At 57.9% G+C, this 115343-nt stretch carries 93 protein-coding genes and 13 pseudogenes (1 of these 106 running past the window's edge); 34 read left to right on the top strand and 72 right to left on the bottom strand.

What is annotated here, in order from left to right; all coding sequences use genetic code 11:
* Positions 1 to 951 carry the 3' portion of a DUF5797 family protein gene (locus MUG95_RS16675; protein WP_247010749.1) on the top strand. 285 nt of this gene lie to the left of the window's left edge, so only the last 951 of its 1236 coding nucleotides appear in the window; its start codon lies off the left edge, out of view; its stop codon occupies positions 949 to 951.
* A 312-nt stretch (positions 952 to 1263) separates the two neighbouring features.
* Positions 1264 to 2292: a Cdc6/Cdc18 family protein gene (locus tag MUG95_RS16670; RefSeq protein ID WP_247010748.1), complete on the top strand. Its 1029-nt coding sequence runs from the start codon at positions 1264 to 1266 to the stop codon at positions 2290 to 2292.
* A gap of 18 nt (positions 2293 to 2310) precedes the next feature.
* Here MUG95_RS16670 and MUG95_RS16665 read toward each other — a convergent pair whose 3' ends face one another.
* Entirely contained in the window at positions 2311 to 2997 is a 687-nt protein-coding gene (locus MUG95_RS16665; protein WP_247010747.1) for an SOS response-associated peptidase, read from the bottom strand.
* 311 nt (positions 2998 to 3308) lie between these two features.
* Positions 3309 to 4625: an RNA-guided endonuclease InsQ/TnpB family protein gene (locus MUG95_RS16660; protein WP_247010746.1), complete on the bottom strand. Its 1317-nt coding sequence runs from the start codon at positions 4623 to 4625 to the stop codon at positions 3309 to 3311.
* 38 nt (positions 4626 to 4663) lie between these two features.
* Here MUG95_RS16660 and MUG95_RS16655 point away from each other — a divergent pair, with 38 nt between their 5' ends.
* The 5 genes from MUG95_RS16655 (at position 4664) to MUG95_RS16635 (ending at position 10568) form a co-directional block, all read left to right on the top strand.
* Positions 4664 to 4807 (top strand): hypothetical protein, encoded by a 144-nt coding sequence (locus tag MUG95_RS16655; protein ID WP_247010745.1) that lies wholly within the window; start codon positions 4664 to 4666, stop codon positions 4805 to 4807.
* A 226-nt stretch (positions 4808 to 5033) separates the two neighbouring features.
* The gene (locus MUG95_RS16650; RefSeq protein WP_247010744.1) at positions 5034 to 5984 is read left to right on the top strand and encodes a hypothetical protein; all 951 of its coding nucleotides are present in this window, start codon (positions 5034 to 5036) and stop codon (positions 5982 to 5984) included.
* A gap of 2 nt (positions 5985 to 5986) precedes the next feature.
* Positions 5987 to 6292: a DUF8156 family protein gene (locus tag MUG95_RS16645; RefSeq protein ID WP_247010808.1), complete on the top strand. Its 306-nt coding sequence runs from the start codon at positions 5987 to 5989 to the stop codon at positions 6290 to 6292.
* Positions 6293 to 6294: 2 nt separating this feature from the next.
* Entirely contained in the window at positions 6295 to 8460 is a 2166-nt protein-coding gene (locus tag MUG95_RS16640) for a type B DNA-directed DNA polymerase (protein WP_247010743.1), read from the top strand.
* A gap of 761 nt (positions 8461 to 9221) precedes the next feature.
* Positions 9222 to 10568: a Cdc6/Cdc18 family protein gene (locus tag MUG95_RS16635; protein WP_170084373.1), complete on the top strand. Its 1347-nt coding sequence runs from the start codon at positions 9222 to 9224 to the stop codon at positions 10566 to 10568.
* A gap of 286 nt (positions 10569 to 10854) precedes the next feature.
* On the opposite strand, the gene MUG95_RS16630 is transcribed toward MUG95_RS16635, so the two are convergent.
* On the bottom strand, positions 10855 to 11178 hold the full coding sequence (locus MUG95_RS16630; protein ID WP_247010742.1) for a DUF6788 family protein: 324 nt from the start codon (positions 11176 to 11178) through the stop codon (positions 10855 to 10857).
* 138 nt (positions 11179 to 11316) lie between these two features.
* On the opposite strand from MUG95_RS16630, the gene MUG95_RS16625 reads away from it, so the two are divergent.
* Together MUG95_RS16625 and MUG95_RS16620 are read left to right on the top strand one after the other, a co-directional pair.
* Positions 11317 to 12243 carry a helix-turn-helix transcriptional regulator gene (locus MUG95_RS16625; protein ID WP_247010741.1) on the top strand — a complete coding sequence of 309 codons (927 nt, stop codon included), beginning with the start codon at positions 11317 to 11319 and terminating at the stop codon, positions 12241 to 12243.
* Entirely contained in the window at positions 12240 to 13043 is an 804-nt protein-coding gene (locus tag MUG95_RS16620) for a DUF6036 family nucleotidyltransferase (protein ID WP_247010740.1), read from the top strand. The genes MUG95_RS16625 and MUG95_RS16620 overlap by 4 nt, the downstream gene beginning before the upstream one ends.
* 11 nt (positions 13044 to 13054) lie before the next feature.
* Here MUG95_RS16620 and MUG95_RS16615 read toward each other — a convergent pair whose 3' ends face one another.
* From MUG95_RS16615 to MUG95_RS16580, 8 genes are all read right to left on the bottom strand, one after another.
* Positions 13055 to 13870 (bottom strand): hypothetical protein, encoded by an 816-nt coding sequence (locus MUG95_RS16615; protein WP_247010739.1) that lies wholly within the window; start codon positions 13868 to 13870, stop codon positions 13055 to 13057.
* Between the two features lie 90 nt (positions 13871 to 13960).
* On the bottom strand, positions 13961 to 14908 hold the full coding sequence (locus MUG95_RS16610; RefSeq protein WP_247010738.1) for an ArdC-like ssDNA-binding domain-containing protein: 948 nt from the start codon (positions 14906 to 14908) through the stop codon (positions 13961 to 13963).
* Positions 14909 to 14994: 86 nt separating this feature from the next.
* On the bottom strand, positions 14995 to 15342 hold the full coding sequence (locus MUG95_RS16605) for a DUF8013 domain-containing protein (protein ID WP_247010737.1): 348 nt from the start codon (positions 15340 to 15342) through the stop codon (positions 14995 to 14997).
* 474 nt (positions 15343 to 15816) lie between these two features.
* Entirely contained in the window at positions 15817 to 17034 is a 1218-nt protein-coding gene (locus MUG95_RS16600) for a homing endonuclease associated repeat-containing protein (RefSeq protein ID WP_247010736.1), read from the bottom strand.
* 207 nt (positions 17035 to 17241) lie between these two features.
* A complete protein-coding gene (locus MUG95_RS16595; RefSeq protein ID WP_247010735.1) occupies positions 17242 to 17463 on the bottom strand; it encodes a DUF8129 domain-containing protein in 222 nt (73 codons plus the stop codon).
* Between the two features lie 66 nt (positions 17464 to 17529).
* Positions 17530 to 18687 carry a hypothetical protein gene (locus tag MUG95_RS16590; RefSeq protein ID WP_247010734.1) on the bottom strand — a complete coding sequence of 386 codons (1158 nt, stop codon included), beginning with the start codon at positions 18685 to 18687 and terminating at the stop codon, positions 17530 to 17532.
* Positions 18688 to 19011: 324 nt separating this feature from the next.
* Positions 19012 to 19836 carry a homing endonuclease associated repeat-containing protein gene (locus tag MUG95_RS16585; protein ID WP_247010733.1) on the bottom strand — a complete coding sequence of 275 codons (825 nt, stop codon included), beginning with the start codon at positions 19834 to 19836 and terminating at the stop codon, positions 19012 to 19014.
* 448 nt (positions 19837 to 20284) lie between these two features.
* On the bottom strand, positions 20285 to 21187 hold the full coding sequence (locus MUG95_RS16580) for a DUF7351 domain-containing protein (protein ID WP_247010732.1): 903 nt from the start codon (positions 21185 to 21187) through the stop codon (positions 20285 to 20287).
* Positions 21188 to 21313: 126 nt separating this feature from the next.
* On the opposite strand from MUG95_RS16580, the gene MUG95_RS16575 reads away from it, so the two are divergent.
* The 3 genes from MUG95_RS16575 to MUG95_RS16565 all read left to right on the top strand — a co-directional run bounded on the left by MUG95_RS16575 (position 21314) and on the right by MUG95_RS16565 (position 24426).
* On the top strand, positions 21314 to 22810 hold the full coding sequence (locus MUG95_RS16575) for a M23 family metallopeptidase (protein WP_247010731.1): 1497 nt from the start codon (positions 21314 to 21316) through the stop codon (positions 22808 to 22810).
* A 97-nt stretch (positions 22811 to 22907) separates the two neighbouring features.
* Complete coding sequence (locus MUG95_RS16570) at positions 22908 to 23195, top strand: hypothetical protein (RefSeq protein ID WP_247010730.1); 288 nt, start codon at positions 22908 to 22910, stop codon at positions 23193 to 23195.
* 247 nt (positions 23196 to 23442) lie between these two features.
* Positions 23443 to 24426 carry a DUF3592 domain-containing protein gene (locus MUG95_RS16565; protein WP_247010729.1) on the top strand — a complete coding sequence of 328 codons (984 nt, stop codon included), beginning with the start codon at positions 23443 to 23445 and terminating at the stop codon, positions 24424 to 24426.
* Positions 24427 to 24942: 516 nt separating this feature from the next.
* On the opposite strand, the gene MUG95_RS16560 is transcribed toward MUG95_RS16565, so the two are convergent.
* From MUG95_RS16560 to MUG95_RS16525, 9 genes and pseudogenes are all read right to left on the bottom strand, one after another.
* A complete protein-coding gene (locus MUG95_RS16560) occupies positions 24943 to 25770 on the bottom strand; it encodes a hypothetical protein (RefSeq protein ID WP_247010728.1) in 828 nt (275 codons plus the stop codon).
* A 379-nt stretch (positions 25771 to 26149) separates the two neighbouring features.
* A pseudogene (locus tag MUG95_RS16555) lies at positions 26150 to 26401 on the bottom strand (hypothetical protein); the annotation flags it as partial.
* 171 nt (positions 26402 to 26572) lie between these two features.
* On the bottom strand, positions 26573 to 27115 hold the full coding sequence (locus tag MUG95_RS16550; RefSeq protein WP_247010727.1) for a hypothetical protein: 543 nt from the start codon (positions 27113 to 27115) through the stop codon (positions 26573 to 26575).
* Positions 27112 to 27777, bottom strand: a complete 666-nt coding sequence (locus tag MUG95_RS16545; protein WP_372608216.1) for a hypothetical protein — start codon at positions 27775 to 27777, stop codon at positions 27112 to 27114. The genes MUG95_RS16550 and MUG95_RS16545 overlap by 4 nt, the downstream gene beginning before the upstream one ends.
* Positions 27774 to 27905 (bottom strand): hypothetical protein, encoded by a 132-nt coding sequence (locus MUG95_RS16935; RefSeq protein ID WP_256463878.1) that lies wholly within the window; start codon positions 27903 to 27905, stop codon positions 27774 to 27776. Before MUG95_RS16935 ends, MUG95_RS16545 begins: the two co-directional genes overlap by 4 nt.
* The gene (locus MUG95_RS16540; protein WP_247010726.1) at positions 27905 to 28522 is read right to left on the bottom strand and encodes a DUF6166 domain-containing protein; all 618 of its coding nucleotides are present in this window, start codon (positions 28520 to 28522) and stop codon (positions 27905 to 27907) included. The genes MUG95_RS16935 and MUG95_RS16540 overlap by 1 nt, the downstream gene beginning before the upstream one ends.
* Positions 28519 to 29004 carry an HNH endonuclease signature motif containing protein gene (locus MUG95_RS16535; protein WP_247010725.1) on the bottom strand — a complete coding sequence of 162 codons (486 nt, stop codon included), beginning with the start codon at positions 29002 to 29004 and terminating at the stop codon, positions 28519 to 28521. Before MUG95_RS16535 ends, MUG95_RS16540 begins: the two co-directional genes overlap by 4 nt.
* A 125-nt stretch (positions 29005 to 29129) precedes the next feature.
* Complete coding sequence (locus MUG95_RS16530) at positions 29130 to 29393, bottom strand: type II toxin-antitoxin system RelE family toxin (RefSeq protein WP_247010724.1); 264 nt, start codon at positions 29391 to 29393, stop codon at positions 29130 to 29132.
* A complete protein-coding gene (locus MUG95_RS16525; RefSeq protein ID WP_121570670.1) occupies positions 29386 to 29664 on the bottom strand; it encodes a ribbon-helix-helix domain-containing protein in 279 nt (92 codons plus the stop codon). The genes MUG95_RS16530 and MUG95_RS16525 overlap by 8 nt, the downstream gene beginning before the upstream one ends.
* 346 nt (positions 29665 to 30010) lie before the next feature.
* Here MUG95_RS16525 and MUG95_RS16520 point away from each other — a divergent pair, with 346 nt between their 5' ends.
* Positions 30011 to 31375 carry a restriction endonuclease gene (locus tag MUG95_RS16520; protein ID WP_247010723.1) on the top strand — a complete coding sequence of 455 codons (1365 nt, stop codon included), beginning with the start codon at positions 30011 to 30013 and terminating at the stop codon, positions 31373 to 31375.
* A 13-nt stretch (positions 31376 to 31388) separates the two neighbouring features.
* On the opposite strand, the gene MUG95_RS16515 is transcribed toward MUG95_RS16520, so the two are convergent.
* The 7 genes and pseudogenes from MUG95_RS16515 to MUG95_RS16485 form a co-directional block, all read right to left on the bottom strand.
* Positions 31389 to 31934 (bottom strand): hypothetical protein, encoded by a 546-nt coding sequence (locus tag MUG95_RS16515; protein WP_247010806.1) that lies wholly within the window; start codon positions 31932 to 31934, stop codon positions 31389 to 31391.
* 434 nt (positions 31935 to 32368) lie between these two features.
* Positions 32369 to 33208 (bottom strand): annotated as a pseudogene (locus tag MUG95_RS16510) (IS5 family transposase).
* Positions 33209 to 33487: 279 nt separating this feature from the next.
* On the bottom strand, positions 33488 to 33931 hold the full coding sequence (locus tag MUG95_RS16505) for a MaoC family dehydratase (protein ID WP_247010722.1): 444 nt from the start codon (positions 33929 to 33931) through the stop codon (positions 33488 to 33490).
* Positions 33932 to 33944: 13 nt separating this feature from the next.
* On the bottom strand, positions 33945 to 35150 hold the full coding sequence (locus MUG95_RS16500; protein ID WP_247010721.1) for an acyl-CoA dehydrogenase family protein: 1206 nt from the start codon (positions 35148 to 35150) through the stop codon (positions 33945 to 33947).
* A 30-nt stretch (positions 35151 to 35180) separates the two neighbouring features.
* Positions 35181 to 36830 (bottom strand): long-chain-fatty-acid--CoA ligase, encoded by a 1650-nt coding sequence (locus MUG95_RS16495; RefSeq protein ID WP_247010720.1) that lies wholly within the window; start codon positions 36828 to 36830, stop codon positions 35181 to 35183.
* A 145-nt stretch (positions 36831 to 36975) separates the two neighbouring features.
* Entirely contained in the window at positions 36976 to 38148 is a 1173-nt protein-coding gene (locus MUG95_RS16490; RefSeq protein ID WP_247010719.1) for a thiolase C-terminal domain-containing protein, read from the bottom strand.
* Positions 38145 to 38579, bottom strand: a complete 435-nt coding sequence (locus tag MUG95_RS16485; RefSeq protein ID WP_247010718.1) for a Zn-ribbon domain-containing OB-fold protein — start codon at positions 38577 to 38579, stop codon at positions 38145 to 38147. Before MUG95_RS16485 ends, MUG95_RS16490 begins: the two co-directional genes overlap by 4 nt.
* Before the next feature lie 546 nt (positions 38580 to 39125).
* On the opposite strand from MUG95_RS16485, the gene MUG95_RS16480 reads away from it, so the two are divergent.
* Positions 39126 to 41099: a 3-hydroxyacyl-CoA dehydrogenase/enoyl-CoA hydratase family protein gene (locus MUG95_RS16480; RefSeq protein WP_256463877.1), complete on the top strand. Its 1974-nt coding sequence runs from the start codon at positions 39126 to 39128 to the stop codon at positions 41097 to 41099.
* A gap of 541 nt (positions 41100 to 41640) precedes the next feature.
* On the opposite strand, the pseudogene MUG95_RS16475 reads toward MUG95_RS16480, so the two are convergent.
* A pseudogene (locus MUG95_RS16475) lies at positions 41641 to 42343 on the bottom strand (transposase); the annotation flags it as partial.
* Positions 42344 to 42407: 64 nt separating this feature from the next.
* Between MUG95_RS16475 and MUG95_RS16470 the strand changes: the two are divergent.
* The gene (locus MUG95_RS16470; RefSeq protein WP_247010716.1) at positions 42408 to 43706 is read left to right on the top strand and encodes an IS4 family transposase; all 1299 of its coding nucleotides are present in this window, start codon (positions 42408 to 42410) and stop codon (positions 43704 to 43706) included.
* A gap of 199 nt (positions 43707 to 43905) precedes the next feature.
* Here MUG95_RS16470 and MUG95_RS16465 read toward each other — a convergent pair whose 3' ends face one another.
* On the bottom strand, positions 43906 to 44541 hold the full coding sequence (locus tag MUG95_RS16465; protein ID WP_247010715.1) for an IS6 family transposase: 636 nt from the start codon (positions 44539 to 44541) through the stop codon (positions 43906 to 43908).
* 163 nt (positions 44542 to 44704) lie between these two features.
* Between MUG95_RS16465 and MUG95_RS16460 the strand changes: the two genes are divergently transcribed.
* Positions 44705 to 45454, top strand: coding sequence for an IclR family transcriptional regulator (locus MUG95_RS16460; protein ID WP_247010803.1), 750 nt, complete (start codon positions 44705 to 44707; stop codon positions 45452 to 45454).
* A 371-nt stretch (positions 45455 to 45825) separates the two neighbouring features.
* Here MUG95_RS16460 and MUG95_RS16455 read toward each other — a convergent pair.
* From MUG95_RS16455 to MUG95_RS16420, 8 genes and pseudogenes are all read right to left on the bottom strand, one after another.
* Positions 45826 to 46827 (bottom strand): annotated as a pseudogene (locus MUG95_RS16455) (IS630 family transposase).
* Positions 46814 to 47395, bottom strand: a pseudogene (locus MUG95_RS16450) (RNA-guided endonuclease TnpB family protein); the annotation flags it as partial. The pseudogenes MUG95_RS16455 and MUG95_RS16450, both read right to left, overlap by 14 nt.
* Positions 47392 to 47547: a DUF2080 family transposase-associated protein gene (locus tag MUG95_RS16445; RefSeq protein WP_247010802.1), complete on the bottom strand. Its 156-nt coding sequence runs from the start codon at positions 47545 to 47547 to the stop codon at positions 47392 to 47394. The gene MUG95_RS16445 and the pseudogene MUG95_RS16450, both read right to left, overlap by 4 nt.
* A gap of 133 nt (positions 47548 to 47680) precedes the next feature.
* Positions 47681 to 48049 carry a DUF7568 family protein gene (locus tag MUG95_RS16440; protein WP_247010801.1) on the bottom strand — a complete coding sequence of 123 codons (369 nt, stop codon included), beginning with the start codon at positions 48047 to 48049 and terminating at the stop codon, positions 47681 to 47683.
* A 3-nt stretch (positions 48050 to 48052) separates the two neighbouring features.
* Positions 48053 to 48544 carry a DUF7995 family protein gene (locus MUG95_RS16435; protein WP_247010805.1) on the bottom strand — a complete coding sequence of 164 codons (492 nt, stop codon included), beginning with the start codon at positions 48542 to 48544 and terminating at the stop codon, positions 48053 to 48055.
* A 103-nt stretch (positions 48545 to 48647) separates the two neighbouring features.
* Positions 48648 to 49064, bottom strand: a complete 417-nt coding sequence (locus MUG95_RS16430; protein WP_089767359.1) for a DUF8025 family protein — start codon at positions 49062 to 49064, stop codon at positions 48648 to 48650.
* An 86-nt stretch (positions 49065 to 49150) separates the two neighbouring features.
* A complete protein-coding gene (locus MUG95_RS16425) occupies positions 49151 to 50173 on the bottom strand; it encodes a two-component system sensor histidine kinase NtrB (RefSeq protein ID WP_247010800.1) in 1023 nt (340 codons plus the stop codon).
* Between the two features lie 98 nt (positions 50174 to 50271).
* On the bottom strand, positions 50272 to 52434 hold the full coding sequence (locus MUG95_RS16420) for a PAS domain S-box protein (protein ID WP_089767355.1): 2163 nt from the start codon (positions 52432 to 52434) through the stop codon (positions 50272 to 50274).
* A gap of 140 nt (positions 52435 to 52574) precedes the next feature.
* Here MUG95_RS16420 and MUG95_RS16415 point away from each other — a divergent pair.
* The 3 genes and pseudogenes from MUG95_RS16415 to MUG95_RS16405 form a co-directional block, all read left to right on the top strand.
* Positions 52575 to 53723: pseudogene (locus MUG95_RS16415) on the top strand (PAS domain-containing protein); the annotation flags it as partial.
* On the top strand, positions 53709 to 54362 hold the full coding sequence (locus MUG95_RS16410) for a sensor histidine kinase (RefSeq protein ID WP_256463880.1): 654 nt from the start codon (positions 53709 to 53711) through the stop codon (positions 54360 to 54362). The pseudogene MUG95_RS16415 and the gene MUG95_RS16410, both read left to right, overlap by 15 nt.
* Before the next feature lie 11 nt (positions 54363 to 54373).
* Positions 54374 to 55357 (top strand): annotated as a pseudogene (locus tag MUG95_RS16405) (two-component system sensor histidine kinase NtrB); the annotation flags it as partial.
* A gap of 36 nt (positions 55358 to 55393) precedes the next feature.
* Here the strand turns inward: MUG95_RS16405 and MUG95_RS16400 are convergent.
* The 4 genes from MUG95_RS16400 to MUG95_RS16385 form a co-directional block, all read right to left on the bottom strand.
* Positions 55394 to 56083 carry a DUF6735 family protein gene (locus tag MUG95_RS16400; protein ID WP_089767352.1) on the bottom strand — a complete coding sequence of 230 codons (690 nt, stop codon included), beginning with the start codon at positions 56081 to 56083 and terminating at the stop codon, positions 55394 to 55396.
* A gap of 222 nt (positions 56084 to 56305) precedes the next feature.
* The gene (locus tag MUG95_RS16395; RefSeq protein WP_247010799.1) at positions 56306 to 57568 is read right to left on the bottom strand and encodes an RNA-guided endonuclease InsQ/TnpB family protein; all 1263 of its coding nucleotides are present in this window, start codon (positions 57566 to 57568) and stop codon (positions 56306 to 56308) included.
* A 155-nt stretch (positions 57569 to 57723) separates the two neighbouring features.
* Positions 57724 to 57912 carry a DUF8012 family protein gene (locus MUG95_RS16390; protein WP_089767350.1) on the bottom strand — a complete coding sequence of 63 codons (189 nt, stop codon included), beginning with the start codon at positions 57910 to 57912 and terminating at the stop codon, positions 57724 to 57726.
* 111 nt (positions 57913 to 58023) lie between these two features.
* Positions 58024 to 58920 carry a biosurfactant protein 1 gene (locus MUG95_RS16385; protein WP_247010798.1) on the bottom strand — a complete coding sequence of 299 codons (897 nt, stop codon included), beginning with the start codon at positions 58918 to 58920 and terminating at the stop codon, positions 58024 to 58026.
* 136 nt (positions 58921 to 59056) lie between these two features.
* Between MUG95_RS16385 and MUG95_RS16380 the strand changes: the two genes are divergently transcribed.
* Both MUG95_RS16380 and MUG95_RS16375 read left to right on the top strand, forming a co-directional pair.
* Positions 59057 to 59608, top strand: coding sequence for a DUF7342 family protein (locus tag MUG95_RS16380; RefSeq protein ID WP_247010797.1), 552 nt, complete (start codon positions 59057 to 59059; stop codon positions 59606 to 59608).
* 17 nt (positions 59609 to 59625) lie between these two features.
* Positions 59626 to 60114, top strand: coding sequence for a hypothetical protein (locus MUG95_RS16375; RefSeq protein ID WP_247010796.1), 489 nt, complete (start codon positions 59626 to 59628; stop codon positions 60112 to 60114).
* Here MUG95_RS16375 and MUG95_RS16370 read toward each other — a convergent pair.
* From MUG95_RS16370 to MUG95_RS16360, 3 genes and pseudogenes are all read right to left on the bottom strand, one after another.
* Positions 60111 to 60275: pseudogene (locus MUG95_RS16370) on the bottom strand (transcription initiation factor IIB family protein); the annotation flags it as partial. The gene MUG95_RS16375 and the pseudogene MUG95_RS16370 overlap by 4 nt on opposite strands.
* Before the next feature lie 90 nt (positions 60276 to 60365).
* The gene (locus MUG95_RS16365) at positions 60366 to 61235 is read right to left on the bottom strand and encodes a biosurfactant protein 1 (protein WP_247010795.1); all 870 of its coding nucleotides are present in this window, start codon (positions 61233 to 61235) and stop codon (positions 60366 to 60368) included.
* Between the two features lie 263 nt (positions 61236 to 61498).
* Complete coding sequence (locus MUG95_RS16360) at positions 61499 to 62419, bottom strand: transcription initiation factor IIB (protein WP_247010794.1); 921 nt, start codon at positions 62417 to 62419, stop codon at positions 61499 to 61501.
* Positions 62420 to 62633: 214 nt separating this feature from the next.
* Between MUG95_RS16360 and MUG95_RS16355 the strand changes: the two genes are divergently transcribed.
* Complete coding sequence (locus tag MUG95_RS16355) at positions 62634 to 63065, top strand: group I intron-associated PD-(D/E)XK endonuclease (protein WP_247010793.1); 432 nt, start codon at positions 62634 to 62636, stop codon at positions 63063 to 63065.
* 245 nt (positions 63066 to 63310) lie between these two features.
* On the opposite strand, the gene MUG95_RS16350 is transcribed toward MUG95_RS16355, so the two are convergent.
* The 3 genes from MUG95_RS16350 to MUG95_RS16340 form a co-directional block, all read right to left on the bottom strand.
* A complete protein-coding gene (locus MUG95_RS16350; RefSeq protein WP_247010792.1) occupies positions 63311 to 65254 on the bottom strand; it encodes a hypothetical protein in 1944 nt (647 codons plus the stop codon).
* Between the two features lie 305 nt (positions 65255 to 65559).
* Positions 65560 to 66426, bottom strand: a complete 867-nt coding sequence (locus MUG95_RS16345) for a DNA-binding protein (RefSeq protein ID WP_247010791.1) — start codon at positions 66424 to 66426, stop codon at positions 65560 to 65562.
* 592 nt (positions 66427 to 67018) lie between these two features.
* Positions 67019 to 67279, bottom strand: coding sequence for a HalOD1 output domain-containing protein (locus MUG95_RS16340; RefSeq protein WP_017342075.1), 261 nt, complete (start codon positions 67277 to 67279; stop codon positions 67019 to 67021).
* Positions 67280 to 67400: 121 nt separating this feature from the next.
* Here MUG95_RS16340 and MUG95_RS16335 point away from each other — a divergent pair, with 121 nt between their 5' ends.
* Entirely contained in the window at positions 67401 to 67661 is a 261-nt protein-coding gene (locus MUG95_RS16335) for a winged helix-turn-helix domain-containing protein (protein ID WP_247010790.1), read from the top strand.
* Positions 67662 to 67663: 2 nt separating this feature from the next.
* Here MUG95_RS16335 and MUG95_RS16330 read toward each other — a convergent pair whose 3' ends face one another.
* The 18 genes from MUG95_RS16330 to xseA all read right to left on the bottom strand — a co-directional run bounded on the left by MUG95_RS16330 (position 67664) and on the right by xseA (position 86643).
* Entirely contained in the window at positions 67664 to 68173 is a 510-nt protein-coding gene (locus MUG95_RS16330) for a PIN domain-containing protein (RefSeq protein ID WP_247010789.1), read from the bottom strand.
* Complete coding sequence (locus MUG95_RS16325) at positions 68170 to 68760, bottom strand: DUF7437 domain-containing protein (RefSeq protein ID WP_247010788.1); 591 nt, start codon at positions 68758 to 68760, stop codon at positions 68170 to 68172. Before MUG95_RS16325 ends, MUG95_RS16330 begins: the two co-directional genes overlap by 4 nt.
* A 49-nt stretch (positions 68761 to 68809) precedes the next feature.
* Positions 68810 to 69142 carry a DUF7558 family protein gene (locus MUG95_RS16320; protein WP_247010787.1) on the bottom strand — a complete coding sequence of 111 codons (333 nt, stop codon included), beginning with the start codon at positions 69140 to 69142 and terminating at the stop codon, positions 68810 to 68812.
* A complete protein-coding gene (locus MUG95_RS16315; RefSeq protein ID WP_247010786.1) occupies positions 69142 to 69432 on the bottom strand; it encodes a DUF8069 family protein in 291 nt (96 codons plus the stop codon). The genes MUG95_RS16320 and MUG95_RS16315 overlap by 1 nt, the downstream gene beginning before the upstream one ends.
* 73 nt (positions 69433 to 69505) lie before the next feature.
* A complete protein-coding gene (locus MUG95_RS16310; RefSeq protein WP_247010785.1) occupies positions 69506 to 70051 on the bottom strand; it encodes a hypothetical protein in 546 nt (181 codons plus the stop codon).
* A 182-nt stretch (positions 70052 to 70233) separates the two neighbouring features.
* Entirely contained in the window at positions 70234 to 70674 is a 441-nt protein-coding gene (locus MUG95_RS16305; protein ID WP_247010784.1) for a DUF8030 family protein, read from the bottom strand.
* Positions 70675 to 71218: 544 nt separating this feature from the next.
* The gene (locus tag MUG95_RS16300) at positions 71219 to 72742 is read right to left on the bottom strand and encodes a primase-associated protein (RefSeq protein WP_247010783.1); all 1524 of its coding nucleotides are present in this window, start codon (positions 72740 to 72742) and stop codon (positions 71219 to 71221) included.
* On the bottom strand, positions 72739 to 73623 hold the full coding sequence (locus tag MUG95_RS16295) for a bifunctional DNA primase/polymerase (protein ID WP_247010782.1): 885 nt from the start codon (positions 73621 to 73623) through the stop codon (positions 72739 to 72741). The genes MUG95_RS16300 and MUG95_RS16295 overlap by 4 nt, the downstream gene beginning before the upstream one ends.
* Positions 73620 to 77438 (bottom strand): ATP-binding protein, encoded by a 3819-nt coding sequence (locus MUG95_RS16290; RefSeq protein ID WP_247010781.1) that lies wholly within the window; start codon positions 77436 to 77438, stop codon positions 73620 to 73622. The genes MUG95_RS16295 and MUG95_RS16290 overlap by 4 nt, the downstream gene beginning before the upstream one ends.
* The gene (locus MUG95_RS16285; protein WP_247010780.1) at positions 77431 to 79665 is read right to left on the bottom strand and encodes a VirB4 family type IV secretion system protein; all 2235 of its coding nucleotides are present in this window, start codon (positions 79663 to 79665) and stop codon (positions 77431 to 77433) included. The genes MUG95_RS16290 and MUG95_RS16285 overlap by 8 nt, the downstream gene beginning before the upstream one ends.
* Positions 79649 to 80770, bottom strand: a complete 1122-nt coding sequence (locus MUG95_RS16280; protein ID WP_247010779.1) for a TraC-like domain-containing protein — start codon at positions 80768 to 80770, stop codon at positions 79649 to 79651. Before MUG95_RS16280 ends, MUG95_RS16285 begins: the two co-directional genes overlap by 17 nt.
* A 2-nt stretch (positions 80771 to 80772) precedes the next feature.
* Positions 80773 to 81888, bottom strand: coding sequence for a TrbL/VirB6 family protein (locus tag MUG95_RS16275; protein WP_247010778.1), 1116 nt, complete (start codon positions 81886 to 81888; stop codon positions 80773 to 80775).
* 2 nt (positions 81889 to 81890) lie between these two features.
* Entirely contained in the window at positions 81891 to 82727 is an 837-nt protein-coding gene (locus tag MUG95_RS16270; protein ID WP_247010777.1) for a hypothetical protein, read from the bottom strand.
* A gap of 3 nt (positions 82728 to 82730) precedes the next feature.
* Complete coding sequence (locus MUG95_RS16265) at positions 82731 to 84464, bottom strand: DUF8186 domain-containing protein (RefSeq protein WP_247010776.1); 1734 nt, start codon at positions 84462 to 84464, stop codon at positions 82731 to 82733.
* A 28-nt stretch (positions 84465 to 84492) separates the two neighbouring features.
* Positions 84493 to 84912, bottom strand: coding sequence for a DUF7985 family protein (locus tag MUG95_RS16260; RefSeq protein ID WP_247010775.1), 420 nt, complete (start codon positions 84910 to 84912; stop codon positions 84493 to 84495).
* Positions 84913 to 84918: 6 nt separating this feature from the next.
* Positions 84919 to 85197, bottom strand: a complete 279-nt coding sequence (locus MUG95_RS16255) for a hypothetical protein (RefSeq protein WP_247010774.1) — start codon at positions 85195 to 85197, stop codon at positions 84919 to 84921.
* 208 nt (positions 85198 to 85405) lie between these two features.
* Entirely contained in the window at positions 85406 to 85588 is a 183-nt protein-coding gene (gene xseB / locus MUG95_RS16250) for an exodeoxyribonuclease VII small subunit (protein ID WP_247010773.1), read from the bottom strand.
* Positions 85589 to 85590: 2 nt separating this feature from the next.
* Positions 85591 to 86643 (bottom strand): exodeoxyribonuclease VII large subunit, encoded by a 1053-nt coding sequence (xseA, locus tag MUG95_RS16245; protein WP_247010772.1) that lies wholly within the window; start codon positions 86641 to 86643, stop codon positions 85591 to 85593.
* Between the two features lie 1022 nt (positions 86644 to 87665).
* Here xseA and MUG95_RS16240 point away from each other — a divergent pair.
* The gene (locus MUG95_RS16240) at positions 87666 to 89531 is read left to right on the top strand and encodes an MBL fold metallo-hydrolase (RefSeq protein WP_247010771.1); all 1866 of its coding nucleotides are present in this window, start codon (positions 87666 to 87668) and stop codon (positions 89529 to 89531) included.
* A gap of 90 nt (positions 89532 to 89621) precedes the next feature.
* Here MUG95_RS16240 and MUG95_RS16235 read toward each other — a convergent pair.
* From MUG95_RS16235 to MUG95_RS16225, 3 genes and pseudogenes are all read right to left on the bottom strand, one after another.
* Positions 89622 to 90539 (bottom strand): annotated as a pseudogene (locus tag MUG95_RS16235) (site-specific integrase); the annotation flags it as partial.
* Positions 90540 to 90609: 70 nt separating this feature from the next.
* Positions 90610 to 90780, bottom strand: a pseudogene (locus MUG95_RS16230) (type II toxin-antitoxin system PemK/MazF family toxin); the annotation flags it as partial.
* 132 nt (positions 90781 to 90912) lie between these two features.
* Complete coding sequence (locus MUG95_RS16225) at positions 90913 to 91314, bottom strand: DUF8048 family protein (RefSeq protein ID WP_247010804.1); 402 nt, start codon at positions 91312 to 91314, stop codon at positions 90913 to 90915.
* Positions 91315 to 91744: 430 nt separating this feature from the next.
* Here MUG95_RS16225 and MUG95_RS16220 point away from each other — a divergent pair, with 430 nt between their 5' ends.
* The 5 genes from MUG95_RS16220 to MUG95_RS17075 all read left to right on the top strand — a co-directional run bounded on the left by MUG95_RS16220 (position 91745) and on the right by MUG95_RS17075 (position 100400).
* Positions 91745 to 96217 carry a PAS domain S-box protein gene (locus MUG95_RS16220; protein WP_247010770.1) on the top strand — a complete coding sequence of 1491 codons (4473 nt, stop codon included), beginning with the start codon at positions 91745 to 91747 and terminating at the stop codon, positions 96215 to 96217.
* A gap of 3 nt (positions 96218 to 96220) precedes the next feature.
* A complete protein-coding gene (locus MUG95_RS16215) occupies positions 96221 to 98929 on the top strand; it encodes a response regulator (RefSeq protein ID WP_247010769.1) in 2709 nt (902 codons plus the stop codon).
* Between the two features lie 158 nt (positions 98930 to 99087).
* On the top strand, positions 99088 to 99411 hold the full coding sequence (locus MUG95_RS16210; RefSeq protein WP_165857821.1) for a HalOD1 output domain-containing protein: 324 nt from the start codon (positions 99088 to 99090) through the stop codon (positions 99409 to 99411).
* Positions 99412 to 99421: 10 nt separating this feature from the next.
* Complete coding sequence (locus tag MUG95_RS16205) at positions 99422 to 100015, top strand: response regulator (protein ID WP_123124630.1); 594 nt, start codon at positions 99422 to 99424, stop codon at positions 100013 to 100015.
* Between the two features lies 1 nt (position 100016).
* Positions 100017 to 100400 (top strand): DUF5658 family protein, encoded by a 384-nt coding sequence (locus tag MUG95_RS17075; protein ID WP_372608217.1) that lies wholly within the window; start codon positions 100017 to 100019, stop codon positions 100398 to 100400.
* 269 nt (positions 100401 to 100669) lie between these two features.
* Here the strand turns inward: MUG95_RS17075 and MUG95_RS16200 are convergent, their stop codons facing one another.
* A complete protein-coding gene (locus MUG95_RS16200; protein WP_247010768.1) occupies positions 100670 to 101923 on the bottom strand; it encodes an RNA-guided endonuclease InsQ/TnpB family protein in 1254 nt (417 codons plus the stop codon).
* Positions 101924 to 102281: 358 nt separating this feature from the next.
* Between MUG95_RS16200 and MUG95_RS16195 the strand changes: the two are divergent.
* From MUG95_RS16195 to MUG95_RS16175, 5 genes and pseudogenes are all read left to right on the top strand, one after another.
* Positions 102282 to 102509, top strand: a pseudogene (locus MUG95_RS16195) (transposase); the annotation flags it as partial.
* Between the two features lie 234 nt (positions 102510 to 102743).
* Positions 102744 to 103097: pseudogene (locus MUG95_RS16190) on the top strand (transposase); the annotation flags it as partial.
* Positions 103098 to 103280: 183 nt separating this feature from the next.
* On the top strand, positions 103281 to 104909 hold the full coding sequence (locus MUG95_RS16185) for a bacterio-opsin activator domain-containing protein (protein ID WP_256463879.1): 1629 nt from the start codon (positions 103281 to 103283) through the stop codon (positions 104907 to 104909).
* A 184-nt stretch (positions 104910 to 105093) separates the two neighbouring features.
* Positions 105094 to 110676, top strand: coding sequence for a PKD domain-containing protein (locus MUG95_RS16180; RefSeq protein ID WP_247010766.1), 5583 nt, complete (start codon positions 105094 to 105096; stop codon positions 110674 to 110676).
* A 276-nt stretch (positions 110677 to 110952) separates the two neighbouring features.
* Complete coding sequence (locus MUG95_RS16175) at positions 110953 to 112629, top strand: transposase (protein ID WP_247010765.1); 1677 nt, start codon at positions 110953 to 110955, stop codon at positions 112627 to 112629.
* Between the two features lie 192 nt (positions 112630 to 112821).
* On the opposite strand, the pseudogene MUG95_RS16170 reads toward MUG95_RS16175, so the two are convergent.
* The 3 genes and pseudogenes from MUG95_RS16170 to MUG95_RS16160 all read right to left on the bottom strand — a co-directional run.
* Positions 112822 to 113142: pseudogene (locus tag MUG95_RS16170) on the bottom strand (site-specific integrase); the annotation flags it as partial.
* A gap of 273 nt (positions 113143 to 113415) precedes the next feature.
* Positions 113416 to 113823, bottom strand: coding sequence for a DUF8160 family protein (locus MUG95_RS16165; RefSeq protein WP_247010764.1), 408 nt, complete (start codon positions 113821 to 113823; stop codon positions 113416 to 113418).
* Positions 113820 to 114638 carry a ParA family protein gene (locus tag MUG95_RS16160; RefSeq protein ID WP_247010763.1) on the bottom strand — a complete coding sequence of 273 codons (819 nt, stop codon included), beginning with the start codon at positions 114636 to 114638 and terminating at the stop codon, positions 113820 to 113822. The genes MUG95_RS16165 and MUG95_RS16160 overlap by 4 nt, the downstream gene beginning before the upstream one ends.
* Between the last annotated feature and the right edge of the window lie 705 nt (positions 114639 to 115343).

The following is a 115343-nucleotide window of genomic DNA, read 5'->3' as shown; positions in this document are numbered from 1 at the left end:
CACTTCGGTGTACTAAGGGTCGTGGATACCGAGGGCGCAGAATATGTCTATACTGTAGAAGCAATACCATTTTCGGCACGGTGTATCGACCCAACTCTAAGTGGATACTTGTTAGACGCTAACGATCGATGTCCGATTTCCCGTCCTGAAATCACAACGAAGCGCAACTCTACTTCTCGGGATAAATACGTAGATCAAGCAATCGATTACTGGGGAATCCCAGAAGACGAGATAACGATGGATCTCGATGATCAAGTCGGATTCGCAAAATCCACCCTCGGACCTTTGCCGGTTATTAGCGATTTGTCGGACGCAGAACGCGTTATAGAGCGATTCCAGAGCACTGAGGACAGTTACCGCCGGAAACAGCATACAGTCCAGAGCGTTAAAAAGAGCATTAGCTTCCACAAATCTCGTTGCCGGCGCAATCCCTCACTAGGTGCATTTCAGTCGTTCAGTCTATTTTTGATGGATGTCAGCGAATATTCATCAATTGAGAACGACAGTCAGATACGGGAGTTAGTTACGCAGGGAGGACAGGTTCTCTATCGGTGCCTGTACGGGAATCTTTGGCCAGGCGGATCAACCGCTTGGCGACCGTTCGAAATCACGATTCAGGACAGAAGTATAGATACCTTTGACCGTCGAGTAATCGATATTGTAGAGCAACAACCCACATCAAACGGACAATTATCCGACCGTTGGGGTTTTTCAGATGGGAGAGAGGTCTGGGATTACCTTCAGTCTGAACTCAGTCAGTATGTAACCCGGAACACCGACAAATTCGCTTGTGCAACCGAATCAGCCCGTCGTTACGTAAGTGGACTCGAGCAAGACGGCAAGATCGCTCTCAGTAAAGAGCCTCCCAGGATCCCAGGTAAAGGAAGAATCACCCTGGCAGTCACAGACTCCCAGCAAAATGATACCAGCGGCGTTAACTGGAACAGGTGATTGTGGGAACTTCACTCCCCGGCCTTTCTTCCTAACAAAAACGCACACTTCGTCGATTTAGACAGGTCTAACCAGATCGAGGGCAACCGTATCGAGCGCTCTGGCGAAGTGCTCAATAGGCCGGCGCATCGTCTATTGTGTCATCTCAATTTCCCGCTTAAGTCGGCTGAAAATCGTGTTGACCAGAGAAACGCCTAAATTGCGAATAACTACCAATAGAACGCAATCTTCGAACCAATCTCCTAGGCAAGAGCGTTTCCGGAAACACCCCGGTTACACTTTTATGACCAGAAAGTAGTCTACCAGATACAGATGATCCGCGATGCTCGCGTACTCCGCGCTGGGTTCGTCCCTCGGGAAGTTGAGCATCGCGACGCCGAAGTCAACCACCTCTCCAGCGTTCTCGAACCCATCACGAACGGAGAACCAGCCGACACAGCTATCGTCACCGGACCCAGCGGGACAGGGAAGACGTGTATTTCGAAATTCGTCACGGAACGACTTCGAGAAGAGGTCCTCGATGTCGAGGCCACCTACGTCAACTGCTGGCGTAACTACACCCGATTTCGGACGCTCTACCAGATCCTCGACGACCTCGGCGCCACCATCGACATCCACCGGCAGTCGACGCCGCACGACGAACTCGTCGACCGCCTCCAACAGCACGACGGCCCTCGAACCGTCGTCATCCTCGACGAGGTCGACCAGCTCGAAGACCCTAGCGTCATCTACGACCTCCACAGCCTCCCGCAGTTCGCGATCATCTGCATCGCGAACAAGGAAGAGGAGCTGTTCAGCCGCGTCGACGACCGCCTCGTGAGCCGCCTGCGCTCCAGCGAACACGTCCGGATGGACAAGTACCACGACGAGCAGCTGTACGACATTCTGAGTGCGCGGGCGAAGTGGGGCCTCGACGAGGACGTCATCACCGACGACCAGCTCTATCGTATCGCCGACGCGGCCGCCGGCGACGCCCGCCTCGCAATCGGCATCCTCCGAACGGCCGCCGGCAAGGCAGATCGCGAGAACCACGAACGCATCACCGACGACATCCTCCTGGACGCCGCCGAGGATGCTCGGGCCCAGATCAAGCAGAAGAGCCTCGACTCGCTCACGCCGCACCAGCGCGTTGTCTACGACATCATCCGCGAGCACGGCCCGGTCGGACCGAGCGAGATCCACGAACACTACTCCGAAGAGGTCGATGACCCACGGACGAAGCGGACTATCCGCACGTACCTCTCGAAGATGGAGCAGTACAACCTCCTTGAGGCGGAGGGAACGAGTCGGGATCGAGAGTACTCGCTCGTCGATTCGGCAGCGGCGTCGCCGATGCAGTGACCGTAAGCCCGTCAGCTATCAGGAACTGAACTCGCCGAGGCCAGATTGCTCGTGGTCTAGCGGCTCGATGACCTGGGGATCGTCGTTGCCGGGGTTGTTAACTCGCGTCGAGATCTCGTAGGCGTCGAGATCGTCATTCGGATACGGCTGGCACAGTTCCTTGCGGGTGTTCGGGTCTGCGGTGAGCCAGTCGGACTCAGCGTCCTGTGGGAGGACGACCGGCATCCGGTCGTGGATGGAGTCCATCAAGTCGTTCGGCTCCGTCGTGAGAATAGTGACGCACGAGATCGTCTCGTCGTCGCCCTCCCAGACGTCCCAGAGCCCGGCCATCGCGAAGGCAGGGTCGTCTTCACGGTAAATCCGGTAGGGCTGTTTCGACCCGCAGTTTGGCGATTTCCACTCGTAGAAGCCCGATGAGGGGACGAGACAGGGGCGCGATTCCCATGCCCTCTCGAAGACACGTTTCTCGTCGGCAGTCTCGGAGCGAGCGTTGATGATGCCCTCCTCGGGCTCGTCCGCCCAGAACGGAATCAGGCCCCAGTGGTAGGCGTCGATCTCGCCTGGAGCCTCGTTCGTGATGATGTGGAGGTCGTCGCCAGGCGCGATGTTGTATCGTGGTGTATACCCACCATCCGTGACGACCTCGGCGTCGAAGCGGGCCTCGAGGTCAGCCTGGTCGATGAAGAGCGAGTTTCGGCCACACATACAGGGAAATTCGGGAGGAGGCATCTTCAACGTGGTCGCGTGGAGCCTCGTCAGCGCCGATATTCTTAACCAACAAACGGCCCAAGAAATTCGGCGTGTTGGTTAACTGAGCGGCAGCGGAAATAGTCAATCGTCCGCAGAAACACGACGACCGAGAGCGGGCTACCATCTATCTCGTGGCTTTCCTGAAACGCGGAAGCGCCACGGCGAAGTGTATCGGGACTGTGGACAACTAGTACACTCGCCCAGATCGCGCCCATTGACATCCTCCCATCCTTAGGGGAATGGGATTCCTCCGGTGGGGATATTGGCTATGCCGCACCCACGGAGGCAAGTTTCCCCGTGCGGGTACTCCGGTTTGTGCGCTCCTCGTTGGGACTGGCCCTCTCGGGAGAGCGTGATAACTCCGACCAGATATGGTCGTCCCACTTGAGGCGCACAGGCCGTGCCATCGACCCGACGTCCAGATTCACGCCAGCCTGTCGTTCGAGGAATGTCCGTGACGCACCGAGGTCGGCGTGCCCCTCGTAGCCACACGAACAGCGGAACACGTCGCCGTCCCGCTCCGTCTTCTCTCGTTCGCCACACACTGGACATTCCGCCGTCGTGTATGCTTCTGTGCGGACTTCGACCGTGATACCGTACTCCTCGGCGGTCGTGGCGAGACGATCGATGAACGAGCGATACGCCCAGAACTGGTGGGTTTTCTCGTTCACTTCCGCGCTCCAGTAGTCCACCAGCACGTCCGTAAGGTCGCCGACGTACACCGTATCGACACCTTCGTCGTATAGTCGCTCGATCAAATTCCGCACGAGAGCGTCTTGGGCGTGGTCGCGGCGGCGCGTTCGCTTGCGGTACAGGGATCGAATCCGCTGGCTACTGTTTCGGCCCTCTTGGAGTTTCGATTGGAGCCTCGCGATTTCTTCGGTGGTTTCACGGAAGCGGGCGAAAAGGTCGCGTCCCTCGTAGAGATACTGCTGGCCGGTGGTGGTGGTACAAGCGACGAGGTTGTTCGCGCCTACATCCAGAGCAGCCGATTCGTCGGCTAGTGGTGAATCCTGTCGAGAATCCGGGACAGTGACAGGTTGAATGGCTCTGAACGTGTCGTCGATCTCGTCGAAGTACAGTTCCAATCGGCCCTGTTCGCCGTCCCACTTGGGAGCGCCGCAGACTTCGAGCCGCAGGCGGTCGTAGTAGCCAAGTCCGTACTCATCTTTCAGGTCTTGGCCGACCGGGATTTCGAGGCGACTCCGTTCACCAGTTTCGATGGTGTAGGAGTCGTTGCGGATGTACGTCCGCAACTCTCTACCGGCTTCCTCGTTGCCCCAGTAACCGGGAGGGGCTGTGTCCTCGCCATCTTCCCGGGCGGCGAAGAACGACCGCCACGCCTCGCTGTTCTTACGGATGACTTGTTGGGCAGTAGCGGAGCCGAGGATACCGACGTACTGTTTGCGGTAGTCGTCAGTATCCCATACGGAGTTGCCGTCGAAGAAGTTCTGGCGGCGCTCGTAGTTCAGTTCGTTCCAGAGGCTGGCGGAGGCGTCCAACAGCTCACGGAGCAGTTGCTCATCCTGCTCGGAGAGCGGTCGCACCGCGAACGTATTGGTTCGCCTCACGACAACAGACATTTGTTCCTGAATGTCTAAATGTCTTTTGGACAAAAACAATGCGACCGAACATCGACATCTCGCACACACTGAATGGGCGGGTGAAAGACTACGCCGAACAAGAGGACAAGGACCTCGAAGAAGCCTATCAAGAGATTATTGAAGCCGGTCTAGAGGCGGTGGAACATGCAGACAAGCCGTAGCACCTGGATTGTCGGGCCGTATTGTCGCTCAGACCCAACCTGAAAGGTTGGGGCCACTTGCTACGAACTATCCGAACTAAGGTCATTCTGGAAGCCTTCTCGGAAACCTTCAGACGATCGCCAAAAGCCAGCGCCTGAGTCCGATGTACCGCATTACTCAGTCATTCCTTGGAAATGCGGAAGCGACACGCCGCGGCTTATCTGGTACGTGGCCATCTACGGGAGTATGCCCGACCGGTCCACATCGACGTCGAACCGATTGGCAGTAGACCAGCCAACACGGAGCGCTGACCGCAACCAGAATCTGGCTAATCAAGCCGATCCCGCGACGGACGGAAAGCTGCTTCCCTCCCTTGAGGACGGTATCACACTCCTCGATGTCGAAGGTGATCGGGGTGTTCCGATTCTTCAGTCATTGGTACTCGATCATCTCCTCTTGCACGACGGGCCCGCTTTCTGGATTGACGCAAACGGCCATGCGACGACGACCACGCTGACGCAGATAGCCCCCAGTCAACGGTTGCTCAACCGAATCCATGTGGCACGCGGATTTACCGCCTATCAGCACTACGGCACGGTCTGTGATCTTCCAACAGCGGTGAACAAGTCGATTCGGACGTCCACCGCCGATTCAGGCGCGGCCGGTCGACGGGCACCAGGTCACGACGAGGACACGTCGCCCCACACGCCCGCCCTCATCGTCGCCCCGGCCGTCGACGCCCAGTATCGCACCGACGATACCCTCGGCGAGACCCACGCGAAAACCCTCCAAGCCCGCACCCTCGCCAGGTTAGCGACCTACGCCGATGGGTACGACATCCCGGTGCTCGTTACGCGAAACGAACGAAACGAATTCACCGAGCCAGTCGAGACGGTCGCGGACCACCATCTCGAGTGCGAGCAAACTCGGATGGGCCCACGAGTCGTCGGCGAGGACTTCGAGACGCTCGTCTATCCCGTCGACGACGGCGCGTACTACCAGACGACGTTCGCGTACTGGCGGCAGCTGCTCGCGTCACGCGCCACGCAAGTCGGCGTGGAACCGACAACGCCGACGCCGTCGACGCCGACCCCGGAGGGTGTCGGGACGGGCGTCACAGCTGACGGTGAAACGGTGGCGGCAACCGCGGACCCCTTGCTCGATGCGTGGACGGCGACCGGGACAGGAGGCCGATAGCGATGGGGCGCACGAACCCGACGTACCGAGATGCGCTGCGGGCCATCGAAGAGCGGTGGGCGGAGTTCCGCCGGGCACTGCGGCGTCGCGACCAGCCGCGCTTCGACCGGCTGTTCGAGTACGCCCGCGAGCACGCCGACGCGAGCGGGCTGTTGAACCACCAAAACCCGCTGCTGCCGGCGCTGCTCAGCATCGATCTCGAACAGGAGGGACGCCTCGACGATCACGAAGAGCGCCTCGAGGAACTCGAAGCCGCGGTCGCAACAAGCGATGACCAGGAGAGTGCCCCACCGGACGCGAACCCGTGACGATGCCGTTCAGTATCGACTTTCTGAACGACGGCCGCGTCCTGGAGTGGGAGGCAACCGCCGACGGCGCCGTCGCGACCGAGCGCGATGACTACACCCCACGCTTCTACGTCGCCGCTCGCGACCCAGCGTCCGACATCGACCTCACGACGCTCCAATCGGTGTACGACCAGCACCCGGATGTCGTCGCGACCGAACTGGTGGCGCGACGCCCCGGCTTTCGACGAGACGAGGAGGCCGTTCTCGCTGTCGACGTTGCCCACATCGATCGCGTCACTCCACTCGCCCGGCAGGCGCGCCAGCTGTCGGACTATCCAGTCGGGGATCTCGCCTGTTTCAACGTGGACTTTTCGCGAGAGTTCCGGTACTGTCTGGAGACCGGCGCCGATCCGACGCCGGCGAGCGAGCTGTCGACGCTCCGGCTCAGTGTTCCGGTGACCGAAACGAGCAACGACGTCTACGAGGAACTATCCGTCGCTGGCGACACCGTCACCGGCTCGCCGACGGATATCCTGACCGCCGTCCAGGGGGCGCTCGAAGCGCACGATCCAGATGTCCTGGTCTGCTCGACGAGCGAGATCGTCCCGACGCTGTACGAGATGGCGACGGACGCCGGCGTCAACGACTTCTCGCTGAGTCGGTGGCCGGACGTCGACTACCAGCAGCTCGCGAGCCGGTCGACGTACTCAAGCTACGGTCGCGTCGGTCACTCACCGGCGCGGTACAACGTGCCCGGCCGGGCGATCATCGACGAGTCGAACACGTTCTTCTACGGGGAGACGAACCTCGACGGCGTCCTCGGCCTCGTGTCGCGCTCGAAAAAGCCCGTCCAGGAGCTCGCGTGGGCGTCGATCGGGAACGTCCTCACCGCGATTCAAATCTGTGAGGCCCACGACCGCGGCGTCCTCGTCCCGTGGAACTCCTGGCGCCACGAGTTCTACAAGCCGATGGGGACGCTCCACGACGCCGACCGCGGCGGCTTCATCTTTGCCCCCGAGGTCGGCCTTCACGAGAACGTCCACGAACTCGACTTCTCCTCGTTGTACCCGAACATCATCTGTACCCGGAACGTCTCACCGGACGTCATCCGGTGTGACTGCCACGGCGACCGCGACGACGTCCCCGGGCTCGAATACTCGATCTGCGACGACCGGGGCTACCTCGTCGATGTGCTACAGCCAATCATCAACGCACGCGACGAGATCAAGGCGGCCATCCGTCGTGAGAAGGAACGGGACGATCCCGACGAGGACCGCCTGGCTGAACTCGAAGGGCGGTCGGGAGCGCTAAAGTGGATCCTCGTCGCCTGCTTCGGGTATCAGGGGTTCAGCAACGCGAAGTTCGGCCGCATCGAGTGCCACGAAGCGATCAACGCGTTCGCTCGGGAGATTCTACTGACGGCGAAACAGCGACTGGAAGCTGGCGGCTGGCGCGTCGTCCACGGGATCGTCGACTCCATCTGGGTGACGCCAGACCCCGACATCGACGACGAGGATCGCGAGAACCTCGAGACGCTAGCGACGGAGATTACGGAAGGCGTCGAAATTCGGCTCGAACACGAAGCCCACTACGACTGGGTGGCGTTCGTCCCGCAGCGCGAGAGCGACGCCGGCGCGCTGACGAAGTACTTCGGGAAGGTCGCCGGCGACGACGAGTTCAAACTGAGAGGGATCGAAGCCCGGCAGCGCTCGACGCCACCCTTCATCGAAAGAGTTCAGCGAGAGTGCCTCAATCGATTCGATGCGACTCGGTCACCGGACGCGGTGCTCGGATGTCTTCAGGATGCAATCGACCAGCTACACGCTGGTCGGGTCCCGATTGAGCAGCTCGTCGAACGGAATCGTGTATCCAAACCACTCGAAGGCTACACCCAAAACACGCAGAACGTGGCGGCGCTGAAGCGCGCTCGTGACCAGAACCTCGCCATCCATCCGGGACAGGACATCGAGTACGTCGTCGTTGACGATGGGAAGACCTCGCGAGAGCGGGTCGCATTGGCTCACGAGGAAGTCGAGATGTACGATCCGGACTACTACGAGACGGAACTCATCAGAGCTGTCGAGGGCGTTCTCTCACCATTAGACAGGACCCGGTCAGACATTCGTCGAGCGCTCTCGGAGACACGGGCGCCAGAGCTGACAGCGTTCATGGAGTCGAAAAAGAATTAACCAACATAAAGGCGATTGGCCGGAGAACGTTGGTTAATCACCGAAAAGACGAGTCGTGAACCCCCACACCCCGTGTGCGATATGAAATCCGGAGAACGGTGGGAGGGGGTAATCACGGAGAGCTGCGTCGAAAGTACCGTATTAACCGATTTTACGGGATAGAGAAGACGAGAAGGCACAACTGACGGAGGACTATGTTTCAGGGAAACCTTTACATAGCCACTCTGTCAACCGGAACCGTAGTGGCCCTAAGGTCGGTCGAAACGAAACAGTATATTTCGTGACAAGACCGTGTTCTTCGGCGAGTTACTCGGAACGTCTACTGGCCTGTTCCTCCGTTATCTCGGCTGATCGTGGCTTATCTCTCCGATATTGGGTGATCGCCAGCGCTACTCCGGCCACACCCCTTCGATAAATTCATCTCGCACACGGGGTGTGGGGGCGGGTTACCGTGAGTGTCCCACCTCCCACCGACCTCGTCGATCTCATTCGACTCATAATTCCGTCCAGTGTTTCATCTCGCACACGGGGGGTAGGCCCATCGACGGTTGCTTTCTCTGACGAAACGGCGGTCGCTATCCTCGACGTGTACCTGATTTCACTTCGCACACGGAGGGTCTCTTCGAGCAATTGATTTCGCCCGCGGTTCATGGTCTTAACCGCACACCCTCTTTGAAACTGCCTCTATCGGCTGAATACAGCTGATTTAACCTCGCACACGGTACCCATATTTATTTATAGTCTCGACCTAATCCGCAAACATGGCTGACGGCGACGATCAACAATCCCTCTCACAATCTATCAAAGGCCGTCTTCAGGAGGGCGTTCAGAATTCTGTTTTTCAGGATAAGGGATTGCTCGATCCCGACGCTGTCATCGACGAGGACCGGATTGTCGGTCGCGATGACCAGCTGGACGACATCATCACCTATCTTCGGCCGGCGTTGCAAGGAAATCGACCGCCCAATATGCTTCTCTACGGGCCGTCGGGCACTGGGAAATCGCTCATCATTAACGCAGTCTGTCAGCAGGTTCTTGAACTCGCGAACTCACAAGGGGACCGGTTCGGCGTCATCAAAATCAACTGCCAGACAATCAAATCGCACGACCGCGCTGTCTATCGCTTGGCGAAAAATGCAGCGCACGAAGCCGGCGTCGATGTCGGCATACCGCAGAGCGGTATCTCGACGGATCAGAAGCTCAATCGATTCTACGAAATTCTGAGCAACAATTTCGACTCGGTCATCATCATCCTCGACGAGGTCGATCTTCTAGTCGGTCGGCAGCGAGATCCGAACGATGAGCCGGCGTATTCGAAACTACTCTACCAGCTGTCGCGAGCGTCACAGCTCGGTCGCATCGAGGGGCACGTTTCCGTCGCTGCGCTCACGAACGATCCCCGGTTTATGGAAGATCTGGATGGCCGGGCCGAGAGTTCATTCAATCCGCAAGATGTTGTCTTCCCCGACTACGACGCGAACCAGTTGCAGTCGATTCTCGAGCGACGTCGTGATGCATACCAAGACGATGTTCTAGAGGACGGCATCATTCCCCTCAGTGCCGCGTTCGCCGCCCAAGACCACGGTGATGCGCGCAAGGCAATTGATCTGTTCAGGAAAGCCGGTGAGATAGCGGACCGAGCCGGCGAAGACACGATTCGTGAAGAGCACGTTCGCGACGCCCAGGAAGAAGCCGAACGCGATCGGACGTTAACCCAGATGCAGGGGCTCTCGACGCAAAAGAAGCTCTCGCTGTACGCTACTGCAATCGTCCCAGTCCACTCCAAACGAAACCTGAACGCTGTTCCTAGCACGGTTGCATACCGCGTATATCAGTATCTCACCGATCTCCTCGATGCCGACGAGAAGTCACGAGACTCCTACCTACGATATATGAGTGAGGCCGAGACCTACAACTTCGTCACATCGGAGAAACGAGGACGAGGCTACGGAAGTGGTGTCCACAAGGAGTACACCTTTGTCGACGACCCAGAAGTAGTCGCTGAGACGCTTCAAGCCGATATTCGGCTCGAAGAAGTGGAACACGACGAAGATTTGATCCGGTCCGTTGTCAACGCGCAGATAGAGGATTTCTTCGAGGGTAACTAACTCGAAGAGTCCTCGACGCCGGCGTCGGATTCATTTCGCACACGGGGTGTGGCTCCGACGGAATAGTAGTCAATTTTACTAGAACTGTCTGACAAGGGTACGCAAGATTTCACTTCGCACACGGGGTGTCGTCCACCGCGATCTATCATTCGATTCATCTCTCACACGGGGCGTCCGTCGATGAGAGTCAATTCATCTTGCACACGGAGGGTGCCGACTCGATGCCTTCTGCCAATTCATATCGCACACGGGGGGTAGTCCCTTCGAAACCTCGCCGGATACCCTCCTACTCGTCGGGATTGACTGGCCCCTTATACTTGGATTTGATTTTGTCTCCTTCCCTCCACTGCCAGTAGTAGTACCGGTTATCATTGATCTCCTTGATCGTGATTGTCGCCTTCGTCGGGACGTCGTCCGGGAGATCATCGGGACGGTCCTCGATGTCGGCGTCGTCTGATTCTTCTTCGAGCCGAGTTTTCCGTTCCTTGTGCTCGGCGAGCGCTTCAGCGTACGTCGCAACGTCTCGGAGCTGCTCCGGGTCTGACTCGTTGAGCGTGTTGACGATCTCCGTCGGGAGTTTCGCCGGTGGGGTCGGGAGTTCGTAGGACATCGGCTCCTCTCGTGTTAACCAACACGGCCCACGATCCCATAGTCTTGTTGGTTAAGACGATGGAGACGGTTCTCGCGATCGCTGGATGTAACACTACTCGAAACTTCTTTATATACAAGTTTCGTACTATGTTACACCGTGCTCCGGCGCATCGAACTCGAGGTCCTCGCCACGGTCGACCGCGGCGACACGATCTCCGACCTCGCGACGAAGCTCGACCACAGCGAGAGTTATCTCTCCCGTGCCGTCGGCGACCTCGTCGAGAAGGGGCTCGTCTACACGGAACGCGACGGCCGTCGAAAACGAGTCGTCCCGTCGGATGCTCGCGCCGTCAAACTCTATCGGGACCTCGTCCGCCAGCACTCCCACATCGAGTTCCCCGAGCTGCTGACCGGGAAGACACTCGAGGTGCTGTACTATCTCGACCAGCCGCGAACCGTCTCCGAAATCGCCGACCGGAGCGACAACTACCGCAACACGGTCAACCGCGTCCTCAAACGGTTTCGCGACCGCGGGCTCGTCGGGACGGACGACGGCCGCTATGACTTCAACGCCGATTTCGACCGCCTCCACGAGTTCGCCCGGGAACTCGCACACCATCTGCATCGCCAACGCCTCGAAGCCGTCGCCCCGAAGGGCACAATTCTCTGGGAGGGCTACGACGAATTCCTTGCCCAGACCGAGACGGAGATCGACGCGGAGGCGTTCCACGAAACCGGCCTCGCTCGATTCGCGGCCTTCGACCTCCAGTTCCTGCTCACCGGCCATCGCTACTACGTCTACTCCGAGGAGATCGACGCCGTCTCGCCGGCGGAGCTGTGTTGTCACACGCTGCTGATCGACGACGGAAGCCGCCACCGCTCGTACTGTCTCCTTCTCCTCAGTCACGTCGACGTCGACGAGGCGGACCTCCGAGAGCAGGCGGCGACGTATGGCCTCGAAGACGAAATCGACGCCTTGCTGCGCTACCTCGAGACGCACGGCGAGGTCGACGATGCCCGGCTCCCGGAGTGGGACGAGTTCCAGGAGCTGGCGGCTGACTACGAGGTACCACTACCACAATGAGACCAACATTCGGACGTGAGTACATCGAGAACGAATTCCAGCGAATCGGGGACGGGCTATCTGAACCGCTCACGGTCTACCTGATCGGTGGTGGCGCGATGTCGCTGCGCGACCTCAAGGGGGCGACGAAAGATATCGACCTGGTCGTCCCGGACGGCGACGCATACGGCCAGCTGTGGGCCGTCCTGATGGACCTCGGGTATGCGGAGGTTCAATCGCTGGATCCAGATTATCGGGCGCTGGGGGCGACGAGTTGCGTCGAGAACGACGATGGGTGTCGCCTCGACATCTTCAACCAGCAGGTCGCGAACAAGCTCGTGCTCACCGACGGGATGCAAGAGCGCAGCGAGCCGTTTCTCAACACAGATCGACTGACGGTCCGGCTGGTCAGTAACGAGGATATCTTCCTGTTCAAGGCGATCGCCGGTCGCGACGACGACATCGAGGACATGAATATGCTCGTACAGGCTGGCCTCGACTACGACGTCGTCCGGGATGAACTCGAAGCCCAGATCGAACGCCTGGGTGACGATCAGTTCGCCACGTTCGCGAATGAGGCCTTGGTCGAACTCGAGGAACGGTACGGGGTGACCACGCCGATTGAGGACCGCGTCCAGGAGCTCACGAATAGGTACTACCGGGGGCTCGAAGTCCTCCAAGCACTCGACGAGCCAATGACCGTCGATGAACTGGCCGCCCAACTAGAGTTGGATACCGACGAGGTTCACGACCGGATCGCGTATCTCTCAACGTTCGACCGGATCCGTCGGGATGGCGACACAGTCCGTCCTGTGGAGTAGTCCGGTCACGACTACGGGGAAGGAAGGCGGCCGTCTGGTCGGGGAACGCGGCCCCGTTTGATCTCGTGATCGACGCGCCGCAGGTGCTTGCAGCCGCCTTCGGGTGAGCGCTGCTGCCAGTCGGGACAGGTACACGATTTGTCGATGACGTCGACTTCGTACCTGTTGCCGGACGCGGACTGCACCTCGTAGCGGCCACCTTTCGAGAGGAGTGAGACGTCCATCGCTTCGGCGACGGCACGCCTCGTGCGGGGCTCGAGTTCATTCTGCGACTGTGTGTTCTCGTCGACGACCAGTCGGTCGCGAACGTCACCCGTTCGGCCACCGTCGGGAGCGACGGCTACCGCAGGGGCACTGAGCCGCTCGTGGAGCACTTCCTCAACCGGATGGCCTTCCGGCCAGAGGTAGTGGACCTCGCGGCGCTCGCGATGGTCGTAGGAGCCACAGGCGGCTGCGCTCCCAGTCCAGACGCGCCAGGCACCGATCGCGGTCATCACGTCGACGATGTCACGGGGGACCGTCTGGTGGTCGTCCGGGAAGAACACCCGGAATCGGGTACACGCCTCCTGGGGCGGGACAGTTTCCCACCAGTCTTCGCTGGAGCCCCAGCTGTCGTACATCGCCTCGTCGCTCCCGTAGCCGACTGTCACGCCATCGATCGGCGTCCAGTCTGCTGGGAGGTGGTCCGACTCGCCTTCGAGCACCCGGAGGACGGCGTATCGGAGGTACTCGTGGGCTTGGTTGTCTGTCGTTCGGGCGACCTGATTGTGCTGCTCGGCGACGTGCTCGGCTTCCTCGAGGACCGTCGTGAGATAGGGTTCAGTCATCATTCGACGGAGGTCAGAACGCGCCTCCGCCCTTCGGAGGGCGCAGAAAAACTTAACCAACAGAGCGGAAGGGATCCACCAATCTGTTGGTTAATTAGGTTGGGAGGAGGATTCGTCCTCGAGAACGTCGATGAGTTCTTCTGCCGTTCGACTAATCCGGCCGAGGCGCTCGCGAACGACCTCGGGATCGTCCGACTCCCAAGCAGCGAGGTAGAACGCCGATCCGCTCGTGTCGAGCCCGCAGTAGCGCCCGACGACGTACGCGATGGCTTCGGCCTCGACTTCGCGTTTCGCCCGCTCGGTGTCGTCGTCGACATCGAAGTGGAGCAGGGCGTGTGCGTACTCGTGAATCAGCGTCCGCGCAAGGTCGGCCTCGTTCTCCCGATCACGCACCTCGACGAGCGGCTGAACGTCGACGAGACTCAGCTGCTCGCAGATGCCCTTCGCCTCGCCGTGGGTCCACTCCGATTCTGAAACGATTCGCCCCGTCACGCCGAGGTCGTCAGCGGCGTCAGTCAACTGTTCGACGAGGTTGCCGGCGTCCCCGGTCGCTTCCGTGTCGAGATCAGGAAGCGGCTCGCCCTCGGTCTGGGAGACATCGAACACCGGCGCGGGCTTGAACCCGACGAGGCCCTCGGACCACTCCTCGGGCGGCGTCTCGTCGTACTCACAGTCACTGTCCTCGTGGTAGCTCGGCGAGTTCTCGCACTCCGGGCACTGCTTGGTGATGATCGGCGCCCAGATCCAGATGGCCGACTCGCCCTCCGTGACGTGGCGATCGAACTCCTCCTGCCACGTCCGGTAGCCCGCAACCCGGCTCGCCTCGGGACACTGCTGCTTGATGAGGAGCGTATTCCGGTAGGAGTAGTCGTGGAAGCGACTCTGGACGTCGAGCCACTCTTGGAACTCCTCGCTGGCCTGCGCGTCGTCAACGCCGGCGACGAGCTCGTCGATCCACTGTTCGATGGTGCTGTTCATCTCGTCGTCTCGCGTGTCGGTCTCCTCGAAGGAGACCGACGAGTCACTGGTCGTAGCCATTGTGTTCACCGAATCGAGTTTACCACGATTGCATCAGTTCAGAACGCGCCGCACCCCTCTGGGGCGAACAAAAACCGCCCTCTTGGTTAGCGGAGTTCGTGGGTCTCGTCAGCGAAGCCGACCGTGACGAGGTACTCGAGGAACTCGTCGAATCGCTCGACGTCACTGGGGGTGTCGGTCGCAAGGTGACGTGCCCACTCGATGGCCCACTGGAAGGCAGGATCCGTGCCGCCCTTGCCGTGAATGTACCACCACCGAGCCGCTTTGAGGACCACTATGGGATTCGTCGGCGGCTGTTCGCTCGCTAGACCACGGGTGATCGACTCGATTTCGTCGGGGACATCGGCGGGATCGATATCCCCGGACTGGGTGTTCGAGATATCGATTGGAATCTCATCGACTGAAACGTCGTCTGCAGTTTGTTGCTGACTCACGGAAAGTCACCTCTGGACGAAGGCTCACGACCGAGCCTCCGCCCTCTCCCGGGGCTCGAAAAACAGGTCGCTAAGTCACGCCGGCGGGATGTAGACGCTCTGCCCGCCGGCGATAAATCTGAAGCAGGTCATAGTGGTATGGTCTATATTTGACATATTTCAACAACCCTGCTGTATACAGAGGGTGTGTTCAGCACCTGAAATCCTCGACTCACTCCGAACGATACGCTGGTAGAAGATTGATATTTGACCGGGGAAACCCAGACGTATGCTGTTACAAGCGCACCCCGGTGGGCCATTCCCGGACATGGTCAGCCTGCTGGATATTGCTCTCGTACTCCTGTCTCTTGCTCTACTGGGGTATGTCCTGTACCGCTATACCCAGCCATAGACTCGCGCTGTGTATTCAGCACGCGACTGCTGTCAGTTACTAATAATCTCACGAGCGACTAGCCCGAATCTGCGTTCGTCAGATCACTCAACTACTGGCTGAACTGGCATTCGTTCGAGACGCCGATGACACGGAATACAGAGTGTCAGTAGATTACTCGGAATATCTGCATCGTCGACTGACCGACTTGGATCGTTGTAGAATCGTCGTCGTGGAATCCGGTGATGCACATGGAGATCACGCCCGAATTGGTCTCGGTGTGTTTCGCGGTCCATCCCACACTGGAGACAGGTATCGTTGTCACGGGCGATGATCTCCTCCCGAATCTGTGGCCAGTCCGAGCCAAACGGAATCGTCTCGGTATCTGATTGGCGGTAGTTCTCTAGATAGTCTGGATCGGCTGCCTGCAGTGCTGTTCGCCACGTTCCGAATACGCGCTGATACGGCTGGGTCGTGAATTTCCCGTGTTCAAGCATCTCACCCGTCGTCGGCGGGTGCCCCAACTCCTCTGCGAGGTCTCGCAATTCGGTCAATAAATCCTCCCGCGGAATTCGCCACCGCTCGTTCGGCTCGAAGCCAGCGGCTGTCAGGGCTTCGTTCCAGGAACTGAACCGCTTCTGGTAGATCGATCCGCTCCATTTTCCCTGATCTCGCATCTCACCCTTACGGGGAACGTGTCCCAACTCTTCGTTGAGTCTCTTGAGTTCAGCTATCAGATCTTCCTCGCTCACACCCCACGTAGAGTGGATTCCCAGACCGGCTTGCTCAAGAGCTTGATTCCACGTTCCGAATACTCGCTTGTATGGAGCCGCTGTGTATGGACCATCTTGGTCCATCTCATCCGATGTCGGTGCTCTACCCAGATCCTCACCAAACTCCTGTAGGGCAGTAATAAGCGTCTCTTCAGAGAGATTGATTTCAACGCTTGGTTCAAGACCAGCCGCCTGTAGCGCCGAATTCCACCCGCCGAATCGCTTACAGTATGTTTTCACCGAATACTCGCCGTGCTGTCTGTAGATTCGCTCTGATGGGGCCTCCCCGACACTTTCGGCAACCGCCTTGAGGTCCGCAAGGAGGTCCTCCTCTGGGGTCGGTGGTCGCCCGTCCGGTTCGTTTGTGCCTGTCTCCAGGCCAGCAGTCTTGAGTGCCTTATTCCACGAGCCGAACCGGGTTGCGTAGGTCCGTGCGGCATGAGGCCCCGAGTCGTTCATCTCATTCTGCGACGGGGGACGCCCGAGTTCCGCAGCGAACTCTTGGAGGCGATTGAGAAGTTCTTCGTCTGGGTAGAGCTTCTTGCCCATAATTTGGATGTGAGTGAATCACTCAGTTTGGTCCCCGCTTGGTATTTGAATGTCTGTGCTGGAGTCTGGACTCAAATCGGGGGCATATTGAACTCGCAGGGCCGCTACTGGCTGCCCCGCACCCGTTCAGGGGCCTGAAAAACCGAGGCACAGCGTTTTAACCAACCATAGGGAATTAACGCGGAGTGTGTTGGTTAAGAACAGAGCTTACTCTTCGTCCTCACGTAGCTCTTCAGCCTTCCACTTGAGCTGGCGAAGGATCTGCGTCCGATTCTGGTGAGCGTTCTCGTAGGCAACACACTCTTGCAGGGTCTCCATATCGGGAATCGTCGCGATACCGGCCTTGATCAATCGGTAATTCGGTGCTTCAAGACGTTTCTCGGGTGGGAATTCGTCGTCACTCCCGTCGCTAATCGTGGACTGTTCCATCTCAGTAGCCCTCCACCTCTCTAGGGCGAGAAAAACAGAACAGACGACTACGTCACTGATGCGGCGTCAGGCCATCGCCTCTTGGAACCGCTCACGCAGCGCGTCCTCTCGCTCTTCGAACTGCTCGACTTTCTCCTGCAGGTCGTCGCTGACTCGCTCGATGCTCGCCAGCGCTCGTTCGCCGGCCAGCGAGGCCTGCGATCCGTCGTCCCCGTCCGCCTCTAGCTGCTGCTCGTACGCCTGCTCGACGCGCTCGATCGTGCCTTCCGGATTGAACAGGATGTCGTTGGCGATGCGGACGTACTGATCGAGGGATGCCCCCTCTTTCCCCTGGAAGAAGTGGGTGAGGGCGTACGTCGCGCCGGAATGCAGCGTCCACATATCGATCTCGAACGGTGACGCGGCGTTGGCTTCTGCATCGCCGGCGGCACGCTCGGCTAGGTAGTCCGGGAAGCCCAGCAGGGTGTAGAACTCCGTGACGGTGAACGGAAGCTCCGAGAAGTCGAGGTCGATGTCCTGCGCGTCCCGGATGAACTCGAAGAGATCGTCGGCGACGAGTTCGACCTGTGCGAGGAGTTCCTCCCACCAGGTGCGGAAGTTCCGTACGTCGCCGACGTGCTTGATGACCTCCTTGTCGGTGAGCGAGCGCATCGTGTTCGAACAGTAGCCGTCCTGGGCGAACCCCTCTACGTAGACGGCGTGCTCGCCGAAGAAGTCGTAGCCCGACGTGACGCCCATCGTGATCGGGTCCGACCGGCCGGGGAGGCGCACCTCGAGGCCATCGAACATGATGTCCATGTGGACCTCGCCGCCGCCCCGGTAGCGTCGAATCTCGCCGAACATCACCTCGCCCAGCGGGGTCCCGTCGATGGTCTCCTCGCGGAGGACCTCCTCCAGCGGCCCGTAGACGTCGACCGGGTTGATGATCGAGTACGAGTCGGTCGGGATGTGAAATAGTGACTCCGTCTCGGTGTCGCCGCCGGCTTCTGCTTGTAACCGGGACGGCTCGACGATTGCGTTGAACCGCTCCGTCTCGACCCACTCGTCGGTGTACGGGTTGCGATATGCGACTGCTGTATCGACCGCCTGCGGGAGATTTCGAATCGCCTCACTGAAGCTGATTGGTTCGGGACCACCGTGTTGCTCGGCGTACCACTCGGGTAGTTTGGTGTCGGTTCGCCCATCGAGGCCTGCGAAGACCGTAGCTGTCTCTGGGTCTTTCATATGTACTCCGAAGGCGCGAAGCGTTCTGATCTGCGCCTCCACTCATCGAGGCGCAAAAAACGACGCTACGACTGTTGACACTCGTGAGCTTGGATTCGCTCTGGAAGCCCGACTTTTCCACAGAGCGGACACTCTACAAGTGGTGTCGGCGGGAGATTCTCCCACGCAGCAAGGGCTCCTCGGAGATGGGCTTTCGTCTCTGGCGACTCGGCGCTTTCGAGGGCACTGGTGAGGTGCCAGCGAAGCCGTTCTCTGTTCGTGAAATCGTCTGTATCGGGCGTCGGGATAGACTCGTCTGTCTCTCGCATTTGACTCACGAGGGGGTTACCCCTCATTCCCTCGTAGGGGGGAAGTAACACCCTCCGGCCCACCCCGCTCTGGTGGCTGTGTGGCGTCGACAATCGCATCCAATCGCTGTGGGGCGACGGCTTCCCAGATGAGATGATGCTTCGAACAGACTGTCACGAGATTCGAGACTCGATTCGCCTGTTCGTGGTCAAACTGCCCGTCGGGGCCGACGAAGAACTTCCGCGGAACCAAATGGTGGACAGAGATGTCTTTCCCAACCTGCTCTTGATGATCCGCTTGAGTCATCCCACACCACGGCGTTTGGCACTGGAAGTCGTCACGTTCCAATGCTTGCTGCCGTTTCCTCGGCCAATTTGGCCCGTATGGAATCTCTGAACGTTCCTGATAGGACCGTGGTTGTGAGAAGCCAGCTTCGTTGAGTGCTTCTTCCCACCCGCCAAACCGGTGGTCATACGTCCATCTGTGATACTCCCCAACCCGATCCATCTCCCCACTCGATGGCGGGCGACCAAACTGCTCCGCAAGGCGGTCAATCTCGTCCAGCAGATCCTGATCGGTGAGTCGGAATTTCCGATTCGGAGCGTAGCCAGCCTCACGAAGTGTCTCGTTCCAGCTCCCGAATTTGTTCTGGCAGACGCGCTGGGAGTACTCCCCGTGCTCGCTCATCTCCTTTGCTGTCGGCGGTTTTCCTAATTTGTCTGCGACACGCCGAAGATCGTCGAGGATTACGTCCGGGTCCGTTACGATCTGGTCGCGACGATGGACCGCGGTTACGTGGCCACCCAACTCGTTGGAGGTCGCAAACGACTCGCCGCAGTAGTCACAGATATGGTCGGTCAAAGCTCCGTCACCTCCCTCCGCGGTTCCCCCGTAATGCGTTATAAACTCTCGACCCCGTACTCAACTCCTGTTCCCAGTAGAGTTCGTAGAGGAGCGATTCGTCTCGCCAGGGGTACTCTGAATCGGTCATGTCTCGGTAACGGGGAGTGGAACCTCCCGTACCCCTCTCAGGGGGTAATAAATACTATCCGCCCGGAATCGTACTTGAATCTCAGCCTGATAAATAACCTACAGGAGGCCGGAAATTGCTCGATGACCTACCAACGTACTACGAGTGTTTCTATCCGTTCGTAAAATAATTCTGCGAGTCGTGCTGAATTCAGAGGAGCTACACACTGATATCTTCCATCAGAATTTATTAGCCGACGAGCGTTTTAACAGAGCAGTCTCGGTAACTTTCCAATAACTCGGAAATTATGACTGGAATGATAAATGGCCACTAAGCCAGTTATTCAACGGTAGCAGAACAGATTTTGAGTTCGTCGCTAACAGTAATCTCAGCGACGGCGTCGTCATACGTGATGCTGATCGTGGCATAGAACGGATCGTCGGAGCTGACCCAACCGGTTACGTCAGGGAGCACTTGCTCCGTCGCTCGCATGCTACTCGACTTACTGAGCGGAACTCCAAGTTCGAGCAACGCCTTCGTCACCTGCGGTTCGAACTGGAGTGCACTGACGATATCGACAGTAATGAACCACGAGCACGTCTCACAGGTCAGCTCCGCAGTCGGTGTCGAGTCCTCATCGAGGCGCTCCCGCGGCACAGTAACGCTGGTGATGCCAGCACACGACGGGCATTGCCCCGTGCGAGCCAGTCCAACGTGGTGCATCATCCGGTCGTAGAGTGCTTTGTAGATACCCTCGCCCTCGCGGACAGCGAGCCCGTTTTTCGGAAACCGGTACGTGGCTCCCCAGAACAGGTCACACGAGGGGCATTCGACGGTGAGAAACTCCTGCTCGTACTTCCCTCGGAGCCCGGACCCACAGTTCGGACAGGATTCCCCAACATCGAAGTCGGTCGGTTTCGACTCTGTTGGGCGGTTCGCAATGACCGCCTCGTGGAGTGCGATAGCGCTTGCCGTCGGGACGTATCCCTCCGCTATCTCCTCGATATAGACGCCGCGGAGCTTATCGAGGTGGTAGTTGAACTTCCCGCTGTCTTCCATATCTGCTGCTGCCATCAGTTCGGCGTACGAGAGGGTGCGCTGCTCTCGTACGTCCGACCGTGAATCCGGGTCCACTGGCGAGTATCGCTCGAAAAACGCGCGCAGAATGTCGAGCCTGATTTCGTGACCGAGCAACGCGAACGCCTCCTCTGACGCCGCTCCCTCGTGTTCACTATTCGTCATACAGACTCGTTGAACGGTGAGGCCATTGAGTGCTCCCCTCCGCGACGTGTGTGAAACATTCTTGTGAAGCTGGGCTCACAGAATGCTTACACACCTGAATACCCATTTCACACACAGTACCTACGGATGTCGAATCAAGCTACATCACCGTCTCTGGGCTCGCGTCTCCGCGAGCGAATCCGGTCCGTTAGCCCGTTCTCCCTGACGCTGCTCGGCTTGATCGGGTTTCTCGGCGATCTGTTTCCCCAACTCGAGATACTCAAACTGTTCCACCTGTTCTGGTTGTTCGCATTCTGGCCGTTCGTGACGATGCTGATCAGCGCCAACAAGCACTCCCTCGGATTCGGTGCCGAGGAGGCGGGGCCCCGAGACTGGCTCGAAATGGACAGCGGATGGCGGGGTACCGTTGCCTTTCTGCTCGGTATTCCACTCTCGTTTTTCAACCCGCTCGTGTTTCGACAGGACGCGATGCAACTCGTCGGGAGCGTCGTCGCTATCGGGAGACACCGTGGTTCGCTCCCCACTCCAGAAACCCACGAACAGTCCACGGACTATCGGCTGCCCGTCGAGGGCACGTGGACAGTCGTGAACGGGAGCCCGATCAAAGAGCACTCGCACTCGTGGTTCCCGGCAACCCAGCGTTACGCCTACGACTTCGTGATTACTGACGAGGAGGGGCGGAGCCGGCCGGCAGGCACGGACACGCGTATCGGGAACTACTACTGCTACGACCAACCGGTCTGCGCCCCTGCCGACGGCGTTGTCGTCGATGTCCACGACGGTGACCCAGAGCTCGGACGTGCTGGCGGGTTCTCCCATCCGTTCAAACGGAGTCTGACCGGGAACGCCGTCACGATCCGCCACGCGGAAGACGAGTACAGTTGTCTCGCCCATCTCGTCCCGGGGAGTATCGAGGTCGAACCAGGAGAGCCCGTTATGCGTGGCGAGCGGATCGGCCGGTGTGGGCATTCCGGGAACTCCGCGGAGCCCCACCTCCATTTCCAGGTCCAAGACCACCCGACGTTCGAACTTTCAGCCGGGTTGCCCGTCCGATTCGACGACGTCAACGTTGACACGCCGGGGGTGGACGTGGTTGAACAGACCGGCTGGACGGAACCGGACGGGTCGGGACGCTACATTCACGTCGGCCAGCGAGTGTCGGCTACCGATGACCCCCGAGGCGACGACGCAGTCGCTTCTTCCGAGGTGACGGTTTCCTCGGGACTTCATCGTGTGCGGATGCTTGGACAGTTCGCTATCGGCTTCTCTATCGGTGGCTTCGTCACCGTACTCGCGGGGGTCGTCGTACCGTCGCTACAGACGATCGCACTCGCGCTCGCAGGCCTTGCCGGTCTTGGGATAATATATCGGACCGGTCGCGGTCTCGTGGACAGTGACCGGAGCGAATCCGGGTCGTTCAGCACGGCTTGTGGTGTCGGCGTAGCGGCGGTTCTGGTTGGTGCGTTCGGCGTCTCGAATGCGCTTGTGGAACTTAGTGCATCCGGCGTCGGAGCGGGACTGTTCGTGACCGGATTCCTGTTGTACATTGCCGTTTGGGAGCGCGAGCGACGACATCTGTGTCGAGAGACTGTGCCGGCCGTCAACGGAGTGACCGACAAATGAGTGAAATCACCAGCAGTTTCCGAGAGGACTACGGTGAGACCGCGACCCGAAAGACGCCACCGACGTCCGTGCCCGCAACGGTAGGTGAGGGCAAGTGATGGATTGGATCGGAAGCGCCGAGTTCCACGTCTTGATGGTGGTTTTCGGCGTGTTGATGATAGGACTCGGGGTGCGTAGCTACCTTCACAGTCGTCTTTCGGCGTCGGAACTCGGGTTTGTACTCGTCGCATCCGTCGCTTGGATCGCCTACGCAATAGCCGACGCCGCAGCGTTTCTATCCCTTCCAACCGCGATCACCAGTCTGCTAACGGGGGGTCTGTCACTCCTGTTCATCGCGCTGTTTCTCTACTGGGGATACACACAACGAGGAGGCGAGGACGCGTGATCCGCTCATCTAGAGGAGTGCGTACAGGTACTCAAACGGGGGAGAGCCGGGTGAGTGAGCGGCGCATCGTGTGGAGACAGCTCGCCTCAGCAACGGGTCACCGACCGATGCCAGCGGGGCATTCCGGAACCGATGTCAGACGCGGGGGCAGTCCCCGTGGTTGTATCGCTCGTTCAGTGTCTCGGCTACTCAGGAGCATCCGCTGTGCGAGAAAACTGCGGACCTACTGCTGGAAGGTGTTCGCATAATGGAGTTCACGGTTCGAGGTACCCCGGTCCGGCTCACGAAAGGGACCGTTATCGTGGTGCTCGTCTGTCTCGCTGGGATCACGTACGGCGGGTACGACTACGTCCAGCAGTCAGAGGCAGTCGAGGATGCAGTGCCAGTCCAGGCAACGATCCAAGAGGCATCCGTGTCCCACTCGGAGAGCCGAGGGGCTTCTGATTACTACGTTCAGGTCGAATTCACCTACCAGTTTCAGGGAGAGGAATACACTGGTGACCAACTGTTCCCCGGCAGTTTCAGCCGATCGTACGATACCCGATCCGACGCGCAGGCAGCGATCGAGTCATACGACGTCGGTGAGACGGTCACGGGGTACGTCGATCCCGCAACCCCGAGTGAGGGCTTCTTGGAGCGACAGGCGATAACGAGCCCGTTCGAATTCGTCGCGCTCGGGGGCGTCGTCTTGCTCCTCACGACGCTTAACGCGATCGGTGCACGAAAACCGGGGGCCGAGACAGGCCTCCGGACTGGACAGAAACACGCCTCGGGGCGATATGAAACACTGTTCGGTGTCGAGCGGGACCGGGTCCACGGGCTCAGTACCCGACTACTCAAGATAGCGATTCTCGTGATACCAGCTTCGATGGTCGGTGTTGCGGGGGTCCTTCTCGTCACGGGAGCGGGGAGCGGTTCGCCGGTGAACGTACAGGTCGGACTGACGGACCCGGTCGGTCTACTGCTCGGAATCTTCTTGCTCGCGGTGACCACGCTGTTTGTCTCGATGGTGCTCTACAGCGTCTGGTCGTTCAGCGAATACCGGCGACTCCGTGAACGAATCCCGGAGCCCCGGCCGCCGAGTCCGTTCAAACATCCGACGCGACTCGTCACGATCTGTATCGGGAACTACGAACTCGATGCCTACGGAAAGCGAATTCAGAAGACTGGCTTCGCGTTCTTGGTCGTGTTCTTTGTCGTCGGTGCGCTTGCCCAGATGGTGCTCTTCTGAACGCAGACCCGCCACCTCGCAGGGACGCCGCTTCGTTGGGTCGGTGTCTCAGTTCATCCCCAGTTCCGGAGCCACTCCAGAACGGGTAGTGCAGCCAGCGTGCGAGAGCCGTGGGCGAGGACGAGAGTCAGGAGGACCGCGATCAGGATGAGGACGATCGTGGGCGGCAGGCGTAGGTGGTTTTGAGGCGTGTCGAGTGCGCTTAGCGGCGGTCAGTCGATGCGTATCGGGATCGTATTGACCCGGAACGATTGACTGTCTCGCAGCTGAGGAGTACACAAGGGGGAGGGCCTTGCGTCACAGCGGGGCCGCATGACACGTGGAGAGGCTCGGTTCTGTTGAAGATTTTGAGAGGTGAACTTCACAAGAGCTGGTGACAATACCCATGGATCTGATAGGTCGAACGTGCCGAAGTACGTTCGTTCCGTCGTCTAATCCACCCCAGCGAGTGAAAAAGAGGCGTCTCGTTGCATTCAGCCCTCTGTGCTTTCCACGAGAAGTGACGACCGCCGCCGATCAAACAGTGCCGACGAACTGTACCATCTCCACCAAACGCCCGAGATTGGCCACGAGAGCGCCTAGGCCAAGACTACCGAAACCGATGCCGAGAGCCAGCAAGAAGAGTCCCCGCGCACCCGTTCGCAGCCCAGTACGTGCTGGCGCATCGTTCGTCACTATCAGGCGCCCCTCCTCCGGCGTCATGACTGCATCTGCACCCACGAGTCCATCCTCCGGCTCTGTGCTTGCTTTCCCGACGACGCTCGCTCTTTCTCCGACACCGAGCGTCCCCTCCACCAGTTCGATGTATCTCTCGAGCAGGCCGGACTCCGTACGCACCGACGGATCTAGATCGAGTCTCGCTTCGTCCACCCGTTTCAAGAGTTCCTCACGGGTGACTGTCTCCGTTTCGTGGTCCAGTGACAGACTCTCCTCTGCGGGGTCGACGTATATCTCCGCCGTTCCATCGGAGATGACGAACGGCGTGTATTCGATGCCGGCATCGATAGTGGAGTCCCCGGTCCCCTGCACGTGGTGGTAGATTTTGTACTCGTATGCTACGCACGCTTCTCCCCGGATCGGTGATACGAGGGTGTCGTCTGACCGGGGCGGGCGAACGGTCCCCTGGACCCGAACGACCCCCTCGGTCGCGATAGACTCACGAAGCGACACCGAGTCGGTGGTCCATAATCGCCACCAGTCTCTCATGTCCGCAACCCCGCGAACCATCGCGGTCACCCCTATCACGGTCGCGATGACCCCAGCGGCTACGCCAGGCAGCACTCCGTAGACATCCAGTATGGGGACCCCGAACGGGACACGTACGAGAGCTCTGTCTACGGACACATCGGGTGCTTCCGTACTCCCGCTATTAATCCTAATGCACGTGTATCTGCACTGACGGAGCGCGAACTCTCCCGAGGCTTGGTGCCCGATCAGCAGGAATCGCTCGGCTGTTTCAGCGGCAGAAGTATCGAACGAATGGCTCCCACTGGGGAACGTAAACCGGGTTAAAAAATCGCCTGCGGAATTCGAAAGACGGCGGTTAGGTAGGACCCCTGATCGGAAACTGATGCTGTTCCAGCCCAAAGGTATTCGTATGTCATCGGAGTCTGAGAGGGGCTCACCGCTCCCCGATCCGGATGAGATTGCCAGACGGGCCGAACGGCAGCGTAGTCTGTACGAGGAGGCCGCCGAGAATCCGGGCCGGGTGGTGCCAGCGATGTTCATCTCGGGCCTGCTCCCGAGCTCGACTCGGCTCGACGAGCGCGTTGAACCGCTCCGTCTCGACCCACTCGTCGGTGTACGGGTTTTGGTACGCCACAGTCGTCTCGACGGCCTGCGGAAGATCACGGACCGCCTCGGCGAAGGTCACGGGGTCTGCATTCCCGTGACGCTCTCGGTACCACTCGGGTAGTTCGGTGTCGGTACGTCCATCGACGCCAGCGAAGATGGTTCTGGACTCTGGATCTTTCATCTCAGTCACCTCACTTCAGAAATCCTCGTCGACGTGCGACTGCATCGTCTCGCGCCCTGCGCCCCTCTCCCGGGCGCAAAAACAACACCACGTTAACCAACACCCGTCTCTGAACGGCGAGGAGTGTTGGTTAATCCAGGTCCAGTCCGCGGCTCGGATCAGATGTCGGAACTACTCAGATTCGTCTCTCCGTACCCGGACCTGCTCAGGATTTGGAACCCAGGGGTGTGCTTCCCAGCAATGCCGAGCGTGGCTTTGTGGTGAGTCGAACTCTCTACTACAGGATCCACACTCGTAGGTGGCATCGGGCCAAGGTTCGCTGACGAACATCGCTGTCACCGTCGTCGCCACCGGCTCGGGAGCCTCGTTCCGTGAAACGTACCTGTAGCCGAGAACCGTCCGTTGGCCCATCGCTGTTCGGGCGATCTCAGTGGGCTTGTTCTCAGGGAGATACACCCAGCGAACGAAGTTGTCGACCGATTTCTTAGCTGAGGGCTGGAGGATGAACCATCGCTCGTGGTCATCTCGGAACAGGTAGCGTTCGGTCCCCGTGTTTTGGAGGTATATTGGGTCACCCCTGCCGGGGACGAGCTGCAGTCCGAGCGACGGCGATACCGGTTTCAACAGCTGGTCGACGACCGAGGAATCGTCATCTGTCTGGCTGTCCGAATCTGGCTCCGCTACGAATTCATCGAGACTGGCATTCGTGGTCATTGGGACCACCTCCCGAGTGAGGCCTGTTCCCGATCGGACTCAGCTGGGACCTCGCAGAGAAACCGCCACTTCGGCTGCTCTCGGATCTGCTTATCGGGGCGATTTCCCGCTTGGCCGGGGTCCGTTTTACCGGCACAGTGCCAGCCCTTGTCTCTGAGCGCTTTGATCATCGAGCCGTCGAAGTCGGCTCGCACGAACGTCAGCAGGAGCCGAACGCCTCGTCGCTGGCCGTGCCGACGCACGAACCGTTCCATCGACCGGGCGAGGGCCGCAGAGGCGAGATTGGGGAAATCGACGCCGATGCAAATTCGTGCCGCCTCAACGATTTCGTCGCCCTCGAATCGCGTCCCGTCGTACTCCAGCGAGCGAATCAGCGGATAGCGCCACGTAATCGCACCTAGTAGCTGGTCCTGGTAACAGAGTCCGTGATGGACAAGATTCGTCCGGGGGACATCGTCCATATAGGAGTGATGTGTTTCGTAGATCGCGCCGGCGACATGGCGCGGGATCGATTCGATATGGACGCGCTCTGCGAACCGCAAACCGAGCGGCGCCGTGACCGGCTGGCCTTCCCGATGGATGGGACACGAACACCCCTCGGGGGTGGGCGTATACTGGAAGCCGGTACTCCGTATTTGGTCTAGAGAGTGTGTTTGGGTCACGAGTCGGTGTCGTCGGTGCGCTCCTGTCGGTCGTTGTATCGCTCCAGTTCGCGCCCGATTTTCTCGAGCGCCTCGACACCACGTTCGAGGAGGCGGTGGGTGGCTCGCGCCAGTCGAAGCGTCTCCATCAGTGCCTCCCCTCCGGGGGTTCGATGAGGTCGTTGCTCTCTTCTGCGAGTTCCCGGATTACTCGTTCTACGTCAGCATCCTCGGCAACCGTCCGATGTACGAGCGGGGCAGGATATGCACGGTCGCCCTGGCTGCAGAGAACGACCAGCCACTCGTCGCTTCCATCCCCGAGTACGATGTAGTGGTCGCGATCAGCGCGCTGGAAGACCTGCCGGTCCGGGCGAGAGACGGTTCGCCAGTTCTCGGGGAGCGTCGGTGACGGCCGTCCACCGTCGGGGAGCGCGACGACGTCGTCGGTAAGGGTCGACATCGCGGCGTCGATCTTCTCGCCGGTGAGGTGCCAGCACGCCGCTGCACCGTCGCACTCCAGCTGTGAGACCACCTGATTCCGGAACGCGATGTAGTGCTCACGGGCGACCTGCTCATCGTCGTAGTAGTCGAGCAGAAGTGCGCACGCGAGCTGGGCGGGGCCGCTACCCCGATACCCGATCTCAAAGCCACTCGGACTGTGATTGACGATATCGAGACTGCGGTCGAGGGTGAGTTCCTCATCTTCAGGAAGGCGAGTGACAACGAGCTCTCCCCGTCGACGCCGGCCGACGTACGCCGTCGTCATTTGAATCGCCCCCGTTCGTCCCGCTCGCGATCAGAGACGTCCCACTCGTGGTCGGTAGGCTTGATCTCGGACCCGAAGCCGTGTCGTTCGGCGTGTTCGGAGCGACTGAGTAGCTCGAGGTTCTCCGGTCTGTTGTCCCACCGGACGCCATTTTTATGATGCACGTGCTTGCCTGCGACGGCGTCGAACCCGTGCTCTGCCACCATTACGAGTCGGTGAATTCCGACGGAATCTGTTGTCCCTCGATAGTTCGACGCGCAGATGACGTAGCCACGGTCGGTGAACACGGCGGGATGCCGTCGCCGGTTCGGGGCCGCCTCGCGTGCGTCCCGACGAGAGATGTCGAACTTCTGCATCCACTTCGAGATCGTCTGTTGTGTACATCCCAGTTCCTCCGCAATCTTGACCGTGCTCAACTCCTGTTCCCAGTAGAGTTCGTAGAGGAGCGATTCGTCTCGCCAGGGGTACTCTGAATCGGTCATAGTTCGGTGAGGGGAGTGAATCCCCCGCACCCCTCTCGGGGGCAATAAACACTACCGACCGGAGTCGTACTTGAATCTCAGACTAGATTCGTCACCGACCAGAGCCGCTCCGTAGGTGAAATGGGTTACGGTGGGAGGTGGCGATCGTAGATATTCCGCCGATGCCCAACCGCCTCGACGATGAGGACCTCCTCGTCTCGGTCCCATGTGATGATCGCTCGGTAGTCGCCGGCGCGGAGCTTGTAGTATGGATAGCCGGTGAGCTTTTCGAGTCGGTGGGAGGTCCAGTCTTTCGCCTCGTCGAGTTTCTTCACCAACCGCTCTTGGGCTTCAGTGTCGAGACCCTCCAGTAAATCGAGTGCTTTCGGTGTCCACTCGACCTCAGTCATCGATTCCCAAGCGGTCCTTCACGTCGTCCTGCGACACCGTCTCGCCCTGCTCTCGCTGCTTGCGACTCTCAGCCAGGTGTTCAAGCGCTTCCTCGGACAGCTGCGTTGGCGGGTTGACAGCGTCTCGAAGCGCGTCGCGGATGAACTCGGATTTGTTCGCGTAGCCACGCTCCTCCCAGACGTCGTCGACCTGTGCCAGCAGCGACTGTGGCACTCGGACGTTGATCTTCTCCATTTCACCGTCACCGCCGGCGTCGCTGTCAGTGCTCATACGCTGTGATACGCTTGTATCACGTAAGTACCTTCGGTTGAGTACTCGGACTGTGGTTGACGAGGTCCAGACTGCGCTCGAGGGAGAGTCGCCGATGTTCCGAGAGGTTCAGGACGACGGCTTGGCCGTCGACGCGGAAGCCGACGTATTCGACTGCGTCTCGGTGAGCCTGACCTGGCGATGCTACTGGAACCGATTCCGAACTGGCCATAGGTACATTCCCGTTCATCGTTGCTCGCGGGCGGTTCGGTGACCCCCGCACCCCTCTCAGGGGTTCAACAAACAGGACGGCGTAGCGTTCGGCAACGTATTTGGCAGTTGCAACGTACTGTCCACATAATTGAGGATGGCTGTACTGGACGATCTCTCGGGGTTCGAGTTTGAGGACGTGATGGCGGACGTGTTCCGCAACCTCGGCTACGAGAACGTCCGCCAGGCCGAGAAGACAGCTGACGAGGGTCGCGACGTCCTCATGGAGGAGGTCGTCGACGGCAGGCGGCGCGCGATCATCGTCGAGTGCAAGCACACGGGGACGGTCGGGCGGCCGGTCGTCCAGAAGCTTCACTCGGCGATCGCGACGTTCGACTTCGACGGCCCCAAACGCGGAATGGTCGTCACGACCGGCCGGTTTACGAACCCTGCTCAGGAGTACGCCGACCGCCTCCAGCAGAACGACGACCCACACCCAATCGAGCTGCTCGACGGCGAGGACCTCCGGGAGATTGCCGACGAGATCGGCCTCGACCTCTACAACGGGCGCATCGAGATTCTCTGCGACGAGACGCTCCGCCCGTACGATCCGGCCGCCGACGTCGACGCGGCCGTCGCGGAGGCGTTCCGCGACATCGAGAACATCGAAGCCGCCGACCTTCCAGAACCGCACTCATCGGTGACGTTCCGCCCAGTGGTCGCGGTCACCGCGGACACGAACGCCGTCTTCGAGACGTCGGTGGGCGTCATCCACCGGATCAACGACCGGACGCGATTCGTTGCCCACGCCGAACGCGGGCAGCCGCAGGTCGTCGACGAGGACGTCGGGACGCTGGTCACCGAGAATCTCCACGCGACGGTCGACCTCGACGCCGAGCAGTTCGGAGAGGTGTTCGACGACGTCGAGGAGCGCCGGTTCGGACAGACCCAGACGGAGTACAAGGAGTGGGCCGTCGAGCGCCTCCAGCAGCACCACATGACGACGGTGACCTACACCGGCGACAACAACGTCACGTACCACAAGACTTGCGAGCCGAATCGTTCGGACATCTCCGTGCAGTCGATCGAGCCCGTATACCTCCCCGAGGTTCGGCACACCACCGACATCCAAGCGTACACCTACCCCTACGAGTACTACGCGGCAGGCCCGTCCAGAGTAACAGCCGAGGACGGCATCCATCGGTGCGTCCACTGTGACACGAGCGGCATCGATGAGACGTACACCTATTGTTCGAACTGCGGGGCCATCGCCTGCTCCAGTCACATCAAAATGGAGCGGCTGGAAGGTGAGCCGATCTGTACGGGCTGTGCGGTGACGGAACGGTTCGCGCTGAAGACGAAGTACTTCTACGACGAGGGGAATCTCGAGGCGTTCCGCGAGGAGTACGCCGACATGCCGCTCCACGAGAAGGCGATGGAGAACAAGTGGCTGGCCGGGGGAAGCGTTGTCGCGACGCTGCTGCTCGTGGTCGGACTACTCATCATCGGCGGCATCATCTGAGCGGGCTACGCGTTCACGCCGGCTCAGCGACCAGCTCTTCGAGCGCGTGCTCAAGCGGGCCGTGGAACTGCCAGCTGGCCCGCTCGAAGGCTTCCTCGGTCGGACCATCCCACCGGGGGAAGGCGGAGTGACCACTCACCTTGACGGTCCACTCGGAGGGGCCCTCGAACGGGTTCCGGGTCGGGAGTTCGACGACGTAGAGGTACTCTTCGTCGCCGTGAATGCCGTCGGCTGGGCTCTCGACGCCGTGTCCGAGCAGGAACATCGGCTGGTCGAGGTGCTCCATATTGTCCGGCTCGAGGAGATCCGAGGGTTGGTCAGCGTGGATCGTTCGGTCTGGGTCACCATCCAGATACAGGTCGATCGTCGAGAGCTTGTCGAGGAACACGAATGTCGCCGCTGTGTACCCCGGTCCGCGCTCGGCGCGAGTCGCATCGAGAAGTTCCTTTAGCTGGGAGAGATCCCGCAGAACGCTACCTGGGTAACCGTCTGAATGCCGGTACACCTGTGCGACGCGCTCGGCGTCGCCATCCGTTTCACGGGGGCCGCTCCGACGTATTCGAGTTCTACGATGTCTCCATTGCGTCGCTAAGCATACCTCAGAGATTTCTGTACCATCGAACTCCTCGTTCGCCACTTGGACAAGCGGCAATCAGCAATCGGTGGTGGAGGTGGTCTCGGATAGCCGATTCGGATCGGGGGCACACCAGCGACCGAGAGATGGCTCTCCAACATGAGAGCGGACGAGGGGCAGGGGTGGAATGTCAGACTCCAACACTACAGGGCGTGAACATGGGTGCGATGTCTGTCCCTGCCCACGTGGAGCTCTGTGTACACGCCAATAAACGCCCGACAACTCGTCAATAATTGGCGTTTCAGAGTTACTCCTCAAGCCGTCGGCCGCTGGTCCGAACCTGGTGAGGCGATGTACAGCGCGCAGTACGTCGAGACTCGATGAATATACTCAATTAGGCCCTGATTAGACGCCTGAATTCATGTGTTTGAGCGGTCGAGCGCGAGTTCCACGTTTCTGACTGCGCACTTGAGAACGAGTTCTCGGAACTGGCCGAACCACGTTCTCGCTCGAACGATCTCGCCGTATTTGCGCCGAAGCGCGAAAAACGTCGCCTCGATGTTCGAGCGTTGGTGGTCGATCGTATCATCAAGCAAGACATTGTTGGCGACGCCGTGCCAGCCGAACTCGCGGTACTTGACTACCGGTTTGACGCCCTATGACCGGAGTTTGTGGCGAAGCAGCTCCCAGTCGTAGCCTTTGTCGGCGGTGAGAATGCTCAGTTTCTCTAGGTTTCGCGTGAGCAGTTGCCACGCGATCTGTGAGTCGTGCGGTTGTTTCATCGAGCAATGTATATCTAGAATCGTACCAGTTTTACAGTCGATCAACGCGGTAGTTTTCACCGCCTTGAACGTGTAATTCGTGCGTTTCGCATAGTGCTGGCTCGCCGCGATGCGATCCATGCCGGTTGCGTCGATCGCCTGAATCTCGCCGGTGTCGTGCAGCTCCGCCGACAGCCGGAGGAAGTCACGCCAGAGCGGCATTTTGAGCTGTTGTATCCGGACACACACTGTGGTAAAATCAGGTGGCTGAGCCATCTCTAACTCCATGATTCGAGCGACTCGCGGCATTTCGTGTAGGACCTCGAGAAGCCGTCGGTACGGTAAATTGAGATACGTCTTGAGGCCGTGAATCGACACGATCACCCAGTCGGCGTAGCCGCCAGTACCCTTCTGAACGGGCGGGTTAGGAGTCCCGACGACGGCTTTTTGGGCCAGCGTTACGACGTGCATAGTGAAGCGGGCTAGCTTCGTTGGCACAACCGAATCTAACCCGCTTCACTTCCTAGTAAATTAGACATGTAGCGGAACCTTTTAGGAACACGATACTAATGGAGGTGCCGCTGAGCTACGCGTCTTTGAGCGTCTAAACAAGGCCCGATGATTGTGGACTCTATGGAAGAGATCAACCACCTCTTCGTTCACTCAACCGCCGACACTAACGTGTAAAGCTGAGTATAGAACCGCTAAACCGTATTTTGATGAGTGTCTAATCAAGCCCGTCCTTCAGAAGAGAACGGTGGACCAACCATGCTATTCCTATTGCCGTTCTACTAGAACATTATTGGTTACCCGAAGAACAACGGAGTCGTGTTGATTAACGACCTTACGCATAATCGTCACGAGTCCTCGGGAAGGATTGGATTTTGATGGGCGCTTCTCAAGGATTTCAAGCGTCGTGGAAAGTGTATCTCCGGGACGAACAGGATTCGGGAACTCTGCTTCGTCAAAACCGACGCTCCCTAGCAGGTGGCTTTCTCGAAAGAAACTATCGACGACTTGTTTCTGGGAGAGTGCAAAAGTTTGCAGTCCACTTGCGATTACGCCATTAAATGGCGTTTCCGCTGCGGTCTCTTCGTCAATATGGAACGGAAGCGGATCGTATTTCTGCCCGAACTCAAGGATTTCTTGCTTGGTAACTTCGACATCATCGGTTTTATGAGTTTCGCCGACGACGAAATCTTCGTAATATCTATTATACATATCAATTTTTCGTCTAGAGGAGACCGTTTTGCTTAGCGATCGTGTTGAGTTGGATCTCGTCAGTTCCTTCTACGATCCGAAGCACTCTAGCGAGATGGAGATGATCAACAAATGGATTGTCCTCTGATAGGCCGTTTGCACCGTGAATCTGGACCGCGTTATCCGCAATTTCCCAGAAAGCGTTAGTCGCGAACCAATGGAAGATTGAGACATCCTCAACGATGTCGTTACCCTGATCCAGATTCCATGCGGTTCGTAGCCCCCCAGCGTCTGCCATATACGTTTTCGCACGTCCTCGTGCATACATGCTTGACACCTGCTGGAACGACCCGATGGACTCTCCGAACGCTTCACGTTCTCGTGCATACTCCCGGCTCTTTTCAAGCAGATACTGGGAGTAGCCAACAGCTTCTGCTCCGAGTTCGAGTCGACCCATCGTCAATAGTTCCATTGCATCTCGAAATGCGCCATGCTTGGGGCCAAGAACGCGTGATTCAGGTACGGCAACGTCGTCCAGAAGGATTTCGGCTTGCCAACCCTCTAAGCCAATAGCGTTGTTGACCGAGCCGACTTCGAACTCGTCTCGTTCGACGATGAAACACGTGATACCATCGTATCGCCGATCGACCTCCGCCAGCGGCTTTGTCCGTGCCAGCACGAGGGCGAAATCGCAGAATGCCGCGTTCGTAATCCACTGCTTTCGACCGTTGATTATCCATTCGTCACCGTTCTTTTCAGCTTCGGTTGACATCGAGGGTGAGTCAGAGCCGACATCGGGTTCAGTTTGACCGAATGCAGTCGATTTCTTACCACGCACGACTGGCTTGAAGTACCGTTCGACCTGTTCACCCTCAGCAAGACCCAATAACGCATTTGGCCCCTCCGGCCCCTTGAGGACATACTCAGAGAGCCCTCGTCCCTTCGAAGCGACGTGGCGCTTCGCTGCGTACCACGTTATTTTTGAGACCCCTTGGCCACCCACCTCTTCGGGCATATGCATAGCATAAAACCCAGCCTCACCACTCTTTTGACGAATACTCTGGATTGCTTCGAGTATCTCATCAGTGGGTTGACCGTTTGCTCGTCGACCTAGGGTGGGATTGTTAAGTTTCGATTCAAGGTCACTTGTTAAGGGTGCTACTTCCCGCTCAATAAACTCATCAAGGCTGTTCAATACGAGCTGCGTCTCTTCGTCAACTTCGAAATTAATGCCTGTCATATCCCTGTTTGAATCTAGTCTAAGATGCTTTCAATCGAAGTACCGACCTTCGTACTGATTACGGATTACTTTCTTGTTGTTTTTCCCCACACTTGTTTTTGGAATCTCGTTAGTGAACTCAATTTCATCGGGGAGTTGCCAGTCCGCGAACCGCTGGGAAAGAATTTCATCGAGTTCTTCACGATCGAATTCGTCTTCGACCTCAACAAGTGCGAATGGGCGCTCTTCCCATTCCGGGTGTTCAAGGCCAACAACGCACGCGTCTCTGACATCCGGATGTTCGATGAGGAGGTTTTCCATGTCGACAGACGAAATCCATTCCCCACCGCTTTTAATAACATCCTTGATACGGTCAGTGATCTTTAGATATCCTTCCTTATCGATAACCCCAGCGTCTCCGCTTTTCCAGAACCCATCGTCAGTGAACGAATGTTCGGTTCGGTCGTCGTCATGGTAACTGCTTACCACCCATGGGCCACGGATGAGAATTTCTCCGGCGGATTCACCGTCGTGTGATAGTTCCTCCCCTGTGGTAGGATCGACTATTTTCATCTCGATACCCGGGACAGTCAGTCCCTGCTTGCGCCGCATATCGAGCTTTTCTTCCTCAGAGAGGTCTTCTTCAAGCGACGGCTTGATGTAGTTCATCGTTACCAGCGGGGTCGTCTCAGTTGCGCCATATGCATGGACGATCTCTGCCCCCGTGAGTTCTTTGTATCCCCGTATCATGTCCAGCGGCGGCTCTGTGGCCCCAGACATCATCTGTAGATCGTTCCAGTTCGGGATATCGTCGAGATCCCGAATGTAATCAAGCATCGGCATAAAAATAGCTGGTGCCCCGTTTGTTACGGTCGCATCCTCGTCACGGATGAGATCAACCAGCGGTTCGGGATTTTCCGCCCGATATCGGCCTGGGAACGCAAGCTTTGCGCCAGCGTACGTCGCAGCGTAGGCCAGTCCCCATCCTTGTCCATGGAACATCGGAGTGATTTGAGCGACTGAGTCCTCATGTGAGATACCGATGGAATTCGCCAACTGCATCGTGTGTAGGTAGATGTTCCGGTGGGAATAGTACACCCCTTTGGGACGCCCCGTCGTTCCAGTCGTGTAGCAGGCACTGTATGCCGATGTTTCGTCGATGTATGGCCAATCGTACTCCGGCTCCGCCTCAGTTAATATGTCTTCATAGGAGTACGTCGGCTCGAGATCGGTTTCGACCTCGTCGAGCTCGTTATCAGTCATGACGACGAATCCCTCTATGGAACTGACCTCGTGGGCGACACCTTCAGCGACTTCCAGAAGGGATTCGTCGACCACTAAGAACCGCGGTTCCGAGTGATTTAACACATACTGTAGTTGATCTGAATGCAGTCGGAGATTGAGCTGAAGGAAAACGGCACCGGTTCCGGGAATGCCGAAATAGCATTCATAGTGACGGTGGTCATTCCACGCAAGCACACCTACGCGATCTCCGGCCTCAACACCCAACTCTTCGAGGGCATTGGCCAAGCGCTGCATTCGTTCGTACGCCTCTCCGTAGGTGTACCGGAACTGGTCTTCACCTGTTCCTGAGACGATTTCCCGATCAGGAACGTTTCGTGCTGCCGCCTCGATGAATCTTGTCGTGTTGAGCGGATACTCGTCTCCACTAGTCGATGGGAATCCATCTATGACCTCCATGGATTCTTGTTATGTGCTTTCATATATATAGGTTCGGGGTGACAACCTATTCTGTTGTTGCCGATTGGGAAACAATTTTTAGAGGTGTCTAACGACAGATCTTTAGATAGGAATGTGAAACCGAATATCTAGTAAAAACAAAAAATCAGCGGTTACTGAGGATCGTTACTGTCGATACGCCGCCTTCACCTACAAGTGCGCCACCCGAGTTCTGGGCTAATCCAATAGACGGATTTTCAACCTGCCGGGCTCCCGCCTCGCCACGGAGTTGCCAGACGAGTTCACAAATCTGGGCCACCCCCGTTGCTCCCACCGGATGACCGCGTGACTTGAGTCCACCACTTGGATTAACCGGAGTACGACCATCGAGCATAACGTCACCACTCCGGACGAGTGAAGCACCTTCCCCTCGATCCGCTAACCCTAGTCCTTCGTAATGCATTAGCTCGCCGATGGTAGCCGCATCATGAACTTCGACAACATCCAGATCATCCGGGCCGATACCAGCCTCACTGTAGGCCTTTTGGGCCACGCGTTCGTCAAGTTCTTCACGCCAGAATTCGACCTCCTCAAGGTAATTGCCGCTCAACATTTCGGCAGCATCGACGTAGATTGGTTCTTCAACCAACTCTTCGGCGATTTCGCCGCGTGCGATGACTGCTGCTGCTGCTCCATCTGACATTGGACAGGCATCAAGCAGCCGGATAGGATCGGAGATTGGGCGGGATTCAAGGATGTCGTCGCGGTCAACGTTGAGCTGAAGATGTGCCCGTGGATTTTTAAGCCCATTGTCATGGTTTTTGACCGCGATGTCGGCCAATTCCTCGCGTACATTACCGAACTGATTCATGTAGGCATTAGCGCGCATCCCGTAGAGGCCCATGAACGTCATCCCCATTGCACCCTCAACTTCTGCGTCCGCCGCACCAGCCATATCTTTGAGAGTAACCTCCGTCGGGACACCAGTCATTTTCTCAACACCCATAGCGAGCACGATATCGGATTCGCCTGATTGAACTCTCTTATAGGCCTCTTGGAATGCACAGGTTGAGCTGGCACACGCGTTCTCAACTCGGATGACCGGGATACCTGTTACCCCTACTTCTCGGAGTATTGCTTGGCCAATAACGCTGGTTTGATCCTGGGCAGTAGTAGCGACATTACCGATATACGCTTCCTCGATATCATCTGGTTCAACGCTCGAAGACAAGAGCGCTTCACGAACGGCTCTGCTCCCAAACTCAGTTACGCGCTGTCCCTCCAGTTCGCCGAAGTCGGACTGGCCGACGTTGATGACAGCTACTTCGTTTTCAGTCATTGTTCTTCCTCCATGGGGCGGAACATATGGCCAAACAACGGTTCACCGGTCTCCGGATCTGTCTTGATTTTTTCAAGTACCAGTTCCACTTGGTCGCCAACTTCGAGTGATCTTTCTTTCCACTCGGTGAAGCGAGAGTAAACCTGTACGTTTTCCAGGTTCACAAAGCCGAATGCGTACGGTGGTTCGATTCCATCTTGACCAGTATGTGCAACGGTGTAGGTCTCGAGGTGTCCTGTTCGTGCAAGTTCGACATCAGAGACGTTGTCCGAAAGACAATTGCGGCAAAACGGCCGAGATGGAAAGACAACGTACTCGCACTCGGAACATTCGGTCCCTATCAGCACTGGATTATCATCGGCGGCAATACGAATCGACCCGTCAACGACGAGTCCCGACGACTCATTATAGTCGGGGTGCACCTGTCGCATACGCTCCCAAATTGATGCTGTGTATATAAGTGTTTGGCCGGTAGTCCGGTGGTGTAGTATCCATTGGTGGAACGCGCAGTCGCCCTGTTTCTGCTCGTTTTGGGACGCTATGCTGCTCTTTTCGAGAGACCGTGCTGAAGAGACGGGCCAGTCGGTGTCACCGACTGGCCCGTCACATCCTCGCAGGTGAAGTTCCCGAATTGTTGGGTGAAAATTACCTGAGGACGCCCATTGCGGAACAATTCCTTCATAGCTTCGTATCCCATCGTAAATCGAATGGTTAGCGGCAATGACACCAGCGCGTCGAGTCCCTTCTCTGCCTCTGTTTTATGCTCTCTAGGAACCACCGGAGATCTCACTTTCCACTACCTCACCAGACAGCACCAGGTAGTACTTCGAACGAGATTAAATCACCAGAACGCGATTTTCCTATGGTATTGTGAGTGGCCTCGGAAGAGCAATAGAACCACCAATGACCGATGAAGCATCAAAGACTGGGGAAAATTATAACAAGGACGATGGAGACGTCTTAAGCACGGTGAAAAAATGAGTGCGCCACTAACCGAAAGTGTAGAGACTGTGACAGTCGTCGGAGGCGGAACAATGGGTCATGGTATCGCTCAAACCTTTGCGATGTCTGGATACGACGTTACGATTATCGACATCAACGAGGACGTCTTGAAAACCGCTCTCGAAAAAATCGAAGGAAGTCTCGAGAAACTCACTAAGGATCCGGATGCCGTATTAGCACGGATCAAGACGACGACGTCAGAGGAAGATGCCTACGGTGATGCCGATCTTGTCGTCGAAGCAGTACCTGAGAACATCGACTTGAAACAGGATGTTTTTAGTACGATCGATGACCACGCACCGGAAAGAACGATTCTAGCGACCAATACTAGTACTCTCCCGATCACCGAAATTGCGTCCGCGACGGATCGGCCGAGCAAGGTTGTCGGCCTGCATTTTTCCAATCCAGTTCAGCTTATGGACATCGTCGAGGTTATCCGGGGTGAGGAAACGGCCGACGATATATTTGAGGCGGCTGAAACGATCAGCGAGGCGATTGGCAAGACCCCAGTTCTCGTTGAGAAGGATATCCCCGGATTCCTTATCAATCGGATCAATCTCCGATTCTGGCTTGAGGCAGTTCGTCAGGTTGACCAAGAGGGGCGAGACAGGAAAACAATAGACGCCGCGATCCGGCGGATCGGCCTTCCAATGGGACCGTTCGAGGTTCTCGACTTCAGTGGTATAGATGTCGCTACCATGGCTGCCCACTCGATGCAAGAACGAGGAGTCGACCTGCACATCCCCGATCTGCTCGAAAAAAAAGAGGAGGCCGAGAATTACGGTATGAAGACCGGTGAGGGCTTCTACACATATCCTGAACCAGGGGAGTATTCACGTGTTGAGATTCCACAGGAGCGTCGCCATGACTTCGATCCGAAACATCTAGTCGCGCCTGCTGTAAACGAAGCGGCTTGGATGCTGGCGAACAACGTGACCACGAAGTCAGAGATCGACAAGGCGATGCAAATCGGAATGAACTGGCCGCGAGGCCTCCTCGAGATGGCTGACGAGTACGGGATTGACCGACTTGTCGAGACGTTGGAAGAGTTGCATTCCCGGTCGGGTTGGGATGAGTATGAACCCAACCCATCTCTTCATGAATCGGTGGCGAACGGGGAACTCGGGCAGAAGACAGGAATCGGCTTCTACGAGTGGGAATACGAGCAGGCGGAGTTCGAGACGGTTAGATATGAGCGACGTGAATACACTGCATGGATTACGCTCAACAGACCAGATCGACTCAACGCGCTTGACAAGTCGAGCTGGAACGGTCTGAAGGCCGCTCTCGAGAAGGCAGCGAATGACGACAAAGTTCGAGCGACAGTCCTCCAGGGAGCAGGACGAGCATTCTGTGCTGGCGACGACATCGCGGAGATCCAAAGCCTTGAGTCGACAGAGGATGCCAGAGAAATGTTCGAAGAGGTCGTAGGCCCGACGGTACAAACGATTCGCGATCATCCGAAACCGGTAATTGCAGCTGTTGAGGGAGCTGCTAACGGCGGGGGGTGTGAGCTCGTTCTACTTTGCGATCTTGCAGTCGCCTCTACGAACAGTAGCTTCGCGCTTCCAGAAGGACAGATCGGGGCGCTCCCACCAATTGGACTCACATACGGTCGGATGAGTCTCGGAAAGAAAGAGATCATGGAAATATCGCTGACAGGCGATCAATTCACCGCTACTGAAGCGGAATCGATGGGAATCGTCAATTACGCAGTTGATGAAACGCAGGTAGAAGATATCGTTCGTGAACTCGCTCATTCGACGACTGCATCGGGACCGAAGTCTGTTAGGGAAATGAAAGACCTATGGACAGAGATGGAAGACGATCTGCTAGAAACGTGGTTCGACGAGGCGATGGACCGGCTCGTCAAACGGACGCAGTCGGAAGAAGCTGAGAAGGGACTCTCGGCGTTTCTCGAAAAACGCGAAGCGGACTGGAAGCGATAGAAAGGTCCCGACGGAACTGTACGAATATTGATTGGCGGATACTAACGAATTCGGTTTCGGCAAATCGTTGGATAGCGTCTGCTTCTACCGTTAGAACTAGGGAGATGAAGCGGGAAACCGCCGCTGATTATGTCAAAGATCCCTGCTTCACAAAGAATGTTTGGAAAGTTCCGCGAACTCACCTTGATGTGTACGGTTCACACATCAGGCAGGCGGTGGCATAGTGAAATTAAGCTACGTCCGGCGATTCACTACAGCCATTTTAACTTATACCACTAGGCTGGGTTGGATACCACGTCAGGTCGTATCCCCTTCGTTTTACTAAATGATTGATCACGCATCGCCTAGTGGCAGCGAATAGGCTCACTACAACAACGGCCGGATCCAAAATTGTTGATATCGTCAACACTGGCTATAGTCGGATGATGGCCCTATAGACTAACAATAGTAGCTTTGTTATTCTATGGCCCTAGATGGGGGATTCCTAAAGCCTCCAATTGTCGATATTATCAACGTCTACGAACGTGTCATAGAATTCATCTCATAGCTTCACACAGCCCGGTTCGTTTCCTTGTTCGGAGGTGGTGATTGCAACAACGAGTCGGAGACACAGCGCAAGGAACACCTCTGTTCGTGCGTGGACGCGGCCTCGAGCACGCACATGCCCGAGGCCAGAGTCTTTGGCTATGTCGTTGGTTCGTTCGACCCCTGTCCGGTTGTCGTACGTCTCGTCCAAGATGGATTGTTTCAGCTGAACATCCTCGCTGTGTTCCTCGGTTCGGTCTTCGACCCTGTGTTCGATGTCTTTCAAGTCGTCAATGTTTCGCGGATTGTAGGGAGCAATCGGCACGACCCTGCGTTCAGCAGGTGGTCGTGCCAATCGAGGATGTCGTAGCTGCTGCCTCAAGCATCCTGACTGGCGTATTGATGGCGAGCGCGCCACGTGTGATGTGCATCGCCGTCTCTTAGTCTGCTTGTTTAGCCTGTTTGAACTCCGCTGCTATCGGAATCCTTGCACCGGTTGAGACGATTGTACACCCGAAGCTGTAGTAGTACTCTTTGGCGGTTGGATCGTAGTTTCATGAGACAGCGTCGTTGTACTGGATCATCTCGATGTGCGGCGAATTGGTGGAGTACGTCGAGTCGGGCAGACCCCGAATGCCGGCCTGCTCGACGAGCCTGTCGAAGAAGTCGTCGATAGCGTATTTGGGATTAGTGAGAAAGCCATCCGTGTTCGGTTTAGCTGAGAAACCAAGAGACTGCGCTCTACTGACGAAGTTATCGGCGTAGACCGCGTGGGGAGAGGTTGTGCTGAAGGAACTCTCCCCGGACCTCATACGACGGCGGCTCACTTCCCTGTTTCCAGCCGAACGTATCGAAGACATCGCGCGCGAGCGCGATGTCGTCCAACGCCACCGGACAATCGACATCACGATGCTCGTTTGGACGCTCATCATGGGCTTCGCCGTCGATGGCGAAGCCCGTACCATCGCCGGATTTCAACGGGCGTACTCCGCAGCAACCAACCAGACCGTTGCCCGCTCCAGCTTCTACGACCGGTTCACGCCGGCACTCGCAGCACTGTTGAGCGACCTCCTCGAGCACGCTCTCGAGGAGGTCGCGGTTCCTCACACGATCGCGCCACAGTTCGAGCTGTTTCGAGAAGTGCTGATCGCCGATGCAACCGTCTTCAGGTTGCATCGGCTCCTCAACGAGTTTCCGGCGACTCACGCGGATCAATCCGGCGCGAAACTCCACCTCGTGCAGAACGCGACCAAGCAGACGATCGAGCAGTTCCAGCTCACCGATGAACGCACCCACGAGAGCAGCCAACTCCGCACCGGGAGTTGGCTGCGAGGGCGGCTGTTACTGTTCGATCTGGGCTTCTACAGTTTCCGCCGGTTCGCGTTGATCGAAGAGAACGGCGGCTTCTTCCTGACTCGGCTGAAGTCGAACGCAAACCCATTGATCGTCGGAGAGCGGCGGAAATGGCGCGGGCGCGCCATTTCCTTGCCAGAGCGTCGTCTTCGGGACGTTCTAGGAGATCTCAGTCGGGAGATTATCGACGTAACCGTGGAGATCGAGTTCAAACGGCGGGCATACGCTGGGAAGCAGTCAACCGATTCGGTGGAGTTTCGCGTCGTCGGTGTCCGCAACGAGGACACCGACGACTACCACCTGTACGTGACGAATCTACCCGATGAGTTCACTCCAAGGCAGGTCGCAGCGCTGTACGGGTTGCGGTGGGAAGTGGAGTTGCTGTTCCGGGAACTGAAGTCGCTGTATGGGCTGGAGAAGTTCCAGACGAGTGATCCAGCAATCGTTCACCTGCTGGTGGTGGCGGCTCTGCTGACGCTGACGGTCAGCAGAGCCTTACTCGGCGTGTTTCAAGAGCTATTCCCGGAGACGGTGTTTCCCCGCGAACGCTGGGCGAAGACCTTCCGGTCTGTCGCCCAGATCATTCTCGAAGATTTGGCCCAGTCGTTCGGACATCCACCGCCGAATCTGCCGGAGTTGATGTTCCGTGACGCTCGCCAGCCAGAGAAATCACGCCTCTTACTCGGCGAACGAGTGGCTGAAGCCTTCATGAGGCGATCCAGTGCTTAACCGAACACCGATGCGGGTACATCATAAGACCGGTGGGACGGAGCATTGGTCGACAGCTGTCATATCACCAGACACTGCTACTTGCTCCGAGAATATCCTGTGCTGACCCCGACTAGGTAAGGATATATCACTTGCGGAGGGTTTCAACGGAGCCGTATATGTGTATGTGACTAGTATAAGTCCGTCTGCTGGGTAGTGTTCAGATAAGCTGATTCCATGCGAAGCTGAACGATCTGAGCCAGTCGTCGGCAGTTTCTGCTTTGGCGCTGCTGAAACAGTTTGAGAAGCAGAGAGTTCGACGTTTTATCTCTCTAAAGACACGTTCGACAGCATTCCGATTTCCATGTTTCTCGTATCTGAAATCGAAGCCGTGACGCTGGCACGCGTCTTGTAACGAGTGCGAGCCATCGACGAGAAACACGGCGTCGGAGACGTCGTGTTTCTCGGAGAGGTCCGTCAGAAATGAATGCGCGAGAACCTTCGTTGTCGTCGGTTCAAGCTTTGTATGTAGCAATTCGTTTGTTTCTGGCTCGACGGCAGCATACAGCCAATATTGCTCATCATTCAGTCGGATCACAGTCTCGTCAACCGCAATGTGATCCGGGCACCGACCGGAGTCGGGCTGTAGATCGGCCTTGTGAACCCAATTATGAATGGTGGACCGAGCGCGTTCGACACCGAATACTTCAAGAATAGATACAGTATTCGAAAGCGATAGACCAGCAAGATGGAGCTGAATACTGAGCTTCATCAGCAGTCGCGGTGTCGCTTCTCGTTCAACAAACTCTAAGTCGATCTCGTCTAAACACCCGTTGAGGCGGTCGTTTTCGGGCATAGATCACTCAGAAAACGAACGCCTCATCCTTCATCCTTATCTGAACACCGCCGTCTGCTGTTACTAGATATTTATACCCCATCTAACGTTTGAACTCAAGTATCTCAACACTATCTTGTCGACATTACCAACAATTAAATACTCACCATTGATAGACTCACACATGACTCCCTCAAACTCGATAAAGTCGGTCCGAACCGCATTCGATATAATCCAATTACTCTCGGCGTCCGGCAATCTAACAGCTACGAAGATTGCTGATGAGTTAGAGATGAACCGAAGTACTGTCCACGATTACTTACGGACCCTCACAGAGGAAGGTTATGTCATCAACACGAATGGGGAATATTGTCTGAGTCACCAATTTTTGAATCTGGGAGGAAATCTGCGAAAAAGAAATGAGTTGTTTCGAACGGCTAGGCCGGTACTTAGAGATCTCGCTACCTCAAAAGGTGCACCAGTAGTATTGACCATCGAAGAACGTGGATACGGTGTTGTCCTTTATACGGTAAGCGGAGAGAATATGCAGAATGCACTAACCCACGAGGGAACACATTTTCTTCTTCATTCAGCTGCACCTGGAAAAGCGATTCTCGCCCATTCCCCGGAAGAAAAAGTAGAGAATATTATTGAATCGCGGGGGCTTGTAGCGGTGACTGACCAGACTATTACTGATGAAGATGAGTTACAAAGCGAACTGACAGACATAAGAAACCAAGAATATGCAGTTGATCACGAGGAGATTGGTATCGGATTACAAGGAATAGGAACAGCAATCACGGACTCAGAGAGTGGAGAAGTTACGGGCGCAATATCGATGTATGTCCCTGCTAAGAATTCACACCAGAAGGATATTATTGACTCTTTGTTAGAGGCCGCAAATGTTATTGAAGTCGAACTCCATTATCAGTAGTTCACATCGTCCCTGATGGCTGACACGATCTCCCAAGGAAGAGAGGCGAGATCCTCCCAGAGACTTGGACGATGGACGCGGAGACGGTGGTCTCACAGTAGTGAGAGCACAGCCCTCACATGCGAGAGTCGAAGGGGTCGCTCTCCAGAGAGCCACAGCTGGGTGCGGAGTGACCGAGCCCCCGTCCAGTAGGCTATACATCACAGGAACCCCGACACCATTGGTCGATACTTCCCACTTCCGACGAAGCATCTCGTCGAGAGCGTGGTTGATCCACCTCCGGAATACCTCAAAGCAGACGGGTAATGCTCGCCCGCTCCAGCGGGCAATCAGCCACAGATTCCGCAACAGGAAATTCACTATAGTAGCGATTAGAAATAGTTGCTTACTTTTGGAATGGAGAGTTGGTCAAGAGCTGTATCAATCGCAGTCGTCAGCTCGTCGAGTGAGTCAAAGAAGCGGTTGCTAAGCGACGCTTGAAGCTGTCTCCAGCACTCCTCGACAAGATTCAGCTCCGGCGAATACGACGGTAACGTCACGAAGGCGAGATCGTCACGGGCCGCCAGGTCCGTGACGGGCTGACGCCTGGAAGTATGGCGCACAATCCAGCACCACGAGCAAGTCATCTTCGAATTCTTGGCATAACGCTAAAATGAAATGTTTCGCGTGTTCGGCCGTGACGTACTCGGTGAACCGAGAGAAAAAGCGATCACCGTCCTCGGTGATCGCGCCCAGCAGACACGTCCAATCACGTTGGCCTGAAAGCTCGACCGAGGGCCGCGTGCCCTGCGGAAACCACGCGGCCCGCGGCTCAACTTGCACAGATTTCTTGGTTTGGTCGATACAGACTACGGTGGCGTCCATTTCCCGCCGCTTTTTTTGAGCTTCTCGTGAAACGCTTCTTGCTCGTTGTCGTCGGCTTCGGCGGCTGAACGGCGTGGTTTCTGGTAGCTCAATCCCGCTTCTTTCAGCAACCGCCGACAACTCGGGATTGAATACTCGACACCGTACGTTTCTTCGAGATACTCTTGGGCAAGCGCCGGCGTCCACGCCGGCGCGTCGATCCCGACCTCTTCAGGTGGTTCGTGAACGGTTTCTTCGAATTTTTCTTGCTGTGATTCTGAGAGTTTTCTCTTTCTCCCAGTTCGCTTATCGTCAGAAACGGCTCGCTCAAGCGACTCGTCAGTGTCGAGTCGCGTGAGCCAGCTGTAGATCGTCCGCCGCTGAACATCGTACCACTCGGATAGCTCGGTCTGAGTTACACCGTTCTTGTACGCGATTGCGGCTAAGAGCCGTTGTGTCGGCTTTTTTCCGTCCACATTGTCAAGAGCGTCTTGCAGTTCCTCGACAGAGATCTCGTCGAGATGTTCCACTATCTCTTACAACAGTCTCCGAGCAAAAAGTTCTAACGGTTACTATAGTTACGTTGACGTGCAGCTCGGCGTTGCCGTTTCGGAACAGGGCTTCCGCCGTCCCAATCGTCCATGCATCGCTTTCAAGTGCGGTCTTGAGAATGTCGAGATGAGCGTCGTCACCATCGAGGACGCCCTTGACGTGCTTGTAGGGCTTCGCGCTGATCCGGAACGCCACGTCGCCGTCGTCGGTAAGGAACAAGTTGTACCCCTCCTCGTAGTTCGCCCGGAGCGGGTACGTTCCATCTTTGGTGTGGCTGGGTTTGTTGTAGTCGTCATACTCGTAGTAGTTCTCCATCGCACCGAGTGCTTTGGCGACGACGCGCTGTATCGTGTTTTTCACGAGGCTGGCGTCCTCGGCCACGCGATCGGGGATGGCGCCCCAATCCACACCTTTCTTAGCGAGTCGGATAGATTGGTTGTATACCGACCTCGCTTCGAGGGTGGCGTCGTACAGCAGGATCTCATTGTCGCTCTGGATGTCGAGCTGGAAGTCCAGCGTCTTGATGAGAGCCTGTGAATCAGTCATTCTTCGTCTTGTTTGGTTGGTTCTGAGGTACGGACGACTTTCACGTCAGCCCCACGCCAGCGTTTGGGGACGGTGACGTGGGCGCTGTTCCCGAACTCCTTGACTTGGCCGTCGAGAACTTCCTCGCCGTCGATTTGAAATCGATTCGCCATATCGATGTATATCTTTTGGATATACTTAATTGGCTCGGTGGCTGACCCTCCATATATGTGAGAAGCAGACAAACCACGCACACCCGTTCCTTAGCGGAATGTACGGCCTTCACTCTCGGAGTCAAGCCCTGAGTTACGGCGTACTCCGCCCGTAGATGATGCGTGAGGGGGCTTCGTACCCACAGTCCGGGCAGTCGTACCACCGCTGGACTTTCGCTCCGTCTGCCGCTTTCTCGCCGACACGAACGTCCTCGTTCGGACACTCCGGACAGCTGAGGTCCGGAGCGGGACGCTCCCGGAGCTCGTCACGGAACGCCGTCGCGTCTTTCGTCTCGTACCCCCGCGACCACACTGGGTAGCCGTCGACGAGGATTGCTCCACGCCATTTGTACCGATACGAATCTGGCGCTCGATGCAGGACGGCTCGCGCACCGGTCTCGGTGTTCCGATACGCGAGCGTCGGCGAGCGGCACTCGCGTCGCCAGTTGGTGATGCGGGGCATTGTTCAGAAGTGGACGTCAGCGGGCACGATCCAGAGCTCTTCACTCTCCTCGAGGAGTCGATCCAACTGTCCACGGTGGCGAATGCCGGTTCCGTGTTCGGTGTACAGGAAGATCGTTGGGCCGTCGTACGCACCGACCTGGTGGAAGGCGTGCCGCGCGAGGTCCTCGTCGCGCATGATCTCCTCGTCGGAGAGCTCCTCGATGGCCTCCTTCACCCGGTCGAGATTACGCTCGAATTCCGCCTTCGTCGCCTCCCAGCCACGCTCGAGGAGATCCCGGCCGTCGTCGGAGTCGACGGGGGCTGCCGTCGGCAACTCCCCCCATCGCGCCTTCCCCGCAACGGACGTGTCCTCCTCGTCGAAGGTCACATAGTAATCGAAGACGGCGCCGGCGTGTGGGTCCGCGCCGACCAAGCGGTCGAACACTGACTTTCCGGTGGCCAGGGCGTCGTCGTGCGTCGATGCCTCTACCAGTGCGTAAATTACCATGTGCATCTCGAACACCTCGAAACGCCGACGCACCGGGGGTCGTTGCTCGCTCCAGCTGCGCCGGCACCCATCGCCGGCGCTCGAAAAACCTGCTCGTGACCGCGGATTCTCAGGCCTCGTCCGCTCGTTCGACAGTGATAGTCAGGTCGCCCGATTCGTAGTCGGCCTCGAAGTCGACCGCGAACGCGTCCGACTCGTAGGCGGCGTGGTAAGCACGGTGGCGTTCGAGCGAGCCAGTTGCCTTGAAGTGGAAGAATGCGGCCGCCGTGTAGGGCTTGCTCTGTGTTTCGACCTGCGACTCGACGGATGCGGGGAGCGCGATCTGGGGCGTCTCCGTGTCGATACTCCCAGCGAACTCCTTCGCTTCCTCGACGGTTGCTTGCGAATGTGCCGGTGTCTCGCCGGTGAGCACGTTCACCGGGGTTTCCGTCTCGTCGGTGAACAGGACGTCTTCGAAGGTGTGTGTCCCGAGGATCGCCTCAGCATCCAACTCGCAGTCGTGAAACGGGTCGTCGTCTGAGGTCATCGAATCACGAGCCTACGGCGGGGCTCACCCATCCCGACCCCTGAAAAACAGTATATTTCTTTCTTTAGAGAGGAAATCTTCGTACTTCACCAAGTGACTTCGAACCGTGCTCCACCCTCGGAACTTCCCGTGATGTTGATCTTCCACCCGTGCGCTTCGACAATTTGGTGTACTATCGAGAGTCCATAGCCGGTCCCCTCTTGATTCGTCGAATAGCCGTGTTCAAACACATCTGATCGGACCGATTTTGAAATTCCTGGTCCATTATCTGCGACGTATAGACCCGGCCCCTCGGAGAGAGATCCCACACGAACTGTGACATCCTCGCCACCGTGATCGATTGAGTTCCGAAAAAGGTTCCCCAGCAGCTCTTGGAAGCGGCTCTTATCCGCAGTTATTGACCCGAGTTCATCGTCGACCCGTAACGTAGCCCGGCGGGTTTCAACGCTATCCCATGATTCGTAGATGCAGTCTTCAACATCAATTGACTCTGTTTCACCAATCGAGCGACCCGCCTTGGACAGTTCCAGGACATCCTCTACCAGATCATCTATCCGAGATAACGACTCTGAGACTTTCTTTAGTTCCGGACTCTCGTGGTTCTCTTGAGCGATTTCGGTGTAGCCTTGGGCAACAGAGAGTGGATTTCGGATGTCGTGTGTGAGAATGTCAGCAAACTCGTCCAACCGTTCTTTCTGATCCTGTAGCTGGTTCTCCCGTCTCCGTCGCTCCGTGATGTCTCGAATGATGCCCGTAAAATACCGATCACCGTCGTGTTCGTGTTCACGAAGACTGATCAGCGTTGGAACCTCGTGTCCGTCCTTGTGAAGCGCGGGGAGTTCTATCCCGTCCCAGTCGATATTTCGCTCACCAGAGTCAACATATGATTCAAGAGCTGCGGAATGGACGGGTTCTAGACGCTCTGGAATGATTTTCATTTTAGAACTTCCGATCAATTCGTCAGGAGAATACCCGAGAATATCCTTAACAGCCGGATTCGCATAAACGATATTGCTCTGTTCATCGATTGTTAGCATCCCCTCGGCTGCGTTTTCTACAAGCGTCTGATAGAAATCGTCGCCGTTGACAAGCGGAGGAGGAGATTCCATCTTCAGTTTCCTAATAGTGGTTCCCGGTTAACGCTTGTTCACATTGTTGTTCTCTTCGTGGGATTTGCCTTTGACCCAAAATGGAGATCCGCCGAGGACTACGAGTCGGTGATTTCGAATCGGACTCCATCAAGGTGCTTTCCACCTTTGATATGAATTTCCCACCCGTGGGCGAGCACGATTTGACGAACACTTGCCATCCCCATCCCGATACCTTCTTCTCCGTTCTTCGTCGAGAACCCCGGTGTGAAAATCCGGTCCCGAAGTTCGGGGTCGATACCGGGACCGCTATCCTCGTAATAGAACCCGGATTCGAATTCTCCTATTTGAATTGTAACGTCGTCGGGACCGTGTTCGATTGAATTGCCCACGAGGTTCTCGAGCATCCGTTGGAGGGCATCGGTGTCTGCCTCGATCCGTGTCCCTTCTTCGACCGTTACTGAGGCGGTCTGTGGCGGATCGACCGCAGTCCAAACGTCGTCCAGCACGGATTCCAACTCGATGCGCTCCGTTCCCGAAACGATTTCTCCCGTTCGAAGCGTCGTCACGAGATCATCGCGTAACTCGTCGACGCGGTCGATCGCCTCAGCTGCCTTTTCGACGTGTTCCATCTCTCCTGTCTGAAGAGCTAATTCCAAACGTCCTTGAACCGTTGAAACCGGGCTTTGGAGGTCGTGTGAAACGAAACTCGCGAATTCATCGAACTGCTCGTTGCGTCGTTTCAATTCGCGTTCTCGGCGCCGTCGTTGTGTGACGTCTTTCGCGGAGACGATGATACGGGAGGCAGTTCCGTCATCGTCAGTAACCGGTCGGAAATTCCCCTCGACAGTGGCCTTTCCACCGTCTTCTGTCGGGTGATCTGCCTCGTACTCGACGTACTCTCCGTCGGCTGCCTCAGCGACCCACTGTTTGACCGCCGCTCGATAATCGTCGGTCCACCAAGGCGTTTCCCAGAACGGGTTGCCGACGATATCTTCTCGTGATGCGTCGACGTACTCGAGCGCTATTTCGTTTATGTCTTCAACTGTGCCGTCGGTGTCAAGAAGACCGACGAGGAGGTTTGGATCGTTAAAAATCGCCTCAAATTGGTGTTCCTGCTCGCGCAAAGTCTGTTCACGCTCCTTTAATTCGGATATGTTACGCCCTTCTGGAATAAGTAATGTGACATCGCCGTCGTCGTTGGTTACCGGTCGAACGGAGAAGTCGACGAAGGCCTCTTCATTGGCGCCCTGGATTTTGATTTCGTCCCGGAATAACTCGCCGTTCTGTGCCGTCTCAACTGCTTCACGGGCAACATCTTTCGCTTGCTGGCTTGATTCGAACCACTTCCCTTCCCACAGCGGCTTTCCGACGACCTCGTTCCGATCGATGCCGGCAAACGAAAGCGCTGCCTCGTTTGCCTCGATGATCGTTCCGTCCGGTTTGAGGAGCCCTGTGAATTGATAGGTGTTATTGAAAATTGCTTCAAAGCGACGCTCACGGCGTTTCGACTCTGTTATGTCTGTGATGAATCCTTCAAGCGCAATAACCTCACCATCGGAATCCGTGACGTTTCGGCCGCGCTCCCACACCCATTTGGTCTGCCCGTCAGCTGTTTCGATTCGATACGTGAGTTCAAACGGCACACCCTCTTGGAGCGCTGCCTGGACCTCATCCCAGACCTCTTCTTGGTCGTCCGGATGGATAACGTCCTCGCCCCACGAGACGCCCCCCGATTCGATTGTTCCAGGAGAGTAACCGGCGAGCTCCTCGCACTCGCCGGCGACCTCGTCCATCGGCCATCCTGGCTCGTTTCGACATCTGTAGATAAGGCCCGGAACGTTGCTTATGATTGTTTCGAGCCGCCGTTTTTGCTCTTTGACGGCTCGTTGTGACTGCTGGCGTTCGACAGCATTTTCGATTCGATTTGCGAGCAACGTGTACTGCTCTGTGCCACCCTCTTTTTGTAGGTAGTCCGTGACCCCGGCCGAAATGGCGTCGCTCGCAACCTCCTCTGAGCCCTTCCCAGTAAAGAGAATAAACGGAAGATCAGGGTACTCGTCACGTACTGATTCGAGCAACTCGATCCCTGTCATTGAGGGCATATCGTGATCTGAGACGACACAATCGAGATCCTCGCTTCGTATCCGCTCCAGCCCCTTCGTAGCGTGCGTCTCCGTTTCCACGTCAAAATAGCCGCTCTCTCGTTCTAGGAAATCGGCAGTGAGACTCGCAAAATCCGGCTCATCATCGATATGAAGGACCCGAATAGAGTCAGCCATGTCAGGCTATTTTAAGCAGAGCTTGAAAGAGGTTATCCTGAACTACCCTTCTTATTCGCTTACTATCTACGTTTAATATAGCGGTGGATGCCCAATACTCGTGGATTTAATTTATAATGTTGCGCCGAAGTGTTTGTCGTATGGCAACCTCCCCGCTGAGTGAGATGGCTCCGTTTAATCTCGATCATCGTCTTATGTCGGTGCTACTCGTTGATGATGATGAGTCTCTCGTCGATATGTCCTCGGTCTTCCTGGAGCGAGAAATCGACAATATCGAGACGACGACGCTTACTGATCCGGAAGCTGTTCTCGATGAGGTTGATGATGGGAACTATGACTGTATCGTGAGCGACTTCGATATGCCACGTTTGGACGGCTTAGAACTACTCACCAAGCTTCGTGAAGACGGAGTCGAGATCCCGTTCGTCCTGTTCACAGGGAAGGGAAGCGAGGAAATTGCCAGTCAAGCTATCACCGCTGGTGTCGACGAGTACTTGCAGAAAGGGGGAACGGAGGAATACCCCGTCCTCGCGAATAAGATTGAAAATCTCGTCGAGAAATACTGGGCGGAGACGCAAGTCCAGCGGGGGTTTCTAGCCATTGAATCCGCCGAAGAGGGGATCGGTATCATCGACGAGGACGGCGTCTACCAATATATGAACGAGGCCTATGCTGGCGTATACAACCGTGACCGCGCCGAGCTAGTCGGGGAGCACTGGGATATGTTATACCCGCCAGAGGAGACTGAGCGCTTCCACGATGAGATCCTTCCAGAGCTCGAAACGACGGGAGCCTGGCGCGGCGTCTCGACCGGTGTCACCAAGCAGGGTGACCCTGTCCCTGAGCGTCTGGTCCTCACCCAGATGGACAGTGGTGGCCACGTCTGTATCGTTCAAGAACTCGATCAGAACGACGAACTCGAGGCTGAACTCGCGTTGAAGAATCGGGCGCTTGATGCAACCGGTCTCGGGGTCGTCATCACCGACGCATCTCAAGAGGATAACCCGATCATCTACCTGAACGAAGGGTTCGAGGAACTGACTGGCTACGACGAAGAGGAGGTGTTGGGTCGGAATTGCCGATTCCTACAAGGTGAGGATACGAACCCCGACACTGTGGCTGCCATCCGAGAGGCCGTCGATACCGGTGAGTCGATTTCGACGGACATTCTCAACTACGACGCGGACGGTAACCCGTTCTGGAACCTGCTCGAAATATTCCCTATTGCGGACGAAACCGGCGATATCACGAACTTTGTCGGCTTCCAGCGTGAGATCTCCGACCGACGGGCGCACACGGAAGATATCGAATCACAGCTCGACTGGCTCGGGGAATTCGGCCATGTCCTCTCCCATGACTTGAAGACGCCCCTCTCAGTCATTCAAGGGAATCTCGAACTCGCGCAGGAACTGGACGACACGGACCGATTGGACGATGCGGTCGATGCGGCCGACCGCCTTGAGGCCCTCGTTGACGATCTGGCGAATGTGATGCAACAGGGCGACCTGGTAACCGAGGTCGAGCCGGTGGAACTCGGCGACGTGTTCCGGTCGTGGGACGCTTTTGAGACTAACCCGGAATCGCTCGATGTTCTCGATTCGAAACCGATCTTAGCCGACGAGCATGCCCTCGTTAGGCTGGCTGACAACCTTGTGAAAAACACCGTCGAACACGCAGGCGACGGAACGGCAATGCGAGTCGGGACGCTCGCAGATGGCTTCTACTACGAGGACGATGGTCCCGGAATCCCTGAGAGTGAACGTGATGATGTCTTCAAGCCAGGATTCACGACGAAAGAAGATGGAACCGGCTTCGGAATGGTGAGCATCAAACAGATCGCCTTAGCACACGGCTGGGAAGTTACGATCGACGAAAGCGAGGCTGGTGGTGCTCGATTCGAATTTACTGGGATTGCAGAGCCGCAATGACCCCGTCTTCCTCACGAGAAGCACAGCTTGAGGCACTATTCGAGAAGTCTCCTGATCTCATCGCTATCCACGATTCAGACGGCGTTATTCGCGACGTGAATGAGCGGATGTGTGATGAGCTGGGCTACACGGAGTCGGAACTGATTGGGAAACGAGTCTGGGAACTGGATCCGACAGTTGAGCCCTCGGAGGCGAAATCCTTCTGGACGGACCTCTCGACGGAAACACCGCGACGATTCGAAGGGAAGCTCAAACGGAAGGACGGATCGATATTCCCGATCGAGATTCATCTCATCCGCTTAGATTTGGACGGAGACGATCGATTCGTGGCGATGGACCGTGACATCACCGACCAGCAGGAACGGGAAGAAAGACTCAGGCAGCAAAACGAACGGTTGGATCGGTTCACTAGTGTCGTAAGCCATGATCTCCGAAACCCACTACAAGTTGCTGAAGGTCGATTAGAACTCCTCAAAGAAGACTGTGACAGCGAGCATATTGAAGACATTGAGCGTGCGCTGAATCGGATGGACGCACTGATTGAGGATCTGCTGACCCTCGCTCAAGATGGTGATGCAGCGATGGAGCGAGAAGCAGTCGAACTAGAGACGCTTGTGGAGACCTGTTGGGAGACGGTGGTAACACAAAATGCGTCACTCAAAATCGAGACCGACCGTACTGTTCATGGCGACCGTGACCAACTCCAGCAGCTGTTCGAGAACCTGATGCGCAACGCTGTCGAACACGGTGGTAGTGACGTCACGATAACCGTTGGAGATCTCGATTATGGGTTCTATATTGCGGACGATGGCGAGGGGATTCCGGAGGACGATATGATGGCAATCTTCGACGCGGGCTATTCGACGGCTACAGACGGCACCGGGTTCGGGCTAAGTATTGTCGAACAAATCGTAGAGACACACGGCTGGGAGATCACAGTCAAGGAAAGCCAAGCTGGTGGGCCCCGGTTCGAAATTTCAGGCGTGACCCAGTAGCTGTCCGTTATGAAAGAATCCTACTGAGTCGGTGTCTCACGTTCCTACGTTGTTATCCCGTAGTTGCTGATGACTCTCTCCGGCCGTTTCAAAGGGTGACTCTCCGGTTGGAATGAGCAGCTCCTGTCGGTCCCCGACCCGCTCAGCGAGCTTCCGTTTCAGGTACTGTCTCGCCGTCGACGGCGTAAAGACGCCCTTGTCGAGCATGTCGCCGACGACGTCTTTGAGGGCCGCGAACTGGCCCTGCAGGTGGCCGTCGCCGACCGGCTCGCCGTCGTACCAGCGCACCGTCGCGAGCGCGCCGTTCCCGACCGTCTCTCCCTGTTCGACTGTCTCCGAGTCGTACTGGAGCCCGAACCACAGCGTCCGATAGGCGGTCACCTCGAACGTCGTCGACACCACGAAGAACGCCTCGTGGTGGAGGTAGTCGAGATGGTCAGCGACGATCTCGTCGAGGGTGAGCCCGGTGGCACGAGGCTTCGGCTCGACGACCGTCGACGGTCGATTTTCGCCAGCGAGGTAGCCGTCGACCGCATCTGCCTCGAGGCCATCGGCCAGTTCTGCCAGCAGCTGTTTCGCCCACTTGGAGTCGGTGTCGTCGCCACCGAATGGCGACTCAGCCGAGATTCGGTGCTTGAGCTTCAGGTTCGCTGCACCCCAATGGCTGTAGTGGAGCGTGTACTGTCCGTCTGTGCGGTCGTACGCAACGAGTGCGCGGTGTCCCATCGAGCAATCACCTCACGGGGCGACCGCGACTGGATCGCCCCGCACCCCTCTCGGGGGACGAACAACGCTACTCGTCGATCGGGTCGAGGGAACTGAGATCCGCGTGGAGGACTTCGCCGTCGCGAACGACGTACTGGTTTGGCAGTATGGGAAAGCGGCACTTCGTCAACCGTCTCCGGGTCAAGCCCAGAGACTTGTCAGTGGACTCCCGCTCTATCCGCGCTAGGCGGAAGGCTTGTATTCACCATTCACGTTCAGCATCCCTGACTTCAGGGCCAGTTGACTGGTGGCCCATCCACCGCGAGACTTCTGCCCGCGATGGATATACTTGCAGTATCGGTTTGCAATGTTCTTCGCCGCGTTGTAATCAGCGTTCACCTCATACCCACATGACCGGCACTCGAACTGCTTGTCGTCGCGATTATCCTCGTGGGTACACCCACAATATGAGCAACGTTGGCTCGTGTACGCTGGGTTCACGAAATCGACGAACAAATCAGTAGATTCGACCTTGTACTCAACGAGTTCCACGAACTTCGCGTAGGCCCACTGCTGGAACTTGCTCCCGTTCGCAATGTTCTCGCGGATGTGAGTGAGGTCCTCGAAAATAATCCCGTCTACATCCGCATCACCGGCTTCCTCGATGAGGTCGTTGGCCTGGTTGTGGAGCCAGTTTAATGACCACTCGCTGAACTGACTACCAATAGATTGAATCGTGAGGTGGGCCGATCGAGTACCCGTCTGTTGTAGGCAGCCGCGGCGTTGCTCGTATTGGTCGCGCTTGTGGGTGAGGAAGTCTGCACTGCCAATGAACTCGCCTGTGGAGGTGACGACGAACGCGCCAGTCACGTTCAAGTCCACGCCGAGAACCACTCCGTTCTCGGGGAGATCATCACATGACTCGCTTTCTTGGCGTTCCGGTCCGTCACTCCCATAATCGGGATTTTTCAGCGTAACGTGCAGGTAGAACGTGTCCTCGTTCTCGTCATATTGGAGCGTGGCACTTGACGTATTCCAGTTGTCACTCTCGTAGTACCGTCCGAACGGCGTGTTCTCTCGCTGATTTTCAGGTGGGAGAACGTATTCGGCGGTGACTCTTCCGTTCGGCGTCGAGAGGGTAGCGTGGTCGTCGTTGAACGTCGCGGAGCGTTTGTCGTACACGATGCTCCACGAGTCGAACTTTGGTTGGCTGGTCTTCTTGCCCTGCGTCAATTTCTCGACGCCGGCCCTGACGGCTGTGATAGCGCGACGAATACCTTTCTGAACGAGGTTAGCGGTGAGCTCGGTTTCCTCCCTCAACTCGTCATACAGGGCCTCTTCGGCCCTGCTCTTGCTGGTGATACAGTCGTCGTCGTACCGCCACGCCCACTCGCTCGTTCGGTTAGCGCAGTGGAGGAATTGAGTCTTGGTCTGATGGAGATCGCCACGACGTTCTCTGGGTACGTCGAGTTTGATTCGTACCGTACGTCGTAGCGTGTCGTCCATTTGTGATTCACCTTCGTTGTTACTTTTCGGTAATATGGAATTGTTCAGTGAGGTGGGTCATCTGTTGGCCTCGGGGTTCTCTCCCCCGCACCCCTTCTGGGGGGCAATAAACAGCCTCTGGAACGAGATACCCGAATTCCGGCCTGCGACGTCGATCAAGACTCGATCTGTGTATCGGCGTCCCCGCTGTGTTGCGGTTGGGTGAGCAGACTCACGTCCTGCAGGAGAGCTCTCGCTGCCTCGATCCGCTCCTGATCTGCGTCGTCGAGTCCGGCCGTCTCGATGCGCTTGAGATTGGTGAGTGAGCGATGCAGTCGATATCCGGGCGTGTTGCGTGGGTCCATTTGAAGCGCCTCGCCGATTCACGGCGCAGAGAAACCTCTCCGGCTGCGGGTAGCTGTGGAACTGAGTGCGCCTATTAACCAACATTGAGAATCATATAGCCATTTTGTTGGTTAAGACGAACGGTGCGTCGATGGACTCGGCCCGTAGCGAGCTGAGCCACACACCCGGCACTCCCAGATCGGTTGGCCCGTCCACGCCGCATCCGGGACTGATTCATGGGTCTTGAACCGATGGTCGGTTGCCCGTCCACAGTTTTGACAGTCGAGCTCCTGCGTCGTTGGTACCGACGACACCTGACGTTCAGCCGCAGCCTCGCCAGCGGATTCGGTCAGCGCCATCGCTGGGACCAGCCACACCGCGCCGTCGGCGTCGTCGAGGACCTCAGTGAGACGCGACGGGTCGCGGATGCCATTCCCCCGCTGGTCGTAGAGCCGTATCGGGGCCTGCTCCTGGCGCTTCGACACTCCCTGCCCGTACCACCCAGTCCGGTCACAGGCGGCACTGAGAAGCCCCTCTCCCTCCTCTGACGACACCTGTACCGCGTCGGGGAGTGAGGGCCATTGCTCGGCCACCTGGCGCGCCGGCGCCTCGTCGAGATCGTAGATGAGCGTGTAGTCGTCGACGGCCGGCTCCGCCTCGTTGGCAGAGAGGAGGTTCGCCCCGGCACCGCCCTTCGCGACGGCCCCGTAGAACGTGGTCGACTCGACGACCAGGTGGATGATACCGAGATACGTCGTCGACGCTGACTCAACCGAGCTGGTGGCGTCACTCTCGAGATGGTTGGTGAGACAGAACCGGCATTTCGTCTGCCTGTCTGGGACTGACGCCCCACAGGACCGGCACTCGCCGTCGGTGGTCGACGGCTCGTCAGGGTAGCCACCCGTGGTCGTCGCGACGCGTTGTCGCTTGGGGTCACCCTCAAACCCATCGTCCAGCCTCGTGTCCGGAATGTGGGACGCCTCGCCAGTCGGCCGCAGTTCCTCAAAGTCAGAATATCTGTTGTGCATCGGTTGGCTCATAGCTTCTGTCGGTTTCGCATTTCAATGTCCGGACGTGTATGCTCGTAATGCACTCTAGATTATGCGAGAAGGTACAAACATATATGGGAGTGGGGTACGAACACTGTTGCAAGAGGTGCTAAGCATGTCGGAACCCCCACGGAATGGCGTCCACTCGTGGACTGAGTCGATGAGCGCTCGCGACCGTATTCGAGCCGTCGCCGAGACGCTTCGTGAACCCCGGTCGGTTAACTGGATCAGCGAGCAGGCCGACGCCGCCTGGAGCACGACCAACGAGGAGCTCCAAGATCTCGTCGACCAGGGGCAGCTGCGCCGCGTCGAGGCCGGCGAGACGACGCGCTACCAGCCGGACTACACGCGACTGCTCTTCGAGGAAATCCGCACGCTCATCGAGGAGAACACGCGCGAGGAGTTGCGGAACGAATTGGCCGCGATCACCGAGGAGATCGAAGAGTGGCAGGCGACCTACGACGTCGAGACATGGGAAGACCTCGAACAGTCGCTTGCTGATGGGGATCTCTCAAGTGGCGAGCTCCGAGAACGTCGTGATGTCATCGCGTTCTGGTGCGAGAACGAGGAGGACCGCCGCCTCATCAAGCACGCACTGGAACTCTACTCGGATGTGGAAGCCGCCCGCGAACAGATGACCAACGTGGCTGACCGCGCCACGAGCTAATCCTCCTCTCTCACAGTATGATCTTTCTTGCCGGTCGCGACCGCTACACACAGCGCACCCTCCTCCGCGACGTTCACGACCGATTGACGAGGCAGGCTGGGTGTGAGAACGTGCGCTATCGCCCGTCTCGACGACGCCCTCGGTACGTCATCGCGGATGTTGACCCGACGACGTTCCTGAGTGGCTCGTACGATGCGGAGACCGCACGACTGGAGATTCGCTTCTGGTACCCCGCTGGTGTCGACCACGAATACTACCGCATCAACTGGGTCGAACCGGACCGGAACCTGATGCTCGGCTTCCACCATGACGCCGACCATCCGGACCTCGGGCCCTGTCACATCCAACTCAATCACGAAGACACGCCGGTTGATCGCCACGAGGCGACGTTCCTCGATGCGCATCCACTTGCCGTCCTCGATGACCGACTCCAGCAGTTCCCGCCCACGCTAGATGCGATTCACTGGAAGAATGGAGCGCCCTCGCTCCCTACCTGGCCCGTCTAGACCGCGAGTTCATCGAGCGTTTGGTGATGCGTCCGTGTCGTGGTCGGCGTGACGTTTCCGGACTCGGCGATGTCACGTTGCGTTACCCACTCCCCCTGTTCCCGCCCCGCTTTGTAGAGACAGGCCGCTGCGAACCCTGCCGAATGAACGCCTGCCGTGACTGCCGTCGGACTTGCGGGTACTCACCGTGTTAACCAACAGAATCCATCTCTGTCGGAGATTGTTGGTTAATCGGCGAGATTCCTCCTGCCCTATTTGGGAGCAGGTCCGTAGCGACCCGTGGCGCACACCTGGCACTCCCAGATTGGTTGGCCCGTCCAGGTCTCGTCAGGGAGCGACTCGCGTGTCCTGAACCGATGTTCTGTTTCTCTCGTACAGTGCTGGCACTCGAGGGCTGTCACGGTCGGAATTTCGGCTCCGGCACTGCTGGATTCCGTTTCGTGGGGTACTGTTTCAACAGCGATTGCTGGGACGATCCAGAGCTGATCGCTGTCGTCGAGCGTGTGCTCGAGGGACGACTCATCACGAATTCCCTGGCCACGCTCGTCATAGACGCGTGGAATCTCCGTCTGAGAACGATCGCTCCTCTCGTTCCACGCTGTCCGCTCACGGGCCGCTGTTAGCAACGCGTCGCCAGCCGCTGTGGTCACCTCAGTAGCAGCGGGGAGCGTAGGCCAGCGCTCGGTTAACTGGGGTGCGGGCTCGTCGTCGAGATCGTAGATGAGCGTACAGTCGTCGATCGGCTCGTCGTGACCTGACGTGAGGAGTGTCGCTGCAGCTGCTCCCTTTGCCACGGCGCCGTAGAACGTCGACGACTTGACGAGGAACTGGATCACACCACGGAGTGTTTGCTCGGAACTCGCAGCATCCGACGCTGAGGCGGCGTCGAGTTCGTGTTCGAGACAGAACCGGCATTTTTGTTGCGATGCCGGGATCGATGCACCACAGGAGACACAGGCTCGGTCTGTGTCGGTTGTTCCGTCCGGATATCCGCCCGAATGCGCGGCTTCACGCTGGCGGGTTGGCTGGCCGTCCGCTGGCTGATCCAGTGCTGGGTCCGGCACCAGAGCGCCTTCCCCGACAGGTTGGAACGCGTCTCGGTCTGAGTTGTGGTCAGTCATCGATTCGGTCCGCGTTTCCCCCGGTTTGGTATTTAAACTCAGGGGTGAGAAAATGCGGGGACGGATTCGGCGACGACGGGATAAATCTGACCGCCTGAGGCCGATTCAGTCACGGAGCTCGGCGACCGCTCGACCGACCTCGCGAACGTGCTCACTCCGCTCGATATCGAGTTCTGTCGACAGATACTCGACAGTCTCGTCCAGATCCATACCCCCTTGTAGACTCTCTGCCTGTATGTAGGTATTCCTCTACCGGAGGCGTCTCAGATCGCTTGGAGTTCGTCTCGCCGGCTTCGGAGCGTCACGACTGACACCTCTGCTGCCGACGCGACGGTGGATTGGGTAATCAACGCGCCCTGCTCTTGGGCAGCCAGATAGACACAGGCGGCCGCGACGCCCGATGGCTGACAGCCGTTCGTGAGGGTTGTCCCCTCGGCGCGTTCTGCGAGTTCGTTCGCGCGTCGGTGAATGTCGTGGTCTAACTCCAGCTCCGAGATCAGGCGTGGAATGAACGACGTCGAGCGCATTAGCGGCGCCGGGAGCTCTAATTCGCGATTCAGTGTTCGATAGGCGTTGATGACACGAGTGGACTCGACTCGGGCGGCATCGACGACGTCTTCGAGGAGGAGTGGGTGTTGGTTACATCGACAGGTACCGTAGATACTCGCTGCGCCGATGGCTTCGATGGATCTGCCACGAAGCAGATCCTCGCTCTGAGCGCTCCGGAAGAGCTGGCACGCCTGGTCACGAATCGATTCGGAGAGCTCGAGCGCACTTGCCAGCCGGCGTACCTCGCCCAACCCGTGTGCGAGATTCCGTTCCGCTTTCGACCGCCAGCGACCACGGGTCTGCTCACGTCGCATCCGGGCCAGCCGTCGGCGTTTCTGGCCTGAGAGTTCGTTCCCGTGCGCATCGGTTCCGTGGCCGATCTCGGTCGAGAGGCCTCGATCGTGACGGGCTGCAGTGAGTGGGGCGCCCGTTCGTTCACACTCCTCGTCGTCGTACGCCCGCCACTCCGGCCCGTGATCGATACGTTGTTCGTCGATGACTAGGCCACAGTCCTCGCAGAGCGTTTCGACCGCGTTTGTGGTGACCCGTCCGTCGCATTCGGGACACTGGTTCGCACTCGATTCCGTTCGGACGTCTTCGTCGAAGCCAGTTTCATAGATGTCTCTGGTTGCCATCGTTCTCACCGTGTTTTGGGAACTCGCCAGTACAGCGAGCCCCTCACCCATTGAGGGGATGAAAGACTCAGTGCAGGACTGGCGCACCTACTGAGATCTGGCGTGATTGAATTACGGTGTTGTAGTCACCTACAACGGAGTGGGGGCACTCGGCTCATCGAAACCGGGACTAATCGGACGTACTTTTCTGTAGTAGTACCATTAGTAGGTTGGTATGGATTTAGAACGAGGTTGGCGGGGTGATGCGTCCGAAGCCTTAGTCGCCGCAGACATCCTTCGAAATGGGTATGGTGTAGCTTATCCCCATGGTCACGAGCAAAAATACGACCTGATAACCGACGTTGGGTGGGGGCTGTTACGAGTCCAAGTGAAGACTGCGAGCGATTATGATGAATACCGTTACGAGTTAGAAATCTCTCCAGAACGGTACCCCGATGGAACCGTCGATATATTCGCTGGTGCCATCCACGAAGAGGGTACGGCGATATACGTACCTGCTCACGAAATGGGAAAGACGCAACGTGTAAATTTCAATCCTCCCGAAGAAATGCCCAGTGATTGGCATCGTGAACAGGCGAACCTGCCCAGAGATTTCTCGATAGGCGAGACTCTCCTCAAAATTCGAGAGGCAACCGACTCTCGGTAACACGTACAGGATAAATCGGTTGGTTGTAGCCAATGTTGGATTGGATTAGCGCCAACCCATTCCACGTTCAGTTTATCCCCGTTATTTCGTCACCTGCAGCCCCACCCGAACTAAGGACATTCCGCATATTCTTCGTAATAGATCTCGAGTTCCACAGGGCAACGTACTTAACACACGTCGTGTTCCGTCCCATCGCTTCCGCGGTCGACGCTAGCTCGGAAGAATGCCGGTGGCCGCAGCCAAGGTCAGTCTTGCAACACAGGACATTCGCCGAGGAGATGGGACTCGACATCACTGGTCGACTGACCACAGAGGTTGCAACGGATCGGCGGATGGGCAACAGATGTTTCACCCACTTGGATGTGGAGTTCGTCTTTCGTGAACCAGAAGCCCGGTTCGTTCTCCTGATAGAGGACGAATAGATTCGAGGGAGTGTTCTCAAGCTCCCAAACCGCGGTGCGGGGTATCTGTCTTAGTATCTTGTCCAGTGCGTCCGGATCCGACTTGAGAGACTCCACAACCTCCTCGTACGTTGCGTCCGTTATCCGCGTCGGGACGCGGATTTTTTCGGGGTCATACTGCTCCCCGGACTTATCGTCGGTCAGGGAGATATTCACCGTCCCGGGGAGTGCGTCAATGTACTCGGACTCGATCACCTCCACATCCGGGTTGATTTTCTCGACTACGATCTCGGTGTACTGTTCCGACTGGCCGATTTCTTTGAGTTTATCCACAGCCTCGAACGCGTCATCCCGCTCAAGATCGGCTTCAATAGCCTCGTCAATCACCTCGATCTGTTCCTCGGAGACCGCGAGAGGGACAGGGATGTGCCGCTGGGTAATCGTCTGGAGCAGCGCCACCTGCTCCATCCGTTCCTCCTCGAGCAGTTCTTCGAGATTGGGCAGCGGGAAGTCGTCAGGAACCCCAGTCGGGTATGTTGTTCCTGTTTGCTCATCGTGGACGGTGATTCCAGCCAACGAATCGTCGCTCAGGAAATCCTGCAGCCTGAGCAACTCGTAGTATTGTGTCGCGTCCAGGTCGTTGATCGTGAACGTGACAGAGAAGCCCATCAGTGGCTGGGGAGTCATTCCTTTGAATCCCTTCTCCATAACGCTCACTTCGATCGGAAATTTGTCCGAGATCTCGTCGTCGTTCTGCGTGGAGACGTGGAGTTCATCTCCCTTCAGTTCGAGACGCCCCGAGAACGTCCATTCTGACGGTTCGGAGAGGAAGTCGATAGTTTCCTCAGTCCGAGGCAAGATGAAAATACCACTCTTGTGGTGGCCACGTATCCAGTCTGGATCGCTTTCTGCGGAGCCTTCTTCAGCCTCCTTGTACGCGAAGAACGAGATGTCAAACTCTTTTTCCTCGATAACAGCCTCTGAAACCTCCTTGAGGTGATTGAACAGGTCGTGTACAGTCTCCGTGATAGAGAGCGTTTTTTCGAGGAGGTAGTCAATTGGGAGAAGGACTGTGTATGGGTCGCCGTCGTGGTTCTTACAAACGAACAAGACGAAGTCCATATCCACTTCGGCCTCGATGGATTCGCCATCCTCGTCGGAAGGGGTAAGTACGAACTCATTCTGAGTTTCCGGGATAACTCGATTCCCGTGCTTGACGGCGTTGTAAATGTCGTGGAAGGTCGTATAGAACTCACCGATTGAACGAATTTCCCTGTCCAGAACTTCTGTTGACTCCTCGATCTTCTCCTGCAGTTCCTCGTCATCCAGCTCGCCCTCCTCCGGGTGTTCGACGGTTTCGAGGTAGAGGTAGCCGAACACGGTCTCAAGGAGTGTCTGGTAGTCTTCTTCGATCCCCTCGGCTTCCAGCCACTCTTCGATCCGGTCTCCTTCGAGAGCTGAATAGAAGTCCTCCACAGCGCCGGGGTATGTCGTAGTGAGATCGTCGATCAGGTTTTCGCGGCCTTTGAGGTACGCGATTAGATAGATACTGAAGGCTTCGACGTACTGAATAGCTGACTGGAACACTTCGACCTTTGCGAACGCCTGAACCTTCTCGACCTTGTCCCCGGCGTCGACATCGAGCCCCTTCTGCGCCTTCGCGTGAGAATCCTTGATGTGGTAGTACAGTATATCCGGGTCGTGTAGGAGGTCGATGAATTCCTCGGGGGAGCGTTCTTCGTCCTCACCGGTCGTGAACTCGTGTCCTTCGAGAGGATCGTCAGTCATACGAGGAGATGTTGGAACCAATTGGTTTCACCCAACTTAGCGGTTCGGTCAATCCGTTCCCCAAATTTTGTGAACCTCAATCGTTTCTCTGACCCAATCGGAAATCAGGACGCTGACGAAAGGTCGCCGCTTCCGACCCAGAAAAACCCCTCTCATCGTTCTTTTGATAGGAGTCTCCGTGAATCACTGACCTCCGTAACGAGGTCGTGGCTGCGCGCGCAGCGAAGCGAGCACGGAGCGGAGGGTGGGGTGGCGGGGCTTGGGTTGGTCCGGCACACAACAAAAAAGAGGGCTGCGTCAGCTGGCTATTCTTCCCACCACCGACCGCGCTCCGGGAACTCGATCCGCGACCACCCGGTCAGCGCGATTGAGCACCGACCTTCGTACCAGTTCTTGGCTGCTGCCCGGAACCGGACTTTCTGACCTTCACGCACCACGGTTTGATTGCTCTTCTCCCAGCAGGTGAACTTGATCTTACCGGTGTCATCCGCTATCAGCCCAACTTGTTGGATGCTCGTCGACGACGGCTCCCAGAGGGTCTCGACGGTCCCTTCGACCGTCACCTCACCGACTGGGACATCCGGTACATCCGCGATGGGCACGATTGCCCCCGGAGCTGCCTTCAGTTCTTCGAGCGTCTCCAGCACCGCCTTCGTGACGTCCCGCCCGCGCTGCACCTTCTCGGCCAGCTGCTTCGCGACGACCGCTCTCGACCAGCCGCCCTGCACTTCGTCGCTGATCCGCATCGCCTGCTCGTTGACCTCCGCGAGTTCGTCTTGCGTCAGCTTCTCCCGGGGATCCGTGCGCTCCACCGAATCCGGCTCGTCACGACCACACTGCTCGCTGACGACCTCTCGCGTGCGCTGCTCCCGGCCGTCCTGCGTTCCCAGCTCGGCCTGGGCACTGATGCGCTCCAGTTCGGCTTCCCGCGCCCGAATGCGCTCCTCTTGTTCGAGGGTGACGCCGTGAATCCGGTCCTCGCTCGTGTCCGCGATCCCGTCCGGGTGGTTCGCATCCACCTTCGCCTGCGTCTCCTGCTCGACCGCCGCCTCGAACTCCGGCGTCTCGTCGACGACCGGGAAGCCGTCTTCATCGACCGCCTGCTCGCCCGCTTTCTCGAATGCCTGTTCATCGACCGAAACGACCTTTCCGCTAGCGTTGTTACTAGACATTGGAATCACTCACCGGTGATTTCCGACGAAGGCGCTCACGCGCCGACACCGCGATGCTACTACATCGCGGTTTTCCGACGACAACGACCGACAGAACCATCTGCGCGCTCTCGCTCGCGCCTTCGCGAGCGCCCTACCGGGCGCGAGCGAGAGCGCGCCTGCATGAGGTGACCCCAACCAGGACCGCGCGCCGACCCGCCCGGAGCGAGCGGCCAGCGGAGTAAGCGTGGGGGGTGAGCAGCTACGCCGCGCAACCCCTCGCGCTTACCCGCTGGCGTCGAGGGCACATGCACTTTAGCCCGGAACGGGCGCGGGCGGTGCGGAGAGCGCCCGCACGCCCGGAATGGTCGGTCGCGAGCGACGCGGAGGGCGGCAGCGGCGAGCGGGGCGGGCCGTCACGTACCCACCTGTCCAGCCGGCCACGTCGCTCGGTGAGCCATTCACCGTCCTGGTGGACTCAGAAAGGGCGAGGCCGCCTCGGCCGTCCCCCGACCCCGCAAGCACCGCAGGCACGAGGCGCGCAGCGGTGGTCGCGGGACGTCGAGCGGCCGAGGGCTTTCAGGAACGATCCCTATCTCGGACCCGCACGTCGTTATTCGCCGACGGACTGCGATTCGTCCTCGACGATGACGTCCACACCGTCCGGTGATACATCGAGTGGGATCCCCTCGACAGTGAACTGAACGGTGATGTTCTCATCGGCGGAGGCGATCACCTGTTCGAGCGCATCGGGGTCGACGTAATCGTGGAGCTGGTAGGAATCGTCCTCGAGTCCACACGTCTCCAGCGTCTCAATTATCTCGACGAGAAGGTCATTCGGTCCGCCCGAACTGTCCGATGGAGGGGAATGCATCTGAACGCTCGGGGGTTAGGGTGGCAGGCGTTTAAAACGTTAGGAGTCAACCACAGAAGCGAAGAGCTTTGCTACTTGACTTAGCGCGTTCGGGATAGCGTCGGCGCAACCACAAGCGATTATGCGCTTTGACGCCGACTGGATGTCTCGCGCCGATGACCGCATTCTAGAGCATCTCTCTGAAGCCGGCCCCGACACCCCGAAGGAAATGGCGGATAGCGATCGCGTGCGCTTCTCCCGGCAACACATCAACGCTCGCTGCAAGACGCTGGTCACCTATGGCCTCCTCGTCCACCTCGGCAACGGCGTCTATGATATCACGCGAACGGGAGAGCAGTATCTCGCTGGCGAGATCGACGCTCGTGATCTCGACTCCGAATAGCGTCAGCCGTCTCCGGCGACCAGGTCCTCGATGAACCGGAACCCGTTCACGAACGTCACTGAATCCCCATACCCCTCACTCCCGAGTACGGTTTCAGCCCCCTCCCCAGCCGCAATATCGGTCGTGTAGATGTAGACCTCGGTTGCCGTCCCTGCACTGAGCTCCTGAGCAGCTAGCGCAGCAAGGGAGGGGTCCGCCCGTTCAACCTCGTCAGCAGGGCGGTCGTCGGCGTTCGCGATGTACCGCTGGACGCCGTCCATCACCCGCGAGACGATGGGTTCGGAGAACTCGAGCGGCGCCGCTACCGTCGCCCACCCCTCGTCGATCGCGGTGTCAATCGGCACTTCCTCGATATCAGGGTCGTCGACCGTCAGCTCCTCGTACACCCGTTCGGGAAGGACGAAGGTAACGTTGTTCCGGCGGGCGAATCGTCGCACTGCCTGGTACCGGCTGTTTGAGGGCTTCCCAATCGCGACGAACAGGCCCGTATCTGCGATGTGGAGCCGGCTCACGCGTCGTCGGCATCGTCGATGTCCAGCTCCTCGAGCGACGCGCCAGCTTCCTTGATGTCGTGGTGCTCGTGGACGACGGGCCGCAGCGCCTGCAGAATCATCTCCGCGGCCAGCGGCGAGATGTCGAGATCTTCCGCCATCAGCCGGTGGGTCACCTCGCCGCGCTCGCGGGCAACTGCGTACGTGAGCGCAGTCGCGAGGCCGGCGACACCGTGACGGTCGATGTAGGTGTCGATGTCGGCGTCCGTCTCTCGGCGGCCGACGGCGTCGATGAGCGCCGGCGTGATCGTGTACTCGCGGTCGCCGGCAGCCGTCGTCACGGTCAGGTCGATCTCCCGGGCGGCGTACCGACGGGGTTGCTCGTCGTTGGTGACGTCGACGACGCCGGCGTCGACGAGCCTGTTGACGTAGCTGTAGGCCGTCCCCTGGGCAAGTTCGAGGTCGTCCATCACGTCCTGGACCGTCGCCTCGCCTTCCCGAGCGAGGTACGCGTACAGCTGAGCCAGCTGTGGCTCCTCGAGGAGGTCCGCGACCGAGAGGAAGTCCCGGACGATGTCGCCGTCGGCGTGATTTGAAGTGCGTGACACGGGTCGTTCTCGATTACAGTTTACAGCGAATCAGTAAAGAGTGTTTGGGTCACTCCACCGGCGCCACGAGGTGTTCATCGAGGTCACGCGTCCAGTAGGTCGCGAGCCCGCCCGGGCTACAGCGGGCGCACAGCTGCAACGGGCCTTCGAGGTGCCCGAGTTCCACCCGGAACCGGGTGAGCGCCGCAAGCGTGTCGACGACCAGCCCACAACCATCACAAGTGACGTGATCGCGCTCGTCGGGATCCGGCTCGGTCTGGATGGCACAGTCGACGCAGATCGGGTGGGTGACCCGTTCGTCCTGCCCCCAAGTGTGGGCCTCGCCAGTCTCGGTACCAGGCGGGGCGTCGCAAAACGCACAGCCGACGAGGGTCTGCTGCATCACTTGCCCTCCGTGTCGGCGTCGCGGCCGGTCGTCCAGCCACGATGGAAGACGGCCAGCTGCGTCGTCGAGTCGAACGTGGTGCCGCTCGGTTCGTGAACCAGAACGTGGTCTTCAGGAACCGGAGTGATGACGTCCGCGTCGACGAGGTCGTTGACCAGTCGCTGGGCCGTCGCGTCGTCGATGTCCGCCGTGTCAACCCGGGCGGCGTCACGGTCCTGAGCGAGCAGTTCTTTCTCGAACTGTTCGTAGTCGCGACTCGTGTCGTCGTGCGGATCGGGACCAGGCATGGTGAGTCACGCAGCGCACGCTATTGCGCGCTGCACGCCTCCTGGCGCAGATAAACAGTCAGGGCCGACAGTATCAGTCCGGTCGCGGGTCGCGATAGCCGATGACCGCGACGTCGTCGATGAACAGGACGCCCTTCATGAAGTCAAGCTTGGTCAGACTGTGCTGGTAGAGGTTATGCCGGCCAAGGTAGTTCACCGGCACCACCAGACAACCGAACTCGATTTTCGGCCGGCCGTCCTTCTGGGTGCGGTACCCCTTCTGGAACTTGAGGAGATCGTCGCTGACGTTCTTCCGTTCGCTCTTCTCGACCTCGATGGCGATGCGGGCGTCGGCGTCGTAGAGATCGACGCTGTAGTTGAACCCCTGATGCGACCAGAGCTTGCAGTTCGGGTTGTAGCCGCCGGCGGCGTCCCCTTCGTACTCGTACTGCGAGAGCTCGTCGGCGATCGCGGCATCGAAGCCGCCGACCTCCGTGTGTTTCGTCGAGCCGTCGAAAACGCTTGCTGGGACGGCCTCGACGGCCGTCTGAATCGACGCCAGCGACTCATCCGGAAATGCCTCGGACGAGGTTTGGGTGCGGCGCTCGCTTAGTTTGGTGACCTCCTCGACGACGACCATACTCGCTCTCGAGGAGTAGCGGGCCGATAAAACCCGTCGCGACTGCCGTTCGAGCGGACCGGCCGCCAGGATACACATACTCGAGTATCAGGGCGGTGGGTGGGGGCGAGGGAGTGGACCCACCCTCAACGTTAACCAACAGTGTGTCGGTATCGGTTCGGAATGTTGGTTAAGTCTAGCCGCTACGGCGTTCGGAGCTCTCGAACTGGCTTCACGACGAAGGTATCTGGCTCGCTGGCTGCTTCTTTACCTGACCGCTCCGCCGTCGTTGATGCCGACCGCGTGAGCTGAGTAATGAGCTCGTCGCGAACGGTTCGTCGAGGGACGGTGGTCTCGTGCCAGCCCAGCCGGTCGTCGAAGTGCCGTTTCTGGAACTGCTCGCCGACGTCGTCGGCTGCGACGTACTGCGTCCGCGTCGACCGCCCGACCTGCCGGGAGATGAAGACGGCGCCCACGGTCTCGTGCGTGAGTTCGACGAGAGCACACTCCACGAGCGCTACGACGGACGCGTGATCCCGGTCGGTCGGAACCGTTACCTCGATGTCTTCCCACGGTGCTTGACCGTCGGGGGTAGTTCCTGCCTGATGCGCTGCTCGTGTCTTGCTGCGTCGTTCCGAAGCCATCGTCTATCGGGGGCACGTGATGCGCCCCGCCACCCCCTCGCGGGGGCGACAGACACCACTGACACACACACCCTGTCAACCTATGCGCTAAATCTGATAGATTACTGGATCCAAACTCTGGATGACGGCCCCTCGGCCTGAGAGAGCCGGCGGCCTTCGCACACTGCATATCGCCTCTTTCTTTGGACGAAATCCGCGATATGCAAGACGATATGACGGCCTCAAATCGAAGAAGAACTCCGTCGGGCCGATTTGAGGCAGTAGAAAACACCTCGACGAGTTCGGGAGCGATACTGGAGTCCCAAAATTTGCTCGACGAGGGGGTGATGAAGGTGATTTCGGAGGTATCTAAATTTCACCGGGCCGCTGCTTCACCTGTTCTGTGTCTCTCGAGGCTCCCCGGCTCGGTACTTCGAATCGTGAAACACCCCGATTCCCTCGATTCCGGTTGTGTTAGCCGCTGAAAATTGCTCGACGGGGATTCTGAAAAGACTGGCTTTGGTCTGCAACACGATTCTCGAAAATCTGAGGGGAAGTCTATTATTTAGAATTGCTCAGCGGGGCCGGCGGACTGCTCGTCAACTTGTTCGTACATCTCGTCCGGGAACGGAAGACTGCCCCAGATCGAGTAGGGACATTGGTCCTGGCCGATGCAGTAGCGCTGCATATCGTCGTTATCGCAGTTCATCGGCAACGGGGTGTCTCCGCCGATCGTGTTCGAGAACTCGTAGCGGACTTGGTACTCAGTTTCCTGCTCGTCGTACCACGGCCACCTGGAGAAGACGTCCTTGAGGTCCGCGACGATTTCGTCGAGGCTGCTGTCTTGGTACTGCGGCAGCCACATCACCATCCGCGCGAAGTTGTAGAGATCCTTCCGAACCGGCTTCTTCTCGTGGAGTCGCTCCTCCATATTCGCCAGACAGGGGAGTTGGAAGAGGTCCTCGATTTCCCGCACCTCGATCTGTTCAGCGCCGGTTCCGGCCCGCCCGATTCGATAGGTGTTGACGCGCCCGTCGCGGTCGATGGTGACCGCCGAATGTGACTCGTGGTCGGCCAACGTCTTGGCGAGACTGCTCGGACTCGAGATCCAATCCGTCACGGATGATTCCCAGTCGTCCTCGGCCTCGTACGCCTCGACCGCTCGATAGAGCTCTTTCGCTGTAAGGAACTCCCCTTTCTGGGCGACGTCGTCGGGGGCGTCACTCAGGGCTCGCCGGAGGACGCGGATCGTCCGTTCGCCACGGTCCCAGTTCCGCCAGATCCGCTCGTGATGGCCGGTCTCGAGGAAGCGGTCGATCCGCTCCGTTATCGCAGACTCGTTCGTCGTCAGCCACGTCAGCTGGTCGTCGGAGAGCCCGTCTTCTTGCACCCGCAGGAGCTTTTTGAACGCCCGCTCAGCATAGTCCCGATACTTGCTGTCGAAATTACCGACCGGGACGTACAGCTTGTTGTCTTTCACTCGCGTCAGTATCTCCCCGCCATCGTCACTCCCCGTCGACCCCTGGTTCTCCCGAACGAGACATTTGCGTGACGCTGCGGCCATCGGGATTTCGAGGTAGAGACCCTCCCCGAACTCCGGCATCTCTGTGATGCCCGTACAGACACGACCAGGGTGTGGGCCATCCTCGCCGGGCTCCTTGCTGTACAGCACGTCGGCGATGTCCTGCTGGAGCGCCCCATCACCGCGAGCACGGATGAGGGAGGCGAGATTGTTGACGTACAGCTCCCGGATGTCGTAGAGCACCTGGATGTTCCGGGGCGATGCGTGCTCGAACTTCGGGTGCTCCTTTACACAGATCGCACTCAGCGTTGCAAGCACGGCGAGCGTCCCGGGCTCGTCGACGAACGGCTCCTCAGCGGCGTCGGCACGAACCTGCTCTTTGAACGCCGCCGTCCCGAACCGCTCGAGATCGTTCACGAGGTCCTCGGGCTGGTCCTCGCCCTCGACGACGTATCGGTTGTAGCCACGCGTAAACAGCTGGTTGATGCGGGTCTCACCGTACTCCAGCGGGAGTGCCGCAACTCGATACGCTGCGTCATCGTCGTCGGTGGGCGTACTGGGGCTCATTCGCCGATCACCTCAGGTGTCGCCGACCGCACGTCGAACGCCGGGCTTTCGATGGGTTGGACGATGCTGCACACGTCGGCGTGGAGCGAGTAGGGGAGGCGGGCGACGCGCCGGCGGTCGGCCGTGACGACGGGGTCGATCGGGATGTCGTACGTCTCCAGAAGGAGATCGTTCAACACCTCGCGACTCTGCTCGTCGTACCGGTGACCCGGGTCCGTATCCAGCAGGTAGACGTGGACACCCTGCCCGCTGTACACCACCATCGTCTCCTCGGCATCGAAATCGTCCTCGAAGATGTCCCGTACCTCGAACCCGTACTCGATGGCTTGGTCGACGTCCTCGAAGGCGTACGGATATCCGGTTGGCTCGGCGTCGAGGATGCCGGCGGCGTCGAGGAGTGCCTCGTCGTCCCGGTCGTCGACGTCGTCCGAGACCGTATCCGCGGCTCGTTCCCGAGCGATCTCCTTGGCGTCGATATCGACGAGGAGGACCCACGGCCGCTCCCAGTGGTCGAGCGCGTAGTAGACGGCATCGGGGCGTGGATCTGGTTGCTCCAAGACTTCTGGGTCAGCGAGTGCGAATTCGCTTCGGCCGAGTGGGTCGTTCCGTGCGGGATGGCGAACGAACTCAACGACGTCCTCGAAGCTACTGAACTCCGCCGTCGTTCGATCGCCTGATGGATCCGTTTGCCACGTATCCCGCCGGATGAAGTCCTTGTCCGGCACCTCATCGTTGCGCACCGGATGGGGCTCGCGGAAGGCGACGGCGTACTGCTTCGGGCCCGTCGCCGAGATAAAGTCCGGCAGGTCATCGACATAGCGAGGAAACTCCTCGGCGTAGTAGGCGTAGATCTCCTCACGCGTTGCCTGTCGCCACGTCATGACTCGAGTTCCTCTTTGAGATTTTTGAAGCCCCGAACGGTGGTCAGGCCGTTAGCATCGAGGTCGTCGACGGCGTCTCTGATGTTCGCGAACGACCGCGCCGACCGCCCACTGACACGCTCGTCGATCCTGTCGGCGTCGGCAAGCGCATCAAGCACGTCGATGGCCGTCTCCCGAGTGTTGAACGCCCAAACTGCGTCGCCGTCCACGGCGCTGAGCTTGTCGTAATCCTCGACCGGGGCGTGCCTGTTGTTACTCGCGAGCTCTGCTTCACCAGCCCAGACGAGGTTGCCCTCATCGTCGAACCCGGCTACATCCAGTACCGTTCCATCGTCGTATTCGTAGTACGGCTCCACGCGAACGACGTCGTCCTGCTGCTGGAGCCACAACTCGAGGAGCCGGACGCCAACCTTGTGCGGGGTTTTCTCGCCGAGGTCACCCTCGCCGGGGCCGGCGTTCAGTTCCCTGCCGAGGAGCTCTCGCCCGGCCGGAAGCACGGTGTAGTACTTGCGCCCAGCGGCGGATCCCTCATCCAATAGCTCCTGCTCCGTGAGCCGCTCCAGATGGAGGTCCTCGTAATCGTCTCGCAGCTGGCGCATACTCTTCAAGAGCGTGTACTCGTCGTCCCTGTTCATCACGTCGAGGACTCGGCCCAGGAATCGGACATCGTCGCGACTGAGCCCGCGTTCTCGAAGCTCGTCATCGGGAACGGGAATGCCGCTGTCCTGAACGGGCGTTGATCCGTTCGCCGGTTGCGCTGCTTGGTCGGGAGCTGGGTCACTATCGCTAGCAGCGGGTTCCCCGAACAACGAACTGATCTCCCCGTGGTCTCCACCGGACTCGGTGTCCGTCTCGGGCTGAGTCGTCGATGTCGACCCGTTCTTGGTCGTCGCTTGGCTGATGAACGCGGACTGGGTCGGGTCGCTCCCCGTCTCTCCATCAACCGATGAGCCCGTCGTGTCGGCTCCTGAACTTCCCCAGCCCGCCTCCTCCGGGGCAGGGCTCGTTTCAGTCGTCGCTGTCAGCCCGTACTGGGCCTGTGTCCGCTCGACCATCCGTGGCCGGGACACGGACTCGAAATGGTCTTCCTGCGGCTCTGTGAGCGGCTGGTCGCTTTCTGGATGCCCCGGCGCGATGGGGAGCGGCTTCAGCGAGAACGGCGGTGGGCCAGTTTCCCCGAACGAGGGGCTCGGGAGCTGGGCGATCCACTCACCGCTCGGGAGCGTGTTGATTCGGTTGCGAAGTTCGGTCGGACTGAGGTCCTCGTGGGCGAGCGACTCCGCGAGATCGCGTTCAATCGAGATGTTGCCGATGAGCTTCGTCTTGATGTTGTTCAGCACCTCGTCGTAGGCCCGTTCGTTCCGATTCCGCACCTGCTCGGGGAACTGCATCACGAGCCCCATACTCAGGCCGAACGACCGGCCCTGCGGCAGTAGCTGCTCGGAGACGAGCTTTGTCGACGCGACCGGCGCCGCCTCCTCGATGATGAGGTTCGTGAGCTTCTCGTAGTCGGTCTGACCGTCGCGACGGCGCACCTGCACGGCGTCCCAGAGGTTGCTCAACAGCAGGAGTGTGATCGCTCGCTGTGCCTCCGGCCGAAGGTCGCCGAGGTCGAAGATGATGGTCGCGTCTTCATCGAGGAACTCGCGGAAGTCGAACCGGTTGTCGACGTACTCGCCGGCGTCATTCTGCTCGGGGACGTGGCTGAAGATCCGCCGGAGATGCGCGTCCTCTTTGAGCTTGTCGAGGCGGTTCCCGACGGCGTCCATCGACACCTGGAACTGGTGGTTGTCCTTCGCGAAGTGACGCGTCAGCGATTCCTCGATGTTCTGGTTGTCCGCCGAGACCGGGGGAATCGTCTGGTCGCGCTGCATCCGGAGCGCGGCGGCGAAGAGGTCGTCCAGCCCGAAGACGTCGTTCCCGTACTCCTCGTCGAACAGCGCCTTGATCAGGTAGCTGAGGATCTCGTTCGCGACGAACGCCTGGCCGTACTGCTCGCGGCCCATAATCATCCGGAGGATGTCGTGGAAGTGGTCGACCTTGTCCTGAATCGCGTCCTCTCGGTTGCGACCCGCTTCGAGTGCGGGCCGGATGTCGAAGAAGGAGAACGCGGGGATGGTCTCCGGGACGCGGAAGTGGTAGACGTCGTCGAGGCCACTGAACCGCTCGTAGTGGCAGCGCAGGTAGTTCTCACACATCCCGTCGCCCTTCGGGTCGACGAGCACGACAGGGCCACCCGTCGTCTCGCGGAGCGAGAGCGCGTCGTTGATGATGGCCTTCGACTTCCCGCCACCAGTCGAGGCGAACCGCCCGTAATGCGTTGGCAACAGGTCCGGCGGGATCCGGATGGGGTCTGGTCGCGGCTCCCCGTTATCGTCGAGGGCGTACCCGATCTCCATCCCGTCCTGGAACTGCTGAATCAGGTCGGGATTCGGCCACGGGAGCGGATTGCGGCTCTGCTGTTCGGCCCGAGTCCCCCGTGTTCCCTCAACGGTCAACTGTTCGGAGGAGGGGACAAGGACGAAGTTCGCGAGCTCCGTCCCACAGAGGACCAGCTCGGGGCGGGTCTTCCCCCGTCCCGTCGTCAACTCTCGGTTGAGAAGACGCTGGAGCGCCGCCCCTGCGTTCTTCTCCTTCGTTTTCTCACGAAAACCACTCTCCCGGAGCCGTTGTCCCTCCACCTCGTAGAACGGCCCATCGAGCGTATCGAACACCGGGAGGAGCGAATCCATGCGAGCATCGAGATCCTCGCGAGAGCCATCAGCAGGCACGCCGACGGCGCGAATGTTCGCCGTGAACGACCGTTTGGCGTTCTTCGCGTCGATGTACTCGATCCGTTTCTCGACGGATTCACTGAGTTGTCGTTCGTCCTGGTCGCTCCGGTGGTCCTCGACCTCGAGGAACGACCCGACGACCTCCTGGAAGAACGTGTCTCGGCCGTCGACGAGGTCCTCTTTCCGCACTTCCGCGTCGGACTGCCAGCTGCTGCGTCGTTGGAAGACGACTTGGAACGCGGTCGGGGCTGTCGCCTCCATCAGGTGGTCGATCAGCGTCGCGAGCGCGGCACCGGGTTGGTCGACCGAGGAGATATTCCCGTCTGACTCGTCCGCTGTGAACGGCGTCAGCGACGTCATCCAATCCTGCTTCCGAGACGCGGACCCACACCACTGGACACCGAGCGGGGAGACGGTGTCCTCGGTTGGCCGTGCCAGGATCGTCCCCCTCGTCGTCATCGTCGGCTTCTCGATCGATGGCTGCTGCTCATCCTCAGGAAGCGTCTCGGGGGAGGCAAGTTCGAGAACGGAGTCGCCGATGACAACGTGATGGTCGGGAATTGTGGCGGATACCGTGCCGCCGTCGACGACCGGGTCCGTATCGGCTGCGTCGGCGTCAGCGGGCTCTTCGTCGACGTGCTCGTACTGCTCCCCTGGACCAAACTCGTACTGAAGCCAGCCCGCTTCGTAATGCTCGACGAACTCCTCCGGTGTCAACTCGACCGGCTGAATGAGACGGTCGGCGACATCGATGTCGACGCGTTCGATATCGAACGTTGACGGGTAGATCGAGCGGAGGCGTTTCTCGAGGGTATCGAGGTGAGCATCGGCGCCGTAGAAGAATTCAACCGGCTCATCCGGTCCATCACTGATCGCGAGAAATTCGAACCGAGGTGGTGTCTCACTGTTGAGCGGGTTCAGCTTTGCTCCGAGGCCTGACGACCCCGGCGTAGTCAGTTTGTGGAGGCTGTCGAGGACGCGGGGGATGCTTTCGGCATCGAGCTGCTCGGAGGTCGGGGTGACGCGCAGGTAGTCAGCCATCGTCGGTTCCCTCCGTTGACCCGCCGTCTGGCTCGGCTGCGACGGCGTCGGATTCATCCTCGGTGGTGTTCGTTTCGCTCGTTCCGTTCGTTACTTGCTCTTCTAGGTCCGCTTGGAATTCCTCCATCTCGCTATCGACAGCGCTGTCGCCGGCGCCGGGGAGCGAGGAGCGGACCTGGGCAGTCGGGTCGAAGTCGATGACCTGTTTCTCCTTGGGCATCGCTTTGACCTGGATGCCGCGCCACTCGCCGTCGACGCCGACCAGTGCCTCGGAGAAGCCAGCGTCCTCGTTGCCGGGCACCGCATCCTGGACGAACCGCATCTGTGCGTAGTTCAGACCGAACTCGTCGGCCCAGTCTTCGTCCATCCCGTCGAGGCGGTGGAATTGCTTGACGGCACACTGATCGAGGATCGCTTCGGATTCGGCGTGCTCGAAGAACTCGTCGACCGTCTGGGTGACCAGCCGGATCGAGAGGTCGTGGTGACGGTGGTGCCGGAAGACAGTCTCTAGGAACGCCAGACTGGCGGCGTCCTGCATGATATAGCGGGCCTCGTCGATGTAGAACACGACCTCCTTGTCCGAGACCTTCGCTCGCTCGTACACAAGCGAGATGAGGAGCTGCATCGTCAGTGCCGTGCTGCTGTCCACGCTCCCCTCCTGCTGGGCGAGATCGAGATAGATGACCTTCTCGTCCCGGATGTCGAAGTCTGATTCTTGGCCGAGATTCGCGTGGCGACCGTCGTCCTCGAAGGGGCGGAGCTGATCGAGCAGCCACGTTGCGTCCTCCTTGATCTTCCCGGCTTCCTCGTCGGACCGCACGACGAACTCCTCGGGGTCGTCGACCATATCCTCGAATACGTCCATCATGTCGCGGATGGTCGGGCTCGGATTGCTGTGCGTGGAGATGTCGTCAGTAATGTCCTGGCGCTTGTAGGCACGCTTGAGCCCGAGTTCGAGCGTCGTCCGCCGGTCGCCCAGCGAGATACCGCGGAGGGCGAAGAAGTTCGTGAGGAAGCTCATCGCGTCGTCGAGCTTCTCGTTGAACGGGCTCGCGTCCTCACCCATCGCCCGCTGGACGTGCTCCGGGGTCTCCCGGATCTCCAGCGGATTCAGCCCGAGCGTCCCGCCGACCGTGATTCGTTTGGCATCGAGGGCTTCCGAGACTCCGGCCCAGTTGTTCAGCGGTTCGAGGATGATGCCGATGCGGTCCTTGCTCTGTTCGATGGATCGGATAAAGTTCTGCTTGGAACTGAACGACTTCCCCGAGCCCGTGTCGCCGACGGTGAACATCGCGTACCCGTTGTCCCGAGCAAACGGGTCGATGACCACCGGACTCTGGTTGTCCTTGTGAATCCCGAACTCGACGCCACCCTCCTCGAGGATCGTCGCGTTGTGCGGCGAGGAGAGCAACGCACCGACGGCGCCGCCGAGTGCGATTGACGTACGGCCGAACTCGTTGTCGCCGATGGGCGCGGCTGACTGTAGGGCGAGGTCCTGCCGACAGATTGCGGTCTTCGGCGTGAGATTCGCCGGGTCGTCACGAAGCGCACTCTTGACCTTCTGGACGGCGTCTCTGAGGTCGTCCTTCTCGTCGGCCCGAACGGTGATGAACATCCCCTGGTCGAAGACGCTCGCGCCGTTCTCGACAGCTGTGTACGTCGCTGCGGCCTCGTTGGCCCGCTCCTGAAGGTAGGCACTCCGGACGCTCTGTTCGAGGTCGGCATCCACCTGAAGATCGTCAGCGATGTCCTGTAGTTCGTTCCGGGCCCGCTCCTGATTCTTTGGCGTGATGTGGGCCGTCAGGTCGAACTGCACGTCGGTCATCTCGAAGAGATCGCTGAGGTAGCCGTCGTTGGGGTAGTCCGGGTAGTCGGCGATGTACAGCGTCGTCGTCCACTGCTCGCCGACTCGGGCGGCTCGCGTTTCCCACTCGGCGGCAGCCGGCGCGGTCACCGTCTTGTGAGACTCAGCGATGTCGTCAAGGAGCTGGCGTTCGGCCTCGCCCTGTTCGAGTGTCTCCTCGTCGAGAACATCCGAGAACTCGACTTCTTCCGTGTCGTCTTCGGTGTACCAGTCCCAGAGGAGTTTTCCCCCGATACCGAGCAGGACGACGATGAGGAGATAGAGCGCCGCACCCTCCGTAGAGGTCGGACTGGAGAGCCATCTGACGAGCTGGCTGCCCACGCCGCCCCCTGCTTGAAGGACCGCGCTACGCATCGAACGCATCCTCCCGGCGCGACTGGCCGATGATCGGTTGTTCGCGAACGACACGCTCTGCCTCGTCGTAGTCGTGTTCCCGACCGTTCCAGAAGTCCATATTCAACACGAAGAGTTCGACCGTGCTGAGCCGCCGAGCGGACCAGCCCGACGCCTGCTGGATGAACTCCGACCGCACGTCGTTGACTCGGCTGTCCAGCTTCTCGAACATCTGAGCGCGACGTTCGACGTCAGTGAGGTCCTCGCGACGGGTGACGAACGGGTTGAACAGGAAGCCGATGACGGGGAACTGCGTCAGCTTCTCGGCGGGTGTGCCCTCGTCGCGGAAGCGGTCGTAGACCTCCAACGGGCTGACCTGGACGCCGATGTAGTATCGCACCTGCTGGATGCCGCGCTCCCGCATCTCCTTCGGTCGGGTCTCCCGGTACTCCTCGAGGAGTTCCTTGAAGATCGGGTTCTCCGTGACGTCCTCGTCGTTGAGGCGGTCTTCGATGTTCTCCGTAATCTGTTCGACCGGGAACGAGCGGGTCGTCGCGTGGAGTTTGAGCTTCGAGTCCAGCTCTTTGTTGGCGAAGTCCTCGCCAGCGTCTTGGAGCTGGGCCCAGTCGTCGGACATCGCGAAGTCCATGTTGTCGGGGTCGATCTCGATGAACGCCTCCATCGTCCCGTCGTCCCGCTGAATGGCTCCTGCGCCCGGCCACGCCCGCTCGATGTTCGTGAGGTCCTGCGTTCGCTCGTCCGGCTTGAAGGGCGTGTAGTTCGCTAGGCCGCCCTCGTTGCGCTCTGTTTCGTTGGTGGTCCCGTCGGCGTCTTCGGGAGCACTGAATGTAATCTGCGGCCGCTTGACGTACCGATAGACGTCCTTGGTCCACGTCCACGCATTCAGGTGATCGGGAGAGACGTAGACGATGGCGACGCCAAAGCCGAAGCCGCCGGCGACGAACGGAAGCGCAAGCGATTCGATGCCCGTGAGGCCGGCGATGAACAGGCCGACGATCGGGAAGGCGATCAGGACGCCCACGTCACCCTCCTCGATATTGAGGTAGGGGATACGACTCTCCTCGCCGAACTGGTCCATGATGCGCCGTGCGGCTGCGTCTTTGTCTATCGACATTGTTAGTGGATCCCTCGATCAAAGTCCATCCCGCGGTCGTCACTCGCCGATTCCGCTGTCGCTCCACCTGGGTCATTCTCCGTTCGACGGTACGATGGCGTGCCGCTACCGTCTTCTCCGTGCCCACCGCGGGCAGCTGCTTTTTGGGCGACGGCGTGGCCAGCGGCGGCTTTCGGCCCCCAGCGAGCGGCGGTCGTCGCGACGCCCGCGCCACCGACGTAGGCCCCGGCGGCGACACCGCCAACGAGGGCTGCACCTTTCGTCGCACCGCCGACGACTTTGGCCGTCAACGGAGTCGCGTATTTGAACGTCTTCCACGTGATGAAGAGTGCGACCAGTGGGAGGGACGCAGCGACGAGATATTTGAGGAACGCTGTTCCTGGCGTGAGCGTCCCCCCACCGTAGATCAAGTCGTATCCCTTGAGTACCATCGCAGCGGGGAGCGGGAGGACAGCTAACGGGACAAATCGTTTGTAGAACCCCATCGCGATATCGGATACGACTGGAATGTTTCCGTAAGCCAGTGCAAATGCAATCGGCATTCCGTACAGGTAGACATAGAGCAGAATCATCCGGATGTAGAACAGCGCCTCTAGAGCCCACATCGAGATTCCACCAATCACGGCGAACAACAGCCCCAACCCTGGATTTGTGATAGATACCTGCAAGAACCCAAGCATTGCCTCCGTAACTGAGGAGAGTTCCGGCATCAGGGCGATAGTGAATCCGTCAACGAGGTAGAGCGCGAGAGTCCCAATCCAGTACCACGTGATAATCAGAAAGGCTCCGACCCAGGCTGTCTTCTTGGTTTTTCGGGCTTCATAGGCACTCCCGATATTGAAGATTCGAACCGTGTGACGCCCCTGGACGGTTATCACGAGGAGTAAAAGGGCGACCAGCATGATTTCGCCGCCGATGAGAGCATCGTGGATCGCTGGCCAAGGTGCATTGGTCGGATCACCGAACACAAAGGCCCCGTTCGTCTCTGGAGTGGGCGTCCCGAACATTCCCTCGGTCAGAGTCTCATACCCCGACCTGAGACCGTCCATGAACAGCCCGATGAACCACTCAACAACGTCCTTTATTCCTTCGAGGACGACATCAATAAGATCGACCATCGTTATGCTCCAGTAATCGTGACCTCACAATCAGTCATATCGTCAGACCCGGAGTACTGGACATTGTAGGCACTCGTAACTCGATTGCCACTGACTCGGGTCTCGACGATAACCGTGAACTGGCCACTATTCCCGCCTGGGGAACAGCCCATTCCGTCCTCAGTTTCTGTGCCGAACGGAAACGAACTACTGTACAGGTCGGCCGTTTCGCCAGGGGAGACTACTACCCGATCGGTTTCGTGCATTCCACTGCCTCTGGGGTTCTCAATTGGATTGGGGACATCCCCGGAGAAGATCAGTTCCGTTATCGCTTCCGGACCACTCCCTGTATTCTCTACCGTGACGAATGCCTCGCCATTCTTGATCCGGTCCGTCTCGGATTCTCCATAGACTTCGTCCCACGGCTTATCTGGATTATTCCGATAGAGTCCAACATCCTGTACCTGGATCTCTGAGCGGAGTTCAGTCGTGGTCTCGACTATTGTTTCCCCACCCTTCAACGCGAGTACACGGTACTCACCGGGCGCATACGCGGTGCCGATCTCGAACGAAACCTGTTGAGCACCTGCGGCTACGTCACGTTTCCCAAATAGCTCGCCGTTCGGTTGAATAAGGTTGATTTGGTCGACGTCGGCCTCTCCGGAGAGTTCGACGACGAGTGTTGCCCCCTCGACAGCGATACGCGTGAGTGGGCCTTTACCATCTGGAGAGGTCGTTCCATCACTGGGTGTTCCAGACCCGCTATTGTTGTTTAGACAGCCAGCGACGCCTACAAGCGCAGCGCTGGCGACTGTTCGGAGGGCGGTTCGCCGACTGATGTGTGGGTGATTTCTAGTCATGGACTATGGGTTCCGTTGGAAGATGTCTTCTGGGCCAAGCATCCGCAGGATGCGCTTGCCAGCGTAGAACATCACGAAGAACGGCAGGAGCTGCCAGCCGACCTCGAACACCAGCGCAAACCAGCCGTCGATCGTCCCTAGAGGGTGCCAGCGGGCCGTCGCGGTATCACTCACGTATGCCGGGTCGTGCCCGAGCCACGAGCCCGGATGGTACCGAGCCGTGTAGATGCCCGGTTCGTCAATGGTCACGATCGCCACTCCTGAGGCGTTGGTCTCGACGCGCTGATCCGCGACCGTGATGTACCCGTTTCGGGTGGTGCCGCCGATTGGATATTGACGGCTATTGTCGAGCGCGATCGGCGCACCAGTTTGATTGTCCCGGAGTTCAACCCTGAGCGTTGCTTGCGACTGATTCTGCTGGATGACTTGGACAGTGAGATTGCTGCGGTGGAGCTGTCGCTCGGACCCGGCATCCGGCTCAACGATTGACGCATTCACGCCCCGGACGATTCCCGCAACATGGAGCGCCTCTCGATCGACGTTCTCGGCTCGAACGGCGACGCCGTACGTCGTCGTGTACGACTGGTTGACGATGTCGATATTGATGTTCTCACCGATGGTGCCGACTGGCGACAGGCGGTCAGTCCCCCAAGTCTCGATGAGTTCCGGTCCGTCTCGAACCGGCTCGGCACGCGGCCCGATCCGCGAGGGATAGGCGTGGACGTACACCGGAATCGCGTCTGACTCGACGGTGGCGCTATCCGTGCGATTCGACCGGACGAGCGTGTCCCAGTTGGTGTTCCGAGCGGTGTAGAACCGCCAGATGCCACGGACCCGTGCCTCACCGTCCTCCGTGAGCGTGTACCCCTGCCACGGCCGCGACTGGAAGATGGCCACGCCGGCATCGCCGTTCGGATACTCGGCGTAGTAGGGGTACGCCGAGAGGTCGTAGATCTCGACGGCGATCGAATCGGAGACGTTCCGGGATTCCGTCCGATAGGTGACGTCGACGTCCGTGCGGTCACCTAGGTCGGTTCTGACGGTCTTCTTCAGCCGGACGCTTATCTCCGCTTCCAGCGTGAGATTCGCACTCCAGTCGTCCTCGATCTGGTAGTCGAGGGCAGGCGTATGGGCCTCGTCACGCTCGGCGATGGTCTCGCCGTCCTTCTTCAACCGGACTTCTTCGATCTCGTGCTCCGTGAGCGACCACGAGATAGTCCTGTTGCCAGAGGAACTCCCATTGGGGACGCGCACACGATAATCGACGAAGCCCCGCATCGTCCCGTTCGGCGCGATATACAGTGGGTTTTCACCGGACTCGAGGTGTCCGCGAGTAGAGGGCTGGACCGCGAAGATCGTCGCGTGAGCATCCTCAATGAAGACGCCGTCCTCGAGGTCCGCGTGCGGGGGGTGGACGGAAGTATCTGGGCCGCCGGCGTTGAGGTCCTCGAAGTCGTTCCGCGTCCACGTCGACGCGGTCGCTGGCGGCTGTTTGAATGTGACGTCCGTCCCGTTAGCGACCTGATGGACGGCGGAGCGGTTCTCACCGTAGCGCTGGCGGTACTCCTCTTGCGTGATGTAGTTGTCCGCATCCCGAGACCACAGCGTTGCCGACTCGTTTTCCGTGAGCCCGTTCCCCTCTGTACCCGGTCGTGGCGGGTCAGCGGCGACGATACCCGTGACTAGGCTCGTCGCGAGCAAGCCGGCCATGATCACGGAGAGCTCTCGATGGTTCATAGGGCTCGCACCGGGGGTTGCGGAGTGCTTACCAGGGGACGAGGTCGACGCACTGCGCCAGCGGGAGGCCCATCATCGACCCGGCGACGGTGTACAGCGGGCCGAGGACGACGAGGACGACGGCGGACTTCATCGCCGAGCGCTTGTGGCGCTTGAGCCCCTTCTTCTGCTCGGGATTGAGGGTAAACATCTCGATGAGGGAGTCAGCCTGCCAAACGATGGCGAGGCCGACGATCCCCAGCGCGGTGGTCAGCTGGAAGAACCCCTCAATCATGCTCGGGAGGTTGTCTGCGCTACAGACCGCGTTACTCTGGGCGGCGACCGGCTGGACAGCGAACAGGCTCAGCAGGACGACGGTGAGTGCTGCCCGCCGAGGGATTGTCCCGGTCAGCAGTGACTTGTTTTCAGTGCTACGCTCAGGGTCGGAGGAAGTCTGGTCCTGTGACATAGCGGGTTAATCATCCTTGGCGTCTCCAGCCGTTGGCTGGCTTTGCTGGTCGTCCACGAGCGACTGGAGATCAGCGAAGCGATTGGTGTTTTCAGCGATCTCTTCGAGTGTATAGCCCTGCTCACGGGCCCGTTCGAGGAGGTCACGGAGTTCATCAGGGTCAACGCCGCGGACGTCCATCTCCTCGCGGAGGGCACGGCGATAGAGGGCGGAAGCGTTGATGTGGTCGTTCCACATCAGGTACAGATCATCGATGTCTTCGATGGTGACTGACCTTGTAATCATACATGCGGGTATGTGTCTGCACCGGTTGAGTCCCGGTACACATTGGCGCGGTAGCTGGATGATACCTAAATGCTTTCTGGCTATCAAGTGGTGCAAGTTTGTCGAGTAAATTATACCCAAATTACTTGTTGCTCCCGTAGAAAAGATCTTAACCAACAGAGGCACACACGATTGGGAGTTTGTTGGTTAATAGTGAGAATCAGCTCACTTACTCAAGCTCCACAACTTCGCCGCTTCCCTCGTCAAGGATTTCTCGCACTTCGGCCAGGAGTTCCTGTCCTTCCTCGTGGAGCTGTGTGCCTTCTTCGAGATCACACTCATCCGCATCGAGCTGTCCAATGATTTCCTCGACACGACTCAGCCGGTCGTGGATTTCTGCATCGTTTGCCACGGTTAGATCACCCCCAGCCACAGCCCGGTTATGAGTAACAACAGCAACAGCAGCACAGCGATTGCGGCCTTGTAGTAAACCGGGGCAACACCCTCTGGTGCGGCTGCCTCGCCGACTGCTTCGGCGAGTTCCTGCTCGTGTTCGTGCTCCTGCTGGAACGTTTCGTACTCAGCTTCGAGGTGTTGCTCCAGCGGCTTGACTTCGCTCGCGAGGAACTCCTCGCGAGAATTCACGATATACTCGCCGGCAGCCGTCGGCGTGATCGTAGCGATGTCCGCCACCTGATCCGCGATGAGCCGGTCATCGGTGTGTCCGATGGCGGTCACGATCGGCGTGTTCGAGGTGATGATTGCCTCCGCCACTCGCTCGGTGTTGAACGCCTGGAGGTTCGAATCGCTCCCACCGCCACGGCCGACGATAATCGCGTCGACGTCCTCCGAACGGTCGAGATGGTGGATGCCGTTCGCGATGGACGTCGGCGCCTCTGACCCCTGGACGGTGGCGTCCTTCACCAGAATGTCGGCGGTCGGGTCCTGTTCGTGGATTGCGTTCTGGATGTCGTACCGGGCGTCTCCTCGAAGGGACGTGACGACGCCGACCCGCTCCGGGAACGCCGGCGGTTGCTGTTTCTGCTCGTCTTCGAACCAGCCACGCTCTTCGAGTTCGCTTCGCAGTCGCTCGACAGCCGCCGCCTGGTCGCCGTAGCCGACGACGATCACCTCCCACGGTTTGAGGTCGATTTTCCCACCTTCGACCCAGTAGTCGATATCGCCCTCAAGGATGACTTCGGTGCCGTCTTCGAGGTCGGCATCCATCTCCCGATAGCGGTTTGCCCAGAGCAGACATGGGAGCTCGGCGTCGCCGTCGGTGAGCGTAAAGTAGAGCGCCGTACTGTTCTGGTGGAGGTCAGTGACTTCGCCAATACAGCGGACGCTGTTGAGGGCAGGCGTGTCCTGGACGACCGACGCGATCCGGTCGTTTAGCTGGGACACGCTAAGGACCTCTCCCGCATCAGGTTCGACCGCCTGCCGGTCAGCATCCGATGCGTCCGCCATATATGTCTACTATCTTCTGGACAGAAGCCTGAAAAAGGTATCTTTGCTGTTATTCGTTCAACATTTCCCGATTTTTACTTTCACTCCGCTTTGATGACATTTAGATTCCGTTGGGCCCTTGGCTGGATTATGAGCAACAGTGGTTCCGATACAAGTTCTGTAGAGACAAGCAGCCGGGGAGCTGTTATTTTGGATGAATCAGATCCGCGAACGGTGATAGAACGCTTACCAAATACCGTCTTCCCGGTCATGATTCGATTTGCTCTCCAGAAATCGACGAGTGGTGACCGGACACACGAGTCGCTAAGGACACCAGATTACCCTGTAGACGTGCGAATTCCACAGGGAGCATACATTCCGCAATCTACAGTCTATTTCGATAATCCTGCAGAGCGGCCACCACGAAATGCAGCGGCCTGGCGACCACGAGAATTCGTTGGTGCGCTCTCTGAGCTATTAGATGAAATCGAGGACTCACCACATGTCGATCCAGATCGGTTACAATTCACCGACCTTTGTGTGGCCGAAATAGCCCCCCGGTATACTACCAGCGACCCACAAACAGGTGACACCGTCGCCACGCCAGAATTGTACGGTGACCAGGGGGACATCACCCTCGGGTATTTCCGGCGTGAGGGGAGTCTCTCTGCAACCGAAGTTCGGGATTCCCTCGATACTGCAATGCCTGGTGAAACGCGGTCTCCCCCACAGCTCATCCAGATCACTGAAGCAACGGCTAAACCGGCTCGGTCAAGTCGAGAGACACAGCAACCAGCGGGACGACACAAATACTTCACAGAGGGTGAAGCTGAGCGGGTAGACAAACTTGATGCAACTCCTGCCGCCTGGATGCTGGACCAAGTTGCTGCGGCATCTGAGAGTCATCGGCCGCTTGATCCGGTACTCTCCGAAATTGAACGATTTTTCCCACAGCTCGCAGAGACTGATCTCCTCGAGTTCATTCAGCTACAGGGACGCACTGAGACGAGTGAACGATTCTACGCAAACGAAGTACTGTCACGATGAGTGAAGCAGTTCAAGAATCTGATGACGAGGGGTCGCAAAATGAGTACATCCCACGAGTCGGTGGGGAGATTGATCTCGATATTTCGGTTGACAGCGAATCCCCGTTCGTGGTTATCCCTCGTGGGGGAGCAAAGGAGATCGGCCGGAGTTGCTATCAGGTTGAGACGCGTAATGGAACGTATCTCGTCGACGTCGGACTGAATCAAGGTGACGGGGGATTATTCCCTGATCTAAGGGGACTCGATGAGGGACAGATAGACGCGGTTTTTCTCACCCACGCTCATATCGACCACGTCGGCTCGCTCCCCCTGTTGGAGAGCTACGGCTTTCTCTCTGATCAGGCACCAGTGATTACAACGAGACCAACAGCTGCGCTTGCAGACACATTACTTCGAGATTCACTGAAGCTTCACCGACGAGCGACGCAAAAACCAGGGAGAGAACAACAGTACTCGAAAACAGACCTGAGGAAAGTTATCGACCGATTCCGACCCTGTGGATACCAGGCGGCAGACCTGAGTGATCACGTCGCACATATCGAAGATACGGAAACCCTCCACTTCGAATTCGGAAATGCAGCCCACCTACTGGGCAGTGCTTGGTTAGCGCTAACAGTAGACGGTTCACGGGTTGTCTTCTCAGGAGACATTGGCGGCCGGTCGAATCATCTCCCCGAAATTGATGAACCTCCACAGGCAGACGCCCTCTTCCTTGAATCGACGTATGGGGACACCCATTCGCATACTAGTGCCACTGACACCCGAACGGACATCTACAACGAAGCCATCGACGCAGCTACCGATGGGAAGCCAGTACTCATCCCCTGTTTCGGGGTTGGGCGATCCCAAGAGCTGCTCTATATGTTCAAAAACCGGGTTCACACGCTTCCTGAAGAGGACCGAAAGCAGCTCAACGTAGTCTATGATGGCATGGCGCAAAGCGCCACTGGCACGTATAACGAGCACTGTAGAAGCGAGTTCGCAGCCGAATCGATCCGAAACTACATAGTAAATTCAGGTGACCAACAACCATTCCTCTTCGATCAGGCATCGGCCGCTAGACGAATGCCGATGTCTCGCGAGGAATTGCTCGAAGCTGATGAGACACCGATCATTATTGCTCCATCTGGAATGCTCTCGGGTGGGTTCTCACCGACCTACTTACTTGAATTCTGCCAGCGGTACGATGATGCACGCGTAATTCTCTGTGGGTATCAAGCCGAGGGGACACCTGGTCGTCAATTGGAGGACGCTATTGAGGAAGATCTCGAGAGAGTTGGTGTCACTCTTCCCTCGAACGGACTTAACGGAGGGATACCAGATGAGGGCGAGGGAACCCGCGTGAAGGTGCCCGTAAGCTGGATAAGTCGATATCACGGCCTCTCAGCTCACGCAGCGCGAAATACGTTGCTTCAATTCGCTCGCCAAGTCTCACCGTCCCAAGTGTACCTTATTCACGGTGAACAGGAGCAACAAGAGAAGATGGCGCAGCACCTGAGAGATAATCTAGACTCGGTTTCCAAGATCCAGTTGACGGGAATGATGCATCCGGTATCTGTGTCGCCGGATCTTCCCGAAGAAGAGATCGTTGGTGACAGGCCTGCGAAACGAATACTAGACGAGCGTGGTGCTGACATTGAGGTTGGCGATAGTGCCCAATTCGGGTCAGATGCAGTCCACGGGACGTTATCCGAGTTCAGTGATCAAATCGAAGCTCTTGAATTAGCTTTGCGCACGTTGAGTGGTCAGCTCGCCGTTGAACGACATGATAGTGGATTTTCGGAAGAAGATATACGCCAAATTGTCCGAGATGAGATGGATGAGATTGTCCGTGAAGCAGTTGAAGAGAATCAATCCAACTGAGCGAGTCAGAGCGTCTCCATAGCCGAAGACACCAGTCCGGATCATAGGATTGGCTCTATGATGTCTACCTCATCTACTGGAGATTCAGATCTACCCGACATCATCAATTTCTTCGAGAGCCTCCGTGGCCACGTCCCCCAACTCGCCAGCCTCAATATGTGAGTATCGTTCGCGAACCATCTCTTCGGAGTTATCGAGATACCGGGCTGCTACGGTGTACCCGAACGCGCGGACGAGGACCTCACCCATCCCACGTCGACCGCCGTGGGGTGCAAGATAGTCGTGTTTCGGATGGTCGATGTCGATCTCGGCAGCCTCTGAGAGTCGCTGGAGAACCGACCGTGCTCCATCCGTTGTAATCGACGGCGGCCGAATGTCCTCATCGAACGCAAGCAGTAGGTCGCGAGCGTATTCTTCACGGCGTTCAGTGATTGCTTCTGGGCGTTCCCCTCGTTCAGTTAGCTCTTCTTGGACGAGCTCTGCGAGTGTCCGTTGGTCGAATGTCGGAAACACAGGCCAGCGCTCCGTCGGCGGGTCCATCAGCTTGCGGTAGCTCCGCAGCGGCGAGATCACCGGGTCGGGGAGACTCGCGGCGTCCCACTGCTGTTTCTTCCGATAGACGTCCATACTCCCGTCGTCAAGGGAGAGGTCCTCCCAGCGGACGCCGCGCCGGCGCGGGTCGTTCGGATCCCGTAGTAGCTCCCCAACTCGAACGGCGGTGTAGGAGAGGACGAACACCAGAACCCGGTCACGAGCCGCCTTCAGCGCCGCGTAGCGTGCTCGCTGCTTGTCGAGTGGGTTAGTATCCTCCGGGAGCGTCGTGTACGCCTCAACGGCGTCGCGGGCCCGTTCGTCGACGTGGCGGGTGAGGGCGTGGCGCTGTTCGGACGTCCAGGCCTGCTGGTCGCCAGGCTTGCGACCGTCGTCCTCCGGCAGTGGCGCCATCGCACTCGCCCGCTGGGCGTAGTGCGCCTCGAGATAACCCTCGTTGACACACCAGCCACACCACCAGATGTTGAGACTAGTCGTCTCAATGCATACGGATCTGACACTGATTTCTTTGTACAGGGTCTCTCGATCAGCCGAACCCGTGACTTAATTTGAGCGCGTCGTCGATCTCGGCCATTGTCGAGTCGTCGAGACTGCCAGCCACCGAATGGATTCGGTTCTCGACAGACACGACTCGAATTTGGTCAAGCCGCACGAAGGGGCCTTTCTCAAACAGTGAGTCCGACGCTTCCACAAGTAACGCCAATCAACCCGTCAAGAAGCGAGAACGATGATACCCGACCGAGGACTTCTTCTGTCCGACATACTACGGTCGGTAGCGGTTGAAGCTCACAATAGACACTGAATATTGAACGGAGCAGATAAAACGATGTCAACAGCCAGGAGTTTCCGTGATGAAAATAAACGGATCGCGCTCGCGATTGTAGTCGGCGACGTCTCCGGCGACCGCTTCGATGAGTCGGCGATGAACTTCTCTGGCTGCTCGTCCCTCGTCTGGGCTCAAGTAGTGGAGCCCGCCCAGCTCCGTCCAGAAATCACCGTCAAGCCAAAAGAGTGTCTCGTCGTTCGACTGATAAATGATATCGCCGTTATCGGTCAGTCCCTCGGTGTCAAGTTGACGACCCGAGAGCTGAGCGCGTGCCAGCACCGCCACAAGCTGCCGGCGTGAAATGGATGCATGAACAGCAACATCGTCGATCAAACTCCCGAAGTAGGCTTCGACAATATCAATCGTTTGGGAGAACTCATCAAGCGTAACGGAATCTAACGGTATTGTATCCCTTGGTACTTCTCGAGTTTCCCAAGATCGAGAGCCGCTAAGTAATACGTCAGATGCAAGGTTGAGTTCAATACTATCCGCCGTTCGACAGTACTGTGTTCTATCCCTGCTCTCGTCCGCAGTGACCTCTTCTAAATACATATTCTCAGAAAGTTCCTTCACACGTCTATAACAGGTGGCAATCGGGATATCTAGCTCTTGACTCAGCCAGCTAACTGATCGCGGTTCCTTCGCCGCCCGCAATATATCTACGCTGTATTTCCGCCCGAGTACCTCAACTGCTTCCGTCGACATCTTGTTACCACAATTGATTCTCAAGGGTGAATAGCTGTACCCTATATTTATCGAACCAATTCTATTGGGGCCGATATGAAATGGTTCCCTAAGCGAAAACATAATACAGCGGAACAACAAAATCGGATGTATGAGCGATGGAGACGCGTACACGGAACATACCCCCGCAGGACTTCTCGAGTTGTCTTCGGAACTGAATCAAGCTGGTTCTATCGAGGACGTCTCTGTCGTTGCGGTCCGAATGTTGGATCTCAATTTTGATGCGCCTCTTTCGGCGATCTGGGAATACGATGAGGAGGGAAACGAACTCCGCCCAATCGCCGAATCAACTGAGGCACAAGAGGTGATCGGCGATGCACCTATCCTTCCACTTGATTCTCTCGCCGGGCGTGTGTACAGACAGAATCGTCCGGAAGTGTTCGACGATGTCCACGAGGCCGACGGCACGTATAATTCAGACACCCCGATTCGGAGCGAAATTCTTGTGCCAATTTCAGATTTCGGCGTCTTGAGTGTCGGAGCTACTGAAGTGGATGCCTTTACTCAGAAAGATGCAGAACTGGCGAAACTCGTCGCCTCGAATCTCGAACCTGCAATTTCACAAATCCGATACCTCGAGGAGTTACAGGCTGAGCGTGATTGGACACACACGTTGTTTGAAGGTTCCAACGATGCCATTTTCATTAGTGATTCAGATGCGAATTTCGTCCAAGTGAATCAGGCTGCTTGCCAGTTAACTGGCTATGCGCGAGAGGAACTCCTCTCGATGCGTATTCCCGATCTTCACGAAGAGGTCGACTTACATGCCTATCAGGATTACCACGACCAAATTTTAGCCGGCGAACCAGCAACCACTGAAGCGAAACTACTTCGGAGCGACGACAGTAAAATCGATGTCGAGTTCTCGAACCGTCGGATCGAGCGCGATGGGGCGGCCTATATGCATACCGTTGCGAGAGATGTGACGGAACAGCGGGAACGCCGGCGTCGCCTCGAGTCGTTTAAGTCGGCTATCGAGAACGCGAGTGATGGGATTGCTATTCTGGAGAACGAGGAGTACACGTACGTTGATCAAACGCATGCCGAAATGTACGGGTTCGAGGACCAAGATGAGTTACTGGGGCAGACTTGGCGTGATTTGTATACTGATGCCGTTGAAATCGAGCGCATAGAGGATGAGGCGCTTTCAGCGCTCCGATCTGATGGTGAGTGGAGAGGCACTGTAACTGCCTCTCCAGAAGGCAAAGGAGAATTTCCGACCGAACTATCCCTGACACGCTTGGAAGACGATCGAATCGTCTGTGTTGTCCGTGACGTGTCTGAAAAACGTCGGCGTCAAGCGGAACTTCGGGAGAATGAGCGGCGTTTCGAGTCGGTGTTCGAAGATCCTGAGATGCTGGTCGGATTACTGGAAACCACTGGTGAAGTGATCGATGTGAATGAAACAGCCCTGGAGTACGTTTCGCACGCTAAAGATGAGATGTTGGGGGAACCGATTTGGGAGGGGGAGTGGTGGTCACACTCTCAGACTCTGCAGGACGATCTAAAAGACTGGATCGATCGAGCAGCGTCAGGTGAGTACGTCAGTTTCCAATCCGAATACCCAACACCGGATGGAGAGATTCGGTTCTTTACCGGGACCATCCGTCCCGTTATAGGGGAATCAGGAGTCGAATCGCTCGTTATTTCCAGTCGTGATATTACGCCCCGTGAGCAGCGCCGTCGCGAATTAGAGACGTTCCAACAGGCTGTCGAGGATGCGAAAGACGGCTTCGCCATTCTCGAAGATGGAGAGTACACCTACATCGACGAGACGCACGTGAATATGTATGGATTCGATGATACTGATCAACTCATCGGGAACTCCTGGCGGATGCTCTATGACGAAGATGAGGTAGAGCGTCTTGAGTCAGAAGCCTTCCCTGTTCTCGAGTCGGAGGGGCACTGGCGGGGCAAAGTAACCGGATCCCAACCGGACGGAACGACGTTCCCGGCAGAGATCTCTCTGACTATCATCGATGATGGTCCCCTCGTGTGTACTGTGCGCGATGAAACTGAAAGACAGCAACGGGAACGTGAACTCGAACTCAAGGAGCAAGCGATTGACTCCTCGAATGTTGGGGTCATGATCACCGACCCACAGCGAGAAGGCAACCCGATCGAGTACGTAAATGAAGGATTCACCGACATTACTGGCTACGAAGAGGACGACGCGTTGGGTCGTAATCCACGTTTCCTCCAGGGACCCGAGACAGACCCAGACGAAATATCGAAGCTCCGAGAGGCGATTGCGGCCGGTGAACCGGTGACAGTAGAATTGAAAAACTACCGAAAAGACGGGAGTGAATACTGGAATCGATTGTCTGTCACGCCAGTCACTGATGTAGATGGAACGCTTTCGAAGTTTATTGGCATACAGCAGGACGTAACAGGTCGGAGGCAACGGACTCGGAGCCTGGCAGAACAGAACCGGAAACTCGAATTGGTTCTTTCTGGAACGGACACTGGTATTGCAGAGTGGAGTCTTGAGACGGATCAGATATCATTCGACGACACGCTTGTCGATTTACTTGGCCATGATCCGGACAACTATGAAGAGTTCGTACAGATCGTCGCGCCGGAAGATCGGGACCGTGTTCGTGAGTCACTAGAACGAGTCGGCGAGACCAACGACTTGTCTGCGGATTTCAAAGTTATTGATGCCAACGAACAAACGCGATGGATACACACAGATGCTGTTCTGATACCCGATGACGAAACTGGAGAGAGACTTGTCGCGATTGCCACGGACATAACGGAGCAAAAACGACGGATTCGGCAGATTCAACAGGAGCGGAAGCGATTCCAGATCCTCTCGGAAAGTCTCGAGGAATACGCCTTTGTACTTCTCGATGACGATGGACAGATCGACAGCTGGAATGATGGAGCAGCCGACATCTTCGAATATGACGAAGAAGCTGCAATTGGTATGCCAGCAGCAGAGTTACACCCTGAACAGGATCAAAAACGTGGGATTGCTGATCGGTTATTAAAACAGGCATCACTCGCAGGAGAAAGTACTCACGAAGGACAGCGAGTCCGTCAGGATGGATCGTCGTTTCCTGCAGAAGTCTCATACGTCCCGCTTCAAACTGAAGATGGAGTGTTCCTGGGATACGGGATGGTCATCAGAGATCTTACTAACCAGCGTCAACAGCGGCGTAGAACAGAGCGGTTCGTTGAGGAATCAGTCGACGTCGTGTCTATCTTAGATCGCGACGGGTGTTTCACCTATCTTAGTGGCTCTGCTGAACGGGTTCTTGGATATGATCCAACTCAGCTAAATCAAGAGAGTGTCTTTGATATTATCCATCCTGAGGATCGGGAACGTGTAATGGAAGCGTTTTTCGCCGCCGTGGAGGATTCCGATTCAAGCGTTCAGCTAGAGTTCCAAGCAATGGATGCGGATGAGGAGTGGATTACTGTAGAGGCACGGGGACGGAATCTCTTTCACGATGAAGCAATTGGCGGGTTTTTGTTATATATGCGTGATATCAGTAATATAAGAAAACAGACGAAAAAATTCGAATCCGTATTCAATCAAACGTTCCAATTGACGGGACTGCTGACCCAGAGTGGTGAAATCCTCGAGCTAAACGACCCCCTCACGGAGTTCGGCGGCACAGGTGTCGAAGAGAGCAGAGGCACACCACTCTGGGAGTGTCCTCTGTTCGCGCATTCGTCTGAAGTGCAAACTCAAATCAGACAAGCAGTTACTGAAGCATCTTCGGGTTCATTCGTTCGGTTCAACGTGGAAGCAGAAGGCGTTGATGGACTCGCCAGCTTCGACTTCTCGGTCAAGCCGATCTCAAGCCAGCGCGGGGAGCTTAGCTTCTTGGTATTCGAGGCACGAGATGTTACAGCTCAGGAGCAGCGTCGGCGACACGTCCAGGTCTTACACCGGATTATGCGGCACAATATCCGAAATGATCTGACGAAACTGAGAGGGTATGTCGATCTGCTTGCGTCGGACACAGAGACAGACACTCGTGAACAGCGCGCTGCGACGATCCGAGACATTCTCGACAAGTGGGAAAGAATGGCAAACAAGACCCAAGAGCTCCAGAATATACTCACGAGCGAGAGCGCTCTCGCTTCCCACCAGAGTGCTCAGCAAATAGCTGAGGATATTCAAGCCAAAAAAGAAGACGAGCATGCTAATGCGAATATCACTATCACAGCCGACCACGATATAGAATCACAAATACCGAGTGACCTTGAGAAGGCGATTTCTGAGCTCGTTGAGAACGCCATCACAGCGAACGATACTGAGCATCCATCCGTACAGATCAGTGTCTCGCAACCCGATGAACGGTGGGTAGAGGTTTGTGTGTCCGATACTGGGCCTGGACTCCCGGAAATGGAGAAAAATCTCCTCGAAACTGGCGAAGAAACACCGCTAAGTCACGGTCAGGGGCTCGGATTGTGGATGGTGCGGGCACTGGTGACTCGTGCTGGGGGATCGATTTCAGTCGACACCTCGGGCGATGGGAGTGAGATCAGACTGGAAGTCCCCACCCAACCGGCTCGAGAGGACTCACAAAAACCGGGCATCGTGTCGTAAACTATGACCCAAAACGGAAACACAAAAATCCTGGTCGTCGAGGATGACCAGAGTTTGGCTGAGCTGTATGCAGAGTGGCTCGCAGACCGCTATGTTGTCGAAACCGCGTACTCTGGCGAAGAAGCCTTAGAAGCGTTTGATGCGACTGTCGATATCGTCCTTCTGGATCGGATGATGCCTGGGTTATCCGGCGGAGAGGTTCTTACGCGACTCAGACAATATGAGTCGAACTGCCAGGTGGTTATCGTCTCTGCGGTGACACCGGACTTCGATATCGTCAAAATGGGATTCGATGCGTATCTCGAAAAGCCCGTTGAAGCTGACGACCTCGAAGACGTTATCTCCCAGATGCTCACTCGAGCCGAGTACAACGAAGATCTGCAAGAGCTGTTCTCGCTGATAGAACGCCAATCGACCCTGGAAGCGGTCATGGACGCAGATACCCTCGAAACGAGCCCGAAATACCAGGCACTCACGGACCAAATCACAGAACTCGAGGATAAAGTCGAACGGTACCTCCAGAACCTGCCAGACAGGGATTTTCGAGTGGCTATCGAGCGTCTGCAACGAACAGCAGCAGAGCGCAGGGAACAACAGCAGTACCAGTCCCTCACTGAAGACGTATTAGACACATCACAGGAAGGGGTCATTGTAATTGACCGTGATGGACAAGTGGTGTGGGCAAACGAAACTACCGAAGAATTACTCGGAGTTGATAGAGACGATATCCAAGGGTCTGACTACAGTCGAATTGCTTCTGAATCGTACCAGGAATATCCCTCAGGTGAGCAAACACTGTCTGACCTCGTAACTCATTCTCTAGAGAACATGAATTCCGAAGTCGAAGCCATCGTCCGTATCCCTGAGACGGCTTCGAAAGAGCAGCAGTGGTTGGAGTACTGGAGCGGGCCGATTCAAACTGGTCTTTATGCAGGCGGGCGGATTGAACACTACCACAATATTACAGAGAGGTACGCGTATGAACAACAGCTTGAGGATCTGCATGCGGTTTCCCGCGATCTAATGACAGCGGACTCGGAACGTAGCATCGGCGAGACCGTGACAACTGCCGCAGTCGGGGAACTCGGATTCGAGTTTGCCGCGATATATACACGAGAAGAGCACACAGGACGCTTGGTCCCACTAGCACACGCATCCACGGAAGATGTTATTGAAATTGACCTTCCCACTATCTCTGAAGGAGACACACCAGTCTGGACAGCCTACGTGACTCGAACAGAACAGTTGAGTCCCGAAGACGAAGACGTTACAGATACCCAGTCAAGCCAGTGGTTGACAGAGGAGTTCTCGTCGTGGCGTCTCTACTCACTAGAATCAGAGGGGGTTCTGTTGGTGGGTATGACCACGACGCCAGAGATCCCCTCGAGAAAGAACAAATTGGCAAAAACGTTAGCAGCGAACGCAGCAAGCGCATTCGAACGAACAGCACAAGAGGCGGCCCTTCGGGAACGCGACCAGCGGTTAAACGAGCAAAACGAACGGCTGACACGACTGGATCGCATCAACACACTGATACGGTCGATAAGTGCCACGGTTATCAGTGCAAATACACGAGAAGAACTGGAGCAGGAGGTCTGTAATGCTTTAGCTCATCTGAATCTGATTAGCGGGGCGTGGATAGGTAAAAAAGATATTAATACGAATACGATCGAGGTCAGAGCCAAAACGGAGTCGCTCACATATCAAAACGTGGGAGCGGACGACGGTCCAGCAGATGACAATACCCAACGGAGTAACTCTACATTGCCACCTGCTGAACGGGCATACAGGATTGAAGATTCGGTCGTGGAGAGCGACTTAATGACCGCTCGCTCCGAAACGGAGTGGGAACAAGACGCACTGAAAAATGGCACCAACTCGATTGTGGCTGTACCACTACAGAGCGAGGCTTCGAGCCTTGGCGTATTAGAAGTCCACTCCAAACTGCCAAACGCCTTCGCTGAAGAAGAGGTGACAGCCCTCACAGAACTCGGTCAGATAATAGGTCACGGGATATCAGCACTCCGGCAAAAAGCGGCGCTCCTATCCGGTGGGGGCACACTCCTCGAGATCCAGTTTGAGGACGATACTGGCCTCACAACCCTTGTTTCGGATATGGAGACTGATCTCGAAGTGTTGAATGTAGTGACTGAGAGTCCACATCACCTCCTGTTCGCGCGAGTGACCGGTGAAAACGTTACTCCCGAGGCGTTCGAAGCTGCTGGTTTCGATCCAGAGACGGTCATTTTGAGCGACTCTCGAAATGGTATCTACTGTAAAGTCCCGGTGCGGAACAGCAGCTTTTGCGAGAAACTGACCGACCAAGGAGTTGCGATAAATCAAATCACAAACGCTTCCGAGTCCAACGAGATCGTGGTTTCAGTAACCGTGCCATTCACCGTCGACGTCGGGGAATATCTGAGTTCACTCCGGGAAGACTACAGCGATCTCACCCTGTTATCCAAACTGGATAGTGAGCGAGGAGAAACTAATACCTCTCTCTCAGCACGTCTTGATGGAGCTCTTACCGCCCGGCAAGAAGAAGTCTTACAGACGGCGCTCTACGCAGGATATTTTAATTGGCCGCGGGATGCAGATTCGACGTCGATTGCCAAGACTCTCGATATCGCACAGTCAACGTTCAACCAGCATCTTCGAGCTGCTGAGTCTAATCTGCTGACGACTCTCTATCAGGATTCAACCGAGCCGTGACCTGCCTCAGTACCACGTTCTACAGTACTCGGGCTGTCCTGATTGTCGACATTCGGAAAACTGGCTCCAAATAGTGGGCCTTTCCATATAGGCATTAAATTTGGCAACCCGATATTAGAGGGTAGAAGACGTTTCATTGTAGAATAGATGTATCCTGTATGGCCGAAAGCTCTCCGCACCGAGAGTCCAGACCCAAAGGATGGAGTACGGATTCGCTCATTATACGGGAATTTGACAGGCCCGTTTGTGTCTCGGAGGCGGTCATTGAGACACTTATGGAAGCTGTCGAAGACTGGCCGGACCTCAATAGATCTCCTCCGGTGTTCGAATTCGTGGATGCAGACAAGTTAGATGGCCTGTTCAAAACGCGTGCAGTCGACGAGACCAGCCATATGCCCTCTGTGGAGTTTCTCTTTCAGCACGCCCTTGTGACGGTTCTGTATGGGTCAACAGTGCGTGTCATCGTCGAACGAGATGCGTGAGTGAGAACAGATGACCCATTCCAGTACCGTTCTGATCGTCGAAGACGAAGAGAATCTCGCTGACTTGTTTGGCATTTGGCTACAGGAGCAGTTCGAGGTTCATGTGGCCTATTCCGGGGAAGATGCACTGGAAATCTTCGCTGAGGAACCGATTGATATTGTCCTTTTAGATCGTCGAATGCCGGGCCTCTCTGGCACGGAGGTGCTACAATCAATTCGTGAAGGCGGCGATGCCCAGCAGGTGATCATGGTAACAGCTGTTCAGCCAACGGAAGACCTAGCGTCCATCGATGTGGATGACTATCTTCTCAAACCAATCGACCGGACAAAGCTTCTTCGAGCTGTGGAAGCTGCAGAGCTGATTCTAACATACGAAGATTCACTCACAGAGCTTCTCTCACTCACCGCGAGGAAAGCCACGTTAGAAGCGAACCTTGACAAAACAGAGCTGGAAAAGGACGATCGATACGGCGATCTCCTCCAGAGAATACGGGAGTTGGAGGAGGAAGCTGATACGACACTTCAGCGTCTCGAAACAGATTATCAGATCGATATGCTGGTCAGAGACCAGCGTATCGGATCCCAACCTGTAGAGCAGTTCTGATATGGTGCGAGGAGCCGTGGCATCCACTAATTGTGCTCCCAGCAGCAGTATCGAAGTACTCGCAGAAAATAAATATCCGCTGCTCATCGGATTGGTCTTCGTACGAGCTATAGATGCGAGTCTCACGTACTATGGGCTAAGCATCGGACTGCGAGAAGCCAATCCGATTGTCGTACTTATTGTTGAGACTCTCGGAATCATCCCCGGCCTATTCTTTCTCTCGTCGGTGTCACTAGTGTTATTATTCTTTCTTGGTGAATACCTGCTTCCCTGGGTCGCACAATCGAGACATAATATCGATCTGTGGAGCAATGTAGCATACCTTTCAGCTTTGGTCGTATGGAGCGCTGTGTCGCTTCATAATATGGTACTCATTTGGATATGAGATTGATCGAGTTTGTCGGTTTATTATTATATGTTTCAATTGTCTTAATTATATCATTTGCTATGCTGCTTTCTCTGCTTTAATTTCTGCAATGAAGGTCCGAAACCCTCATTTTATAAACGGTTTAGGGGGATGCATTATCGCAGCGGCAATTCACGGATTAAAACTGGATAGAGTATTGACACCTATTAGCAGAGGCAATCTACGAGTTACACTATACATGACATCCTCCGCGCCGTGAACGGCGCGGTTTCCCAAGCGTTGGGATCTTATGGTTCGCGGGACGCCCACTCTTGTGGGGCGACTTGCCCCGTGGATTTGTCGAACAGGCGCACCGCTGGCTGTGCCATCCAGCCGTTATCCCTATCTCCCCCGTCACAGACGAGATTCGGGAGTACCTTCTGTCGGATGTTCTCGGCTCCGTTCACGTCGGCGTTGGCGACCACCCCGCACTCGTCGCAGACGTACAGCCCACGTTCGACGCGCTGGCTGTCGTCGGTCGTCCCACAGGATGCACACGATTTGGACGTGCCGCGCTCGTCCACGAGCTCGACGCTGATGCCGCGCTCGGCGGCTTTGTATTCCAGCATCTCGATGAAGCGGTCGAACGCCCATCCGTGCAGGTCCAGATTGCCGTGGTCGCCCCAATCGGCGTCCTCGCGGATACCAGAGAGGTCGCCCACGGCAATCGTCCCGACGTTGCGGGCCGCACACTCAGCTACCACATCCTTCGAGACGGCGTGCAAGAAGTGGTCACGCCGCCCCCGGCGCTTCCGGTCTAGTCGTTGCGCTTTGTGGGAGTCGCTGTCGTCGCACGTCGCTCGCTCCTTCTGGAAGTAGTAGTCGTCCTCTTTGAGTGCGCCGCCGGGGTACAGCAGGGCCTCGTCTCCGACCGCGACGGCGGCAAAGTTGCAGATGCCGAGGTCGATACCTGCCACCCGGTCGCCGGGAGGGTCCGGGTCGCCAGTGTCGACGCGACAGACGATGTGCAACTCCCACTCCTTACCGGTCCAGACCGCCCGGACCTGCTGGACGTGCTGTACGTCCACATCCGGGTCGGTGGCGTACTCGCAGAGAACGAAGTCCGACCACGACTTTTTGAGATTCGCTCCTTTCGAGAGTCGAATCCTGTTGTGGTCGGGGTCGTGTTTGAAACCGTCCTCTTTGAACGTGACCGTCGAGCGGGGATGCTCGTCGCCCTGCTTGCGGTAGCCGGGTGGGTTCGCGTCCCCGTTGCCCTTTTGACGGTGGGCGTACCACGAGTCGAACGCTTCAGCTAATTCTTCGAGAATTGCCTGACTGGATTGAGCGTTCAAATCCGCGTAGCGTTCGTGACTCTTGAGGTACGCTTTGAGCGTGCCGTGGTCTGGAATCGTGCCGGTTTCACTCCAGATACAGTCGCAGGTCCACCGGGCGACGTTCCAGAGTTTCGAGGCGGCGAACCCAAGCGAATTGAGGTCGTCGCGCACCTGCTGGTGGTTGCGAATGGACGCAACGTAGGTGCGCGTGACCAGATTCGCCATACATAGCCTGTGGCGGAGTGGCTACATAATGGTGTGCCAACCGGAGTGAAAGTGGAATATCCGGCCCGACAGACCCGCGTGGACTGTGGCACCGGGCTTACGCGATTCACGCCCGGCGTGAACGCCGGGATTCTCTCGCTGTTAGAAGATAGATAGTAAGGCCAATACTTAGACGTTGACAATATTGATCAGGTATATCTATTGGGTTCAGAATTATGTTCTTCCTCAATAATAATAGAACCGGATACCTCTCAAACTGGTATCCAGCGAAGCGTCAGAGGCACACCCACCCCACCACCCACCCCCGTTTAATTAAATATAACACGCATTTTGAGTTCGTTCTACTTTCTATAGACTGATGCCCTACACCAGTCAGTCCTGTCGGACTGTGTTTCGACGGATCGCCCAACGACAATATAGTGAGTGGCCGGCGTACAATTCGACACCACTGTACGATCGAACGTCGCTCGCTGGACTGGAATCTGATATCCGGACAGTCTCAGAGACGTGGTTCGATCACGATAGTCACGACTCTATCGAGGAGTTCGTCTGTGCACTCCCGCTAGCCTACTTTCGGTTTAGCGCCCATGATCAGCATTCGTCTTTAGCTAAGACTGACGGTAATAATTTTCTCTCTAATGATAATTGGTGGTATTCAACAGGCTGATTCAGTCCATCGAGACACCATACAGTGTGAAATCGAGCGATGAGAGGCAATGGCAAGGAGGGATTTCGGTTCCTTGAGGTGCTGTTCGGACGAAAATCAGTCGTAAATCACGGCGATTCGGTATTACTGTGTGTATTAGCTAAAGACGGATGCCATGATCAGTATGCGGGGTCGACACGCTACCAGATGGCCACTCTCTTCCGGGTGTTCGTCCTGCAAGAATGCCACGGGTGGGAGCACGAAACCGCACTCGTTGGCTACCTCAGGAACCACCCTGAACTCCGCGATAAACTGGGGTTCGAGACGATCCCGTACCAATCGACACTGTGGCGAAGCTGGCACGAGCGGTTCATCCCTGACCTCCGAGAAACTGTCGAGACAGCCGCTCGAACGATCCTCATCAAAGCCCAGAATGCAGGTGTCGCGGTTCCGCGTGAACCGACACGAAAGCTCCGATATCACGGGAACAAGTCTGGTGAGTCAGACCCGGATGATCAAACTACGTTAATGGTAGTTGAGACTGCTGCTCTCAATGCATACGGGATGGAACCTATCTGAGCAGTCTGTCGAAGACAGTGGTTAGACGGTGAAACTGAACCGCCCTTTGCCCGTAGTTCCGGAATCACAGAGCCGTGTGTTTTCTAATGACCTGACCGAAGCACCCATCCGGAATCGAACAAATAAGGGCCCATGGATAGGGACGAGCAGTCGAGGTCACAGACAACTCCTGAATTGGAGGATGTCTCATCGCTCAAGCGGCTGCCGCTGCACTCGACCGATCTGTTGACTCTGCTGGGCCCGTCAGGCGTGGTGCTGTACGAGAGTCCGTCCATCGAACGCCTCTACGGATACGATCAAGAGGAACTGGTCGGCAAACAGGTCGCGGAGTACTTCCATCCCGAGGACCGGGACCGGGTCGTCAAGGCGTTTGCTGCCATCGTCTCCAGAGAGGACCACCACGTCGAAACGGTCGAATACCGGCACCTGATGGCAGACGGCTCCTACAAGTGGATCGAATCCGTCGGATCGTCGAACCCGACACCCGATGGCAACTACGTGATCAACTCCCGGGATATCTCCGAACGGAAACAGCGTGAACGAGAAATACAACAGACCCGAGAGCAAGTCCAGTCCGAACGCGACGGCAAGGAAGCCATCCGCCAACTCCTTTTGCAGACATCGACCAACCGGGAGATCGCTTCGAGTGTCTGTCACCTGCTCGTCAACGACTACGGCTACGAGTCGGCCTGGGTCGTCCGGAAGCAAGGACCAGGAGGTGGCGACCAGCATCCGGTTGTGATCGCCGACCACGGATCGGACCGGGGCTTCCGGCACCCCGGTGAGGGGAGCGCCATCGACGCAGCGACACGACGCACACTCGCCACGGACGACCCCGTGACAGTCACGACAGACATGGACGGAGAGAACGACATCGTCGCCCAACTGGAGCGGTGTGGACTGTTCTCGGTGCGGTCGGTGCCGTTGGTCCACGAAGGACTGTCCTACGGCGCGCTCACGGTCGTCCGGACGGATACCGGCAGCGACGTGGCAGGACAGTTGGTCGACGAAGTGGCGGCCGCCCTCGCGTTCAAACAGCAGGTCCACCGCCAGCAGGAAGCGCTGGCCGGTGAGACAGTAACGGAACTCTCGCTCCGGTACACGGGCGACCACGTCCTGACAGCCCTGTCGAGGGCACTGGCTGTCGAGGATGGCGACGAGGAAGACGACGAGTTCCCGGAGCTGGTCGTTGAGGAACTGCACGCCGAGGGTGGCCCCGGTTCGACATACCTCGTCAAGACGGCTGATGTGGACGCCGAGACAGTTCGGGCGACTGCAGCGGAGCTCCCGTCGGTCACAGCGGCGACCGTCGTCACCGAAACGGAGACGACTGCGATCGTGTCGATTCGTGCCGAGACAGGGTCGATCAGGGGAGTTCTGGGCGGGTACGGCGAGATACTGCGCTCGATTACCGTCTGTGACGGCCGTCTGAATCTGACCGTGGAGTTCCCGTGCCGGACTGATCTCAGTGCCATCGTCGACGCCGTACAGGACCACTGGCCCGAGGTGACCATGTACGCCTGTACCGAGCGCCCCGTCGACGACGACCACCCGAGCGCGTTCAGCGGGCTAACGAAGAAACAGGAAAACGCACTCCGGGCGGCCTCGCTGTCGGGCTTTTTCGAGCGCCCACAGCAGGCCAGTGCCGAGGACGTGGCCGAGACGCTGGACTCCTCGGCCTCGACGTTCCTCCATCACCTGCGCAACGCCGAACGGACCGTCTTCGAGGACGCCTTTTCACACGACCTGAGACTCGACTGAGTCGACCCCGTGCGGTTGTGTTCACGTACTGGTTACCTCGTTGTCACTGTTGCGTATATATGCAAGCCATCTTTACACCGATATGCTGCGTAGTTGCCAGCAACGTGTCTTTGGTACCGTGTCTCTATGGGAGTCGTTCTGTGGTCACGAGCCTGGAGTGTCCTGACGGCCGACGGCAGCACCCATGGACGAGCGGTCGAGCGCGCCCGAGACGGACTGCGAGGCGGCCCCAGTTCGGGCGGTGGTCGGTGTGACTCGCACGGCCGGCAGACTGCTGGCGGTGTATCTCGTCGGCCTAGTCGGCCTGGCGATGCTGGTGACCGGCACTGGTGTCGTCGGCGTCGCATCGGCGGCGGGCAACACGGCTCCGGACTGTAGCACGGTGAGCTACAACGACGGTGACAGTGACGGGAAACTCGACGTCGACACCATCGACCGGCTCCAGTGTATCGAGAACGAGGGGGTGGGCAAAGAATACGAGCTCACGGACAATATCGACGCCAGCGGGACGAGTAACTGGAACGGCGGCGATGGGTTCGCCCCTATCGGCGACTCCGGAACGAAGTTCACGGGGACTTTCGACGGGAACGGACACACCATCACGGGCCTGTACGTCGACCGGTCAGGTAGTGACGATGTCGGCTTGTTCGGATATGCCGGGTCGGGGACAACCGTGGAGAACGTCGGTCTCGAGTCGGTCGATGTCACGGGAGCCAATTCAGTCGGTGCGCTTGTCGGAACGACGGAGGGAACGGTTCGAGAGTCACACGCGACCGGGCCAGTTAGCGGCGACGAGAACGTCGGCGGCCTGGTCGGTGAGAATCTTGATGGGAGGGTAACCCGCTCATACGCGACGGGAAATGTGATCGGCACAGGCAGAGCGGGCGGGCTGGTCGGGTGGACGCGAAACGGGGGTACAGTGGCAGAGTCGTACGCGACGGGGACAGTCGACGGCGACGTTGCCGGTTCTCTCGTCGGTGAAACTAACTTCCAGGTCAGCGTGCGAGACTCCTACGCTACGGGCTCGACGTCCGGCAACACCTACGAAGGCGGGCTGGCCGGATATAGCTACGAAACCGATTGGAGCGACTCCTACTGGGACAAGGGAACCACAAACCAAGGGAGTGCGTTTGGGTACAGTGGTAGTAATACTAGGACCAATCTGCAAGGATTTGGGTCGACCGGCGACAGCTCGCCCGCTCCGGAGATGCAGGGGTCCAGCGCCTCATCGAACATGGGTGGGTTCGACTTCACGAACACCTGGGAGACAGTCGAGAGCGGCGACGCCGATACCACCGGGGACGGCTACCCGATTTTGCAGTCAGTCGACCGCCAGGCCCAACTGGACGCCCAGAACGTCAACGCCTACGCCGGCGGTGACGGAAGCGATGGCGACCCGTACGAGATAGCGAACTGGCACCACCTCGACAACGTCCGCCAGAACCTCGGCGGGGACTTTGTCCTGACGGCGGACCTCAATTCGGGTACCGCGGGCTACAGTTCCGTGGCCAGTTCGTCGGCCAACAGCAACAACGGCTTCGAACCCATCGGTGACTCCAGTACGGGGTTCACAGGCACTTTCGACGGTGACGGCTACGAGGTGTCCGGACTCACAATCGACCGAGCCTCGACAAGTCAGGTAGGCGTGTTCGGCTACATCGGGAGCAGCGGCCTCGTCAGGGGCGTGATATTCACCAGCGTCACCATCACCGGGAGCGATCAGACGGGTGGAATCGTCGGCCGGAACGCTGGTGGAGACATCGTCGAGACGCGGGTGACTGGTTCGGTCAGTGGCGACAGATACACTGGCGGCGTCGTCGGCCTCTCCAGCGGCGTCGTCAGACGAACTGGGTCGACGGCGAATGTCTCCGGCTCAGGGAATCAGGCAGGTGGACTCGTCGGCGAAAACCGAAACTTGATCGAGCAGTCCTACGCGAAGGGTAGTGTCAGTGGTTCGTTCGATGTCGGTGGCCTCGTCGGGAAGAACGACAACGGCGCCAACGTGAAGAACTCGTTCGCGACCGGTAGCGTCTCGGGAACCTCCACACTCGGTGGACTCGTCGGGAACAACGCCGGCTCAGTATCCAACTCCTACTGGGACGCAGACGTGAACGGAAACGGGCAAGACAGTGACAGCACAGGGTCCTTCGACGCCACCAGCCTCATTACTACCCAGATGCAGCGGTTCGCCCCACAAGTCAATATGGGCAATCTCGACTTCGACTCGGTCTGGGTCGTCACCACCGACTACCCGCGACTCGCTTGGGAAGGAGCGACGGCGCTCACCGTCGACAGCGTCGAGGCTACCAGCCCGACCGTCGCCGAGGATGGGTCGGGTACGATCACTGTGACTGCCAAGGAGAGCGGAACTGACGCCGGCGAGGGTGTCACCATCGAAATCGTCGACGACGACGGCCTGGACGGCTTCGCCACGAGTGACACGAGGGTCACCGACACCGACGGGGAGGCGACATTCACCTTCGACGAACCCGACGACGGCACCTACACCCCCGAGTTCGCGTGGGCCGATGATACGACCGTCTCGGCGGAGCCGACCGTCACCGTCCAGAACGCGCCCGAAGTCACCGCTATCGACCGGTCGAGTGGCGAATCGAACCCCACCAACGCCGACAGCGTCGAGTTCGTCGTGCGCTTCTCCGAGGGCGTCAGCGGCGTCGACACGGGCGATTTCACCGCGACGGGGGTCAGCGGTGACGCGAGCGGAGATGTGTCGCAGGTCACCAGTGTGGCTGTGAACGCGGTCACGGTCACGGTCGGTTCGATTTCGGGCGACGGTGACATCCGGCTCGATCTGGACGACGACGACGGCATCACCAACGGCAACGGCGTGCCGCTGGGCGGTGACGGCACCAGCGGGACTGCCGACGGCAGTTACGCCAGCGGCGAGACGTTCACCGTCGACAACACCGACCCCGGATTCAGTGCTGGCACCAGCAACAGCGTGTCGGTCGACGAGGAAAGCACAGCGAGCGATTTCCTCGACGTGGATGCCGGTGACGACGGTCCACCGGGCACGGAAGTCTCGGCGTACACGCTGTCCAGTGCTGCCAGCAGTGATGCCAGTGTTTTCAGCATCGACAGCAGCACTGGGAAGCTATCCCTCGATAGCGCACTGGACCACGAGAGTCCCGCAGACGACGACGGCAACAACGACTACGAACTCACCGTCACCGCGACCGACGACGTTGGCAACACGAACACCCAGACCGTTACTGTCGGCGTGACCGACGTGGACGAGCCACCGACCGCACCCGACGACAGTTCACAGAGCACCGACGAGGACACCACCGTCTCGGTCGCCGACGGCGACAGCGCCGACCTGCTGGTGCTGGCGAGCGACCCCGACGCCGGCGACACGCTGTCGCTCGACACCGTCGACGGAAGCAGTTTCAGCGACGGAAATCCCGTCACGCTCGACTCCGGTGCGACCGTCACGGTCGAGAGCGACGGAGGTTGGACCTACGACCCGAACGGCCAGTACGAGTCACTCGCAAGCGGCGATTCCACGACGGATACGTTCACCTACACGGTCGCGGACAGCGACGACGACACCGCGCAGGGAACGGTCACTGTCAGCATCACTGGCGTCAACGACGACCCCACGGACATCAGCCTGACCAGCACTAGCGTCGACCAGTCCGATGGCACCGACGCGGTAGTCGGGAGTCTCTCGGCCACGGACGTCGACGACAGCAGCCACACGTTCTCGCTGGTCGGCGGGACCGGGGACGCCGACAACGACGAGTTCAACATTGGCGGCGGCGACCTGCGCGCGGACGACGCCGGGTCGCTCACCGAGGGTGACTACGACGTTCGCCTCGAAGCCGACGACGGCAGCGGGGGAACATACCAGAAAGCAGTCACCGTCAGCGTCACCGACGGCATCGCACCGACCATCGCGTCGAGCACGCCGGCTGACGACGCAACTGGCGTCAGCGAGGGCGACGACATCACGATCACGTTCAGTGAGGACATCGCCTTCGGGTCTGGGAGTGTCACACTCCGAGAGGACGACGGCGGCTTCGGTGACCGGGAGGCCTTCGACGTGAGCAGCGACACTGGCAGCGGTGACGGAACGGTCTCGATTTCCGGACGCACGCTGACGATCACTCCCACGAGCAACTTCGCGTCAGACACGGAATACGCCGTCCGGATTGATGCAGGTGCACTCACTGACACCGCCTCGTCTCCGAACGACTTCGGCGGCATCAGCGACGACACCACCCTGAGCTTCACGACTACTGACTCGACACCGCCGACCGCAAGCGCTGGGCCGGACACGACCATCGACGAAGGACAGTCAGTGAGTTTCGATGGGACTGGCTCGATGGACAACGTCGGCATCGTCAGCTACGACTGGGACTTTGACGACGACGGGACGACCGCGACCGGGCAGACGACGAGTCACACCTTCGACAGCCCAGGTACCTACACCGTCGAGCTGACCGTCACAGACGCCGCAGGCAATACCGACACGGACACTGTCGAAGTCACCGTTGAATCGGCTAGCAGCGATGGTGGCAGTAGTAGTGGGAGTAGCGGCTCCACCGACACTGGCGGCGATCAGTCTACTGCCGACGATTCCAGCATTGGGACCGAGACCGTCGTCAGCGGCACCCAGTCTAGCGACGCTAGCGTCTCGTTCACCGTTAATGCTTCCGACGATGACGGCCCAATCACGCTCGACCTCAGCGAGACCGACGCCGACGGGACCGATGGCGAGGACGAGAGTGGCGGGAACGACGACAGCGAAGGCGAGGGTGAGAATACAGTCTCCGTCGACAGTCTGTCGATCACCCCGACAGAGAGCGGATCCCGCGAGTTCGATATCTCGGTGCGCGAGTGGGACGCCGACATCGATACCAGCGAGCGCGCGACAGAGTCCGACGACACTGGGACGGACACAACAGACGTGTCCGATCCGCAGGGAGCAACCGACGGCGACCGCGCCCACACGGATCCACGGACATTTTTGATCGAGACCGGCTTGTCCCCGCTGGGCTACGTCGAAGTGACCCACACCAACCCCGACTCGGACATCGACAGCGTCACGTTCCGCTTCCGAATCCGGAAAGATGCCCTGAACGAGAGCGATGTCGACCCGAGTGGTGTGGCGCTCTATCGCAACGGAACAGACGGGTGGACGCGCCTCCCGACCGACGAAGTCGGTGAGAACTCCACCCACTATGTCTTCGAGGGGACATCGCCCGGGCTGTCGCTGTTCACAATCGCCTCGGCGCAGCCAGCGTTCGAGGTCATGCGTGCCAGCAGCCGGTCGGAGACGCTCACCGCCTCCGAGGCAGTCACTGTCAACGCGACCGTCCGCAACCTCGGCGGTGCGGCTGGGACTTACACGGCCGAGTTACGAGCTAACGGGACAGTCGTCGCCACTAGCGATGTCGACCTCGCTTCGAATTCATCGCGGACTGTATCGCTCTCGTTCACGCCATCGGACCCCGGCGAGTACACGCTGACGGTCGGCACTGTGTCTGCCGGGGCCGTCTCGGTCCAGTCGGACGAGACGCCGGCTGAGTCGACATCAGCAGACCAGACGCTAACCGAGCCAACACCAGCAGAGCAGGAGACCACACAACAGGCCACCGTCGCCACAGACAACTCAAGCCAGACAGCAAGTGCCAACGGAACAAGGGAGACGACGACCGACGCGAGTGGCCCTGGATTCGGCGTTCTTGTGCTGATCGGTGCGTTCCTGATCGTGATCGTCTTCTTCCGGCGGCGGTCGTAACTTGAGTCCATGATAAGACCTGCTGTCGAACCAGGGCTTCTGGCGACCCGCCAACGAGGGTGGTATCGACGTGGCGACACGGCGGACGCTCCTGCGACGGTCACGGCAGACACAGACGGGGAGGCCGACATCGTCACCAATCTGGCGCGGTGTGGACTGTCTTCGGTCTAGTCAGTGTCGCTTAACCACGAGAGGCGATCGGGGAGGATAACAGTCCACCTCTGGTCTGTATCACCACAAACTGAGTCTTGAGTGTGGTGAATCTAGTATCTCGTAGTGCCACCAACTCGTGACTCTCGACGCGCTGTCTATCGACGAGTTGCACAGCGTCCCCATATCGACTGGCCAGCGTACGATTCGACACCGCTGTACGATCGAACGTCGCTCGCTGGACTGGAATCCGATATCCGGACAGTGTCGGAGATGTGGTTCGACCACGAGAGCCACGACTCGGTCGAGGAGTTCGTCTGTGCACTCCCCTTAGCCTACTTCCGGTTCAGTGCCCACGACTGGTATGAGGGGTCGACACGCTACCAGATGGCCACTCTCTTCCGGGTGTTCGTACTGAAAGAACTCTACGGGTGGGAGCACGAAACCGCACTCGTTGGCTACCTCAGGAACCGCCCTGAACTCCGCGAGCAACTGGGTTTCGAAGCGATCCCGGACCAGTCGACACTGTGGCGAAGCTGGCACGAGCGGTTCACCACTGACCTCCGAGAGACAGTGGAGACAGCTGCTCGAACGATCCTCATCAAAGCCCAGAATGCAGGTGTCGGGGTTCCGCGTGAACCGACACGAAAGCTCCGATACCACGGGAACGAGTCTGGTGAGTCAGACCCGAATGATCAAACTACGTTGGAGCAGGCAGAGAAGATCAACGGACACGTCAGCCGCATCGTGTTCCCGGCGTTTTCGCTGGAACGTGGGGACGGCTGTGAGATCCACGAGAACGCCTACTGGGACTTACAGACATATCTCGGACTTCGCGACCGGCTGGCTGCGAACGAAGGGGCTCGTAGTTTCCTCTACGAATCGACTCGGGATCGGACGCCGCTGGGGCACGCCCATCGCGAGCACATCCGCGACCTCTCGGTTGACCAAGTGCAAGAGATGTACCGGCAGGCCATCACTCGGCTCCTGAGCGAAGTTGCGGAGACAGAGCAGTTCTTTCGAGCCGGAATCGTCGCGATCGACATCACCGAGGACGACCCCTTTACCGGTGACCGCACCGGCCGCGAGGACGAGATCATTGGCACGAAAGAGAACACCGACGAGTACGCCTACCAGTGGGCCACCGTCCAGTTAGTCGGGAACGCCATTCCGGTTGTACTGGACGCACGGCCAGTTCGAAAGGGGGAGTCACGCTTGGAAATCGTCAAGGACCTCTTGGATTCTGCTGAGGAGATGGTACACGTCGATAACGTGCTGATGGATCGGGAGTTCGACAGTCAGCACGTCCTAGAGATGCTCAGCCAGCGTGGCTTGTCGTATGTCGTGCCCAAGCGGATGCAGACCAGCGAGAAAGCCCAGGCGAAGCGATTGCTCCAGCGGGACCAGGATCGGTACGAGACTGACCGCAAACTACATCTCGGGAAGAATGAGTGGCACGAGACGACGCTAATCTATCGTCGAAAAGAAGACTCAGAGCACGACGACCATCGACAATATTCGGTGTTCATGACGAATTGCGGGAGTGGTCACCTCACGGAGTACGGCTATCGCTGGGAGATCGAGAGTGGGTACAGGTCGATCAAACGGTTCATGGCGGCGACGACGTCGAAGGATTTTGGGCTTCGCTTCTTTTACTTCGCGTTTGCGTGTCTGCTGTACTCGATCTGGCGCGCTGTTGATTTGCTGGTACAGGTCGAGTTGACCGGTGAGTATGAACATTCGCCGATCGTAACGGCCGACAACACGCTTACGCTGTTGAAGAAGGAAACCGGCATCGGATAGCGAAGATATCTAACCGTGGTAGCGCGATGTCTGAGTGGCTACACTACCCGCGGTCTCGGAAACATCCCGGATGAGTTGACTATCCAACTATAACGTCCGGCCAGAAAGCGATCTGAATCAGTTTCTGGTCATCGATTCGGCCGAAACCACGCATCACAGCCCCGCTAATCCCGCTGTAGTCTCAACTTCCAGACACCACCCAGAGATATAGCGGTAATAGGTTTGGACGGTGTTCTGCTTGAGGCCACGGTCACCAGCGAGATGCCGGGCGTACTCGCGGAAGATACGTTCGTCGAGATCGTCGAAGGTCGGCTCGCGGTCGACGTCGTCGGGGACGATCCCGGTCCGGTCGTCGTCGCCTCGGTCGCCGGCGGCCCACTCGGCGAACCGCTCAAGCTCGCGGGCTGCGTTGCGTCGATAATTCCCGCCGTCGCCACCACGGCCTTTCCCTTTGTCCTGGAGGTAGCGCTCGAAGCTGTCGTCGAGCGGCGTCGAAAGCGCTCGATCAGGCATCCACCGGCCCTCCACCGTCCTGCGGGCCCGGTCTCGGTGCCTCTACCCTGGGGGAAACGCCGTCGTGAGGCGGTTGCAGCATTCGTGCTTCACCGACGGCGGCGGGGTACTTCAAAGTGGTCGTGATTACGAGCATAATCAGGACCACATTCTGTATTCGACCCATCGGGAGAATTCGAGGAACTGAAGTCTCTTAGCGCCGGAATTCCGCACTACAGGATAATGTATATCGTATATCGCTATACAAAATCTCGGTCCTCTTTCTGCGCGAGGTCATTCGTCTCCGAGTTCCGAAAGCCGAGCCTGAATTTCCTCAGAATCCGCATCAGAGAGCGCCTCGATACCGAACTGGACGAGTAGCGGGTAGAAGTGGCGGTTCTTCTTGAACTCGTCCTGGCCCGCCTTGCGGAGCTTCAGCTGGGACTCGAGGTAAGTGTCCTCCATCTCGTCGAGGACATCGTCGGGAATGTAGATCGTCCGCCCATTCCACTCGTCCTTGATGTTCGTCTTCGTTTTGCTCGTTTCGTTCGTTTCACTCGTTGAAGTCGATTCGGTCGTTCCGGTCGATGAACTGGTTTCCACCGTTTCACTCACCTCGCTCGTTTCGCTGGAATCAGCCTCGGGGTCCTCCTCTTCGTAGTTGCCCTCGATGCCGGAAGCATCACCCCAGCCGTCGGTCATGCTTCCACCTCCTCAGGCGCAGTCTTCTCAAACGTCTCGTCGAACAGGTCCGCGATCTCGTTGAACAAATCGCGTGCATCCTCGACGCGCTGGTTCTCCTTGCCGAAGCCGAAGACGGACACACCCTCGCCAATCGACTGAGAGAGGTCGGTCCGCTTCGGGATCTCGAACACCGGGAGGGAGTACGCCGACTTGATCTCCTCGATGGTGTTGCGGTGCTCGGCGTTCTGCTCGACACGGTTACAGACGATAGCGAGCCGATTGATGTCTCCGTACGCCTGTTCGAGGGAACTCAGCTGCTTCGCGAAAATCTGGAGGCTGTTGGCGTTGAGCTTCTCGGGAATGACGGGGATGACGACGTTGCCGGTCGCGACCAGGGCGTTGTCGGTGAGGACGTTCAGGGATGGCGGCGTGTCGACAATGATGTAGTCGTAGTCCTTGTCGAGCTCGTCGAGAGTCATCTCCAACCGCTCGCGACTCTTCGGCGCCTCAAGCAGCGTCTGGATGTTCTTGTTGTTCGCGAGTTTCTCGCTGGCGGGAAGGATGTCGAATTCCTCGTGCTCGACGATGATGTCGTTCACCGACTCCATCTGGTCGAAGTCGAGGACGTCGAACAGCGTCGTACGGTCGGTATCGTAGTACAGATCGTTGTAGCCAAGCGAGCAGGTGAGCCCTCCGTGGTAGTCGATGTCGACCAGGAGGACGTCGTGGCCTCGGGCAGCGAGTGCGCCGCCAGTATGAATGACGTCGGTTGTCTTCCCCGCGCCTCCCTTCTGATTCGCCACCGTGATTCGTGCGGTGTTGGTGTCGGTCATTATCTTCGTTTCTCTCGTTGTGTTCGTTTCGTTCGTTTTTCTCGTTTAGTTCGGTGCGTTCGGTGAGGGTGTTTCACTCGGTGAGAGGATTACTACGATGTTAAAACCAACTGTTCGTTCCGCTCATTGAGATAAACACACTCGTTGCCATCAACTAATTCGTTCTATTCGTTACGTTCGTTTTACTCGTTCTGCTCATTTTGTTCGTTGAGTAACAGGGATTTTTCGAATCGTTCGGCCACCCCACAGGATTCGAGCGACACCCGCGAGGAAATCAGGACGGGGTGCCAAAGACCGGCCTCTGTCCTTCCCTCGACATCGACTATGTCAGGTGTATCCGGTCATTCCAGCACCATCGAGTACATGAGCAATAACTACGCCCAGTTCCAGTCACCGCTGGCGAGGCTTAAACGGATAGACGACGACTTTAGCTTTAGTGAGAGGAGATTAGAAGTCTAAAGAGAATTCCCCACTATCATCGGAGGGAAAGAGGAGATCAAATGCAGGATGCTTGTAAAGAATCTCGCGGCACTCACGGCATCGTGTGAATAGGGATTGCTCAGCATCCCAAAAATCAGAACGCATTACGATAGCAGAATCACGTGATCCGAAATGCCCGCCAGATACTGAAAAATGGTTGAACTCAAGCCCTCCACACTCCGGACAGGGATCAGTCATACTTTCCCAGTCATCCCGCTTAACGCC

This window comes from Halorientalis litorea (assembly GCF_023028225.1).
Taxonomy (GTDB): Archaea; Halobacteriota; Halobacteria; order Halobacteriales; family Haloarculaceae; genus Halorientalis; species Halorientalis litorea.
The sequence above is the reverse complement of the archived record's forward strand: the minus strand, read 5'-3'. Positions and strand labels throughout refer to the sequence as shown.

What these genes read in the sequence shown, in the direction of transcription:
- MUG95_RS16670 (WP_247010748.1), top strand. Translation starts at nt 1,264, where the DNA reads ATGATCCGCGATGCTCGCGTACTCCGCGCTGGGTTCGTCCCTCGGGAA.
- MUG95_RS16665 (WP_247010747.1), bottom strand. Translation starts at nt 2,997, where the DNA reads ATGTGTGGCCGAAACTCGCTCTTCATCGACCAGGCTGACCTCGAGGCC.
- MUG95_RS16660 (WP_247010746.1), bottom strand. Translation starts at nt 4,625, where the DNA reads ATGTCTGTTGTCGTGAGGCGAACCAATACGTTCGCGGTGCGACCGCTC.
- MUG95_RS16655 (WP_247010745.1), top strand. Translation starts at nt 4,664, where the DNA reads ATGCGACCGAACATCGACATCTCGCACACACTGAATGGGCGGGTGAAA.
- MUG95_RS16650 (WP_247010744.1), top strand. Translation starts at nt 5,034, where the DNA reads ATGCCCGACCGGTCCACATCGACGTCGAACCGATTGGCAGTAGACCAG.
- MUG95_RS16645 (WP_247010808.1), top strand. Translation starts at nt 5,987, where the DNA reads ATGGGGCGCACGAACCCGACGTACCGAGATGCGCTGCGGGCCATCGAA.
- MUG95_RS16640 (WP_247010743.1), top strand. Translation starts at nt 6,295, where the DNA reads ATGCCGTTCAGTATCGACTTTCTGAACGACGGCCGCGTCCTGGAGTGG.
- MUG95_RS16635 (WP_170084373.1), top strand. Translation starts at nt 9,222, where the DNA reads ATGGCTGACGGCGACGATCAACAATCCCTCTCACAATCTATCAAAGGC.
- MUG95_RS16630 (WP_247010742.1), bottom strand. Translation starts at nt 11,178, where the DNA reads ATGTCCTACGAACTCCCGACCCCACCGGCGAAACTCCCGACGGAGATC.
- MUG95_RS16620 (WP_247010740.1), top strand. Translation starts at nt 12,240, where the DNA reads ATGAGACCAACATTCGGACGTGAGTACATCGAGAACGAATTCCAGCGA.
- MUG95_RS16615 (WP_247010739.1), bottom strand. Translation starts at nt 13,870, where the DNA reads ATGACTGAACCCTATCTCACGACGGTCCTCGAGGAAGCCGAGCACGTC.
- MUG95_RS16610 (WP_247010738.1), bottom strand. Translation starts at nt 14,908, where the DNA reads ATGGCTACGACCAGTGACTCGTCGGTCTCCTTCGAGGAGACCGACACG.
- MUG95_RS16600 (WP_247010736.1), bottom strand. Translation starts at nt 17,034, where the DNA reads ATGGGCAAGAAGCTCTACCCAGACGAAGAACTTCTCAATCGCCTCCAA.
- MUG95_RS16595 (WP_247010735.1), bottom strand. Translation starts at nt 17,463, where the DNA reads ATGGAACAGTCCACGATTAGCGACGGGAGTGACGACGAATTCCCACCC.
- MUG95_RS16590 (WP_247010734.1), bottom strand. Translation starts at nt 18,687, where the DNA reads ATGAAAGACCCAGAGACAGCTACGGTCTTCGCAGGCCTCGATGGGCGA.
- MUG95_RS16580 (WP_247010732.1), bottom strand. Translation starts at nt 21,187, where the DNA reads ATGACGAATAGTGAACACGAGGGAGCGGCGTCAGAGGAGGCGTTCGCG.
- MUG95_RS16575 (WP_247010731.1), top strand. Translation starts at nt 21,314, where the DNA reads ATGTCGAATCAAGCTACATCACCGTCTCTGGGCTCGCGTCTCCGCGAG.
- MUG95_RS16570 (WP_247010730.1), top strand. Translation starts at nt 22,908, where the DNA reads ATGGATTGGATCGGAAGCGCCGAGTTCCACGTCTTGATGGTGGTTTTC.
- MUG95_RS16565 (WP_247010729.1), top strand. Translation starts at nt 23,443, where the DNA reads ATGGAGTTCACGGTTCGAGGTACCCCGGTCCGGCTCACGAAAGGGACC.
- MUG95_RS16550 (WP_247010727.1), bottom strand. Translation starts at nt 27,115, where the DNA reads ATGACCACGAATGCCAGTCTCGATGAATTCGTAGCGGAGCCAGATTCG.
- MUG95_RS16935 (WP_256463878.1), bottom strand. Translation starts at nt 27,905, where the DNA reads ATGGAGACGCTTCGACTGGCGCGAGCCACCCACCGCCTCCTCGAACGT.
- MUG95_RS16540 (WP_247010726.1), bottom strand. Translation starts at nt 28,522, where the DNA reads ATGACGACGGCGTACGTCGGCCGGCGTCGACGGGGAGAGCTCGTTGTC.
- MUG95_RS16535 (WP_247010725.1), bottom strand. Translation starts at nt 29,004, where the DNA reads ATGACCGATTCAGAGTACCCCTGGCGAGACGAATCGCTCCTCTACGAA.
- MUG95_RS16530 (WP_247010724.1), bottom strand. Translation starts at nt 29,393, where the DNA reads ATGACTGAGGTCGAGTGGACACCGAAAGCACTCGATTTACTGGAGGGT.
- MUG95_RS16525 (WP_121570670.1), bottom strand. Translation starts at nt 29,664, where the DNA reads ATGAGCACTGACAGCGACGCCGGCGGTGACGGTGAAATGGAGAAGATC.
- MUG95_RS16520 (WP_247010723.1), top strand. Translation starts at nt 30,011, where the DNA reads ATGGCTGTACTGGACGATCTCTCGGGGTTCGAGTTTGAGGACGTGATG.
- MUG95_RS16505 (WP_247010722.1), bottom strand. Translation starts at nt 33,931, where the DNA reads ATGTATAATAGATATTACGAAGATTTCGTCGTCGGCGAAACTCATAAA.
- MUG95_RS16500 (WP_247010721.1), bottom strand. Translation starts at nt 35,150, where the DNA reads ATGACAGGCATTAATTTCGAAGTTGACGAAGAGACGCAGCTCGTATTG.
- MUG95_RS16495 (WP_247010720.1), bottom strand. Translation starts at nt 36,830, where the DNA reads ATGGAGGTCATAGATGGATTCCCATCGACTAGTGGAGACGAGTATCCG.
- MUG95_RS16490 (WP_247010719.1), bottom strand. Translation starts at nt 38,148, where the DNA reads ATGACTGAAAACGAAGTAGCTGTCATCAACGTCGGCCAGTCCGACTTC.
- MUG95_RS16485 (WP_247010718.1), bottom strand. Translation starts at nt 38,579, where the DNA reads ATGCGACAGGTGCACCCCGACTATAATGAGTCGTCGGGACTCGTCGTT.
- MUG95_RS16480 (WP_256463877.1), top strand. Translation starts at nt 39,126, where the DNA reads ATGAGTGCGCCACTAACCGAAAGTGTAGAGACTGTGACAGTCGTCGGA.
- MUG95_RS16465 (WP_247010715.1), bottom strand. Translation starts at nt 44,541, where the DNA reads ATGCCCGAAAACGACCGCCTCAACGGGTGTTTAGACGAGATCGACTTA.
- MUG95_RS16460 (WP_247010803.1), top strand. Translation starts at nt 44,705, where the DNA reads ATGACTCCCTCAAACTCGATAAAGTCGGTCCGAACCGCATTCGATATA.
- MUG95_RS16445 (WP_247010802.1), bottom strand. Translation starts at nt 47,547, where the DNA reads ATGGCGAATCGATTTCAAATCGACGGCGAGGAAGTTCTCGACGGCCAA.
- MUG95_RS16440 (WP_247010801.1), bottom strand. Translation starts at nt 48,049, where the DNA reads ATGCCCCGCATCACCAACTGGCGACGCGAGTGCCGCTCGCCGACGCTC.
- MUG95_RS16435 (WP_247010805.1), bottom strand. Translation starts at nt 48,544, where the DNA reads ATGCACATGGTAATTTACGCACTGGTAGAGGCATCGACGCACGACGAC.
- MUG95_RS16430 (WP_089767359.1), bottom strand. Translation starts at nt 49,064, where the DNA reads ATGACCTCAGACGACGACCCGTTTCACGACTGCGAGTTGGATGCTGAG.
- MUG95_RS16425 (WP_247010800.1), bottom strand. Translation starts at nt 50,173, where the DNA reads ATGGAATCTCCTCCTCCGCTTGTCAACGGCGACGATTTCTATCAGACG.
- MUG95_RS16420 (WP_089767355.1), bottom strand. Translation starts at nt 52,434, where the DNA reads ATGGCTGACTCTATTCGGGTCCTTCATATCGATGATGAGCCGGATTTT.
- MUG95_RS16400 (WP_089767352.1), bottom strand. Translation starts at nt 56,083, where the DNA reads ATGGGACACCGCGCACTCGTTGCGTACGACCGCACAGACGGACAGTAC.
- MUG95_RS16395 (WP_247010799.1), bottom strand. Translation starts at nt 57,568, where the DNA reads ATGGACGACACGCTACGACGTACGGTACGAATCAAACTCGACGTACCC.
- MUG95_RS16390 (WP_089767350.1), bottom strand. Translation starts at nt 57,912, where the DNA reads ATGGACCCACGCAACACGCCCGGATATCGACTGCATCGCTCACTCACC.
- MUG95_RS16385 (WP_247010798.1), bottom strand. Translation starts at nt 58,920, where the DNA reads ATGCACAACAGATATTCTGACTTTGAGGAACTGCGGCCGACTGGCGAG.
- MUG95_RS16380 (WP_247010797.1), top strand. Translation starts at nt 59,057, where the DNA reads ATGTCGGAACCCCCACGGAATGGCGTCCACTCGTGGACTGAGTCGATG.
- MUG95_RS16375 (WP_247010796.1), top strand. Translation starts at nt 59,626, where the DNA reads ATGATCTTTCTTGCCGGTCGCGACCGCTACACACAGCGCACCCTCCTC.
- MUG95_RS16365 (WP_247010795.1), bottom strand. Translation starts at nt 61,235, where the DNA reads ATGACTGACCACAACTCAGACCGAGACGCGTTCCAACCTGTCGGGGAA.
- MUG95_RS16360 (WP_247010794.1), bottom strand. Translation starts at nt 62,419, where the DNA reads ATGGCAACCAGAGACATCTATGAAACTGGCTTCGACGAAGACGTCCGA.
- MUG95_RS16355 (WP_247010793.1), top strand. Translation starts at nt 62,634, where the DNA reads ATGGATTTAGAACGAGGTTGGCGGGGTGATGCGTCCGAAGCCTTAGTC.
- MUG95_RS16350 (WP_247010792.1), bottom strand. Translation starts at nt 65,254, where the DNA reads ATGACTGACGATCCTCTCGAAGGACACGAGTTCACGACCGGTGAGGAC.
- MUG95_RS16345 (WP_247010791.1), bottom strand. Translation starts at nt 66,426, where the DNA reads ATGTCTAGTAACAACGCTAGCGGAAAGGTCGTTTCGGTCGATGAACAG.
- MUG95_RS16340 (WP_017342075.1), bottom strand. Translation starts at nt 67,279, where the DNA reads ATGCATTCCCCTCCATCGGACAGTTCGGGCGGACCGAATGACCTTCTC.
- MUG95_RS16335 (WP_247010790.1), top strand. Translation starts at nt 67,401, where the DNA reads ATGCGCTTTGACGCCGACTGGATGTCTCGCGCCGATGACCGCATTCTA.
- MUG95_RS16320 (WP_247010787.1), bottom strand. Translation starts at nt 69,142, where the DNA reads ATGCAGCAGACCCTCGTCGGCTGTGCGTTTTGCGACGCCCCGCCTGGT.
- MUG95_RS16315 (WP_247010786.1), bottom strand. Translation starts at nt 69,432, where the DNA reads ATGCCTGGTCCCGATCCGCACGACGACACGAGTCGCGACTACGAACAG.
- MUG95_RS16310 (WP_247010785.1), bottom strand. Translation starts at nt 70,051, where the DNA reads ATGGTCGTCGTCGAGGAGGTCACCAAACTAAGCGAGCGCCGCACCCAA.
- MUG95_RS16305 (WP_247010784.1), bottom strand. Translation starts at nt 70,674, where the DNA reads ATGGCTTCGGAACGACGCAGCAAGACACGAGCAGCGCATCAGGCAGGA.
- MUG95_RS16300 (WP_247010783.1), bottom strand. Translation starts at nt 72,742, where the DNA reads ATGAGCCCCAGTACGCCCACCGACGACGATGACGCAGCGTATCGAGTT.
- MUG95_RS16295 (WP_247010782.1), bottom strand. Translation starts at nt 73,623, where the DNA reads ATGACGTGGCGACAGGCAACGCGTGAGGAGATCTACGCCTACTACGCC.
- MUG95_RS16290 (WP_247010781.1), bottom strand. Translation starts at nt 77,438, where the DNA reads ATGGCTGACTACCTGCGCGTCACCCCGACCTCCGAGCAGCTCGATGCC.
- MUG95_RS16285 (WP_247010780.1), bottom strand. Translation starts at nt 79,665, where the DNA reads ATGCGTTCGATGCGTAGCGCGGTCCTTCAAGCAGGGGGCGGCGTGGGC.
- MUG95_RS16280 (WP_247010779.1), bottom strand. Translation starts at nt 80,770, where the DNA reads ATGTCGATAGACAAAGACGCAGCCGCACGGCGCATCATGGACCAGTTC.
- MUG95_RS16275 (WP_247010778.1), bottom strand. Translation starts at nt 81,888, where the DNA reads ATGGTCGATCTTATTGATGTCGTCCTCGAAGGAATAAAGGACGTTGTT.
- MUG95_RS16270 (WP_247010777.1), bottom strand. Translation starts at nt 82,727, where the DNA reads ATGACTAGAAATCACCCACACATCAGTCGGCGAACCGCCCTCCGAACA.
- MUG95_RS16265 (WP_247010776.1), bottom strand. Translation starts at nt 84,464, where the DNA reads ATGAACCATCGAGAGCTCTCCGTGATCATGGCCGGCTTGCTCGCGACG.
- MUG95_RS16260 (WP_247010775.1), bottom strand. Translation starts at nt 84,912, where the DNA reads ATGTCACAGGACCAGACTTCCTCCGACCCTGAGCGTAGCACTGAAAAC.
- MUG95_RS16255 (WP_247010774.1), bottom strand. Translation starts at nt 85,197, where the DNA reads ATGATTACAAGGTCAGTCACCATCGAAGACATCGATGATCTGTACCTG.
- xseA (WP_247010772.1), bottom strand. Translation starts at nt 86,643, where the DNA reads ATGGCGGACGCATCGGATGCTGACCGGCAGGCGGTCGAACCTGATGCG.
- MUG95_RS16240 (WP_247010771.1), top strand. Translation starts at nt 87,666, where the DNA reads ATGAGTGAAGCAGTTCAAGAATCTGATGACGAGGGGTCGCAAAATGAG.
- MUG95_RS16220 (WP_247010770.1), top strand. Translation starts at nt 91,745, where the DNA reads ATGAGCGATGGAGACGCGTACACGGAACATACCCCCGCAGGACTTCTC.
- MUG95_RS16215 (WP_247010769.1), top strand. Translation starts at nt 96,221, where the DNA reads ATGACCCAAAACGGAAACACAAAAATCCTGGTCGTCGAGGATGACCAG.
- MUG95_RS16210 (WP_165857821.1), top strand. Translation starts at nt 99,088, where the DNA reads ATGGCCGAAAGCTCTCCGCACCGAGAGTCCAGACCCAAAGGATGGAGT.
- MUG95_RS16205 (WP_123124630.1), top strand. Translation starts at nt 99,422, where the DNA reads ATGACCCATTCCAGTACCGTTCTGATCGTCGAAGACGAAGAGAATCTC.
- MUG95_RS17075 (WP_372608217.1), top strand. Translation starts at nt 100,017, where the DNA reads ATGGTGCGAGGAGCCGTGGCATCCACTAATTGTGCTCCCAGCAGCAGT.
- MUG95_RS16200 (WP_247010768.1), bottom strand. Translation starts at nt 101,923, where the DNA reads ATGGCGAATCTGGTCACGCGCACCTACGTTGCGTCCATTCGCAACCAC.
- MUG95_RS16185 (WP_256463879.1), top strand. Translation starts at nt 103,281, where the DNA reads ATGGATAGGGACGAGCAGTCGAGGTCACAGACAACTCCTGAATTGGAG.
- MUG95_RS16180 (WP_247010766.1), top strand. Translation starts at nt 105,094, where the DNA reads ATGGACGAGCGGTCGAGCGCGCCCGAGACGGACTGCGAGGCGGCCCCA.
- MUG95_RS16165 (WP_247010764.1), bottom strand. Translation starts at nt 113,823, where the DNA reads ATGACCGACGGCTGGGGTGATGCTTCCGGCATCGAGGGCAACTACGAA.
- MUG95_RS16160 (WP_247010763.1), bottom strand. Translation starts at nt 114,638, where the DNA reads ATGACCGACACCAACACCGCACGAATCACGGTGGCGAATCAGAAGGGA.